The sequence below is a fragment of the Aggregatilinea sp. genome (assembly GCF_036822615.1).
Lineage (GTDB): Bacteria > Chloroflexota > Anaerolineae > Aggregatilineales > Aggregatilineaceae > Aggregatilinea.
Genome location: NZ_DAISHJ010000001.1, coordinates 115344 through 217470 on the forward strand (window position 1 = coordinate 115344; position 102127 = coordinate 217470).

Genomic DNA, 102127 nt, shown 5'->3' on the forward strand with positions numbered 1-102127 from the left:
GCCAGAAATCTTTATGGGCAGCGCCGACCTCATGCCGCGCAATCTCGATCGCCGCGTCGAGACGATCTTCCCTGTGGAAGATCCGGCGCTCAAAGCGCGTCTGGTCGATGAGATCCTGGCGATTCAGATAGCGGACAACGTCAAATCGCGGGAACTGCAGGCGGATGGCACCTACAAGCGGCTGGCGCCCGGCGAGGATACGCCCATCAACAGCCAGCAGTGGTTCATGGAGCAGGCGCGCATCACGTCCTAGCGCAAGGTGTAGATCGACAACGACGCGCCATCCGTGACGAATTCCACCGTACCGTCCTGATCTGTCCGGTAAACTGGCTGCCCGGTGAGGGCTTCGACATCTGCTAGCACGCCCGCATCCGGCAAGCCGCTGCGCTGTCCTGCGCCAACCATGACCACCGCCGCCTGAGGCGATGTTTTTGCCAGCAGTTCCGGTGTATTTGTGTTGTCGTCGCCGTGTCCCGCGAGCGTCAGGACGGTACTGCCCAGGAATTGATTGCTGGCAAGCAGTGCATCGACCCCTTCAGTATCGAGATCCGGCGCGATCAGGAATGACGCGTCCCCATATGTGAGCCGCAGCGCCAGCGCAACCCCGGAAATTCCTGCGTCCTGCGGGATGGCAGCAGGGTGCAATACCTCGATCTGCACACCATCATCCGTACGAATGATATATCCGGCGGACGCCGCAACGGACTGTGCCTGCTGCGATTCCCAACGCTGCATCAGCGCTTGATAGGTGTCCGTCGCGCCATCCTGCCCATTGGTGACCACAGTGTGGACGGTATACGAATCGAGCAGGGAGGGCAGGGCGCTGACTTCAGCGGGCGATGGCTCCGTCACGATCAGCACATCAAGGGTGTGATCCCAGAAGGGGAGCACATCCCCCACGGCGCGGCGCAGTTCGGTCGGGTTTGGACCACCGTTGACCAGGATTTTCGCGCCTTCCGGCGTCTGGATCAGCATCGCGTTGCCGTGCCCCACGTCCAGATACCAGACGTGCAATTTGCCATCCGGCATTTGCAGCGCCACGGTCCATATGAGCACCGCCAGGATCGCGCCCGCAACGGCGACAGAGTAGGTCGTGACGCGTTGGCGAAACTGCGCAAACAGCTCGGCGCGATCGTCCGGGTGCAGCAGTCCGATCAATCCCGCCGCCGCGAGCAGCCCCGTCACGATCCACGCCGCGTTCGGCGTTATTGTGACGGCAAACGACGCCCAGTCCAGATCCGCCAGCCCGCGCACGATCTCAATGGTCAGGGTGAGAGGAATCCACGCGATCCAGGCGAACGCCTGACCGAGCACCGGCAGAATCAAGCCTGCGATCGCCGCCAGACCACCGGCCAGCATGACGTAGGGCTGGAGTGGCACGATCAGCGCGTTGGCAATGAGCGATACAAGCGAAAGCTGCCCGAAATAGAGCAGAATCAACGGCAGGGTGGCAACCTGAGCCGCAAGGCTCACCGCGATGGGTTCCGAGAGCCAGCGCGTGATCTGCCGGGCGGTATCTGCTGCGAACAGCCGGGCCAGTGCAGCTTCTAGCGCGCGCTCGAACCCGTGAGAGAAAAAGACCAATCCGGCAGTTGCGGCGACGCTCAACTGGAAACCCACATCCCACAACACCTGGGGATTCCACAGCGTCATGAGCCACGCGGCAAACGCCAGCGTGGTCAAGCCGTGCGCGCGGCGACCTGTTTGGGCGGCAAAGATCGCCAGACCGCCCATTGCCGCAGCACGCACTACCGAAGCCGCCGCTCCAACGAACACGGTATAGGCCGCGACGCCAATCAACGTGATCCATGCAGCACGACGGCGTCCCAAGCTGGGCTGAAGCAGCCCCATCAGCACGCCGATCACGATCACGATGTTAGAGCCGGAAATAGCGACGATGTGCGCTGTTCCGGTGCGCTGGAACGCGGTTTGCACGTCGTCTGGAATGCTGCTTTCATCGCCGAGCAGGATGCCGCTCAACAGGGGTGCTTGTGGACTGGGAAGCTGCTGATCGATGGCGCGGCCCGCCCGGGCGCGGATGTCGTAGAGCACCGACAGCCAGGGAAGCCCGTGGCCATGATCGAGCACGCTGACCTGGGCATTTTGAATCATCGCGCGGATGCCCTGGCGGGCGAGGTAATCGCGGTAGGAAAAGCCGTCGAATTCCGGCGGCGTCAGCAGCATTCCGCCCACGCTCACGTGATCGCCATAGCGATACTCGCCGTAACGCGGCGCCTGGACCAGCACCGTGCCATCGACCGTGCGCGTTTCGCTTCCCGATGTCAGTGTATCGACGTCAACGCGCAACGCGGTGTAGGTATCGCGTGGATCGGGCGGACGGGTGACCGTGCCGGCGAGTGTCACATAACCGGAACCGGTATAGTACCCAACATGATCGGGCCCCGGTTCGCGCAGCGCGAGGTTGGATCGCGCCGCGCCCGCCGCGAAAAACATGCCGCAGACGAATGCCAACCGCCAGCGCCGGTCGCTCCGCGCAACCAGGGCAAGGCTGGAGCACAACAGCGTTAGCAAAAGCCACAGCCCGGTCGAGGCGTGAGCAGAGGATGCGGCAACAAGGCCCGCGATCCAGGCGGCAACCAGATAGAGTAGAGTCACCGAATGACTCCTTGCGGTTGGACCGAAACGGCGGCGCGACTACCTATCCAGGGCAGAACACGCGGCATCTAAACAGCGTCGTGCGCACCGTTCCAATCACATACAATCCGGTAAGCGGCATCAACCGCTTCGTCCAGACTCAAATCGCTCGTATCCAGGTAAATGGCATCCGGCGCGCGCAGCAGGGGAGCGACATCGCGCCCGCTGTCGATCGTGTCGCGGTTATTGAGTCCCGCACGGATCTCGTCCAGATTGGCGGCCTGGCCGCTGGTAAGGCGCTGTTGGTAGCGGCGGCTCGCGCGCTGATCCAGGGACGCGTCCAGATACAGTTTGAGGTCGGCGTCTGGCAGCACCACCGTGCCGATATCCCGCCCGGCCATGATCACGCGGCCTCGCGCACCGATCGACCGCTGAAGGTCGAGCAGCGCCTGTCGCACCCCGGCCACCGCTGAAATGACGGATACACAGGCTTCGACTTCGGTCGAGCTTAGCAGAGGCGTGATATCCCGCTGTCCGGCCAGGATTGTATACTGGCGACCATCGTCCAGCAAGGGACCGGACAGATCGAGATCCGCGTTTTCCGCCAGGGCAGTCAGCCGGAGCGGATCGTCCAGGCTGATGGACTGTTCGAGCGCGAGCAGGGTTATGGCGCGGTAGAATGCGCCGGTATCGACAAATAAATAGCCGAGCCGCTGTGCCAGGGCAAACGAGATGGAACTTTTACCAGAGCCAGCCGGTCCGTCTACAGCAATGGTAGTAGGCAAAACCAAGGTGAATTGTCCTTCATTGGTTCGAAATCGAGAGCGCGAATCGAGACAACTATACCCTATTTCGTGGGCGCTGGTGAAGCCCGAAAACCACGTAATAGAAGCCGGGATGATGTTGCGACACACTGCTGGCTACCGTACAATGAAGGTGGATGCGTCCTTTCCGCAGGGAGATAGGGCTGATGCGGATTCAAAAAATCCTTTACCGTGGAATCGTCGTACTGGTGCTGCTGGTCGTGACCGCAAGTCCCGTATTCGCCGCGCCGTTCCGGCAGGGGCAGGAAGGCACCCCGCTCGTCTATGGGCAAACCGTTGAGGGTGCGCTGGCTGCGACGACGCCCAGCGCGTTTTATACGTTTGACGGCGCGCTGGGCGATGTGGTGACGGTCAGCATGGAAGCAACGGGCGGCGAGATCGATCCGTTCCTGGTTCTATATGACAGCAACCAGAATCTTCTGGCGACGGACGACAACAGCGGCGGCGGCGAGACTGCCCGCCTGATCTTCGTTATTCCCAGCGTGGGAAGCTATTTGATCCAGGCAACACACAGCGGCGGGGTGGTGTCTGAGGCAGGGGGAACCTTTACCTTAAGCCTGAGTGCGTCCACTAACGGGCAAAGTAGCCCGGAGATCGCAGCAAGCCCCACGCCGGATGCAGTTCCTGATGCGGGCGCGGTGACGGAAAGCCCAGCTGCCGATCCTGTGACCGAGGAAGCCCCTGTGGATGCGTCCGCCGATCTCCCCGCCGAACAGGGCGACAGCACACGCCTGATCGAAGTAAGCTCGGGCGACTCGATTCACGATACGCTCGACCGCCAAACCGCTTTCCGGCTGTACTGGTTCGAGGGGCACGTCGATGGAACGCTGGATATCACGCCCGAAGCGACATCCTCGGACTTTCAGCCTTTGCTGGTGCTGTATAACAGCAGCTTTAGCGAACTTCAACGCGGGCCGTTAGCCAGTGGTATGGCGGCGACGCTGTCCGCGGATGATCTGTATTTCCTGGCGGTGTCGCTGCCCGATACGCGCAGCGCGGGCGGCACGTATGGCTTCACGTTCAACCTGACCGGGCTTTTTGCCCTGGGGCGCGACGCGCAAATGATCGACTACAACCAGCCGCAGGAGGGCAACATTGATGCGGCGGTCCCGGCGGCGGCGTACCGCTTCCAGGGCAGCGCGGGCGAAACCGTGACGGTTACGATGTCGCGCACGGGCGGTGACCTCAACAGCTACCTGTATCTGCTGAACGGCGAAGGCGATGTCCTCAACGAAGATAACGACAGCGGCGGCCAGAACGGCGACGCACAGGTAACTTATCCCCTGCCTGCCGACGGCGATTATGTTGTCGTGGCGACGCGTGTGGGGCAGGAGAGCGGCACAACTTCCGGCAGTTACGATCTGGTGTTGACTTCGGATCGCGTTTCTGCGCCACCGCCCACGGAGGCGTCTGCCCCGGTGCTGCCATCGGATTATGTAGACCTGCCGCAAATCGGCATGGGCGAGACCGTCGAGGGCGAGCTGGACAACACCACGTATATGGATGTGTACGTGTTCCTCGGCGATCAGGGTGATATGATCACGGTGGATATGGAAAGTGGAAATCCCGACGATCCGAATGGCCTCGATCCGATGGTGGTCCTGCTGGATGACGCGCGAATTCCACTGGCCGAACACGATGATATTGTCGAGGGCGAAAACCGGAACTCACATCTCGTGTTCACGCTGCCGCGCACAGGCTACTACGCGATCGTTGCCACGCGTTTCGATCAGGCTGACGGCACGTCCGAAGGACCGTACACGCTGACGTTGAGCAGCGGTAGTGTCGATGTCCCGGAAGAAGATGAACCGGATGCGACACAGCCTGAAATCCCAGTAGAAGTGACGACGCTCGATGCGCTGGCGACCGCTAATCTGGAGCCGAACACGCCGATCCAGTCAACGTTCAACGGGGTGACCGCGCTCTACTCGTTCGTCGGAGAAGGCGGCTCGTTAGTGGACCTCGCGGTGACGACGGATGAGGACCTGGACTCGATCATCATTCTGGCGGATGCCGATCTGGACGAGGTGTTGTCGAGCGGAACCGGCGCGCTCACCGGCGTCTCTTTGCTGGAAGATGGCGAGTATCTGGTCATTCTCGCGCCGCGTTTCGGCCCTGTGGAACAGCCCGGCGGTGGTTATATCATCGCGCTGACACAATCCACGGGCGAGGTTGTGCCAGAAGCTCCGACCGGTACGGATACGGCCACTGACACAGGCTCGAACGTGTTAAGCTACGGCCAGACGGTGTCGGGCGCGATCGATGACGAGACGGTGAGTCAGGTGTATACCTTCAGCGGCTCGGCCAATGATCCCGTGCGCATCACCATGCGGGCCGGGGAAGAGTCGGCGCTGGACTGTTACCTGGAGCTTCAGGACGCAGCCGGAAACGTGATCGACGCCAATGATGACATCGATCCCGGCGTCATCCGCGACTCGCGGATCAACACCAAACTGCCCGCGGATGGGACATACACGATCATCGCGTCGCGCTACGTGGGGCCGGATGCCGAGCCCACGTCGGGCGATTACCAGCTTACGCTTGAGATGGGCGTGGCGGAAGACATCGCCAGCGCTGGGGCCTCGCAGACCGGGGATGTCGTGCCACTGGCTTACGGCGACAACACGGTTAGCGAAATCAACGATGATCAGTATCTGCTGTTTTATGTGTTCGACGGCGCGGCGAACGACATTGTGACCGTGACGCTTGAAAACCTGAGCGGAAACCTGGATTCGGTCATGTTCCTGTACCAATCCACGGACGCGGGTTGGGTCGAGCTGACGCATAACGACGATAGTCCACTGGGGGGCACATATGAAGCCCTGTTGAGCGATGTGACGCTGCCCGCAGACGGCAAGTATCTGATCGCAGTGACGCGCTACGGGATGGAGAGCGAGCACACGACCGGAACGTTTAGCATCACGTTGACGAAGCAGTGAGGCCAGTGACAAGGCGAGGATTCCCGGTGGTTGGGATAAAGTGGATTAAGCGATTTGGGCGACAAGCGCTGGCCGTCTGGCTGGCGCTCTGTTTGTGCCTGCCAGTTTTCGGCACGATTCGCGCGAGCGGACTTCAGCAGGACGGAACGTTGCCCTTTGGCGAACCTGTGAGCGGGGTGCTGGGTGAAGACACGTTCCGGCGGGTGTATACGTTCCGCGCGAATGCTGGCGATCAGATTACGTTGGACATGACCCGCGTCTCAGGTGACCTCGATCCGTACCTGCTGCTGATGGACGCTGCCGGTGGGGTGCTGGCGTCTAGCGATGACAGCGGGAGCGGCACGGACGCCCGCATTGCCGGATGGCGCGCGCCCGCTCAGGATCTGTATTTTGTCGTCGTGACGCGGTTTGGGCAGTCGCATGGCAGCACGAGCGGCACGTATTCGCTGCTGCTGACGCACGCCGAAGTGCAAACGAGCAGCGGAACGTCGCTGACGTTGGGGCAAACGACGCTTGGCAGAATCAGTGCACAGAGTCCGGTGGCATTCTACTTTTTGCGCGTCGAACGGGGTCAGGTGCTTGACCTATCTATGCGGCGCACGTCCGGCGACCTCGATCCACACCTGGATCTCGCCACATCGAATGGGCGTATCATCGCCTCGAACGACGACGATCCACTGGCGCAGGGGACGCTCGACGCCGCGATCCGCAGTTATACCGTTCTGGAAAATGGCATATACGTGCTCGTTGCAACGCGCTTCGGGCGTGAAGCGGGCAACACGGAAGGCAGTTATATCCTGTCAGTGACGCAAGCTGCGCCTGAGTCGCTGGGAGACACTGCCGAGCGCGCGCGGCTGATCGATTATGGGCAGGTGGCCCAGGGCACGATTGACGAGACGGTCGTGGGCCGCTACTACTGGTTCGATGCCAAGCGCGGCGATGTCGTGACCATCAGCCAGGAGACGGACGAAGGAAACCTCGATCCGTTTGTGCGGCTTCTGGATGCTAACCTTGAGGAGCTGGCAACGAACGATAACAGCGGCACGCGCGGGCTGGCACAGATTCTGGCTTATACACTGCCGGATGCCGGGAGGTACTACATTTTTGCGACCCGGGCGGGCGAAGAAGCGGGTCAAACGACCGGCAGCTATACGCTGACGCTGGAAGGGCGGCTGGGTGTTATCGGCGGACGCGCACTGGAACTGCCCTATGGCGGCTCCGCGACCGGCCAGATCGATCCCGATCATCTGTCCGAAGAGTACGTGTTCTTCGGACAGGAAGGCGATATTATTACGGTCACGATGGAGCGCACATCCGGCGACCTGGACGCGTTGTTGACTATTCAGGACAGCGCGCGCAAACAGCTAGGCTTCGATGACGACAGCGCCGGGAACCAGAACGCGCAGCTAGACCGTTTTGTGCTCCCGCGTGATGACATGTACATCGTCGTCGCGTCGCGCTACGATGGGGCCGCTGGTACGACGTCAGGGACGTATCTCTTAAGCCTGGACCTCGTTCGCGCCGGGCGTTAGAGCGTGTCGTGGGTAAAAACAGAAAAAAGCCGGGATCCGTTCTGCGGATGTCCCGGCTTTTTACGTCTGGTGCGGCAGGTGTGGCGCTAGATATCGAATTCGGGCTTTGCCGGTGCGTCTTCTTCGTCTGGCACGGGAATGGTCGAATTGACCACGACATCATCCGGAATGACGACTGCTTCATTCTTGGCCTTACGCGGCTCTGCCGAACCCTCCGGCACGATCAGCATCAGGACGATGTAGATGATGAACCCGGGACCACCCAGCAGGGTCAGCGCGACAAACACCAGCCGAACGAGAGTCGGATCAACGTCCAAATATTCGGCGATGCCACCGCAGACGCCGGCAAACATGCGTTCTTCACGTGAGCGATACAGCCGCTTTTGAGTATTCACAGTGTTCTCTCCGTTAGTGCCACGATTGTCTACACACTATTACGTCAGGGGCAGCGAAGAGGTTGCGGTGCGACTCGTAACCAAGTCGTAAATATGAGGCACTCAGGACATTGAACGCTCGCTGAGCGCTTTCAGACGTGCCAACTGCTGGTGCATGCCCAACGCGTAAACGGGTTCCATCAGCAAGCTGTAGATCTGGCGCATCAGTCCAAACGCATATTCTCGCTGGCGCATGATCAACCACGTACCGCCGTGTTCACGCGGCTTGAGCACATAGAGACTGGTGGTATCCACGGTAGCGATCCAGCGGTTGACGCTGAATGCGCCAAACAGCAGCACATTACTTGGCTCCGCCTGGATTACGTGGAACCCACCATCCATTGACATTCCTGCTTCGGGGGAGGGCATGTCTCGCCGCACGAAGCCCATGCTGGGGACTCCGTGGTTAACCAGCCAATCGCAGACGTAATAACCGGAGCGCTCACGGCCCATCTGGGCCAGCCAGGGCCAGATGGCGTCCGCCGGAGCGTCGATGCCGATGGCCTGTGTGAGCTGCAAATTGGGCTGCGTGATGACTTCATCGCCGGGCAGGGGATGCTCGGCCACACTGGGATGTGTGTGCCACTTCAACAACTGCGGGCGGAGAAAAACATAATATGCCGCTGCGGCTCCGGCGGCGGCCAGGATCTGACGGCCTGACGGTTGGGATTTTTTAGCCACGGCAGTTACCCCATTCAACGTGAAAAAGGCGCGTGACTTTATATATACCCTTTCGATTTGGGCTTGGCAAGACGCGCATTCGGAATTTTTAAGATAATTGTCTATAATATTCGATCGTATATGACGTGATAAATTGCCCTGTGCATGCGAGGGAGTAAGCGATGACCAGCATTTCCGAACGGGGCTACGCACACCCCGATGTTCTCGTGCCTACGGATTGGGTTGCCAATCATTTGAACGATCCCGGCATCCGGATTATCGAATCGAACGAAGATCCGCTGTTGTATACTTCCGGCCACATTCCTGGGGCGGTTGAAGTGGACTGGACCACCGATCTGAACGATCCGCTGCGGCGGGAGTATCTGGATAAATCGGGATTCGAGAGCCTGATGTCGCGGATTGGTGCGACGCCCGATACCACGCTGGTGTTTTACGGCGATAAAAACAACTGGTGGGCGGCTTACGCATTTTGGGTGTTCCAACTTTTCGGCCACACCAATGCCAGGATTATGGACGGGGGCCGCAAAAAGTGGGAGGCCGAAAATCGCCCGATGACGCGCGAAAAGCCGCAGTACCAGACAACGCAGTATCGAGCACCCGAACGCAACGATGACGTTAATCGCGCGTTCCGCGATCAGGTGCTGGCGCACGTCAAAGCGAAACAACCGCTGGTGGATGTGCGCAGCCCGGCGGAATACAGCGGCGAGCGTCTGCATATGGCCGACTATCCGAATGAAGGCGCGCTGCGGGGCGGGCATATTCCCGGCGCAGCTAATATCCCGTGGGGCAGAGCCGTCAATCAGGAGGACGGGACGTTCAAGTCCGCGGATGATCTGCGCGAGGTTTACCAAAACGAAGCACACCTTAGCCCGGACGACGACATCATCACCTACTGCCGCATCGGTGAGCGCAGCAGCCATACATGGTTTGTGCTCAAGTATCTGCTTGGTTACGATCGCGTGCGCAACTATGATGGCAGTTGGACGGAGTGGGGTAATCTGGTTGGCGTGCCCATCGAGCGCTAAGCCGGGATGGGGAGCAGGATTACGGCATAATGAGTGAATATCCCGAAAAACTCAAGGACGTATTGGACGACTTCGGCTTTGTGACGGATCGCAGCGAGCGCGCAGAGTTGTTGATGGACTATGCCAGCCGGTTCGAGCCGGTCCCGGCGCGGATCGCTGAATCGCCATATCCAGAGGACCACCGCGTGCCCTTCTGCGAGTCTGAGGCGTACGTGTGGTCGGAGCCGGAAGCCGACGGCGCGCTGAAGTACTTTTTCGCCGTCGAAAATCCGCAGGGCCTATCAGCGATGGCGATGGCGGTGATCCTCGACGAAACGCTGAGCGGCGCACCGATTGAGAAGGTCGCCCAGGTGTCTCAGGATATCGTGCTGCAAATTTTCGGGCGAGAGATCTCGATGGGCAAGGGGCAGGGGCTGATGGGTATGGTCAGCGTGGTTCAAGCAGAAGCGAAACGTCACCTGGCCGAACAAGACTGATATCAAGCTGCAATGACGCGGCGATCCTGCTTGACTGGATCGCCGCGTTTTGCATTTAAAACCGTCCTTGCATCGGCGCGGTATAGCCAGTTAGCTCCGCATACCCGTAGCCGGTTGCATCGCCGTCGATGCGCACCGCGCCTTCCCAGTAGCTGATGCCTTCGGTTAGCTCCTGGTCCGCCACCAGCGGCGTGACGCTGATATGCAGCGGCTGATCATCCCCGGTATCAACGCGGATATCCCACTCTGCGGGATAAACCGCTCCCGTGTGAGGGCTGGTCCAGGTTGCGGTCGAGCTGATGGTGAAAGCGGCGGCATCGAGCTTACGCGTGCTGCCATCGGGCAGAACCAGCAGACCGCTGAATGCCGGATCGGTGCTGCCGTCCTGAAGGCGGATCTGGCCAAGCATCAGTTCCCGGTCGTCGTCCAACTGAAGGCCGAACCAGTCCCACCCGATCACGTTCTGACCCAATGCACTGGTGCTGAACTCGTGGTCCGTCCACGTCGCGCCGCTGACCGTATAGGTTGTTTCTCCGATGCGGATTGTGCCCTGCGTGAGCAGGCGGGACAGCGAATAGTAGTAGCTTGCTTTGCCCGGCTCGGCGCTTTTGGGGCTGAGGCCGTCGTCACCTTGTAGAGCGGGCGGCTTCACCTGTTCCAGTGATAGAGCGAGACTCGCTTCGTCGGTGGCGGCGGTGATCCGCGTTTGCCGGGAGGCAGAGTCGAGCGCGATCACCTGCCAGTCATCCAGCCAGACGCGGTATACCGGATCGGTGGACGCGCCCGCCAGCGCGCCCCCGGCGCGGCTGAATCGCTGCGCCTGAATGAAACGCTGCGCTTCGACATCCGTGACGGTCAGGTGTGCCATGTAGACCTGATTCGAGCGCCACTCTGAGTCTGAGGTAGGGGCGTCGGGCGCGATCGCGCGCCGGAAAATCGTGAACTGGAAGCCGAAGCGACGGCCCGAGTCATCCGCGAGGTTGCCGGTGTAGTACCACCATTCCGTCTGAAACTCGGGGTGCGCGCCGTAGTCTGTCGGAAAATACCATTCGTACGGTGCATCCGCGCGTTTGAAACCGTCGATGCCAGTGTTGATGGCCGGGTAAAAGACCGCGTTGGCGCTTACCGCGCCACTCTGGCGGTTATCCAACAGCCCCCAGGCGAGCAGCCCGACGCTCAAGACCAGCACGGCGATAGGAACCAGCCGTCGCATCAATCCAACTATCCCTTCAGCGCGGCGATCAGGTCGTCCGCTGCGCCGTCACGTTCCAGCAGGCCGCAGACTTGCAGCCGCCGGATTAGGTCGATCCAGTGCTCGCGGCGCGGGTCGCTGGCAAGCATGGGGCCAAGGATTGCCACCGCGCCGGGAATATCGGCGGGCTTGTCGGCCAGATCCATACCTTGCCAAAACGCAAGTTCTTCCAGCTCTGGGGCGGCTTCACGCGCTTTGGCCCACTGCGCCAGGGCCTCGTCGCGCTTTTCCTCCGCCAGCGCGCGCGATCCCAACGAATCGATGCGCAGGGCGTAGCGCAGCCGGACCAGCCGCGCAAGCTCGTCCAGGGGGCGCTCGTGCTCGTCCACGCGCAGGTCGTAATCGGCGCTCCAGGCTGGCTCGCTGCGATCGCCGGAAACGACCTTGAGCGCCGCGGACTGCATGCCGCGAATGTCGCCGCCCTCGGCCTGGGCCGCGAAGAGGGCGGCCATCATACGCTGCGCGAGATTGCCTTCGGCCTGCTCGTAGGCGCGCGCCATCGCGTCTACAACAGTGGGATTGGTCATCATGTTCGCCTGGACGCTGTAGCCGTCGCCTGTGTGGTGGCCCGCTTCAGGAATACAACCGCTGCCCGTCCAGGCGGCGGCATGGCCTTCCCGATCGACTACGGCAAGCTGTCGGCGCTTTGCATCAGGGTCGGAGGCAACCAGAGCATCAACGACTCGCTGCGCCGGAACCCCTTGATCCAACAGCGCGAGGCCAAGCGGCCCGAAGCTGACGTTGGTCAGCGACTGCGTAGCGATCGCGCCGGTACCGGGAAGCAGCCACGGGACGGCGCTCCCGGCGCACATCTGGTGCGTCTGAACGGCGACTCCAAACTGTCCGGTTTCGGGATCGCGCGCGACGATGCTGTACGTGCTGTTCATCTGCGTGTGATGCCAGTCCATGTTATTCGCTCCGTAGTGCCTGTACCGCGGCCAGACGGCTCAGCCTCCAGGCAGGGTAGATACCCCCTGCCAGTGCTGCCGCCAGCGCGACCGCGAATGCCTGGATAAATTCTTGCGGCGTCAGGTTGAGAGTAATAGTCCACCCGAACGAGCGCACATTGATAACCTTGATCAAAATCAGCGCCAGTGCAAGTCCGGTAGGGGCAGCCAGGATGCCCGCCGTGCTGCCCATCAGGCCGGTCTGAATGAACGTAAAGACGCGCAGTTGGCGGGGCGTCATACCGTTGGCCCGCATGATCCCATACTGGCGCGTGTGTTCCAATTGGAGCGCCATCAGCGCGCTCAGAATGCCGATAAAGGCGACGATGATCGCCAGCAGGCGCAGCGCGATGGTGATCGCAAACGTGCGGTCGAAGATCTTCAGCACGTTGGCGCGCAAGGCGCGGTTGCTCTGGATTTGCAGCCCCTCCATGCCGGGAATCGTATCACGCACGTGTTCAATTATGGTTTCCGGCGCAACACCCGGTTCCAGCACCAAGCCGATGGCGGTTAACGACGAATCGTCGAAATACTGGGCGTATACAGCATGCGCCATCATGATCGCGCCCTGATCGGTGGTGTAGTCGTAGTAAACACCTCCGATGGTAAATGTTTCTGGCCCGCGATCGGTGAGCAGGGTGACCGTGTTACGATCGCGGCTGATATGCCGTCGGTATGCGAACGGCTCGCTGACCATCACGACGCCGCTTTCAAGGGCTTGCCAGTAATCTCCAGTCGGTGCATCGAGCCACGCGAAGCGCCGCTGGCCATGGGAAATGTCCATGCTGGGCACGATCAAATTCGCGGGCGGCAAATCGGGATAGTCGGGCGTGATCACCGTCAGGTCGTGCATGGTGGCAACCTGGGCTACGCCCTCGACATCCGCCAGCCGCGAGGCCAGCGCGGGATCGATTATGACCTCGATGCCCGCCGCGCCCTCCGACGGTGACGAAATGTAAACATCCGCGCCAAGCGTCGTGGCGAGCCAGTTGGTGACTGTCACACGGAAGCTGCGGATCATGACGCTCACGCCAACGATCACGCTGACGGCCAGCGTCAGGGCGGCGACCGCGAACGCGGTGCGGCTGAGCGAGCGCGCAACTGCGCGCGGGGCCATACGTCCCAAAACGCCGAAAAGTCGATCCGTAACCGGCCCGACGAGCGCCATGCCCGCGATCAACGTCAGCGGGGTGAGCAGGGCGCACCCTACCAGTACGAGGAACAGGGACGTGAAGCTGACCGTCAGGCTGCGGGTCTGGATTTGCAGCACGACCACCCCCGCCAGAATGAGCACGACGGCTCCGGCGGAGACGAACGGGAGCGCCTGTCGCGTGCGCTGCTCGACATCCGAGCGGCGCAAAACGCCGACCGGCGGCGTGCGAGTTGCCTCGTAAGAAGGGATGATCGCGGCGACGAAACTGGCAATCAGTCCAATCGCCACGCCGCGCAGCATCGTGCCCGGCTCGATGGCGACGCTCTGCACATCCACACGGAAGTAGAGATCGTTAATCGTTTGCGCGACCAGCCCCACAATGCTGCGACCCAACAAGATGCCCAGCCCCAGCCCCAGAATCGTGCCGACGATGCCCAGCGTCATCGCTTCGGCCAGGATCATGGTGAAGATCTGCCGCCGGGTTGTGCCCAGCGCGCGCAAGATTCCGATCGTAGAACGGCGCTGCACGACGCTGAACGTCACGGTGTTGTAGATCAGGAAGACGCCAACCAACAGGGCGAGCAAACTCAACGCGCGCAGATTGAGCGCGAACGCATCGATCATCTGGCTCAGCGCGCCGCTGTTTGCAGATGGCGTCGTCAGGCGAAGATCGGGCGGCAGAATCGCTTCGATGCGGCGCGTGTCGTAGCCGTCCGGCAGAATCAGGTCGATGCGCGTCAGCAGGCCGGGCTGCCCGGCGATCTCCTGCGCAGTGGCGATATCGGCCAGAACCAGATCGCTCAGCGCCTGCTGCGAAAGCTCATCGTCGGGCTGGATCAGTCCCACGATCGTCACGTCCACGCGGGACTGCGTTGGCGTTTGCAGGGTGAGGGTATCGCCGGGAGCGAGGCCAAACTCGTCCGCCAATGCCTGCGCGATAAAGACGCGGTTCGGCTCGGCAATGAAGCTGTACAGCGCTGAGGCCTGCGCCGGATCGATGGTCCACGTGCCCGCCGGAAGATAATCACGGAAGGGCGCTTCGGCCAGCGGATCGACGCCCAGCAGCCGCAGCGTACGCCCGTTAACCGACAGACCGCGCACGGTGGATTCGATTACTGGAGCGCTGGTTTGCAGCCCGAGATCGATGCGGATCTGGCGGTAGATGTTGCTTGGCACACCGCTCGTCCCGACGATCTGGTGCGTGGTGCGGCCCGTGATGCTGGTCACGCTGAGCTTGAAGGCGCGCAGGGAGGAAGCGTTCGCAAGATCGATGGCGACGCCAACGGCAACGCCCAACGCAATGCCGATGATAAAGAGCAGGCTCTGGAACAGCCGCCGGTCAATGTGCCGTTGTGTCAGACGCAGCAGGATAGGTGTAATCACGGTACGGCGCTCTACTGGTTCTCAGGGTGAACAGAGCGGGGCGATTCAACCACGGGAACGAGCCTTCCGTCCTGAATGCGGTATACCCGGTCGGCCAGTGGCACGATTTCCGGGTTGTGAGTCGCCATCAACAGCGTCCGCCCAGATTGGCGGGTCAATTCCAGCAGCAGGGTCAGCACACGGCTGCCCGTGTCTTCATCTAAATTCCCGGTTGGCTCGTCGGCCAGAACCAGGGCGGGCTGGTGAATGAGCGCGCGGGCGATAGCGATGCGCTGCTGTTCACCGCCGCTCAGCTTGTCGGGAAAGTCATTCGCCCGGTCGGCCAGTCCCACACGCTCCAACAAGACGCGCGCCTGCTGTTCGGCGCGCTTACGCGAGTCCCCGCGTAATTCCAGCGGCAGCGTGACGTTTTCGAGTACGGTCAGGGTAGGGATCAGGTTGAAGAACTGGAACACGATCCCGATGCGGTCACGCCGGAACACCGTGCGCTGGTACTCATTCAGCCCTGTGATATCCGTGCCATCGATATTCACGGCGCCGCTGGTCGGTTGATCGAGCCCGCTAATGAGATTGAGCAGGGTGCTTTTTCCGCTGCCACTGACGCCGAGCAAAATCACAAAATCGCCCTCATGAATGTCCAGGCTCACGCGATCGAGGATTGCGCAGTCTTCACAGCCAGGTGTGTAGCTTTTGCTCAAGTCGCGGATTTCCACGATGACGGGGGAGGGGGCGCCGTTTGTTTTTGCCATGCCGTGTTATTCCTGAGGGTTGTGAACCGGACGCGTGATAGATTTCTCAATTGGAAATCTGATTATAACAAGCCATGCTAAGTTAAAGTGCGGCACGGCATGTGCATTTGATGAGAAATGCAAACGGAGAGAACAGCCGAAACGTAAACAAAGACCCTAACAACGATTTTGCCAGAGTCTTTGAGTGAAACGTATTGAGTTAGTATTCGACGCTGCCAGACCGATCAGCGGCGCAGGCTCAGCCCCAGGCGGCGCGCACGTCCGTCGATATTGAGCACGCGTGCGCGGACTGTTTCGCCCTCGTGAACCACGTTGCGCGGGTGGAGGAAGTGGCCTTCGGCCAGCTCTGAGACGTGGATCAGCCCCTCAAGCCCTTCTTCGATGCACACGAACGCGCCGAAATCGACTACGTTGGTTACTTTGCCCTCGATGATCTGCCCGACGGCGTAGCGCTGTTCCACGGTTTTCCACGGATCGGGGCGCAGGCGCTTGAGGCTCAGCGCGACGCGGCCCTGGTCCTGATCGACGCTCAGCACGTAGACCTGGATCGTTTGCCCGCGCGTAAGCACGTCGCGCGGATGCCCGACACGGCCCCAGCTCAACTCGCTGATGTGGATCAGACCTTCCAGCCCGCCGAGATCGACAAATACGCCGAAGTCACACAAATTTGTGACCTGTCCGGAGCAAATGTCCTGCTCGCGGATGGTGTTGAGCACGCTGGCGCGCGTCCCCGGTTGAACCTGGGCGGCGCGCTCGGAGAGGATCAGGCGGTTTTGGTCCTGCTCAAGCTCGATGACACGCAGCTTCAGCATCTGCCCGATCCGCGCCGCAAGATGATCGCGGCGCTCGCGCAGATCAGCCAGTACCGGGAAATCGACCAGTTGGCTGGCCGGAATGAATCCCCGCAGGCTGTTCCACTCGACCAGCAGTCCCCCTCGATTGTGGCCGATCACACGCAATTCTACTGTCGTATCCGAATCGAATACTTGTTGAACCTGCTCCCAGTCGGCCTGGGAGCCGTTCAGCGATCCATAGGCCGGAATCGCGTCTTCAAAATCATAACCATCCCAAAACTCATCTTTCTTGCGAGACGTCCCCCCCTCAGCTGCCACTTCCCCCTCATGTAGCAGCGCTTCCCAATAGCCTTCGTCAGGCGGAAGGGGCTGAGAAGAACCATACTGTCTAAGCTCTGTGGTCATGTCCACCTTCCTCAGCCTCAATCTATCACGTTGCACTCGTAACCCGGGATACCCAACAATACGAAGATGCAAATAGAAACTGGGTTATTATAGAAATGCTAAAATTCCTTGTCAAACCGGCTCCGCCACGCGGAACATTTCCCCGCAGTTTTGGGCCGTTCGATGCCATACGCTCGGCAAAAGGCTGCGGACTTGAGGCAGCCGGTCACCGGCTCTGCTCGGTTTCGGGCGGCTCGCCATCTCGTTCCAGGGCGCGGCGCTCCATTTCGACCACCTGATGCGCGACCTCCTCGATCGCAATGCGCTGCTTCCGGTACAGGTCGGATTCGCTCATCGCCAGCCGCAGGGCTACATCGCGCACCTTGCGGCCTTGCAAAAAACGCATCTCAAGAATGTTGTAGAGAATCCACTCAGTTGTCGTCAGGCTGCGCTGGCCTTCCGGCTTGAGATTTTCGATCGCGCGGGCCAACACGGCACGCAGCGCCCGCACGGGGTTCGAATCTTCAAGTTCTTCCATCTCGTGCCAGACGATGTTCAGACCGAGTAGCTCACTGTCTGTCAGCTTGGGACCGCCCCAGTAATCCCGCAGAGCGTCTTTGACCCAGTCGGAGAATTCTGGATCGCTGGTGAGATCTCCCACCGCTGCTGTTGGGATTTGAGCGACATGTCCATACCGCGAAATGCCGCGCCACTGGTGCATAGCATCCATTTGGGATGCCAGCCCTTCCAGGACCAGGAATATTTCCGATTGGAGTTGTACATCCTGTAATACTTGCGCGGACTGGTGGGCCAATCCTTCGAGCATTGCCCACTCATCAGAGAGAAAATCCGGGGCTGCTGCGCGTGCCCACAGCCCTAGAATGCCGATTAACTCCGGTTCCGCATCGTGGCTGGGCATTTGAGCCGCACGCAGCGGAATCAGCCAGTAGGAATGCCACACGAACACGCCATCCACACGGCGGAGATTGCCATCAATCGCATTGTCGCTCGAACCGTTCTGGGCGATCAGTATCGACAATTCAGAACCGGTCAAAGCTTCAGGGGAGGGTAACAGCGACCCCACAACCTGCACAAGCTGGGCTTGTCCGCCCTGGACGCGTGCGACAAAGGCGGTGGGGACGCGCAGACTGTCACACAGCGCCGCCAGGATCGATTCGAGAAGTTGGGTAGCATCCGCCTGGGTGAGCAGACGATCGCCAAGCTGCTGAATCCACTGCGCGCGCTGCTGATCACTGGTGTAAATCAGCCAGCGCTGCAAAACAGGCAGGACGAGCGTGATCGACCACTGCAAAAACAACAGGGTCGTCACCGCCACGAAGGGCATGGCCGAATCGCCATCGACTCCCAGAAAATTCGTCACCCGCGGCACGAACAGAATCATGACGAGCACCGCCGCGCCTGTCACCGGTCCGCGCAGTACGAATTCCAGCAATTGAACCTTGATCACGCGATCTGGTCGTTCCGATCCGAAAAACGACAGCGGGTAGGCCATGAAGACCAGCATCAGCAGGATCAGCAGGTTGGCGAGATTGAGCATGATCAGCAGCGTCGTGGTGCTGGCCCGCTCAAGCTCTCCGAACAAAACCGTAAACGGAAACAGCCCGTAGATGGGCGACAGGAATACAGAGAGCAGGTAGGTCATGCGCCGCCGGGTATAGCGTGTGAGACAGCGGCGGCGCGCGCGAATCACGTTGATCATTGAGACGGTCGCTATGGTAACGAGGTAGGCCATATAGACCGGGAAGGCGGACTCTGCGACCATACGCGGCATCACTGCCGTTTCGGGGCCGGTGATCAGAACGTCGGTGAAAATTGCCAACAGGGCGAAGGTAGCCCCGATGATGTACGAGATCCGGACGACCAGCCGCCGTCGACCGCGCGAGGGACGGCCAGTCGTCGCCAGCAGCGCATCGGACAGGTGAAAGAGGGCGGCTGGAACGATAGAGATCCCGATCCACTGGAAGCGCAGCCATACGTCGAGGTAGCGCTGGCCGGGATCGAGCGACACGAACACGTCGCCCAGATAGGTGAGCGTGACGCATAACAACACGATAGAGGACGCGCGCGTGACGTGGCTCTGGCTGTGCCGAGACAGGTTATAGAGCAGAATCGAAACCGTAAAGATCACCACCGTAGCGGTGAGTGTCTCGTTGAGGAGCTCAAGAGAAGCCAGCAGCGTATCAGAGGCGATCATGATATCCGCATAACCCGACCGACAGCAGCGGTGCTAGAGCCGCTTGCTGAAAAACAGGGCAATATCCTGATTGGCATAGTAGTGATCGTTGAAACCGCAGAAGGTGAATCCTTTGGAGAGCGCGAAGCTAATTCCTGGGAAGTTCTTGGTCTGCGTTTCAATGGTCAGTGTCTGCAGGTGGTGCAGGGCAGCCCAGCGGGTCGCCTGCTCAAGTAGGGCGCTGCCGATGCGCCGTCTGCGAAGCGGCGCGCCGACCACCAGATCAACGATCCAGCCGCGATGGGCGGCATCCACCCGCATATTGACGTAGCCTAATATAACATTGTCTACTGCCGCAACCAGAAAACAATCGCGCTGACGCCAGGCTTCCAGCAGGGTGGCCGGGTCTTTGGGGTAGTTCGCACGGACTGTGCGCGGCAAGCGCACGGTCCGGAAGCGCACGAGCGTCTCGTCCGCCTCTTGCCGGACATCCATTTGCCATACGAAGTCCGTGTCGCTGGTATGGTCGAGCTTGGAGCACAGGATCAGCTCGTCGTTTCCCCGAAGTTCGCGGACTATAAATTGGTTGACTGTGTTCGATTTCATAGCTCGAAATTGTACCTGATGGCGCAAAACGACGGCAATGCCAATAATTTACCATTGTGAAACGTTAAACCTCGAAATAATCATCCAAATCGATTTGATTTTTGGCGTTTTCTGTACTAGCATAAGCTAGTAAGGGTTCAACAAGCTAAACCACAGTATAAGCTCGTGTTCTTTAGCTGGCCGCAGTGGCGCAATTTGGTCGCGCCGTAAGTATGCGGCAGCAGCCCGATAGAGAAAACAGACTTGGCAGTTTACGATAACTCTGCTTATATTCGATTAATAGCAAATCTCCCACGTCAATCAAGGCGTTCCTCATGTGTGGGCTTCCACTTCTTCAAAGGAGGTGATGGTCGTTAGAAGCGCCCCCACAAATTCCTGGAATGTGTGGTTCTCAAAAGAATTCTACTCAGGAGGATTTTCAATGCTAAAGCGTTCTCTGGTACTGGTCTTAATGCTGGCTCTGGCGGCAGCTGTCGTCGGCCCGGTAAGCATCAGTCGCGCCCAAGACGATATTGAATGTTTTGACAGCAACGGGTCATCCGTATCGGTCATCAGCGTTTGGGCTGGTGAAGAAGAAGAGACTTTCAAGCAGGTACTGTCGCCCGTTCTTGAAGCATGCGACCTAACTCTCAACCACGAGGGTACGCGCGATCTGCCGACCGTACTCTCGACCCGCGTGGATGGCGGCGAGCCGCCGGATATCGCTTCGATGCCGAACGTGGGCGCCCTTCAGCAGTATGCGGATCAGCTCGTTCCGCTGGCCGATGTGAACGTTAACGCCGACAACTACAACCAGAGCTGGCAGGATCTTGGCTCGGTGGATGGCACGTGGTACGGCCTGCCGATCAAGACGGACATCAAGTCGCTGGTGTGGTATAGCCCGCTGTCGTTCGAACTCGAAGGCTACGAAGTTCCGACGACCTGGGAAGACTTCACGGCGCTGCTCGATACGATGGCCGGAACCGATACTCCGCCGCTTGCGATGGGTTTCGAGAGTGGTGGCGCGACCGGCTGGACTGGTACGGACTTCGTGCAGGACATCCTGCTGCGTACGCAGAGCGCTGAGTACGTCCGTGGGCTGGATACCGGCGATACGAGTTGGACCGATCAGGGCGTGGTCGATGCCTGGACCATGTACGTGGACTGGGTAAACAAGTATGCGGCAGGCGGCTCGGAAGGCACGCTGACCACCAGCTTCAACGATGCGATCCTTCAGCCGTTCCAGGATCCGTCCGAGGCGTGGATGGTGAAGCAGTCCGGCTTTGCTGGCACCGCGACCATTCAGCCCGCTTTCCCGGACTTCCAGTATGGTGAAGACTTCGCGTTCTTCGTGCTGCCGGGTATCGGCGGCGATCCGGCCCCGATGCAGGTGGGCGCGGACTTTATCGCTGTGTTCAATAACACCCCGGCGGTTCAGGCCATCATGGCTTACCTGACCAGCGCGCCAGGTGCGACGGCATGGGCGGCCAGCGGCTTCGACCTGACCCCGAACTCGGCGGTCGACATCTCGGCTTACGAGAACCCGATCTCGGCGGACAAGGCGCAGGCGCTGTTGGATGCGCCGGAAGTCGTGTTCGACGTGGGCGACCTGCTGCCGGGTGGCGCGGGCCAGGCCGAGTTCGATGCGATCACGGCTGCTGTTGGCGGCGCGGACGTTGCGGAGCAACTGGCGACCATCCAGCAGGCTTTCGACGAGGCCTCAGGCGGATAGTCGACATGCGAGATAGCAGTCACTCGCTGATGTACTAACCTGTGACCTGCCCTAGGGGAGGCGTTCCTAAGAGCGCCTCCTCTTGCGTTCTTTGGGGGACGAAGGAGAGAGCTGATGAGCAGCACTACGCCCATGATCATGCGGCAAGGACGCGCAGTGCCGTGGTTATATGTGGGCCCGGCATTGATCATTATGGCAATTTTTGTGGTTTATCCTACGCTGCGCACCACTTATTTGAGCTTCCGAAACGACTCTGACTCGGGCTGGGCGTCATCGACCTGTCCAGACTCAGAGTCATCCTGTGCGGGCATTTTTGAAAATTATCGCCGCGCGTTTTCGAGCGATTCGGGCCGGACGGCGCTGGGCAATACGGCGCTGTGGCTGGTCGTCATGGTCCCCGGCACGGTGATCTTGGGGCTGCTGCTGGCGGTGCTGACTGACAGAGTGCCGTACGAGTCTCTGGCGAAATCGATCATATTTTTACCAATGGCGATTTCGTTCGTGGGCGCAAGTATCATCTGGCGCTTCGTTTACGACCCCAATCCCAGAATAGGTTTGTTGAATGCGATTCTTAAATTGTTTGGCGCAGACTCGAAGGCATGGCTGGCAACTTCGCCCCCGGGTAATACGTTCCTGCTGATCGTCATCGGCATCTGGGTCTGGACGGGCTTCACGATGACCATTCTGGCCGCCGCGCTGAGGAGCATTCCCGAAGAGATTCTCGAAGCGGCGCGCGTCGATGGCGCGAATGAGTTCCAGGTGTTCTTCCGCATTATGCTGCCGCAGCTTCTTCCCACGATCGCCGTGGTGCTCACCACCATGACCATCAATACCCTGAAGATCTTCGATATCGTCTGGGTGCTGAAAGGGATCGATACGGACGTCATTGCGACTCGCATGGTGTCGGAACTGTACCTCTATAACAACGACGGTCTGGCGGCGGCCTACGCCGTCATCCTGATCTTGTTGATCATTCCGGTGATGATCCTGAACATTCGCCGCTTTAATGCTGAGGAGGCTGCACGATGAGCAAGCAAATGCGCGATCGCATCGTGTTGGTTCTCAACCGGATTCCGGTGAATGTCGCGGTCATCGGCCTGTGCATGATCTGGCTCATCCCAACATTGGGCCTTTTTGTGACTTCGTTCCGCCCGCAGGAAGCCGTCACCAAATCTGGGTGGTGGACCGCGCTTTCCAGTACAGAGGCTGATTCGACAGCTTACGATCAGTCTTGCGCAGGCTGTCACGGAGCCGACCTGAAGGGCGTCGACGGCGTCGATCTGAGCGATTCGGCGCTGATTACCGATCAGTTCAAGGGCAACGCGCGCCGCGTCCAGTTGATCTTCCGGGGTGAACTGGAAAACGGCGATCCGCATGTGCCTGAAGATATGGAGCCCTCCGATCCGGCTCAAGCTGCGACGGAGATTCTCGCGTATCTGGAAGCGCAAACTGGCGCCGGTACTGAGCGGTTTACGTTGAATAACTATGAAGACGTACTCGTTGGCTACGATGCGCGCGGCGGCACATATGAAGAGGCGTGCGATACTGAGGGGCCGACCGGTACACGCAGCTGCGAGTTCTGGAAAGACGCCACACGCCAGGGCGCGATCTTCCGGGGTGTGTTGAACAGCTTTGCAGTAAGTATCCCCGCCACGCTGCTGCCGATCCTGTTTGCCGGGTTCGCGGCGTATGCCTTCGCATGGCTCGATTTCAGCGGGCGCAAGGTCTTGTTCACGATCCTGGTTGGACTTCAGATCGTGCCGCTTCAGATGACCCTCGTGCCGATCTTCCGGCTCTACGCGCAGCTTGGATTGAATGGGTCGTTCCTGGGTGTATGGTTGTTCCATACCGGATTCGGCTTGCCCTATGCGATCTACCTGATGCGTAACTTCATCGCAACGCTTCCGCGTGACCTGTTCGAATCGGCGTATCTGGATGGGGCAGGGCACTTCCAGGTCTTCCGTAAGATCGTGCTGCCACTGGCGCTGCCCGCTATCGCGGCGCTGGGCATCTTCCAGTTCCTGTGGGTGTGGAACGATCTGCTCGTCGCGCTGATCTTCCTGGGCAACAAAGCGCCCGTCCTGACCTACCAGTTGAGCCAGCTCGTAGACTCGTTGGGCGGCGGGTGGCACCGTATGACGGCGGCGGCGTTCATCAGCATGGCCGTGCCGGTCATCGTGTTCCTGGCCTTCCAGCGCTTCTTCGTGCGCGGGCTGCTGGCCGGTTCCGTGAAGGGTTAATTCGCCCGGCAGATCTTTTGCAGTTCATTAAGCCTCCTGTGGGTCCGCACAGCCCGGCGCTGGGGAAGTACAGGAGGCTTTCTTGTATCTAGAACCGGCAATTGGTGTTGAGATCGTTAACGTACGATTTGTCTTGCATTTTGTGTTCATGTAAAATGCGTGGAGTGTTGTGCGGTCGGTTGTGCTACCATGCCATGTGGCAGCTTAATAAGAAAGGCTGGGCCTATGGGACGCCTCGTACCACAGTTCAAGATCATGGCTAAACCTGTACTGAGTTCGTTAGCGCCGTCGCTCTTCCGGCTGGGACTCGTGCTGCTGGGCGTGATCATCGGCTTGCTGTGGGCTTACCAGGGCGCGCCGATCAAGTTTTATGACGCGGAACCGGTTCATCTGGCCGATGGCTATAAAGACCAGTGGATTAAGATGACCGCGGTCGAACTGGCCTCTACCGGTGATACTGCCGAGGCTGCGCGTAAGATCGTGTCTGCTGGCGTTACGCCGGGCATGATCGAGACTCTAATTCAGGAGAATCAGGCTGATGCGCAGCTAGCCGGACAGCTCGGTACGCTGCTGCAAGTCGCCAACGAAAACGCGGCTGCGGCGGCTGAACAAGCGAAGGTTATCGAGCACAGCACTGCCGGAAATCTGCTCAGTCCGCTGCTGTGCCTGGGCGGAGTCGCGCTTATCGGGATCGTTTTGGCCTTCATCATGACCTTCTACTGGGCCGTGCCGGTTGGAAAATGGGCCAAGCCCAAGACGGGCCAACCCGCGCGTAGGCCCGCCGCTGGGACCGGCGGCAGCGCTGGCGCACCTGCGGCCAACATGCCAACGGGACCGGTTACTACGAACGCGGAACGTATAGCCGTGAAGCGCGCCGCATCTGAGCAGAAGACCGACTTTGCGGCGGTCGGTGAAGCTGCACCCGTCGTGCAGCACGTATCTACATACGTGTTGGGTGACGATCTCTACGATGACTCCTTCAGCGTTGAGACGCCGAGCGGTGAGTTCCTGGGCGAATGTGGCTCCGGTATCTCCGAGACGATTGGCGTTGGCGAGCCGAAGAAGGTTACCGCAACCGAAGTCTGGTTGTTCGACAAGAACGACATCCGCACCGTGACCAAAGTGCTGATGAGCCAGCACGCCTACAACGATCAGGCGCTGCGCACCAAGCTTGCGCCGAAGGGCGAAGCTGTTCTGATCGAGCCGGGCACGATTACGTCGCTGGAAACGCAGACACTGCGGGTCCAGATTCGTATCGTCGATATGCAGTACGGGCAGGGTGCGCTTCCCGCGAACAGCTTCTTCGAGCGTCTTACGGTCGAGATCGCGGCATGGCAGAAGGAAGGTGGGGCTGGCGGCTCGACGCCCAATAATCCGGCCTCGGCATTCGGTGATACCGCGGAACTGCTGAACTACTAACGCCGCGCAGCATTTCAATGCAAAAACAGGGGTACGAGCTGCTCGTACCCCTGTTTCGTTTGGTTGTATGCTGGCTGAGAACGGCGTCAGCGTGTGATCTTTTTGATCGTCACGATGCGCTCCCCGGCGGGTATGGCAACGTGGACCTTCTGCCCCTTACGGCGTCCGAGCAGGGCGCTGCCGATCGGGCTTTCGTTCGAGATTTTGCCGTTGCGCGGATCGGCTTCTGCCGCACCGACGATGCGGTACGTCTCAGGCTCATCTTCGTCTTCGCCCAGAATGGTGACTTCGCAGCCCACAGTGACTTCCTGCGGGGTGTTGTTGTTATTGCCATCGTCGATGATCGTTGCACTGCGGAGCAGTTTTTCCAGGTACAGAATACGTCCTTCTAGGAACGCCTGCTGCTCTTTCGCGTCGATATAGTCTGCATTTTCGGACAGGTCGCCCTGTGCGATGGCTTCTTTAAGCTGCTGGGCGAGGCGCGGACGCTTCACCTTGAGCAGATCTTCTAACTCGCGGCGGAGTTCCGCCGCGCCCTCAGCCGTCAGGTACTGATTTTCCTCCATACGATTACCTTTGATTTCTATAAGAGATACAAGAATAGGGTTTTACGGGCGCTGGAACGGATCGAACAACCGCCGCCATTCTTCGAGCGCGAAGCGATCCGTCATGCCCGCGATGTAATCGCAAATTCCACGCGGCAGCCCGCGATGCTCGATCGCTTGCTGCACAGTGGGCGGCAGTTGGTTGGATTCGGCGGTATAGGTTTCGAACAACTGCGTTACGACGCGTTCCGCCTTGACTGCCATCCGCACGACACGATAGTGGCGGTAGAGGCAGTCATAGAGGAATGTTTGCAGCTCGTGGTTCATGGCTTCGAGATGGTCCGAATGCACCACGACATTATAGGGCAGCCGCTGCAAATCCTCCGGGCTGGTGAGATCCAGACCCTCTAGTTTCGCGCCGGTTGCTTCGATGACATCGTTGATTTCGATGCCGATCATGCGGCGGATGATCTGGTGCCGGATCTGCTCGGTAAAGTGCCGACCGTCCCAACCGATGCTGTCCTTCAGCATCTGCCAGATAGCCAGATCGTCAAGCTGTTCCGGTTCGATCAGGCCGGAGCGCAGCCCGTCGTCCAGGTCGTGCGCGTTATAGGCCAGCTCATCGGACATGTTGGCGATTTGAGCTTCGATGCCGCCGCGTTTATCGGCGTCAAAGCCCTGCGACTGGCTGTCGCTCACATCGTACTTGGTTTCGTGTTTGACGATGCCCTCGCGCACTTCGTACGTAAGGTTGAGACCCGGCCAACCGGGATACCGCTGTTCCAGCTTGGTCACGATGCGGAAGGACTGCTTGTTGTGGTCGAAACCGCCGTTATCCGCCATGAGCTTGTTCAGGATCGCTTCGCCGGAGTGCCCAAACGGAGGATGGCCCAGGTCGTGACTCAGGCAGATCGCTTCGGCCAGATCTTCGTTGGCGCACAGGGCGCGGGCAAGACTGCGTCCGACCTGCGACACTTCGAGCGTGTGGGTCAGCCGTGTGCGGTAGTAGTCGCCTTCGTAGTTGATGAAGACCTGTGTCTTGTACTCCAGCCGCCGGAACGCAGTCGTATGCAGGATACGATCCCGATCACGCTGAAATGCCGTGCGGTATTCCTGCTCGGTTTCAGGGTACTCGCGTCCCCGGCTTGCACCACTTTTCATGGCATAGGGTGCAAGAGAACGCGCTTCGATGTCTTCGTATCGCTGGCGTGTGTTTATCATTATAGGTATCGCGCACAGGCTAATAAAAGGATAACGACTACTATAGCAGTAATCTGGGAGAAACCCAAATCGATGCTGTAACGATGCCGGAAGCGATCATGTCAGTCTGCTGTTCGTCGAAGCGGCACTGGCGGCCCGGTAGAGCAGGACGATCAAAATGGGGATGCCACGGGGCAGCCATCTCGACCGCCCCGTGATGCTGTGGTTCTACGGATGGGGGCGCGGGCTTCGCTGGCGAACCATCTCCAGGCTCGGATCGACCTCGTTGTCCTTCAAGACCATGATCTGCCGCAGTTCAATCACCTGATCGCGCAGCAGGGCTGCTTTCTCGAACTCAAGCGACTTGGCAGCGGTCTTCATTTCCTGTTCAAGCGAGTTGATCAGTTTCTGAAGCTCGGACTTGGGTAGCTCGGCAGGTACCACTTCTTGAGCCGCAGCGCTCGGTTTTTGTTCCGCTCTAGCCGCGTGCTGAATGCGCTGCGCGAGGTCGCGCACTTCTTTGACGATGCTGACCGGTTCGATGTTGTGTTCCTTGTTGTGCGCGATCTGGATCGCGCGGCGGCGCTCCGTTTCGTCGATGGCTGCCTTCATCGCGTCGGTCATCTTATCCCCGTACATGATCACGTGTCCGTTGATGTGGCGCGCGGCACGCCCGATGTTCTGAATAAGCGCCTGCTCGGAACGCAGGAATCCCTGCTTGTCCGCATCGAGGATGGCGACGAGCGAGACTTCGGGCAGGTCCAGCCCCTCGCGCAGCAGGTTGATGCCGACCACCACGTCGTACACGCCCAGACGCAGGTCGCGCAGGATCTCGATGCGCTCGATATTTTCGATCTCCGAGTGCAGGTAATGCACGCGGATGCCCATTTCCATCAGGTAATCGGACAGGTCTTCGGCCATACGCTTGGTGAGCGTTGTGACCAGGGCACGCTCGCCTCGCTTCACCCGGCGGTTGATCTCGGCCAGGAGGTCATCGACCTGGCCCTTCACCGGACGGACATCGATGGTCGGGTCCACGATGCCGGTAGGCCGGATAATCTGCTCTACGACCTGCTGGGTCTTCGTTCCTTCGTACGGACCGGGCGTCGCGCTCATGAAGACCGTCTGGCCCATGCGCGACTCAAATTCGTCGAAGCTGAGGGGCCGGTTGTCGAGCGCGCTGGGCAGGCGGAACCCGTACTCGATCAGCACTTCCTTGCGCGAGCGGTCGCCGCCCCACATGCCGCGCACCTGCGGGATCGTCATGTGGCTCTCGTCGATGACCATCAGGTAGTCGGACGGCAGATAGTCGATCAGGGTCCAGGGCGGGCTGCCCGGCGGACGCTGGTCGAGGTGGCGCGAATAGTTTTCGATGCCGCTGGTGTAGCCGATCTCGCGCATCATTTCCAGGTCGTACCGGGTGCGCTGCTCGATGCGCTGCGCTTCGAGCAGGCGGTCGGACTTCTGGAACTCCGCGACACGCTGCTCAAGCTCGTATTCAATATCCCACAGCGCGCGCTGGATGTTTTCCTCTTCGGTGATGAAATGCTTGGCCGGGAAGATCTTGACCTGCTCGTGACGCTCCAAAATTTCCCCGGTGAGCGGCTCGAACTCGGTCAGGTCCTCGATCTCATCTCCGAACATGGCGATACGGTAGGCCGTTTCGCTGTAAGCGGGCACCACTTCAAGCGTGTCGCCGCGTACGCGGAACGTGCCGGGGCGCAACTCCAGATCGTTGCGACTGTACTGGATCGCCACGAGATGTCGCAAAATAAGGTCCCGACGGTAAACTGATCCGACGTTCAATTCCAGAATCGATTTGCCCCATGCCGCCGGGCTGCCCAGGCCGTAGATGCACGACACGGACGCGACGATCAGCACATCGCGGCGGCTGAGCAGGGCTGCTGTCGCGGCGAGGCGCAGCCGGTCGATGTCCTCGTTGATCTCGGTCTCTTTTTCGATGTAGAGATCGTGGCGTGGAACGTATGCCTCTGGCTGGTAGTAGTCATAGTAGCTGACGAAGTACTCCACAGCATTGTTCGGAAAGAATTCCTTGAACTCGGCGTAAAGCTGGGCGGCCAACGTCTTGTTGTGCGCCAGAATGATGGTCGGGCGCTGGACTTGTGCAATTACGTTGGCGATCGTGTAAGTCTTGCCTGTACCCGTCGCGCCGAGCAGTGTCTGGTATTGGAGGCCGTTTTCGATCCCCTGTACGAGACCCTCGATCGCTTTAGGCTGGTCGCCGGTCGGCTTGTAGTCGGAGACAAGCTCGAAGGGAGGCATAGCCACTCCTTATGGCAATGGAGCGAACGAATGTTCGGGAATATTATAGCGCGTTCATACCGCTATGACGAGTGTTTGTTCCGCAGCGGATGGGGTGAAACGTGCAGGAGGCTACCAGCGATAGCGCGCGATGTTGGAATCGACGTAAATGGGGTTGCTGAAAATCCAGGCGCGCTCCGTGCCCTTGTAGGAGCGCCAGACTTCCACCCGGTAAACGCCTTCGTGCCGGACCACATAGGTGAGATTCTCGACGTTGCGTTCTTCCGCGACAACCTCACCGTTGCCAATGATACGGATGCGGGCGCGAGCAGGGGCCAGCGCTTGAAGCGTCACGCCGGGGCCGAGCTTGATGCGCTCGCCCATGACCGCAGACGTGCCCTGTCCCTGCGCGGAAAACCGGAATCCGCGCGTGCTGCCGGGAATGTCGTAACCAATGAACGCGCGACCCTGCCGCAGCGCCTCGTAGAGCAGCCGCTTGTCGCGCTGAGCCTCCCCGGTTAGCGGCGATTTGGTCAGGATGTGCGTGTTGACACAGTTAAAGAGGAAATCGTAGGGAAATACGACGTGTGTTACGGGCCCCATCGAAAACGTCGAGGCGTGCGCATCCGCGTTGCCGATACCGACGACGCCGCGCCCCATGCACAGCATTTCGTCCCACAGCGCCAGCGTTTGCGGATCGGGGCCGATGACGTAGTCCTCCGGCTGGAAGACGGCGCGCATGGCTTCCTTGCGCGTCTGGACGCAGCTTTTGAAACTGGACATGAAGTTCCATATTTCCAGGCCGGCTATGCCGTCCACCTGGCGGTCCACCCACGGAATACCGGGTTCGCCCATCCATTCGACTGCCGGATCGTCCGGGTGCGCGACGAAGCAGAGACCGCCTGCCGTATTGACCGATTCCACCAGCTCCGAAAAGTCCGAAGCGGCAGACGACAGATCGCGCCCGGAATCGTAAACCAGCAGATGGTTGCAATGGGGCAGCCGCCCGCTGTCGTGAACTTCCTCGCCCGACAGCAGCAATATGTAGCCTTTTTCGTCGTCGCCGTAATAGCCTTCGAGCTTGTCCAGCCAGACATTGTGATCGGTGAAGATCACAAAATCCAGCCCGGCCAGAAGCGCGGCATCCGCAACTTCGGCATGCGTACCTTCACCGTCCGAATAGACGGTATGAACGTGCATATTTCCAGTGTATTCGTAGGCAGCCATGCGCATGAGAGTACAGCACAGGATATGGGGTTGTCAAGAGAGATCGCAGGGCGAAATGCAAGCGCCCAGCAGGACGCACGTCCGTTCTGTTTCTTCGGGCGGGATACATGCCCCATGTGGTATACTTAGCGCGAGGTCATGGCGTCAAGGTGGCATCGGTAAACTCGATTTGAGCGAAGCGGCAAGGGGGAAAACAGGATGCAGGAAACGCCTCCAGACAACCAAAATTCTGTTCCGCCAGTGCCGGAAACACCCAGGCCGGATGCGGGAACTGCGGAAGATACGAGTTTCTCTGAAGAAACGCGTTATGTCCCCGCACAGCGGCCTGCCGCGCCACCGCCGGAAGACTCTCGCCCGGCGCGTCCTGCCGCTGCTCCGGCCAGCAAACCGGCCCGGATCGCTCCCGCTCGCGGCACGGACACTCAAAATTATGCTGCCCAGCCCACCGCGTACCCACCGCCTGCACCTGCGCCTCAATATGCTGGCGATCCGTATGCGCCTCGGCGCGACCGCGCGCGCCGCCCGGCAACCCCACCGAGTGAGAGCGGCCTTTACCTGCCGTGGTGGTCACTCGTGGTGCTGGTCGGCGTTGTGGCGGTTGCCGCGTTTGGGACTATGGCGCTGATCAGCTCGCTGGGGCAGGCGGCTGCACCCGGCAACCAGCCTGCGCGCGTCCAGGTGGTCACAGCACTGCCCACGCTGAGCCAGGATTTTGTCAGCAGCGGCGGCAGTGGGGCCAGCGCGCCCCAGACGAACGTCGCGCAGCCGGGAATTTCGCAATCGCAGGCAACCGCCACAGTTGCTCTGCCATCACCCATCCCCAGCCAGACGCTGCCGCCCGGCGATTTTGGTATTGGCTCCCACGTCAAAGTGGTGGGCGTTGGCCTGAGCGGGCTTAATGTACGCTCCGCGCCGGGCTACAGCGGCACTCAGCGATTCCTGGCCTACGATGACGATATTTTTGCCCTGGTCGATGGGCCACAGGAATCTGACGGCATCGAGTGGTGGCAGATCGAAGACCTCGAAGATCCAGAGCGGCAGGGGTGGGCTGCTCGCAACTATCTCGAAGCAACGAGCGACTAGCACAGCGAGGTGAGCCTTGAGCATTGAGTCCCTCTCCGAGCGAGCGGCGGAACTGCGCAGCGCGCTGCACGAGCATATTTATCGCTACAACGTCTTGAGCGATCCGATCATCACCGACGCCGAGTATGATGCGCTGCTGAACGAGCTTCGTGAAATTGAGACCGAGCACCCGGAACTGATCACGCCCGATTCCCCGACTCAGCGAGTAGGTAGCGATCTCTCCTCCGATCTACCCAAAGTGCAGCATCCCCGGTCGATCCTCAGCTTGAGCAATGCGTACAGCGAGGCCGATATTCGCGCATGGCGGCAGCGTATTGGGCGGCTGCTGCCCGAGGATGCGCAGCTTGAATATGTCGTCGAACCAAAATTCGACGGGCTGACCGTCGTGCTGGCATATGAAAATGGCATCCTGGTCAATGCCGCCACACGTGGCAATGGCGAGGTGGGCGACGACGTGACGCCAAACGCCCGCACAATACGCACCGTGCCGCTCAGAATTCCGGCGGCATCTTCCGGTCCTGATGCGCCTGCGCGACTGGTGGTGCGCGGAGAGGTGTTGTTTCTGAAGCAGGATTTCCAGGCACTGAACACACGCATGCGCGAGGAAGGGCTAACACTGTTTGCCAACGCCCGTAACACGGCCTCAGGCGCGCTGAAGCAGAAGGATGCGCGGATTACTGCCGAACGCCCGCTGACGATGTACTGCTACAACATTGTAGTTGCGGATGGCGCAGTCCCGGACACGCAGTGGAAGACGCTGCAATACCTGCGAGAACTGGGCTTTCTGACTGCGGACGAGGTTATTCGCTGCTTTGACAACCTCGATGACACGATTGAGTACGCGTTAGGATATGCGGAGCACCGCCACGATCTCACCTACGAAATCGACGGGCTGGTGATCAAGGTTAATAGCCTGGCGACGGCTGACGAATTAGGCGTCGTCGGCAAGGATCCGCGCGGGGCAGTGGCATATAAGTTCCCGGCGGAAGAGGCGACAACCAAGCTGCGCGATGTCGTTTGGAATGTGGGCCGCACGGGGGTGCTGACGCCAACCGCGGTGTTGGATCCGGTTCCCATCGGCGGCGTGATCGTCAAGCAGGCCAGCCTGCACAACTACGATCTGATTGCCAGCAAAGATATCCGGCTTGGGGACAGCGTGGTGGTGAAACGCTCCGGCGACGTAATCCCCTATGTCGTGGGGCCGGTGCTGCCTGCGCGGACGGGGGAGGAAGTGCCCGTTGCGCTGCCCGAAGTGTGCCCGGTGTGCGGATCGCCTGTGGCGCGCGACGAGGACGAAGTGGCGTTGTACTGCACGAATCCGGCTTGCCCGGAACGTATCGCGCGCAACGTCGAGTATTTCGTGTCGCGCGGGGCGCTGGACATCGACGGGCTGGGCGAGCGCGGCGTGCGGCTGCTGCTGGATCTGGGCCTGATTCACGACGAAGCGGATATCTTTTACATCAAGCCGGACGATCTGCTGCCGCTGGAAGGGTTTGGCGAGAAACGCGCCGCTAACCTGATGACAAGCATCGAGCGGGCCAAGCACCGCCCGCTGGCGCGCTTGATCGCAGCGCTGGGTATTCGCGGCGTCGGGTCCACGACGGCGGAAGATCTTGTAGAACATTTCCACTCGCTTGACGCGTTGGCCGCGGCGAGTGTCAAAGATCTGGTTGGCGTGGACGGAGTTGGGCCGCGAACGGCGCAATCCCTCGCAGAGTGGTTCGCTGAGCCGCGGAACAAGGCGCTGATCGAAAAGCTGCGCGCGGCAGGCGTAGAGTTGGTTGATACGTCTGCTAAGCCCGTTAATGACAGTGACAAACTGGCCGGGATGACCTTCGTGCTGACGGGCACGCTGCCGTCGCTCACACGCACCGAAGCGAGCGAGATAATTCAGCGCAACGGCGGCAAGGTCACCGATAGCGTGAGCAAAAAGACTTCCTATGTCGTCGCTGGCGACGCGCCGGGGAGCAAACTGGACAAAGCGCAGAAGCTCGGCATTTCCATTCTGGATGAAGCCGCGCTGTTGGAACTGGTGAACGGCGAATGAGTGAAGCGGTCGTAACAATCCCGCCCCAGCGGTTAAAATCAATCGAGCGGCGGCACCCGTGGGTGTTTTCCGGCGCAGTAAAGCACGTTGAAGGCAGCCCGCAGGGCGGCGATATCGTGGCACTGCGCTCCGAACGCGGCGATTTTCTGGCGCGGGGTTACTGGAATGCGCGCTCCGCCATCCGCGTGCGCTTGCTGACGTGGAACGACGAGTCGGTTGACACAGCGTTCTGGGAGCGCCAGATGCGGCAGGCAATCGCGGTGCGCGCCAACCAGGGTGTAACTGCCGGATCGACCGCTTATCGCCTGATCCACGCGGAAAATGACTATCTGCCGGGACTGATTGTCGACCGGTACGGGGACTGGCTGGTTATGCAGGCGCTGACGCTGGGCATTGAGACGCGCAAGCACGAACTGGCCGAAATCCTGTTGGGTGCAACCGGAGCCGCCGGAGTATACGAGCGCAGCGACGTCGATATCCGGCAGAAAGAGGGCCTACCGCCTCATACCGGCCTGTTGGTGGGCCAGGAACCGCCGGAGCAGGTCGAAATCGACGAGAACGGGCGGCGCTTCCTGGTGGACGTGCGTCACGGCCACAAGACCGGCTTTTACCTCGATCAGCGGGAAAACCGCGCCATCATCGGAGACTGGCTGCGCGGCGACGATCACGCGCAGGAGCGTGAGGTGCTGAATACCTTCGCCTATACGGGCGGGTTTGCCGTCTATGCGCTGGCAGGGTTAGCGCGGCGCGTGGTCAATGTGGACAGTTCCGCTGATGCGCTGGCGTTGGCGCGGCAAAACGTGGCGCTGAACGGGTTTGCGGTCGAAGATGAGGGATTTGTCGAGGGCGACGTGTTCCAGGTGATGCGTTACTACCGTGACATGGGGCGCACGTTCGACATGATCATCCTCGATCCGCCGAAGTTTGCCCAGACGCCGCAGCAGGTCGATAAGGCGGCGCGCGGCTACAAGGACATCAACCTGCTGGCGTTCAAACTGCTGAAGCCCGGCGGCATCCTGGCGACCTTCTCCTGTTCGGGTGCAATCGATGAAAGTCTGTTCCAGAAGATCGTGTTTGGCGCGCTGGTCGATGCAGGGCGGGACGGGCAAATTCTACGCCGTTTGGCACAGGGGCCCGATCACCCCGTCGCGCTGACTTTCCCCGAAGGCGCTTACCTCAAAGGTTTTTTGTGCCAGGTGTGGTGAGCGCCGGACGCTTCAGCCTCTATCAAGCTCTTGTAGGGCGGCAAGGCGGGCAACCTTGTCGCCCGTTTCGCGCCAGCTAATCCGGCTGAGGCCCATCTTTTCGCGCAGCGTGTCCGACTCCATGCCGCGCTGGTAGTCGCGCACCATGCACGTCCAGCGCAGGATCTCGAACGACACTTTCGCATCGACGCCCGCCGCTTCTGCAACATCGCCCAATACATATTCCAGGTTACGCGCCGTGCAGTCGAAGATCTCTTCTTTGGGCGTGTACTGTTCCAGGTATTCTTCCAAAACAGCCAGCCAATCAGGATCCAGCTCGATCTTGCGCTCGCGGTAAACGTCATTGGGCTTGCGGTGCCGGACCACCAGGAGCGGGTGATCGGGATTGGTGCGGTCGATGTGCTCGCGGGTGAGCGCCATCGTCTCGCTCTTTTTGATGCCGGTATCCAGCAGCAAACGCAGCAGCAGGTCCGGGCGGGCGTCGGGTTTTTCCGCGACGCGCAGAGATGTGGTATGCGCCAGCAGCCGCTGGATCTCGTCTTCGCTCAAGATGGGCTGAAGGGGGGCCGCGCCGGACCGCTGGAGCAGGGCGGCGGCGGGGTCCACTTGCAGAACGCTGCTGGCTTTCAGATAGGCGAAAAACACCTTGAGCGTCGTGACACGCCGTGCATACGTTTTACGGCTGCACGGGATACCGCGCCCCTGTTCCATCCAGTCGAGGAAACGGTTCAGGTTAGGCGTTGTGAAGTGACTGAGCGGCGTGGCGTCGCCAAAGAACTCCATGACGAGCCGCAGATCGGACGAAAAGGCGCTGATGGTGTGCGGGCTGCGGCCTTCCTGGCGCAGATAGTGCTGGAACGGCGCGATCGCGTCAACCAGCGGGCTGCGGCGTGTTAACAGCGCCTCGCCATCCGAGGGAAAAAGCGGTAGCTGTTTGGCGGACATCTCAGCGACTTTTACCTCCACATCGCAGTGCGATGTTTTGCTATTTGCACTATAATGTAACAATAAAATAAGCATTGCGCTAAAAAATGCGACATGCGACCGGCACCAGTAGAAAGGAGATCAGCGCCGCCAGCGCGCAACACGATGGTTACTTATGCGGATAAACCCTGGCTAGAGCATTACGATCCCGGCGTGCCGAAAAGTCTGGACCCCTATCCCAATTATGCGCTTCAAGAGTTTTTGATCCAGTCGGCGGTGCAGTTTGGCGATGCCCCTGCGACCCTGACATCGGCCCACCTGCCGCTGATTGGGCGGGTGGATACGACGATCAACTACCGCGATCTGAACGCCATGACCGATGCCCTCGCAGCGGCGCTGGTCGACATGGGGCTGCAAAAGGGTGATCGAGTCGCGTTGATCATGCCGAACTGCGTGCAGTTCGTTACCGCATTTTACGCCACACTGAAGGCGGGCGGCGTTGTCGTGGCGTTAAACCCAACCTATCCGCCGAAGCGGTTAGCCGAACAGTTGAATGACTGCGGCGCGGAGTTCGCCGTGGTGCTGAGCCTGTTTTATAACAATTTGAAGCAGATTCAGGGCGAGACGGGCGTCAAACATATCATCGTGACCAACGTCAAAGAATATTTGCCTGGACTCGCTCGCCCCCTGTTTACGCTTGCTCGTGAGAAAAAAGACGGGCACCGCATCGAGAAAGATCCCCAGGATCACTGGCTCAAGGACGTGCTGGCACGCTATGCCGGTAAAAAACCGGGCGTCGAGGTCACCGGGGAGGATATCGCCGTCTTCCAGTACACAGGCGGCACGACAGGCATTCCCAAGGCCGCTATGTCCACCCACAGCGCGCTGGTTGCCAACACGCTGCAATGCCAGGCGTGGCTGTCGCGCAACCGCGATGAATGCTTTCTGGCGGCGATTCCGCTGTTTCACGTCTTCGGCATGGTTGCTGTGATGAGCTTCGCCGTGTCGCTGCATTCGTTGATGGTACTGGTTCCCAATGCGCGGGATATCGCGGATGTGGTCCAGAATATCGATCATTACAAGCCCACTATCTTCATGGGCGTTCCCGCGATATTCAATGCGATCAATAACCATCCCGGCGTGAAATCGGGCGAATATGACCTTTCATCGATCTACGCGTGCATCAGCGGATCCGCGCCGCTGCCGCCCGCGACGAAGCGCCGGTTCGAGGAGCTTTCGGGCGGGGTGATCCTTGAGGGGTTCGGCATGAGCGAAGCGCCGACAGCCTCGCATGTGAATCCGGTGCGCGGTGAAAATCGCGCCGGATCGATCGGGCTGCCTGTGCCGGACATGGAAATGCGCATCGTGGACGTCGACGACGGCGTGACCGAGGTCCCGGTGGGGGAGGTGGGCGAGCTGGTCATGTACGGGCCGCAGCTCATGGTTGGTTATTACGGCATGCCGACCGAGACGGCCAACGCACTGCGAAAGCGGGACGATCAGAAATTGTGGTTGTTCACGGGCGATATCGCTCGTATGGATGAAGACGGTTACTTCTACATCGTGGACCGCAAAAAAGATATGGCGCTGATCGGCGGGTTCAACGTCTATCCGCGCGTAGTCGAAGACGTGCTCATGGAACACCCGGCAGTGCAAGAGGTCGGGGTGGCGGCGATTCCGCATCCCGATCCGAATAAGGTGGGCCAGGAAGCGTTGAAGGCGTGGGTGGTGCGCCGGGAGGACACTCAGCTTACGACCGAGGATCTGATCGCGTTCGCCGGGGAGCGGTTGGCCCGCTACGAAATCCCGACGCGGATCGAGTTCGTGGATGAGCTGCCGCGTACGTCAGTCGGTAAAATTCTGCGGCGCGAGTTGGCCCGGATGGATCTTGAAGCACGGGAACAGGCGGAAAAATCGTGAGTGATGTGACTGCGAGTGTTGGGCCGCTTCCTCAGGTGAAGGCGGCGCTGTTTGACATCGACGGCACGTTGACTTCCGGCGGGCAGCCGTGGATCGAGCTGGTTTCTTCGCCGCAGGTGACCAAACCGCACAAAGCATGGCTGTACCTGACAGGGATGCCGCATTATGGCTTGAGCAAAATCGGGATTGCCGATCCGGCGGCTTTTCGGGACCGGTGGGTGCGCCTCATGGCAGGATTGATGAGTGGATGGCGCGCCGAAGATGTTCAGGCGATGTGCACGCGTATCGTCGAACGATCGCTGGTGCCGGTGCTGCGCCCGGATATGGTTGAACGGGTGCGCGCGCACAAAGCGCAGGGACACACTGTGGTGCTTGTGTCCACCATGTTCGAAACGATCGGGGAAGCCCTGGCGCAGAATGTCGGCGCGGATCGTGGACTGGGATCGATTGTGGCGATGCGCGAGAACGGTACGTGTGCCGGGAAAATCAGTGGGCAGACGTGCTCGGGGCCGCGCAAGTTGGATTTCGCGCAGGCGTACCTCGCTGCGACGCTGCCAGGCGTGACTCTGGATCAGTGTGCGGCATATGCCGACAGCGCCTCGGATATTCCGTTTCTGAGCGGAGTTGGTTATCCAACGGCGGTGTACCCTGACGACCGGATGCGCGCCGCCGCCGAGGAATGCGGCTGGCCTATCATTGAGGCCTAGCTCTCTAAGATCGAGCGTTTCCAGCCCTGCCGAACGGCAGGGCTTTTTTGTGCCTTCCAAACTCAAGATTCACCCGGCAGATCGCCAACGACATTGCTGGCTACGCTGCTCACGCGCCACAGCAGCATCTTCGGCCCGCCATAGGGACGCTCTGGGGCGAGCACTAGCTCCCAATGGGTACGCGCATCGAGCGGAGGCGCGTCTTCGGGCAGTACATTCGTCAGGACATAGGTGTAAGGTGCGTTCTTCAGAGCGGTCGTGACCTGGGGCCACTGGCTGACGCTGGCGGGGATGGTCTCGGCTTCAAAATCGATCTGGCTCATGCACGACCAGCGCACACTGTTGGGAACGTAAAGTTCTGCAAGTCCGCAGTATTCGGTGACGCCATTTTCCGCAGCTAGCAGTGCGGTGACGGGGATAGAGGCGGGATCGTATGTGTCGTCTTGGCTGAGATAATCGAGCGCCTCGGAGATGCCCCATGCGCTGGCGGGGCTGGCAAAGTACAGGTAAGCATCGTGCTCGGTGATATCCGCCGCCTGAGGCTGGGTGATGATCGTCCAGGCACGGGGTAAGGCAAACACGGCTGCCCAAAGGGCTAATCCGGCTGCTGCGACGCGTGTGGGGAAATGGTATCGCACGGAGCCAAGTCCTACCTCAAATGCTGCGCATGCGCCTCCTACGACGACGGCCAGCGCAGGCATTCCGATCATCAGGTAGCGGCTTTCAAAAAAGTCACCCAAAACGATGCTGGGACCCCACAGCATCGCCAGCCACGCGAGCGCAAACAGCATGGCGCGAAGCGATTTCCAGAATCCGAATGCGAGAAGTAAGGAAAGAAGCACTAAAGCGGGGGCGGAAAGCAAAAGTGCAAGGGCCTCGCCCAACTGTTTGAGCTTGTCCGATAGGGAATCGGGCGCGATCGTGGCATCGACGGACAGCAGGTATTTGTCCAGCAGCAGCGGCGTGCCGTCTGCGAGCACATCCGCGAGCGTGGCGACACCAACGATAGCCCACAGCGCAACGAACGCTGCGCCAGCGGCAATCAGGCAGGCGTGATAACGCTTCCACAGAAGCCGGTAGTCGAGATTGCGCGCTGTTGAGTCGCTTAGAATTATCGCTATCAGCGGCAGCACAAGGGCAGGCGCCGCTGTGAGCTTTGCCAGCGTAGCGAGTGCGAGCACGGTCCCAAGCGCGATCCCTGCGCCACGCGTGGGGTGTCGTGTCGCGCGCAGTATCAACCAGACGGCCAGGGCTACCAGCACGCCCGCGAAGGAATCCGCGAGGGCCAAACGCTGGTAAAACAGGGCATAGGGCGCAAAAGTAAACACAACAAGTGCAGGAACAGCCGCCCGCGATCCGAACAGTATCCGGGCGATTCCGGCAACCGCTGCGCTGCCCGCGACTAGACTGAGCGCAACGGCAGCGCGCGATACGAACAGGGCGTTTGTGCCTTCGGGCTGAAAAAGCCCCAGCCAATAGTACAACAGCAGTTTTCCGTGGCTGAACTCAACCGGATTTTGCGCGGACGTAAAAACTGTTTGCGCGCGGGCGATGTGGCGATATTCATCGATATACGCCGGAAAACCGGTTAGCAGGTGAATGTGAAGGAAAAAGCCAACGAACAGAAGGCAGAGAATCAGGGCTAGGTGGCGCGGTGTGTGTGTGGATGGCATAACTCTTGTCCCAGGCGTGCGGATCTGAGACAAGCATAGCCAGCATTGCGAGTTTCGAGCTTACAGGTAAGTTATTTGAGGGTTACAGTCTGGAAACTCCGTAACGGACCGGCGAAACAAAAAGCCCCACCAGAAGGGCGGGGCTTCAGTATTCGGTCGAGTGATCTGACTAGGCGGGCGAGGGCATCGGGCCAAGTGAGCCGGGTGCACGGTCGTCGGCCTCGTTACCCTCGACATTAGGGCGCGAGGACGGGGTAGACCGGTGCTCGGTCGGCGGTTGGCTGGCCTGCGGAGGCTCGTCTTCGCCCATCAACCGCAGGAAATCTTCGCGGCCAATGGTCTCGACTTCCATCAGGCGCTCCGCCAGCGCATCAAGCTTGTCGCGGTTGTCGCGCAGGGTCGTCAGAGCGCGCTCGTAAGCAGTCGCTACGATATCGTGCACTTCCTCGTCGATCTGCTCCGCGATGCTTTCGCTGTAGTCACGCTGTTCGCCGATCTCACGGCCCAGAAAGACCAGTTCTTCCTTCTGGCCGAACACGCGTGGCCCCAGCTTGGTGCTCATACCCCAACGGGTAATCATAGTCCGGGCAATGCGGGTGACGTTTTCAAGGTCACTGGAAGCGCCGTTCGTGATGTCACCGAAGACGATTTCTTCCGCCGCACGACCGCCCAATGTGCCCGCGATCTGGTCGTAGTAGCGCTTGGTCGTACCCAGCGCCGTGTCGTTTTCGGGCATCGTCCAGGTGACGCCGCCCGCCATACCGCGTGCCACAATGGTGACTTTACGCACCGGGTCGCAGTTGGGCAGCATGTGGAAGACCACCGCATGACCTGCCTCATGATAGGCGATCAGCCGCTTTTCTTCCTCGGTAATGATCCGGCTGCGGCGCTCTGGGCCAAGCACAACACGCTCGACAGCTTCTTCGAAGTCGCGCATGCTGATGCTCTTCTTGTTCTTACGAGCTGCTACAATCGCAGCCTCGTTGACCAGATTTTCCAGGTCAGCGCCAACAAACCCGGGGGTCGTTTTCGCCAAGACAGTCAGATCAACATCGGAAGCCAGCGGTTTGCCGCGCGAATGGACCTTGAGGATAGCCTCACGTCCACGCATATCGGGACGATCGAGCACGACACGGCGGTCGAAGCGGCCCGGACGCAGCAGGGCAGGGTCGAGGATGTCAGGGCGGTTGGTCGCCGCCATGATGATCACGTTGGTATCGGTGTCAAAACCGTCCATCTCGACCAGGATCTGGTTCAGCGTCTGCTCGCGCTCGTCATGGCTTCCGCCAAGACCCGCGCCACGATGACGGCCCACCGCGTCGATTTCGTCCACGAAGATGATGCAGGGGCTGTGACGCTTGGCCTGCTCGAACAGGTCGCGCACGCGGCTCGCGCCGACACCTACGAACATCTCGACGAATTCGGAGCCCGAAATGCTGAAGAACGGCACGCCTGCTTCACCGCTGACGGCCTTCGCCAGCAGCGTCTTGCCCGTGCCAGGGCTGCCGACCAGCAGTACACCCTTAGGAATGCGGGCGCCAAGCTGGATAAAGCGCTCGGGGTCTTTCAGGAATTCGACAACTTCCTGAAGTTCTTCCTTGGCTTCATCTGCGCCCGCCACGTCCTCGAACGTCACCGTGGGCTGATCGCCGGTGAACATCCGTGCGCGGCTCTTCCCAAAGGACAGCGCCTGATTATTGGAGCCCTGTGCCTGACGCAGCATCAGGTAGATAAATCCACCGATGAGCAGCAGCGGCAGGAATGTGCCAATCAGACCGATCCAGTTGAATAAGTTGCTTGGTTTGGTAAATTCGACTTCAATGTCATTTTGCAGAATGTTCGGATCAGCGCCCGCCGACTCAAGCAGGTCGAAGACGTTGTCTACATTCGAGTTAATCTGTGCGGTACGAGTTTCGTTACCGTCGTACATCACGGTAAGCTCACCATCATCCGAAACGGAGATGGAGTTCACCCGCTGGTTGTTGATGTCGTGCACCAACTGGCTGACCGTCAGTTCTTTGGAACTGGCGCTGTTATTGCGTACACCAAACACAATCGCAGCGATAGCCGCAATAATGAGGATGTACACAAACATGTTACGTGACCGATTATTCACTGCTGAGCCTCCAACCCTTACATGGAATCGGCGCTGTACCAACGGCTATTACAGTAACCCTATACAGCCCAATGAGGCAGATTATTTTAGTGATTATGGCTAAGATTATACTCGAATGCCTGCTGAAAAACCACGTCTGGCAGGGTCCCAGGGATTAGTATTGTATAAGAAAACGCTTGCTTAAATCGTTTGTTGGCAGGGCATATTCTGAGGATTATACGCAGCCTGGGGTGAAAAATATCACCCGGCCCACGCCTGATACACGGCAATCCAAAGCGGGATGAGCAGTACAACGGCGATGAACGCCAGAAATGCCAGCACCAGCGTCACCAGATCGAGTTGTTCGGGTGGTTCGGCGGCGCGATAGCGCGATTGGATGAGCGCGTCTGGGGCGCGGGGCGGCTGTTGGATGCCCTGCGCTGACGGGATCGATGGATAGCGCGGCGATGTTTCCATGCCGCTGTACGGCGCTTGCGTGTAGACGTTGGTCCCGGCTTCTGAGAAGGGCCGGGGTGACTGGACGGACGGTGAACTGATCGTCTGTGCGGATGACCCGTGCAGCGGCGGCGACGGTTGGATGTAAATAGACTCGGCTGAAGGCGGCAGCGTCGCGGCGGTATCCGGTCGTGGCAGTGTCTCGATTTCAGCCACCTGGGGCAGATGGTCGGTCGAAACCTGTCCCTGCCGCCGATAACTGATCAGGATGCGCCCAAGCTGATCGGCAGTCCGGTAGCGCGCTGCCGGTTCCTTCGACAGAACCTTCTGGACGATGCGGTCCAGGTGTTCAGGGACGTTGGGATTCAGGTCCGACGGGTTCGGCGGAATCTCACGAATATGCGCGAGGGCAAGTTCCTGCTGGTCGGCCCCAACGAACGGCAGCCGCCCGGTGAGCATTTCGAACAGCACAATGCCGATCGAGTACACATCTGAAGCAGGGGTGGGGGGATCGCCCTGAGCCTGCTCAGGCGCAAAATAATGCGGGCTGCCCCATACGACCCGCTGCCGCTCGCGGGGCTGCGTCATCGATAGGGCTTGCGCGATACCGAAGTCCGTCACCTTGACGTTATCGTTTTCAGTGACCAGTACGTTTTGCGGCTTGACGTCAGCATGTACCAGCTCGGCCCGGTGCGCATATCCAACACCCGCACATATCTTGATCGCAATGCTCAAGGCGCGATCGATCGAAAAGGGCGCCTGCGTGCGAATCAGGTGCTTGAGATCCTCGCCGTCCACATACTCCATAACGATGTAGTGGGTGTTTCCATCCTGGCCGACATCGTGCACGGTCACGATGTTCGGATGTGACAGGTTTGCGACGTTGCGTGCTTCGAGGCGGAATCGCTTCAGGAACTCAGGATCGCTGGTCAGGCTGGGGCGCAGAATCTTGACGGCTACTGTGCGGCCCAATGCGAGGTCCGTCGCCTTGTAGATAACGGCCATGCCGCCCGAGCCTTGTTGGGCTACAAGACGATAGCGTCCATTGAGCAGCGTTTCTTGAGAAGACATGGGTTGAGTTCCTCATCACTCCGGCAGGGGCCCATCTCACGCTTGCCGCGCCGTCGCTAGCTCCCTATAATGCGTTGTCTGTATTCAGAATGCAAATTTTTCAAGACCTGTTCGCGTTTGCGTGATTTCGTTCGGCAGGGTCGAAAAAGGGCAGAGCATATCGATGCGACGAGACATGCGCGACCCGCTTCCTGATGGCCTGGATGAGACCGATCTGCCGCTATGGATGCGCAAACCGCGCCGCCAGCTTGACTGGCCGTTTGTTGCTGTCGCCATCCTCTGCATGCTCGTGGTTGGTCCGTTGATCGTCCGGCCCGGTTTGCCGCCGCTGTTCGGCTACGAGCAGGCCGCGTCGCGCGCCATCGAGATAAGTGCCAGCCTCGAAAGTGGCACGATTTACCCGCGCTGGGCTCCCGACTTCAACTATGGCTACGGCTCGCCGCTGTGGAATTTTGTGGCTCCGCTGCCGCATTATTTGACCGGATTGTACCGGGTTGCGCTTCAGGCCAGCGCAGAAGACAGCGTCAAAGCCGTGGCATCCCTGAGTGTTTTCATGGCCGGACTTGGCATGCTGCTGTTAGTCCGGCACAGATGGGGTTCGTATGCCGGACTGGTGGCCGCCGCCGTCTATATTTTTAGCCCGCAGTTGATGGCCAATAAGTTGTACCGCGAGGGAGACCTCGCCGCTTTGCTGGCGCTGGGCCTGCTGCCTGTCACACTGGCCGCAGTCGATCGAGCCCTGACGGTCCGGCAGGGCCGATCTTTTGCCGGTGCGGCGATCGCTGTTGCGGCGCTGTGGCTGAGCGATGGCCTACTTGGCGCGTTGATGGTCATGTTGGTGATGGGCTGGCTGGCATGGCTGTGGTTTGCCGACGATGAGCCGAGAACGCCGGGGTGGGGTCTTGCGGGAGGTGCCGTGCTGCTGGGTACGCTCGCCGCCGCGATTTTCTGGCTGCCTGCGCTGGTCGAGCGGAATACGATTGTGTGGCATTCGGCATCGAGCAGCGCTGAAGTTGCCCCAACACTTCCCTGGAACGAAATCCTTCTGCCGCCCGAGCGGATCGATCGGAGTGCTGTCAACCCTCCGGCGACCGCTTCGATAGGGTGGGCGGTCTGGGCCCTGCCGGCGGCGCTGTGGGGAAATGCTCTCGTCGAAAGCTGGCGGCGAACCCCACGCGATCGGCGGGCTGTGGCGCGCGGGGATGCATTCCAGTGGCGCGTGTCGCAGTGGTTCCGCAAGTCGCTGTCATCCGGTCAGCGCACGGCTCTATACTTTCTCATAGTGGGTTTCCTGTTATTGGTGTTCGTGCTGATCCCGTCGCCTGCGCGTGACGTCGTCAGGTCCGCGGAACAGGATATTTTACTGCTGGTGACGGCATGCGGGGCATTGGCCGCGGGACAGGGGACACTGGCGTGGCACGCATTACCGCAGCGCGCTGCACAGCTTGGCAGGGTTGCAGTTCTCGCTGTCATCGCCTTGTTTGCGCTGCCCGTGCTGGCCGTTCCCGGTTGGAGTTACGAACGCGCCGCAGACGATGCGCAGGACGTGATTCGCACTGAGATTCGCGGCAACATGATCGGCAGCTTTCGGGATGGGTGGCTGCTGCCTGCCTCGGTCGCAACCCTTCCACATGAATCTGGTGTGCTGATCAATACCTACGAAGCGGACCTGATCGATAAGGTCGCGCACGACCTGCTGCCCCCAGGTACGCAGGTGGATACAATCGAGCATACGCCGCGCCAGGAGCGGTTGGCCGTCGATGCAGGGCTGGCGCTGCGGGTAACTCTGCTTACATTTGACTATCCGGGCTGGCGCGCGCAGGTGGACGGGCGTGATGTGGCTATTCACACGACCTCGGATGGATTCATTAGCGTCGAAGTGCCGCCGGGTCGCCATGAAGTCAAAGTGTATTTTGGCAGCACTCCCGCCCGCCGGGCAGGGTGGCTTATTGCGCTGGTTTCATTAGGACTGGCCACGGTGCTTGTGTTCCGCGTGGATCGCCAGCCCGGCAGCGCAGCGCCGGAAAAAATGGCGAGCCGCCACGATTTTCGACTATCGGCTGCAAACTCGTTTGTGGCGGTGCTGCTGTTTGGTGGGGCATATGGTTTGGCGGCGGCAGTCCCTGCGCTTGGCTCGATTCACTCGCCGGAAGGTGTGGCGCTTCCGGCGGAGCACGCGCAGCCATTGGCGCTGCAGGGTGGAATTGATTTGCTCGGCTACGATCTCTCTCCGGCGGAGGACGCTGCACCGGGCGGAACAGTTCGTATTGTGCTGTACTGGCGTGCGGTTCGTCCCGATATCCCGAACTATCAGGTCGATCTGGCTATCGTAGGAGCCGACGATCCGTCGCGCCAGCTTGCTGCAGCCCAGCATCGCCATCCGGGCGGCGTCCCTGTCAGCCGGTGGGCACATTGGCCGCTGGGTGAGGCCTACGTTCGAGATGAATACGTGTTGGCGATTGGAGATGATGCACAGCCCGGAATCTACCGCGTGCTGGTGCAGGTCGGCACGTGCGGCGACACCGCGTTGATGCCGTGCGCAAGCATCGATCCGCTATTCGTGCAGGGCAGCAGTAATTCGGTTTTGGGCCAGTATATCGCGCTCTCTACCGATTTGAGGGTGGAGTGAACTGTCTGCCGGAGCATGCTGGTATAGGTAAAAATTCCACCGGTCGGTTGTATGACTGCTCTCGGCGCGCTAAAGTATAGGGACGCATTGCATGGCACTTGGCTTCCAGTTCGGATCTGGGGGAAGACAGAATGGAACAGTCGAAAAACGTAGATGTGCGGATCGGTGAGGCATGGAAGGCGCATTATCAGGGACAGGACAAGCTCGCCATCGAGCAGTTCTCGTCGCTCGTTAACGAGGTGCCGGACAGTGTAGATGCTCACTGGGGATTGGCCCTGTCTTACCGTGATGCGGGCGATCTTGGAAATGCTGCGCAGTCCTTCGAGACCGCGAAAAGCATGATCGCAGCGCGGCTGGAGAGTCAGGGTGATGAAGGCGCAGAGCGCGAGCGTTACGTGATGTTGTCGCGCATGGTGGATCAGCAGATCACCCAGCTTGCGCAGTTTTCGGCACAAAGACCCCACGCAGAAAGTGGCGACTGATAATGGCAATGAGTAAGCGCGAGCGTCTGGAAAAGACCATCGCGGGAGAAGAAACGGATCGTGTTCCAATCGCGTTATGGCGACATTGGCCCGGAGACGATCAACGTCCGATCGATCTGGCCGAGGCGACGGTTGCCTTCCAGCGGCGGTGGGACTTTGACTTCGTGAAGGTGAGCCCCTCCAGCAGTTACTGCATTACCGATTACGGCGTGCAGGATAAATGGGTGGGACATATTGAGGGCACGCGTGAATACGTTCGGCGTGCCGTAACGCGGTCACTGGACTGGACCGATTTGCGGGTGCTCGATCCTTCCAAAGGGGCGCTGGGCCGCCAACTCGAAACGCTGCGCCTGCTCAATGACGCCTTTGGAACAGAAACACCTTTTATTATGACCATCTTCAGCCCGCTGGCTCAGGCGAAAAACATCGCCGGGCGCGAACTGCTGATCGAACATATGCGGACCTCCCCTGATCGTGTGAAAACAGGGCTGAACACGATCACCGAGAGCACGCTGCGATTCATCGAGGCGATTCGTCGCAGCGGCGTCGCGGGGATTTTTTATGCGATCCAGCACGCGTCGTTTTCTGTGATGAGTCAGGCAGAGTACGAAACGTTCGGTCGGCCTTACGATCTGCGCATCCTCGAAGCGCTGCCGGATGATTGGTGGCTGAATATGGCCCACCTTCACGGCACGGCGCCGATGTTCGATCTCATTGCCGATTATCCGGTCCAGATCCTGAACTGGCACGACCGCGAAGCCGAGCCGGATCTTGCCAACGGGAAACTGAAGTTTAAGGGCGCGGTCAGTGGCGGGATTGGCCGTATGGACCCGATGCATACGGGGACACCGGTCGAGGTTCGGGCGCAGGCGCGTAAAGCGATCGAGGAAACCGGCGCACGCCGGCTTGTCCTTTCGACCGGATGTGTCATCATGACGACCACACCTCAATCGAATATTCGCGCGGCGCGCGAAACGGTTGAATCGCTGGTCTAGCGGAGGACTTTGTGCCGATTCGTGTCATCTCAGGCCGCGCCAAAGGCCGCAAGCTCAAGATGGTCCCGGGCGACAGCACCCGGCCAGTGATGGATCGCGTGAAAGAGGCGTTGTTCAGCATCCTCGGTCCCGCAATCCAGGGCAGTACCTGGTTGGATTTGTTCGCGGGGACAGGCAGCATTGGGATCGAAGCGCTCAGTCGAGGCGCAGAACGTGTGTTGTTCATCGACAACGACCGGATGGCGATTCGCACCATCCACGAAAACCTGGAAATCACCGGCTTAGCGGGCAGCGCCGACGTGCTGCGGGCGAATGCGTTCGAATATCTGGGACGTCGCGCCGCGCAGGCTTTTGAGTATATCTACATCGCGCCGCCGCAGTACAAGGATATGTGGAAGGAAGTGCTGCTGCACCTGGACGAAAACCCTGCGCCGCTCGCGGAAGACGGTGTCGTCATCGTGCAGATCGATCCTGACGAAGCAGAGGATGTGCCGCTGCATACGTTGGCGCTCTACGATGAACGTTCTTACGGCAAGACGCTGCTGAGGTTTTATGAGCGGCTCTCGGCTGAAGATGAGGACGTGGAGCCGGAGACACCGCTAGAGGAACCCTCGCCAGAATAGGCTTACTGGTTGTGGTTGTGTGAAGCTTCTTCCAGGACGTGCTGAGCAAAATCGAGCGCGTCCTGTTTTGTTTTGATACGCTGTTCGACCTGGGCTTCGCGTAAGGCTTCCAGGATTGCACCGATGGCCGGACCGGGTTCGATGCCAAATTGTTCGATTAGATCGCGCCCGCTGACCAGGGGCGGGGGATCGATGGCGCTGTCGTACCGGAAGAAATAGTGCTCCAGCAGGGTGCGCACCGTTTCGAGGTAGTGAACCCAGGCCGCCTGATCGAGCGTATTGGCGACCATGCCCAGATAATCGGCCATGGCCTGAAAGCAGATGTCAACGCCCGCCGAGCCGGTATCGCGCCAGTAGCGGTAGATCCCGCTCGGAGTCAAGGTGTCGTTATTGAGCCAGTGCGGGCGCATGTGGTTGCGCACGATCGTTTGTAAACGGTCGGCTTCGTCGTTGCTCAGATGCAGATGTTTTGCGCGAGCGTGAATCCACCCTGCGCCGATCAGATCGTGCCGGAAGAAATGGACCCGGCCATCCTCCGCTTCAGTGCGCGTCACGGATTTGGCCGCGTCATGCATCAGCGCGCCCAACAGCAGCAGCGCATGGTGGGAGCGTTCTTGCGGCCACTCGATGCTTAACTCGGCCCCGATACGCGGTCGCAGATCCACAAACGCGAAGACCGCTGCGCCAATGGGCATGTTGTCGGTCAATTCGTCACTGCGTTCGCCGCGCATGACGCGCAGAAGCACGTCGAGGTGGCTCACGGTTTCCAGCGTGTGATGCCAGACGTCAAAGATGTGAGGCGACCCTTGCTTGATGCTGTCCAGCCCGGCGACCTCCGGCAGAACGGCCTGAAGCAGTCCTAACTGGTAGAGAGCGCGCAGCGCTGCCGAGGGATCGCGGGTGTCGAGAATGTGGAACAGCTCATCTCGCACTCGTTCAGGTGATACGGCTTGAAGTCGCGGAGCGGCAGCTCTGAGGTCGGCCTTCGTATCCGGCTCGACCTGCAATCCATGTGCTACGCTGGCGCGGATGGCACGCAGCGCGCGGATCGGATCGCTGGGGATCGATTCTGGCGAACAGCGCCGAAGACGATTCAGTTCCAGGTCGCGCAGTCCTCCAAGTGGATCGATGACACCGGTTAGATCCCCCATCAGGGGCACGGCCATTGCATTGATAGTGAAGTCACGGTGGAGAAGATCCGTTTCCAGATCGGGGCCGCGAAACTGCGCGACGTCTAGGACCAACCGGTTCCCTTCCCACGGGATGATGGCGCGGCCTACGCCGCGTTCCGCATCCAGTGAGTAGTAACTGCCGGAAAACGCATTGGCGATGGAGCGCGCCAGAGGACGCCCATCGCCGGGAGTTACAAGGTCGATGTCGCGGGTTGGGCGGTGAAGATAGGCGTCGCGCACAGTTCCGCCGACGAGATAAACCTCACTATGCACGGCTAATGTGTCACGCAGCGCCTCGACAGCAGGGTGCCAGTGCAGGGGGCGGCGCGGCAGAATTGGCTCCATCAGTCCTCGACAAGCGCGTCTGGATTGCAGACACCAATAAATGGAAGGTTGCGGAAGATCTCGTCAAGGTCGAGACCATAGCCGAACACGAATTTGTCGGGGATGTCGAACCCTACGTAATCGAGCTTGATGTCTACTTTGCGTCTGCTGGGCTTGTTGAGCAGCGTGCAGATACGAATGCTGGCCGGTTTGCGGGTGCTCAGCAAGCTGAGAATGTACTGCATGGTATGCCCACTGTCGATGATATCCTCGACAATCAGCAAATCTTTTCCCGCTACATCCTGGTTTAGATCCATTTCAATGCGCACGCGCCCGGATGATTCCCGCACGCCGTCACCGTAGCTTGAGATCGCCATAAACTCGATCTCGTGGGGGACCTGCACGTGACGCATGAGGTCGGCCAAAAACAGGACGCCGCCCTTCAGAATGCAGATCAGCAAGAGGTTTTGTGAATCCGCATAATCGCGCGTGATCTGCTCACCCAGCTCGCTGATGCGGGCTTGCAGGGCATCCTCTGGGATCAGGATTTCTTGCAGATAACGCTCGTAGGGTGCTGTCATCGATTGGTCCTTACGATGTGTGTAGTCGTCATAACGAGAAAACAAGCCAACCGCCGTGAGTGAAAAAGGCGGTTGGCAAAAAGTTCTGTCTGCGTCTAGTGCAGAATCGTTCCGGTGTTAGCCGGTGTCAGGCTAATCCAGTGCTGGCGAATCGACACGGCGCTCATCCCTTCCAGCCAATCCAGGACAAGGTGATGAAGCCGCAGCGTGGTTTGGATGTCGGTTTGCAGCGATTCTTCGGCTTCCGTGGATGCAACGATCATCTGGTGGAGCAGGGGAGCATCCGGCAGCGCATCTGTTTTTTCTTCGTTGGGCGAGAGATCCTGCATGTCGAGGTCGTACCCATCGCGCAGCGCCTGCATGACCCGTTCGCGCACGTCAAAGTGGTGCGCCCGAAGTGAGAGGAGCCGCTGCTCAAGGTCATCCGCGATGCCGTGCATGACGAGCAGTCGAGGCGGATTCTCGACAATCTGAGCCTCAATAAAGCTGATGAATGAAGTGTCGTCACCCGTGGTCAGGCAGTGCTCGTAGAGGTGCATTGCCTCAACTCGCAGGCGATAAACCTCAGCGATCGAAAAAATACCCTGCCCGCTGTGCTGGTCAAGCATTCGTTTCATCCTCCGCGGGGCACAGACGGTAGAGGTAGTCCCAGGTGTAAATCCCCGTATTGTGCCCATCGCTCCAGAAGAACTGGAGCGCGTAATTCCCAACGAGTTCGACACGTTCGGTCGTGACGTGCGTGAGCGGAATCAGGTCGGACAGGCTCTTCGGATCGTGCTCGCGGCCCATACGATCGTGCCCGCCACGGCATTCGACGCAGGGGCATGCGAGACGCAGCGGGCCGAGGGGGTAACTGCATGTACGGCCATCTGACCAGTTGATGATAAGTTCTTCGGAACGCTGATTCAGGGTGATGTCGGTAGGTGTGACGGCCATAAGATTAGTGCTGCGCCTTGCGTGCGGCTTGCCCGATCCAGTCGTACTCGCGGATACGCAGCGGACCAATATTGACATGAAGTGCCAATCGCTCCGCCAGATCCTCAGGATTCTGCCGGGCGAGTTGCTCGAAGCTGCTCACGCCAATTTGCCGCAGCGCCTGGGCATAATTGGGCCCAATGCCGCGTATCTCGGTCAAATCGTCTGCTTCCTGTGTCTGCGCGTCCTCATCTTCGTCATCTTGAAGATCTTCGAGAGGCAGGGGAATTTCAGGCATACCTTCGGATTCGGGCAGGCGCGACTTGACGATGACATCAAGTTGGGGCGCACGTTTGCCCTCGCGCATCAACAGCCAGCCGATGAAGGCGCTGATTCCTAGGCCGACGCCCAGAACGGTTGCGTTCCTGGTGATTTTGTACATGGGTTGAAGGACTCTTGATAGTTGGTTAAACGAGTAATTGGTCATGATTCTAGTGCCATACCCACCCTATGTCAAAAGTTCATCGTCCTTACTTTATCGTAAGCGCTGAATACGACCAGCTTAGTACTTGCCTTATCTAATTAGTGTGATTATACTAGGGGTATCTCTTTTCAAAAGCCACTACAGAGGACTTTTCTCACCATGGAACTGAGAAATCTGGTAGGCGCATCATACCAAACCTTCAAGGAGCGCACTTCGGACGCGAGTGTCGCGCTGTTGCACCCTCGCAGCCACTATCGCTCTATGCTGGTTGCCCAGCTTATGAATGATCCCGCAATGCGCGTATTCTATTATGCTATGGGGCCGGACGATGTCAACGTGCAGTCCTTCCTATCTGGCATAACGCACGATCTGGCGAACCAACATCCCACCTTTGGACGTCACCTGAACCAGATTCACTTTGAATCGCAGCCCGACCACGCAGAACTCCTCGAAGCATTTGTGCAAGACGTTGAGGAATTGAGTGATGAGCCATTCCTGCTCATCCTCGATGAGTATGATCGCACGGACAGCGCCGACGATCTGCAGGCCTTCGTGGAGCAGGCGATTGTACGCCTGACGCCGGATTCCAAGCTGGTCATCAACAGCCGCACGCTGCCGCGTTTGCCGTGGGTGTCGCTCATCGCGCAGCGCAAAGCGGTCGTGCTCGAAGATGACAAGGTGGTTGCCACCGACTTCTATGATATGAAGACCGATGGCGCGAACCTGCTCGAAGTCAACGCCCTGGGGCCAGGTTACGTGCTGCTGAACAACCAGCCGGTTGATACCTGGGAAGGGCATCTGCCGCGCCTTCTGTTCTTCTTCGCGCTGGACCGTCCGGTTGTGACACGCTCGGAGATCTGCCAGGCGTTCTGGCCCGATCTCGACAACGATCAGGCTGTCAACGTCTTCCACGTCACTAAGCGCCGTCTGCACAAGGCACTGGACTTCGACGTGCTGGTCCACGAGGGCGGGTATTACCGCGTCAACCCTGACGTTTCCGTCAATTACGATATTATGTCGTTCGTGGGTGCGCTGGTGAAAGGGCGCTCCCCGGAGACGACCGACAAGGCCGCAGCCTGGCAGGAAGCTATCGATCTCTATCGCGGCCCGTTCCTGCAGGGTCACAGTGATGACTGGATCATGGAGCGTCGCCAGGAATATCAGGCGGGGTATCTCGAAGCGCTCAGCGAAATGGCGCGCATCCGCCTGGATGAAGGCCGCCAGGAGCATGCATTGGGCCTGCTGCTGCGCGCAGTCGGTGAAAACGATCGTTTCGAGCCGATCCACCGCCAGATTATGCAGCTCTATGCGGATCTGGGCCGTCGCAGCGAAGCCGCGGGCCACTATCAGAAGCTGGTCGAGCGGCTGCGCTCGGATGGACGCGCACCGGAAGCTGAGACCCAGGCGCTCTATCAGTCCATTATGTCGTAGCTGTCGTTGTGCCTTGTGAAAAACGAGAAGCCCGCTAACTAGCGGGCTTCATTTTTGTTACAGCGCCCCTGGAGGGATTCGAACCCGCGGCCTCCCGCTTAGAAGGCGGTTGCTCTATCCACTGAGCTACAGGGGCTTCTGAGGTTGTTTTTACGTGTGTTCGCGCGGTCTAACTCTCGTCGTCAATGACGGGTCGGATGCCTTTGTAGATCGTCGCACCGGTAAGCGTGCGGAGGATCGTCATCGGTGGACGCTCGATCTGCTGGCTCAGCTCAACCGGGGTGAGGGGGGTGTTGTTGTTCGCCAGGAAGACTCGGAAGACTGCATCTACCAGTGACGTGTGCGCCGTAATAAAGTCTGGCTGTCGAGCCGCTTCTTGCAGCGCACGCTGGAGCGCATCGACTTGATGAACTTCGGCGGTGACCGGATCGATCCAGTCTACTTCCTCAGTATCACGATGCTCAGAGAAAAATCCGCGCTGCTCGGATGACAGATGGCTCAACAGATAAACGCGCAGTTCTTGCCCATCACGGTTCCACCATTCGTAGTCAATGTGGAATTTAGTGTCCAGCGTGGGCTTGACCCGGCGGCTCGCGGCGCTGGCTGATGTGCTCACGGAGACTCCTTACGTCGATTCATGGTAGGTCACTATGACAACCGCCAATATGGACCACCCACATGCTCAAACTCCGGTCGCGTCACGAGTGTCGAAAAGATCGGGCCGGGCGGGCAGCGCAAAATTACGTTGACTGCGCTGTATACCGTCTTGGCGTGAACGGCTTGCTGCGGGCTAAGGCGAGCAAGCTGTGACACGCACTGCCGCATGATGTCCGGCAGACGCTGGGCGGCGCGCTCCGGCGGAAGCCAAAGCGCATCAATGCCCTGGAGATCGTCTGCACCCAACACCATCAACTCGTCATATTCCGCGCCAATGGCGCGTTTTTGGTTGTCGAACAGAATCTGGTGATCGCCAGCGGCGGCCAGCCGGATCCACTCGGTATGTGGACGATGCGCGGCAAAGTTCACAATAACGCGAGACGGATCGTCGGTACGCTTCACGGTCAGGTACGTGCCGACGGGCAGGCGGTACTTGCGGTAAAAGTCAGCCAGCCCATACACGTAGTGATGCTCGCGCACGACCCAGCCCTGCATTTCTTCGCCGGACTGTCCATCGACCAGCGTCATCAGGATGTGAGGCGCTTCGTAGGCGGTCGGGAATAAATGACGCAGACGGGAGCTGAGCGGCAGTGTGCCCGTACGCCGGTGTGGAAAGTTCAGGCTGAACGTCACTTCATCCGCCGGACGCGCAGGGGAGCGCATACTCGACAGCTCATCGTCGATCTCGTTTTCGATCGTCAGCAGATCCTCGGTGAGCACGTGGCGGTTGTATTCAATCGCGTTGTAACGAAGCCGCAGCGGGACGGTCGTAACTTCCTGCGGTTCCATTTCATGCAGGAACCACAGCACTTGCCCGGCGGGTCCTACTTCGTCGAACCGGTGGTCATGGAAGAGCGCGTTGTCTAGCGAGAAATTACGCAGCCGGGCATCTACCTCCTGGGGCAGATCGATCTCCGCTGCGATGTCGCTCGTGTGGAGCGGTCCACCTTCGTTCATAACCAGCACGGCTTCGGCCAGATGGAGTTGCGCGATGCCGATATCCACAAGCAGCGAGCGCAGGAACCAGCGACCGGCGAAGTTCACAACGTCCGGTTCTTCCCGCAGGCGCTCCTCGATCAGATAAATCACATCGTCTCCGAACTGATCGAAGATCGCGTCTGGGTCGATGCTGGTAGTTACCTGGGCGGGGTCAGCATCTTCAGGAAAGTTTAACGTGTGAGGGGTTGCCAACGCGCTGGCAAATTCGCGCGTGCGTCCGCCCTCAAATGTGACACGCAGGACAGTGAAATCGCCGTGTTCGGGGTTGTTGCCGGGACGGGCGTCCACGACTTCTCCCGCTGCATATCCCATCGCCGGGAAAATCAGCTTCTGTCCAACCGTGTATGAATCGCGGGGTTGGAAGATCTCACCGCGTTCAAGCTGGCGGCGAAGCGTCTGAACTTCCTGGCTGATACGATATTGAATGAGACGATGTGCGATTTCTGCACTGGTGAGAGGCGTTTCTTCTTCTAGGAAGACCGAGAAGATGTACTCGACATCCTCGTTGGACAGTTGGAAATGCTCTGTCCAATATTGTTCGGTTTCAATTTGATACTGGAGCAATGTGTTTCCCTGCTGCTGTGTGCTAGTGAACTGGGCGGTGGTTGGCGTGCGACATAGATTATAGCAAAGAGCGACCGTGCTGCAAGGCTGGCTCTATACTTGATGCATTATTGCGATAGAGCGCGCCTAAGAAATGACTCAGTTTCGGGAAAAACAGGCGATTTGGGTATAATATGAAAGATAAATCTGCATAAATTACGCAGAAACTTGACTCCCTTGCTTCATGCGTGGCGCATGCAGCACTGCCTGACTGCACACGGCTAGTCCCCAGGAAGGAACACAATGGCAAACAGAGATTTCCGGGACACATTTGGAACGCTTTCGAGCTTCGAGCTTGACGGCGAGACGATCCATTATTACCGGCTTGACCGGCTGGAAGAACAAGGGCTGGGTGCCGTTTCCCGGCTGCCATTTTCGATCAAGGTCTTGCTCGAGTCTGTGGTCCGCAACAATAACGGCTTTGAGGTGACGGATGAGGATGTGACCAATCTGGCACAGTGGTCCCCCAATCCGAGTGAAATCAAAGAAATGCCATTCAAGCCCGGGCGCGTGATTTTGCAGGACTTTACCGGTGTGCCGTCATTGGTTGACCTCGCTGCGCTGCGCTCGGCGATGCAGCGCATGAGCGGCGATCCGGCCCGGATTCAGCCCTCGATCCCCGTCGATCTGGTGATTGACCACTCCGTTCAGGTGGACAGCTTTGGCTCGATGGCGGCGCTCCAGATCAATGCCGATATCGAGTTCGAGCGCAACCGCGAGCGGTACGAATTCCTGCGGTGGGGGCAGGGGGCGTTTAAGAATTTCCGTGTTGTACCTCCGGCCACAGGTATCATTCACCAGGTCAATCTCGAATATCTGGCGAGCGGTGTCATAACGCAGGAAATCAATGGTCGCCGTGTGGCGCTGCCGGACAGCCTGGTGGGCACAGACTCGCACACGACCATGATCAACGGCCTTGGCGTCGTGGGGTGGGGCGTTGGCGGCATTGAGGCAGAAGCCGTTATGCTCGACCAGCCGATCTACATGCTGATCCCCGAGGTGATCGGATTCAAGCTGATCGGCAGGCTGCCTGAAGGCGCGACGGCCACCGATCTCGTGCTGGCTGTGACTCAGATTCTCCGCGCGCGCGGCGTCGTTGGGAAGTTCGTGGAATTCTTTGGGATGGGCCTAAGCCACTTGAGCCTTCCCGACCGCGCGACTCTGGCGAATATGGCGCCCGAATACGGCGCGACGATGGGATTCTTCCCCGTGGATGCGGAAACGCTGCGCTATCTGCTGCAAACGGGCCGCGCGCCGGAGCAGGTGCAGTTGGTGGAAGAATACACGCGGCGTCAGGGCCTGTTCCGCACGGATGAAACACCCGATCCGATCTTCACCGATGTTCTCGAACTCGACATGAGCACCATAGAGCCTGCCGTCGCTGGACCGAAGCGCCCGCAAGACCGGATTCCGCTGAGCCAAGTCAAAGACGCATTTGAGAAAGCATTGGTTGCGCCGACATCCGAGCGTGGATTTGCGCTTTCCGGTGACGCGCTGAAGGCGAAGGGAACTGTCCCCGTAGGGGATAACGGCAGCAAGGCCGAAGTCGGTCACGGGATGGTTGTGATCGCGGCCATCACGAGCTGCACGAATACGTCGAATCCGTCCGTGATGGTGGCTGCGGGCCTGTTGGCGAAGAAGGCCGCCGAACGCGGGCTGCACAGCGCCCCATATGTCAAAACGAGCCTTGCGCCCGGCTCAAAGGTCGTCACGGCGTATCTGAAGGAAGCCGGGCTGCTCCCATACCTGGAAGAACTCGGGTTCTATGTGGTTGGTTATGGCTGTACCACCTGTATTGGAAACAGCGGTCCGCTGCCTGCGTCCGTATCCGGCGTGATCGATGACAAGCGCCTGGTTGCGGCGGCAGTCCTGAGCGGCAACCGGAACTTCGAAGGCCGGATTAACCCCTTCGTGCGGGCGAACTACCTTGCATCTCCGCCGCTAGTGGTTGCTTATGCCATTGCGGGCCGGATCGATGTCGATTTGGTGAATGAGCCGATTGCGACCGACGCAGACGGCAAGGCGGTCTATCTGCGGGATATCTGGCCGACGCAGCACGAAATTGCAGATGCGATCTCGGCGGCAATCAAGCCGGAGATGTATGCCAAGCAGTACGCAAATGTGTACGACGGCAACGAAACCTGGAACGCGATCCCAGTCACGGGAAGTGAAGTGTACGCCTGGAGCGACGACTCCACCTACGTCCAGGAGCCGCCGTTCTTCATCGATTTACCTGCCCAGCCGGAACCGCTCAGCAACATCCAGGGCGCGCGCGTGCTGGTCCTGGTCGGCGACTCGGTTACGACCGACCACATCTCACCTGCCGGATCGATTTCCTTGAACAGCCCGGCGGCGAAATATCTGATGGAACACGGCGTCGAGCCGAAGGATTTCAACTCCTACGGAACCCGCCGTGGGAATGACCGCGTCATGGTACGCGGCACGTTCGCCAATATCCGGCTGCGTAACCAGATCGCCCCCGGCACGGAGGGCGGAGTCACGACATATCTGCCGACCGGCGAGCAGATGTCCATTTTCGACGCATCCGAACTGTATCAAGCTTCAGGTACGCCGCTGCTGGTCATCGCGGGCAAGGAATATGGCACGGGAAGCTCACGCGACTGGGCCGCAAAGGGGACCTTCCTGCTTGGCGTGCGTGCCGTCATTGCGGAAAGCTACGAGCGCATTCACCGCAGCAATCTGATCGGGATGGGCGTGCTGCCGCTCCAGTTCAAGCCGGGCGAAAGCTGGCAAAGCCTGGGGCTGACGGGCCGCGAAACCTTTGACATTCTGGGCCTGGATGACGATCTGCGTGCCGGTCAGGATGTCAAGGTGCGTGCGGTGGCGGAAGACGGCACGGAGAAGAACTTCGTGGTGACGTGCCGCCTGGATACGCCGGTAGAGGTGAATTACTACCGTAATGGGGGCATCCTTCAGACGGTGCTGCGCAACTTCCTCCACCAGGAAGTGAACGCGTAGGCTCTCTTCCATCCAACAACTGATAGCCGAGCGGTCCGGGCGGCAGCCTGCGACCGCTCGCTGTGTGTTTCCTAAACACGTAAAGCAGGGTGCCTGACTTGCGCGTGGGCAAAAACGGTGTATAGAGTAATGGGGTGTGGAAAATTAGCGTGGCGTGTTATGTGACAGTCCTGTACGCGACCGCATGCTGCCGCAGTTTGAGGGCAAGGCGTATAGAGCAGGGCGGGGGAGAGCAAAACGGATGGGCTTAAAAGTATTGATCGTGGATGATGAGGTTGCCATTCGTGATGCCCTGGGGCGCAAGCTTCGGCGGGAAGGCTTCACGGTTGTTACGGCAGGTAACGGCCTCGAAGGACTGCGCGCGTTTCACAGCGAACGACCTGGGCTGGTGATTCTGGATATTGTTATGCCCGAGATGGATGGGCTGACCGTCTGCCAGCGGATCCGTGAAGTGGCGGAGACGCCGATCGTGATGCTGTCGGCTCAGGCGGTCACTGAAGAAGATATCATTGAGGGCCTGAATGCGGGCGCAGACGAGTACCTTGTCAAGCCGATCCGGCTGAACGAGTTCATTGCGCGCGTGCAGGCGATTTTGCGGCGCTCGCAGCTCATGTCTGCCGAGACGGAACCCGGCTACAACGACGGGTATCTCAACATCGATTTGCAGCGGCGGCACGTCCACGTCAACGGGCAGAAAATCCACCTGACGCCCACTGAATTTAAGCTGCTGGTTGTGCTGCTGGAGAATTCGGGCCGGGTCGTTTCCCAACGGGAACTGCTCGAACAAGTATGGGGTCCGGAATATGTGGACGATGTTTATTATCCGCGTGTTTATATCAGCCAGCTCCGGCGTAAGATCGAGCCAGATGCGACGAATCCGCTCTACATTTTGACGGAGCACAGGGTTGGCTACCGCTTCGAAAAACAAAACAACCGCTGAGCGGCTGCATGATAGCGCGTCCCCATGCCCGCTAATTCGGTTATTCTGCTGTTCAACGGCCTGACACTCGCGCTTGCGCTTACGATGCTCCTGCTGACGCTGTGGCAGGATGCCAGCACGCCTTCCAATCAAATCTTCGCGTTGTTTCTTTTCTCTGTTCTTATTTGGGCCTCCGGCTCCTTGCTGGCGCGGGCAGCCGCTTATGTGAATGCTGGCGACAGCTCGGTGCAGCTTGGGCTGGTGCTGCTCGATATCGGCTTCATGAGCGCCAGCATCACGATCTACGTCTACAGCGCGGTGATCACAAGTATCCGTGGGCACTGGTTCCAGATCACCGCTGTAGCCGGATTTGTGTTGATCGCGGCTTACCAATCGCTGCTGCTTATCACCGAAACGCCGCGCGCCTTTGAGATCACCTCCACCGGACTGCTGAATTACCAGCTTGACGCACCCGCCAGCATTATTTACCTGATTTTCCTGCTCTCGACAGTGCTCCTCGTCTGGCAAAATCGCCGCAAGATTCGCGCCCAAACACTTCGGTTAGGGATCCTGTTGTTTGCAACGGCCCAACTCTTGAGCCTGATCAGTCCCCATTTTCGAGCCAGGGGAACACCCGAGGAAATTGGCTCCATTGCGACGCTGCTGATCAGTTACGCCGTGGTGCGCCAGCAGATCATGGTTCCGCTGCTGGGCCGCGCCCGCCAGGTGGAGGCCGTACGGGATGTGGGCCTTGCCATCACGAGCCGCCTCAACCTCGAAGATACGCTGTCAGCCATTGCGGCTCAGGCGGCGAGCTTGCTGGATGCGGATGGCGTGGCGATCTTCCTCAAACGTGAACAGGCCCTGGAAGTCGCGGCGGTATACGAACTGCCTGCCGCTTATTTGGGCATTACGGTGCCGATCGGGACGGGCCTTGCTGGAACGGTCGCTGCGGAACAGCGGGGACGGCGGCTGGATGACTTCCGTCGTGACTGGCATGGTGAGGCCGATTTGCCTTTAGCCCGTGAGGCGTTTGGCGCGGTGCTGTGCGTGCCGCTGATGTTTGCTGACGATGTTGTCGGCGTGCTGCTGGTGATCGCCGGGCGGCAGGGTCGCCTGTTCGATCGCGAGGACATGCGACTGCTGCAGTTGTTAGGTCCGCAGGCGGCGGTCGCAATCACGAACAGCCGCCTGTTTGAAGCCGAACGCAAACTTTCGCGCGATCTGGTTGCCGCAAAAGATCAGGTTGAAACGATCCTGACCAGCACCGAAAACCCCGTTGTGGCATTCGATCGCAAATTCCGGGTGTTGGTTGCCAATCCGGCGGCTATGAAGCTTTTCAAGCGCCCAGAGGCTAGCGATGCGGCGGGTGAGTACCTTGTGACTTTGGTTCCCAACGATCTTCTGCCACACGACCCACGTAAGGCGCTGCACGCGCTGTGGCGGCACCGCGCCTACACATACGACATCAGCACCCAGGGCCGCAGCTACCTCTGTCACATTGCGGAGCTAGGTAGGCGGCGTGGGGAAGGGTGGGTGGCTGTCGTCAACGACGTATCCGAGCTTAAGGAACTGGACCGGCTGAAAAGCCAGATGATCCAGATGACCAGTCACGATCTGAAGAATCCGCTCCAGGCCGCGATGAGCTATATGGAACTGCTTGCTGAAGATGGCGAAGCGGTGATGACGGACGACATGCGCGACGATATGGCCGTCGTGTGGACGCAGTTGAACCGGATGTACCGGATCATCAGCGGTATTCTCGATCTGGAGCGTGTGCGGTCGGGGACGCCCGCATTTGAGGCCTGCGATCTGGAACAGGTGCTGAAGCGAACAGTAGATGAACTGGCGGATCAGGTACGTGCAAAAGGCCTGGAATTGGACTTGACGCTGCCAGAGTCGCTGCCACTCGTCCTGGGCGATACACAGCAGTTGGGTCAGGCCGTGATCAATTTGATCGAGAATGCGATCAAATTTACGCCCTCAGGGGGACATATTGACTTGCGGGCGGAGGCCTCGGCATCCTGGGTCGAGATCAGCGTCAGGGATACGGGCATTGGCATCGTAGATGAGGAATTGAATCGCGTCTTCGAGCGGTTCTTCCGAGGGCAGCAGCGCGGCCTGACCAATGCGGGCGGTTCTGGGCTGGGATTAAGTCTGGTCAAGGCTGTCGTTGAACGGCATAATGGAAAAATCGAGCTAAACAGCGCGGTTGGGGTAGGCACTACCGTCACGATTCATCTGCCGGTTGCGGATAGTGTCGAGATGAATAAGGAGCAGCCGTGAAAATCTATACGCGTACTGGCGATAAGGGTGAGACTGCTCTGTTTGCAGGCGGCAGGGTGAGCAAAGGACACGTACGTTTGCACGCCTACGGGACGGTTGACGAGCTTAACAGCATACTGGGGATTGCCGCAACCTCAACCGACCAGGGTGACGTATTTGACGCCATTCGCCGCGTGCAGGCGGAACTCTTTAGCGTTGGGGCCGACCTTGCCACGCCGCTCGAATCCCGGCCCAAGTGGCTGGTGCGTGTGAGCGCCGACATGGTAGAGGGGTTGGAGCGCGACATCGACGGCTGGGAGGCCAAACTACCGCCGCTGACCAGTTTTATCCTGCCGGGCGGCGGCATGACTGGGGCGTACCTGCATCTGGCACGCACAGTTTGCCGTCGAGCTGAGCGCTGGCTGGCGGAACTGAGCACGGAAGAAGCTGTCAATCCGGTGGTGCAGCAGTACGTGAACCGCCTTTCTGACTGGCTGTTTGTGTTGGCGCGTTACGCAAATAACAACGAGGGACGCTCGGAAACAGAATGGCGAGCGCCCCAACGTGATTGATCGCATTTTCGTATAGTCATTAACCAAGCAAAACCAACACCAAATCACACAAACCAAAAGACAGTTAGCTACACACGATCGCTATACCCCTGACCCAGCGGTGTTGCCAGCATAATCCCAACAAATGACACCAAAACCGCCACATGAAACAACGCAAACGGAATACACAACCAATACAATCCAGCGCCAAAACCACCTGCCAAAACCATAATCACCAACACCACACCATGCATCACCAAACTCAACAACAACAACCCCACACCAATCATCAACAACAAGCCGCGCTGTGTCGCCATAGATGACGACGCGCGACCTATCAAACGTCCAAGAGCGGGGGAGCGATCCAACCGACGACTCACAGGCCCGACAAAAGGACGCAAGAGCACCCCGATCAAGCGGCCAACCAAACGGAAAGGCAAACTAAGCAAGCGCCCAATTCCGCCCATACCCCCACATCCTTCCAAAGCAAAACCCTAATCCGCACGAGCCAATCGACTAGCCAACCAACCCGGAACGCGCGCTTTTATACGCACGCCGCCAGCTGCATGCTCCTCGCTCAACACAACGCCATGATCGTACAAAGAGGAAATCAACTCTCCCTCACTGTACGGAACAAACTGCTCGATCTCCACCATAGACGCAGACAGCACCCGACCCACAGCCGCCAGTAGATCCTGCAGTCCAGCTTTCTTCAACGCAGAGACATGCACAATCTCCTGGTATCCCAAAGCCCCTATATCCAGATCAAGCGCGCGATCCGGCACGAGATCGCTTTTATTAAGCACCAGGATTTTAGGAACACGCGTCGCATCGATCTCAGCCAGCGTGTCCTCAACGACATCAATATGATCAACCGCACGCGGATGGCTCGCATCCACCACGTGCAAAATCACATCCGCCTCTCCGACTTCTTCCAGTGTGGCACGAAACGCCGCGGCCAATGTAACCGGCAACTTTTGAATGAAGCCCACTGTATCGGTCAGCAGCACAATACGACCGCTCGGCAGCTTCACCCGGCGCGTAGTCGGATCGAGCGTCGCAAAAAGCTGGTCGGCAACGTAAACATCCGCGCCCGAAAGCGCATTGAGCAGCGTAGATTTTCCCGCATTCGTATAGCCCACCAACGCGACCGTTGGCATTCCGGCACGGCTCCGCTGACTGCGATGCCGCTGACGGTGCGCTCGAACCTGCTCAAGCTCCTCTTTGAGCTTCGAGATTTTGCGTCGAATCTCGCGGCGGTCCACTTCAAGCTGCGTTTCACCAGGGCCACGCAGCCCAACACCGCCCGATCCGCCGCGTGCTGCGCCACCTCCCACTTGCCGCGCAAGGTGGGTCCACTGACGAGTCAAGCGCGGAAGGCGGTATTCATACTGCGCCAGCTCAACCTGGAGCGATCCCTCACGAGTCTGTGCATGCTGCGCAAAAATATCGAGAATCAGCGCAGAACGATCCAGTACTTGAACAGCTTCACCAAATGCCTTTTCAAGCTCGCGCTGGTGCCGTGGCGACAGCTCATCGTCAAAAATCACCATGCCCGCGCCCAGCTCAGCCAACTGCTGCGCTATTTCTTCTACTTTACCCGAACCAATAAACGTCGCGGGATCGGGACGAGTAAGGCGCTGGATCACGCGCCCAACGACCTCCACACCGGCTGTGTGCACCAGCAGCAGCAGCTCATCCAGAGAATCCTCAACGGAAAACAGCGATCGCTCTTCCCGGATTTCCACGCCAACTAGTATCGCGCGCCCGGCATCGCTGATATTGCGCTCGACATCACCATCCTGATAACTTGACAACAGCCACGCCTTTCACTCAGTCCGAAACCGGCAGGTTCGCCCCAATGTCGCTCAGAAAAGATTCCAAACCATCCGAAGCACGGGCCGCATACAGCTTTTGCCGGTCACGTTTCCCCTTAGGAGCCGCCTCAAGTGGCGGCAAAATGCCAAAATTGGCCTTCATCGGTTGAAAGTCCGCCGGATCGGCATGCGTTACGTAATAGCACAGCGCACCGAGCATCGTGGTCGGGGGCATTTCCCATAAGGGTTGACCGTGAATAAGCTGTGCCATGTTGATGCCTGCCAGCAACCCCGTGCCAATATTGCCTACGTAGCCCTCAACTCCCGTGATCTGACCGGCGAAAATCAAATCTTCCCGGCTCTTAGCCTGCAATGTGGGATGCAAGTGCACCGGAGAGTTCAGGAACGTATTACGGTGCATCTGCCCGTAACGTGAGAATTCGGCGTTTTCCAGCCCAGGAATGAGCCGGAAGACACGCTTTTGCTCCCCCCAGCGCAGATTCGTCTGGAAACCAACCAGGTTATACAGCGTCCCGGCTAAATTATCTTGCCGGAGCTGGACGACCGCGAAGGGGCGGCGTCCGGTGCGCGAATCGGTCAACCCAACCGGGCGCATTGGCCCAAACGCCAATGATCGCTCACCGCGCGCGGCAATCTGTTCTACGGGTAAGCAGCCCTCGAAGAAATGCGGATCTTCGCGCTCGAAAGCCCGCAGATCGATCAGCTCCGCGCCTATCAGCGCTTCTACGAACCGGTCATATTCTTCTTTAGTCATCGGGCAGTTGATATAATCGCCCGCCTCGTCTTCACCGCGACCGTACCGGCTTGCACGGAAGGCAATCGACATATCGATTGTATCCGCCGTCACCATAGGCGCAATCGCATCGTAAAAGTACAGGTACTCCTCGCCAACCATCGCGGCGATTTCGCCCGCAAGCGCTTCGGCAGTTAGCGGTCCGGTAGCAACAATCGCTGGCCCCGATGGAATGTGCTTCACTTCCTCACGAACCAGCGTGATTCGTGGGTGATTCTCGATCGCTTCGGTAATAAGCTGCGCGAAACGCTCCCGGTCCACCGCCAGAGCGCCACCCGCAGGCACAGAAGATTGATCCGCACAGCGAAGCAATAGCGATCCCAACCGCCGTAGTTCCGCCTTCAGAACACCGGGCGCGCGATCCGGCAGATCGGAGCCGAGTGAATTACTGCAAATCAACTCGCCCAACTGATCCGTCAGATGAGCAGGAGTCATTTTGACGGGCCGCATTTCATACAAACGCACGTCAATTCCACGCTGGGCAAGCTGCCAGGCGGCTTCAGTTCCAGCCAAACCACCACCAATCACATCAACAACCGTCATTCGCACCCCGTTACGTTCAGATTGATCACGGACTTGCACCACAATCCTTACTCGATTGTAGCGAACGCCTCACAGACTGTCTACCTTCGCTCAAGAACCCTTTCTAGCCGCTAAAAGTCACCATTATTGTACGAATCTTGCATGAATTTACCCCTACTGTTATTGATTTTTCCGCAATGATAGGGTATCCTTAAAATACTCGATTTGGAACATACGTTCTAATCCTGAGTAATCACTTTGAGGACACATGGCAACACAAACCTACGAACGTTCTACAACATCCTTCACTGCTGCAATCCAAGAACGAATCGAAGCGCTTATCGCGGCTTTCGTTTTGCTGCTTTGCGGCGCTATCGGGTTTGCCGGAACGCTTGGCACGGCCAAACTTGTCACATCCGTTAACGCAGGAACGATTACCTTCGAGGTTATCGAACCCCAGATTCCAGCATATTCCATGGTCGCAATGGGGGAGGAAGCCGCACTCTCGCCGCTGTCCCCCGCGTTTACACCGCAAGTCCAGTACTGGGCGCCACTCATCAATGCGTGGGCGATTCTGTACCAGATGGACCCCAACCTGATTGCTACTGTGATCCAGATCGAAAGCTGCGGAGATCCAAGTGTAGGCTCAAATGCAGGCGCACAGGGTCTCTTCCAGGTCATGCCTTTTCACTTCGCTCCCGGCGAAGATATGCTTGACGTCCAGACGAACGCAGCGCGCGGCCTGAGCTATCTGGCTGAAGGGCTTGCCAAAGCAAATGGACATGTAGGGCTGGCGCTGGCCGGATATAACGGCGGCCACGGTGTTATCGACCGCGGCTGGGCCACGTGGCCCGCTGAAACGCAGCGCTACTATTACTGGGGATCGCGGATCTACTCAGAAGCTACATCAGGCTTAGACACCAGCGCAACGCTGCAGGAGTGGCTCAATGCTGGCGGCAGCGTCCTCTGCACTCGTGCACAGGCCACCGAAGATCAGCTTACACAGCATCAGGCCGGATTCTAATCAAACCCGGCCTGATGGGAACTTCAAACGACAGACGCTTAGACGGAGCCGAGAACGATACACGCATTCTGGCCGCCCAGGCCGAAGCTGTTCGAGATTGCGTAGCGAACATCACGCTCGCGCGCAACGTTCGGCACGTAATCAAGATCGCATTCAGGATCGGGCGTCTCATAGTTAATCGTCGGGTGCATGATCTTCTCGTAGATCGTCATGATGGTCGCAATCGCCTCGATCGCGCCCGCACCACCCAGAAGGTGACCGACCATACTCTTGGTCGAGCTTACCGACAGATCGTACGCGTGCTCCCCGAAGACATCCTTGATAGCTTTCGTCTCCACGGCATCATTCGCCTTGGTCGACGTACCATGCGCGTTGATGTAGTCGATATCCCGAGCATTGACATGAGCGTCGTTAAGCGCCCCGGTCATTGCCCGCGCCGCGCCGCTGCCATCGGGGTCCAGCGCCGCAACGTGATACGCGTCCGACGATGACGCCATGCCGAGTACTTCGGCATAAATGCGCGCGCCACGCTTCACGGCACGCTCCATCGTCTCCAGAACCAGCACACCGCCGCCTTCACCAAACACAAAACCGGTGCGGTTGAGGTCGAACGGACGGCTGGACGCTGCCGGATTGTCGTTAAAACCGGTCGCCAGCGCCGTCATGGAGATGAACCCCGCGATCGCATAGTCCAGGATCATGGCTTCCACGCCACCAGTGAAAACGACGTCGGCACGCCCATAGCGCACAAGGTTGAATCCATCACCGATGCTGTGCGTGCCGGTCGCGCAGGCCGTCGAGATGCACACCAGCGGGCCGAGCGCCCCGGTGACACGGCTCACATAATGCGCCGGAATGTTCGGCAGCGACTGGATCAGCGAAAATGGCCCCGGACGGCGCCCGCGCGTACGGTAGCCAAACGAAGCCTGCTGCGCCAGATCGTGACCGCCCATCGACGATCCAAAATCGACGCCAACGCGATCCCGAATAGGCTCGAGATCCGCCGGTGATATTCCTGCGTCGGCCATTGCGTCCTGAACCGCCGCTACCGCAAAATGCGCCGGACGTCCCATACGGCGCGCCTCTTTTGCATCGAGGAACTCCGTGGGATCAAAGTCCAGCACTTCCGCTGCAATCTGCACCTCAAGCGGAGAGGGATCGAAGCTCTGAATGCGACGAATACCCGATTCGCCCCGCTTAAGCTTTTCCCAAAACTCGGGGAACCGCCCGAGCGGCGTTACAGCACCGATACCTGTCACCACCACACGGGGGAAACCATTTCGTGTGAATTCCATGGGTCGTCCTTTACTCTGACGTGTCCTGATCACGTGAACTCGCGGCTGGCGAGGATTGCTCGATTCCTTCGCGGATCGCCTCAACGATCTGGCCGTTGACGGCGCTTCGCGCCTGACGAATTGCGTTTTTGATGGCCATGGCATTCGAACGGCCATGCCCGATGATGACGACACCGTTTACACCCAGCATCGGCGCGCCACCGATCTCGAAGGGGTCCACCTGGCTGTACACCCGTCTGAATGCGGGCCTTGACAGCAGGCCACCTACCTTCGATCTTAAGTCGGATGTTAGCTCCTGGCGAATAAGCCCGAACAACGTGCGCGACATCGCCTCAAGCGTCTTGATCATCACATTGCCCACAAACCCATCCATCACGATCACGTCGGCTTTGTTCGACAAGACGTCTTTCGGCTCAACATTTCCAATAAAGTTAACCCCAGATCGACTCAGGAGTTCCGCACTTTCTTGAACAAGAGTGCTACCTTTACCTTCTTCTTCCCCATTTGACAGCAGCGCAACCCGTGCCGATGTTTTTCCTAACGCGCGCTCGGCATAAACGCCGCCCATCACAGCAAACTGCGCCAGCCACTCGGGACGACAATCCGTACTAGCACCGATGTCGAGTAGAATCATCGACTGCCCGTGAAGCGACAAAATGGTCGAGAGGGCAGGGCGGTGCACACCAGGAATACGCCGGAGCGTCTGTAAAGTTGCAATCGCCAGGGCCGCACCGGTATTGCCCGCCGTGACAAAAGCATCTCCGCGGCCTTCTTGCACCAGTCGCATGCCGACATGCATCGACGAGCCAGGCTTACTCCGGCCTACCACCCCCGGCTTGTCCTCCATAGTGACCTGCTCCGGGGCATGAACCACTTCAATCGGCAGTCCAGACGTGGCGTGCCGCGATAATTCCTGCTCAACCCGAGCCTGATCGCCCACCAACACGATGGTTTCGCCATACTCACGGGCGGCCAATACCGATCCCTCTACATCGGGACCGGGGTTTTGATCGGACCCCATTGCATCGACGACGATTCGCATTCTTCAAACCTTCCGCTTCGAGCAATCTACCAAGCTTGAATAAGTGTCAATTTTACGCGTGTAGAAGTGCAACTGCCAGCCATTGACAATCCTTTTTCGCCGTGTATAATGACTTCTGCAATGCCCTGGTGGCGGAATTGGCATACGCGGCAGGTTGAGGGCCTGTGCCCGTTCGGGCGTGGAGGTTCGAGTCCTCTCCAGGGCACCAAGTTACACCAGATTTCCCCTCAAAAAGCTTCTTCGGGAGCTTTTTTGTTTTTCCTCCCAAACCAGTATTGCCGTACAGTTGCGTCGCTCCGTAAATCAACGTACACTCCATCATGAGCGGCAAGTAAGCCTGATCTTTACCACGCCTGCATACGCCTTACCATGCCCGGCCTCCTCGGGAACGCGCCCAACCGGGCTTACCGGAGAACAGCGACATGAGCAGCGCACGAGATGATTTAGAATTCGCCTACAAGCTTATCAAACGCGACAAGACACAAGACGCGCTCGATCTGCTGCGGCCCATCGTGGCGATGGAACCCGAAAATGTCCATGCGTGGTGGCTGCTGGCTTATGCAGCTTCCGAACCGCGTGAGGCACGCGAAGCTTTGATCCAGGTGCTGCGCCTGGACCCCACCTACGTCAATGCGCCCAAAGCGCGTGAAATGCTGGGGCAGCTTAATCAGCAGTATCCGCCTGAGTTTGACGAAATTCAGCGCTTCCCGGAGCTGCAGAACGAGTACAGCGTGGTGCAGCCCTCTAGTATGCCCGATCCATTTACCACGGGGCCAGCCGACGAGAGCGACGAAGAAATGCCCGCTTTTCTGGCTGCTTCGCCAAGCGATCTAGATTCCGGGACAGAAGAACCACCGGATGACCTGTTCGATTCCGTCCTGTTCGCGGACAACACCGACGAACTGTTCCCCGAAGAGGATCCGTTTGCCGGGTTGGAGCAGGACTTGATGGCCGTCGAGGCAACCGATGCAGCAGACGCAGCGCTTGCTTCCCTAACTTTTGATGACGATATTTTCCAGGGCTTCGAAGATACCAATCCGCCAGAGCCCGATTTTCCAGGTGACCTGTTTGGTGAAGAATCGCAGCCTGCGCATCAGCGTCAGGCTAAACGTGGACGCGGCGTCACAATGCTGCTCATGGCGCTGGTTGTCGTTGTGATCGCGCTGGTAGGCGTTCTGGCCGTTTACTTCCTCATGGGCAGCGATGACGATCAGGGAACTCCCGATCCGGGCGCGCTGCAAGTCCTGACTCTCGATAACCCGCAAATCGCAAGCGCACAGTCGGCGGTGGAAGCGCAGCTGCCTAATGTCGCTCCCGGTGGAGAGGGTAGGGCGGTCGTGGCTCCCAGCAGTTTGGGCAACACATTCTACCTGGAGCTTTGCGCTGCGCCATCTCCGGCGCTGCCGCAGATCGTTACCGCCGGGATGGGGCTTGCAGCAGGACAGGCACCCACACTGCAAGAGCAGGTTTCCGCGGTAGGTATTACAGTCGATGCGTGTGATGCAGCAGGGCACGACAAGCTTTACCGGGCTGTCGCGCCCATCGATCAGGCGCTGCAATACGCCAACGGCGAAATCACGTGGGATCAGTTCCGCGCCGCGTGGATTCTCGCCTAGTCGTCGTTTAGGGCTGCATATAGGGAATCCAGATCGAGAAGCGGGTTCCCTCACCCGGCTCACTGTCAACCGTAATTCGTCCGCCGTGGCCCTCGATGATCCCGTAAGTTACAGCCAGGCCGAGCCCCGTGCCATCCAGCTTGGTTGAGTAAAAGGGATCGAAAATCTGGGCCACGGTTTCGGCATCCATACCGATACCCGTATCGGTTACTTCGATAACCGCACCGCCATCCGTAGAAAAGACATCGATCGCAATTTCGCCACCCTCCGGCATAGCCTCCATGGCGTTTAATACCAGATTGAGCAGCACCTGCTTCAACTGCGCCGGGTTGCCAATCAACGGCTGTTCGACGACCACGTTTGAACGGACCCGCACGTGGCGCTGTTCCAAATTCTTAGCGGTGAGCAGCAGGATCTCCTGAACCAACGAACGTAAATCGACCTCTTCCGTATCGGATGCAGTTCCTGGGCGCGCAAAATCCAGCAGGCGCGACACAATCGTCTTGATGCGCTGTACTTCACGCTCGGCGACGCGAAGCACTTCGGTATCTACAGTGTCACCGGAATCAACATCCTCGATCGCCACTTCAAGGCAGTTCAAGATCGGCTGGAGAGGGTTATTCACTTCGTGCGCGATGCCGGCAGCCAGACGCCCCAATGCCGCCAGCTTCTCGCTGCGGATCAACTGCGCCTGTGCGGCGCGTAGTTCCTTCGTCCGCACCTCGACCATTTCTTCCAGGTTTTGCGCATAGTTGCGCAGTTCGGCGTAAAGCTGCGCATTGCGTACGGCCAGGGCTGCCTGCTCGCCAATGAGACGCAGCAGGCGCAGGTCGCTCTCGGAAAAGCTATTTACCGCCGCTTGAGCGAGGACCAGGATCCCCAGAAGTTTTCCGTGGTGCTTGAGCGGTGCAGCAACAGCACAGCCATAATTCATTTCAGCCAGATCGGTGGCCGCATCTAAATGCGTAGATGTATCCGGCACAAGCACGGGATCGCCGGAACGCAGTACCCATCCTGCGGTGCTGCCCGGTTGGTACAGCCGCTGTTCCGCTTCTGCCAGCGGCGGTTCGGGCATCCCCCACGCAGCAAAACTAACGATCCGTCCCTTGTCATCAAACAGGTACAATTCCGCGTAATCCGCACCTAATTCCTGGCTGGTTGTACCTAACACCAGCTCAACCAGTTCGTCCAGGCCCAAGCGTTGGTTAAACTCCGCGCCAATACGGAGCAGCGCTTCCAATTCCTCGCTGCGGCGCTGCAATCGTTCTTCCAGGCGGCGCGCCTGCATTTTGCTGTGGGCACGTGCCAGCAGTTCATGATAATTATAGGGTTTGCGGATGTAGTCATCCGCGCCCAGCTTGAAGCCATGTGCAACATCGGATGGCTCTCGCGCGGCTGCCGTCACAAAGATGATCGGAATCCGTGCCGTTTCCGATCCTTCACGAAGCTGCCGGACCACTTCAAAGCCATTGAGCTTCGGCATCTGGACGTCCATCAGGATCAGGTCGGGACGCAAGCTGCGTGCTTTGTCGAGCGCTTCTTCGCCGTCCCGCGCACTGGCAACGGCAAATCCATCGCGTTCCAGCACACGTGTCAGGAGCATCACGGCATTGCTCTCGTCATCCGCTATTAACACCAGGGGCTTTTCAACGTCTCCGGTCACGGCTGCCTTCCTGTGGTGAAACTGCATCGATTTCTGGGCAGTAATATAATCCTAGTTTGGCTATCGGGACAATCAAACGTAGTTTTTCCCGGTAGCTATGCTACAATCGCGGGTATCGTAAAGGGGCCATCAGGCGGGTCAGAATGAGACAGCAATTTCGGTCGAAGCGGCGTATTGTTGAAGCGGTTGGACAGGGTTTGCTCACAGGCTTGATTCTGGCCGCGTTTTTCCTGGCGGGATTTGTGGTGCGCGGGCAGGTCCCGGTGACGGCACAATCCAAGCAGGATACTGAGTTCCCACTCCTGGCAGAAGTCGAGCAGCTCGTCCAGGATCACTACCTGCGTGAAATCCCCAACGGGCCAGAGATGGAATATGCGGCCATCCGGGGCTATCTGGGGCGCTTAAACGATCCCTATACCTTCTTCAACGATCCGCCCGTCGCGCAGAGCGAATCGGACGTCCTGGCCGGGCAGTATGGCGGCATCGGAGCCCACGTTCGCCGGGATGAAGTTGGTAACTTCGTTCTGTTCCCTGCACCGGACAGCCCGGCAGAGCAGGCGGGAATCGAGCAGGGCGATCTGCTGGTCGCGGTCAATGGTCAGTCATTGGCCACCGATGAGCGCACGGACGTCGTTGATCAGATGCTGCGTGGTGAGGTGGGTGAAGGGCGCGGCGTTACCATCACGGTCAGACGCCCCAGCCAGGAAGAAACGAACGACTACTTCATCGAGTTCGCTGTCGTCGCCGATCCATCGGTCGTTTGGCGCATGGCACAGGATGATCCGGCAGTGGGTTACATCCAGATCATCCGCTTCACGAGTCGCACGCCCGACGAGCTTCACAGTGCGATTGCGGATCTGCGCGAACAGGGCACGCAGGCGCTCGTGCTGGATCTTCGCGGCAATGCTGGTGGACTGCTGGCCGAATCGGTCGAGGTCACGTCTGAATTTTTGGATGGCGGCGTAGTCTTCTACGAGAAAACGCGCGACGGCGAAGAGCCTACCGAAACCACACAGACCGGCACGGCGACCGATCTCCCGCTGGTGGTCCTTGTAGACGGCGGCACGGCCAGTGCGGCGGAACTTGTCGCCGGAGCGATCAAAGATCGCGAACGCGGAATCCTGATCGGCCAGAAAACCTATGGCAAAGGCTCCGTCCAATTGATCTTCCGCCTCTCGGATAACTCGTCGATTCACATCACCTCGGCGGAATGGTTCACCCCGGCGCATGCCGCACTGAGCGGGAACGGCCTGGAACCGGATATCGTCACCACGCCGACGGACGACGGGCGCGACGTAGAGCTTGGAGAGGCACTTAACCAGCTTACCAGTCAGATCGCGGCCCCGGCTGGCTCATAGAATCAAGCACGTAAAGGACTTAACATGGAACAGGGCCGTAAGGTCATATCAACCAATCGAAAAGCGTGGCACGACTACGAGTTTATGGAAACACTCGAAGCGGGGTTGGTTCTCACCGGATCGGAGATTAAATCGATCCGGGCCGGGCACGCTAATTTGCGCGAGGGCTACATACAGCCGCGTGACGGCGAGCTGTGGCTACTCAACGTGCATATCGCTTCATATGACGAAGCAGGGAAGTTTGGGCACGATCCGCTGCGGCCTCGCAAGCTGCTGGTGCACCGCCGTGAGATCATTCACCTGTTGAGCCGCGTACAGGAAAAGGGTCTGACGCTGATTCCGATCCAGCTCTATCTCGTGCGCGGCAAGGCAAAGGTAGAGATTGCGCTGGCTCGCGGTAAAAAGCAGTATGACAAGCGCAGCGCGCTGCGTGAAAAAGACACCCAGCGCCAGATCGAGCGTGCGCTGCGTGAAAGAAACCAGTAGAGTAGGCTCACCCCATGACGGACGTTCCGCGTGCCTTATTTCCACACTCGATCCGCGAGCTTAACGATCTTCCCACGTCTGAAAAGCTCGCGATCTACTACACGTTGATTCCTGAATGGGTCTTCCCGATGTTTGCAATCGATCGCGATACCTACACGGTGCGCGGCCAGCAGGTGGTACAGGTTCGCTGCCCATCCGGCAGTCACTCGGTTGAGATCTCGGTTTATCATGAACCCGGCGCAATCGATCCGGCGCTGTATCTGCAAATGGGCGATACCGTAAACTCGCAGCTTGCCGTGCTGCTGGTCGTCGTGAACGACCCTTATTCGACGCGCTTCAACATCGATATCGACGAGCAGGGAAACCCGACGCAGCTCGGCACGCACAGCCGTAATGTTCCCGAAGAAATCCGCGCGATGCAAGCCCGGCTAGCCCCTGGGCAGATCCGGCGCGGGCTGCGTCTGTTCCGCACCGCAATTCCGCTCTTTGAAGAGTTCATCCGCAAGATGCAGCACGATATGTTTTTCATCGAGCCCCTCTTTTACCATAACGCTATTGCATTCGAGCGCTACGGATTTGCGTACGAACGCGGCGCAAACATCATGCGGTCCATCCACGAGCGATTTCTACCCGGTGGCGATCTTCACGCACGCATGAACGGCGACACACCCTTTCGTACGCCGGGGGCCGCACAAACCGTACTGGGGCGTTCTTGGGCCATCCACGATGGCATCATGGGGCATCCGCTCACGGGAATCCATATGTACAAACGCGTGGGGCACGCGTCCAACGTTCGGACATTCCCGGATAGCAGCTGGTAAATTCGCTTTCCAGGGTTAAGTTGCAGGACAACCTCATTCGGCCATCCGCACGGGGGAGCATGAGCGGTCACAGGCCAACTCTAGACGAACACCTCGTCGAGCGTGCGTTGGCGGCTATGTCCGGCGCGCTGCCGCTTGGCGATCACCCGCTGAAATTTTTCGTCAGTGTCACTCAACGGTTGCGACCTCCTTTCGCGATGATTGGCGACGCGGTGGTAGATGGCGCGGTCTTCGATCACCTTGCTTCGGTCATCACCAATCACTACATGTCGCTCCGCGGTCAGTACAATCTGCCCGCAGCAGGTTGCGCCGATTACCAGACTGCACTCACCGAAGATTTCACGCGCAACAACCGCGAGCTCGAAGGGTGGAGTGTCATCTATCACCGCTACGTATGCATCGACCAGGACCTGTCGATGAATATGATTGAGACGGCGGCCAAACAGGAAGAACGGAGCATTCGCCGCCGGCAGAAGGTAGCAGTTTCCCGGCTCACGCAGGAGCTAATCCGGATCGAGCAAACCGCGCGGCAGACCGAACACCACCAACGCCTGACGCTTGCATTACCCAACCGCCGCACACCTACGTTGTTTGGGCGCGCGTCTCTGTACGCCTGGGCAGTGCACCTGCTGCGTGAAGCCGATCCGCCCAATCATGTCCTGCTTTATGGCCCTCCGGGCATCGGTAAAACCGCGCTGGCGCTGGCGATTACTCTGGATATGGTCGATGAGCTGGATGACATTCTGTGGATCGATATCGAAAAAGATCCACTCGACTTCCAGGCGCTAGATGTTCAACTCGCCGCGCAGCTCGATCTTCCGCTATCCCTGGATGCGACGCCAGCGCAGGCCCTGCGCGCCTACCTGGACACCTACCGGGTGCTCGTTGTGCTGGACCATGCCGAACCGGTTCTCGCCAACTACTCACATACCGCACAACTCCTGGCAATATTGGAAGCGGCACTGGTGCTGATCACCAGCCAGTCCCGCCATCACCTTCCGCCGCTGTTGTACGATCTTCCGCTGACATCGCTCGACCGCGAAGATGCCCATCGCCTTGTCGAGCAGCTTGCCGGACACGCTCCCACGCGGCACAGCCCGCTCGACCGCTTTGATTCGATCTGGAGGACAGCAGGTGGAAATCCGCGAGCGATCGAAAGCATGGTTCAGCAGTCGTGGACCATACCGGTTTCAGGTCAGGCGCTCGTTGCGAAACTGGGCAGTTCCTACGAAGCCCATTGGCAGCGTATGTCCCCGGCAGCCCGGCGCTTTTGGCTGCTCCCGCTTCTGTATCCCGCCGCGTCTGGTTTTCCATACGAGGATGCTGCGCCGCTGGTTGGTATCGACCCTGGTGAGGCAGATGAATACCTTCAATATCTGGTAAACGCGGCATTGTTATTTGCTGATCCTCATGAGCACACCATGCACTACAGGCTAATCGATGTCTCCGCGACGTATATTCAGGAGCAGGTAAATCGTGATGTTCCGGTTACGAAAACAGAGTCCGCACGAGCATTCATCCGGGAAGCTCTGGAGCGTCACGTCGCGCGCTTACAGGCACGGCCAGCGCCTAATATGGCGCTCTTTGCCCTCAACCTGGGGAAACATCTTCAGTTGCCTACAGAAGGTCAGATCCGGTACGCTCGCGCGCTTGCCGATCAGATCACCGAAGATGGGCACTGGTATGCGTGGTTGAACCATATCCAGGCGCTGCTTCCGACCGCGCCTGCGGATCAGATTCCGTGGCTCGATATGCAGTTCGGCATTGCTCAGCGGTGGCTTGGCGATCTGCACAGCGCGTGGGAAAGCTTGCAGCAAGCTTTTGCCGCACTGCCCGCCGGAACACCGGAACAGGCTGACGTGCTCGTGGAACTGGCTGTGGTAAATCGTTATCGGGGCCGGTGGCAGCAGGCACACGACGACCTAAGGCAGGCGCTGAACCTATACGAGAGATTTGAGGAGCAGTCTCGCGCCGAACGCTGCATCCAGGAACTATGCCAAGTTGCTCTGGACGCCAACCAGACGGATGAGGCGCTGCGCTGGCTCAGCAGACTGTCGCCTTCGGCGCGTATGTGGGGTCTCACCAGCCAGATTCACATCCAGATGCAAAATTACCGGGACGCACTCCACGCCGCCGAACAGGCCTTGCGCCTGCTGCCCGTAACGCACGCCAACCGGGGCCGTGCATTGGCGACATTGGGGCAGGTATACGTCCACCTGGGAGCTTTCCCGAAAGCGATCGATTATCTCACGCTTGCCGTACAGTTACTCGAACAATCGCGCGACCTCGTGGGGTTGGCCCGAGCGCACAACAATCTGGTTGTCGCATATCTTCACCAATCCCCGCAAGAGCGCGAGATCGCGCCAAACAAGCTTTACGAGCTGCTGGAACGCGCCTGGACGATCCAGGATCATATGGGCGATACGGTAGGCTTGGCCTATACCGAGCAGAATTTCGCCCAACTCAAAGCGGACTACGGCTTTAATCCACCCTATTGATTGCCCTCAAGCAGCGTGGTAGTATAGAACGAACTTGCCGCCGTAGCTCAGGGGATAGAGCGCCAGTCTTCGGAACTGGGCGTCGTGGGTTCGAATCCTACCGGCGGTACTACTTTTGGCTGACCCCACGGTTGCCCGCCCCACATGGGGATGCTACAATTCTCTCCAACGTAAGTCATCCCGTCTCTACCTAGAAAGCAGATCGAATGAGCGAAAACCAATCAGGGAAGCGCAAGCGCGTTCTGTCTGGCGTGCAGCCTTCCGGCAATCTCACCATTGGCAACTATGTAGGTGCGCTGCGCCAGTGGGCGCGCGAGCAGTATAACTTCGAAAGTTTCTTCTGCGTCGTTGATCTCCACGCGATCACGGTCCCTTACACCCCGGCGGAACTGCGCCAGAAAACGCGCGAGGTCGCTGCGCTTTACCTCGCGTGCGGCATCGATCCTGAGGCGTCGACCGTATTCGTACAGTCGCATGTCCGGGCTCATGCCGAATTGACCTGGCTGCTGAACTGCATCACACCGCTGGGCTGGCTTAACCGTATGACGCAGTTTAAGGACAAATCCGCGAAGCAGCAGGCGGATTCGGTTAGCACTGGGTTGCTGGACTATCCTGTTCTGATGGCTGCCGACATCCTGCTTTATCAGGCGGACGCGGTGCCTGTGGGCGAAGACCAGAAACAGCACCTTGAACTGACGCGTGATATCGCCCAGCGATTTAACCACCTGTTTAGCGATACGTTTAACATCCCGGAACCCATGATTCCGCCGACCGGCGCTCGCATCATGGGGCTGGATAACCCCAACGCAAAAATGAGCAAGAGCGAAACCGGCTCAGAGTATCATGCAGTGTATTTGCTCGATCCGCCCAACCGCGCCCGCAAGAAGGTTATGCGCGCAGTTACTGACTCTGGCCGCGAAATTCGCTTTAGCAGCGATCCCGAGCGGGCAGGCGTCAACAACCTTCTGGAGCTTTACGAAGCGCTGACAGCCCAATCGCGCGAAGCGATCGAGCAGCGGTTCGAGGGCCAGGGTTACGGCGAGCTTAAGAAAGCCGTCGCGGAAGCCGTGGTTGAGACGCTCGGACCCATTCAGCAGCGGTACGAGGAACTCACGCGCGATTCGAGCTACATCGATAATCTGTTGGCGCGTGGTGCCGAACGAGCCGCTGAAGTCGCCAATGACACTCTAAAAACCGTCCGCGATAGGATGGGCTTCCTGGAGCCTCTCCGCTAAGCAGAGAACCGGGGGCGATCATGGCGGTGGATGGGGATATTTTACGGTTGCCACCACTGCAGGGATGCCTATACTGCCACACCGAAGGGACAACAGCCTTGTTTCCCGGGCGTCGTATACTGGGGATCGGGAGCGATTTCCCGATCCTCAAATGCAGCCGGTGCGGCACCACAGCCGATTTTGATGCGGACCCAGCACTGCCCGACGCCTGGCATATCCGTTTTCGCCACTGTAACCACGATCCTCGCTATTTTTATGTTGCACAGCACTTCGCCGGGGCAGGGTGGCTGACTGCTCAACAAGCGCTCACAATCAGCACCGATGGATTCATCCAGCGCCAGCGCGTCCAGCAGGCACAGTCCGGCGATCTCTCCTGGCTCCAACCGGAGCAAATGCCTGTAGCTGAACGAGAAGGGCAACCATATCTGAGTCTGAAAGGTGTTACGCTGCAGGAAACGAACAGCTCAAGTTTCTTCGGGTTTGGAGGCAGCAGCGCGGTACTGGATTCGGGAAAGTTGTTCGTCACGGCGGAATACCTCTATCTCGATGGGCAGCGACAGGTCTGGAAGTATCCTTTCGATATGCTTGGAGGCATTCGTTACACCGATCAGGCCTGGATCGTGGCGATAGAGCATGGGGATCAGCCCTTGACCATGCAGGGCGTGAACCTGTCCGATCAATTCGATGTGCAGCTTATTGCGGCGGTGATCGAGGCCCTGTGGCGCAAATCGCTGGCAAATACGCGTTTTGAATGAATGCTTGACAAGTTTTGATGACTTGTTTATACTTACATTAACAGTCCATACAGGACATCCCACCACCCCACCCGCTAGAGCGTCGCGTCTCCCCACACGCGACGCTCGCCTTTATAGCACCTGAATATTAATAGTAATAATACTATTATAAATAGAAATAAATTAATTAATATATTGTGGGGACAAAAAAACCCTTTATTCTTCGAAAAATCAGCAAGTTATCTTCTAAATTATCCCCCAGACACCGCGATCACAAGTCCATCAGGCCAATTTTTAGACTGCATTCAGCAATCAAGACGGTTCATGTCCGCGGCCAGGACCTGCAAGAGAAGACGACATGAACAGCAGGGTACCTGTGACGTGATTTCTGGCAACAAAACAACGATGCGCCAGAGGGGAAATCCGAACGCATCACTTGCTAACTCCGTTGAAGCGCGAGAAACGCAGGGACAACTGTGCTATGTAGTTTCGCGTTGTTCTTCGATCAACTTACGGCAATGTCCCACTAAGTTTTGGGTCTCTTCGGGCTCGTTTACGCTCAAATTTGAAATTAGGTCGTGATAAGTGTCATTATCACGACTAGTTTTAAGTCAAAACAGGCGGCACGAGAAACTTCCGTGCCGCCTGTTTTTATTAAACCTCACGCTGCTTGGAGCGCCGCCTGCTGGGCGTGCTGCGCCCGGAGATAAATCTTCGTCAGCTCTGCAGCCACCGACGGCGCGAGAATCGCCGGAATGATGTACAGCCACTGCACGACACTCAGTGCGACCGTGTCGAAGATGTCGCGAAGGAACGGCACGTACAGAACCGCAATCAACAGCACCATCGATACAGACACGGCATACTGCATGTACTTGTTCGTGAATATGCCGATCTTAAACAGCGAATTCAGTTCAGAGCGCGTCGTATAGGCTCGCAGCAGCTCCGACGATGACAGCGTGACAAATGCCATCGTGCGCGCCAGATTCCAGTTGTCCGGCTGGAGATGCCGTCCCAGCATGAACGTTGCCAGGGTTGCTGCTGTGATGATGATCGTCTGGATCAACATCCCAAGACGCATGTCGCCGTTGATGATCGGTTCCTTGGTTGGGCGCGGAGGCCGGTCCATAATGTCCGGATCGCCCTTTTCGACCCCCAATGCCAGTGCCGGAGCCCCATCCGTCAGCAGATTGAGCCACAGGAGCTGGATCGGCGTCAGCGGCGAAGGCGCTCCTGCCAGCGTTGCGAGGAAGATAACCGCGATTTCAGCTAGATTACAGCTTAGCAGGAAGTACACGAACTTGCGGATGTTGGCATAAATCACGCGCCCTTGCTCGACCGCCGACACGATACTCACATAATTATCGTCCGTGAGCACCATATCTGCGGTTTCCTTCGATACGTCGGTGCCGGTAATTCCCATCGCCACACCGATGCTGGCGCGCTTCAGCGCTGGAGCGTCGTTCACGCCGTCACCCGTCATCGCCACGACGTAATCTCGTGCGCGGAACGCCTCGACAATACGCACTTTGTGTTCTGGCGAAACGCGCGCAAACACATCCACATCTTCGATTGCCAGCGCAAGATCGCCATCGGACATCGCCTCAAGCTCAACGCCCTGAATAACCCGGCCATTCTCGCGCAGTAAGCCAATCTCACGTGCGATCGCGCGTGCGGTGTCAGGATAGTCCCCCGTCACCATCACGGTGCGGATGCCCGCGTGGCGCGCTTTGGCAATCGCCGGTTTTACTTCGGGGCGCGCCGGGTCGATCATGGCGATTAACCCGAGGAACGTGAGTTTTTCCTCGATGTTTTCGGGAGTAATCTCAGCCGGGAGCGCATCTATTTCTCGCTGAGCAACCGCCAGCACACGCAGCGCCTGATGCGCCATCTGCGTATTGGCTTCCAACACTGCTTCGCGCCGTTCTGGCGTCATTGGAACAAGTGTTCCATTCTCCAGCATTGCGTCGCAGTGCTCCAGTACGATTTCGGGTGCACCCTTCGTGAATACAACGAATGGTCCACCGTCCGGTGCCTGGTGGATCGTGCTCATGCGCTTACGTCCCGAATCGAACGGAATTTCGTTCACGCGCGGATAGCGCTGTTCGGAAGTCTCACGCCAGAGCCCTGCCTTTGCTGCCGCAACGACCATCGCTCCTTCGGTCGGATCGCCGATCATACGGTAGCCATTCTGGCCGTACTTGCCGTCCGTATTTGTCTCAAGCTGGGCATCGCTCGCCAGCATTGCGGCGAGCAGCAGCCGCGTGGCCTCCGGATCGGTTTCGATATTGACCGCCTGACCATCCCGGCTGAACGTTCCTACCGGGCTAAACCCCTCACCGCTCACATCAAGCCGCTCGTTCGAGACAAACAGCTTGACCGCCGTCATCTCGTTCTGCGTCAGCGTTCCGGTCTTATCAGAACAAATGGTCGATGCGCTACCGAGCGTCTCCACAGCAGGCAGCCGCCGGATCAGCGCGTTGCGCCGGATCATCTCGCGCATCCCAATCGCCAGATTGATCGTCACAACGGCTGGCAGCCCTTCCGGTACGGCAGCGATCGCCAGCGCAACCGCCGTCATAATGGAGTCCGTGAGCGCATCGAAGAACTTGAAATCGCCGCCGGTCACCTCGCGGATAAAAATCACCACGCCAACCAGCAGGCAAATCGCCAGCGACCCGATGCTGAGTGTGCGTCCCAGCTCATCCAACCGGCGCTGAAGCGGCGTCGTTTCCGCCTCGGTAGACTGGATCATATCCGCGATCTTGCCGATCTCGGTTTGCATTCCCGTGCTGACAACGATCGCTTTTCCGCGTCCGTAGGTCGCAGTGGTACTCATATACGCCATATTCCGCCGGTCGCCAAGCACCGCATCCACCGCGACTCTTGAATCAGCGCGCTTATCGACCGGAACAGACTCCCCGGTCATCGAGGCTTCGTCCACCTTGAGATTCATCGTCTCGATGAGGCGCACATCTGCCGGAACGTGATTCCCTGCCTCAAGAATCACGACATCGCCGGGAACCAGATCGCTGGCAGGCATTACGCGCTGGTGCCCGCCCCGGATAACGAGTGCCTCGGGCGACGTCAGCTTCCGCAGCACGGCGAGTGCTTCTTCGGCGCGTCCCTCCTGGATCACACCCAACGTCGCGTTGAGAGCCACAATGGCTGCAATTGCCGCCGCTTCAACCCAGTCGCCCAGTAAGCCCGAAAGCACCGCCGCGAATATCAGGATGTAGATGACAAAACTCTGGAACTGGGCCAACAACCGCTGCCAGAATGTAGGACGTGGCTGCTCCTGCAGCGCGTTTGGCCCGTACTGTTGTAGGCGTTCAGCCGCAGTGGCGTCCGTCAGCCCATGTTTGACGTCGGATCCCAACTGCTGAACTACCTCTTCGAGAGGCTGCGTATGCCAGGGAGTAGATATAGTTGCCATAGTCGTATAAGCTTCCTCGGGGTGCCTGTCCAGTCTTTTGGTGCAAACCTTTGCCCAAGTGTACCCATTCCGGTGGTTCATCTCCACCGCGAACGCGCCTGAATACACTCCAAATCTTAGCACGCCTCGTTTTTATTTTCTCCAGTATTTATGTTATACTCTCCCAATCACAAACAGAACATCCGTTTTGATTGTCTAGAAGGCAAAATATCTGTCTTTTTCTCATTCTCGTCTAATAAAGATAGCTGTCACCCCTAAAAATAGGGGTGTTACAACACAGATGACGAGGCGCGAAAATGGCTCGCACACGCTTTTTTGAGGGTCCAGCACAGTCCGGCAAGACGCACGCAGCCATTGCACATATCAGCGATCTGCTGCTCCTGGGCACGCGCGCCGACAGCATTCTCGTGCTTATCCCCCACCCGGCGCTGGGCGAACCCTACCGGCTGGCCGCCGCCTCACCCGAGTGGCCGGGATCGTCCGGCCTGGATGTCGTTACACTTGGGCAGCTAGCGCAGCGCTGCCTCTCAACCTACTGGCCGCTGGTTGCCCCCACAGCAGGGTTTGCCCACCCGGAAGTCGAACCGCAGTTTCTGTCGGTAGAAACAGCGCAACACCAGATGGCGCAGTTCGTCATGGCCGCCGTTGAGCGTGGCGCGTTTGACGGGGTGAGCATGACGCCCTTCCGCATCATGACCGAAACGCTCAACAACCTGTCCCGCGCTGCGATCAACCATTTCACACTCGACGAGATAGAGGAACGACTCGTGGCCGCATGGGGAAATCGGCATTCGAGTCGCCCGCCAATGTATCACGCCAGCCTGGAAATTGCGCGGCAGTTCCGTACGCACTGTCTTGAACAAGGACTACTCGATTTCTCGCTGCAAATCGACGTATTCATGCGCCATTTGCTGCAAGAGCCTGTCTTTCGGGATAACTTCACCGGCCAATACCAGCATTTGGTGGCCGACAATCTGGAAGAAAATTACGCGGCAGCTGGCGACTTCATCCGGTGGATGTGGGATGACTTAAGTTCCGCCCTTCTCGTCTACGATCTCGATGGCGGCTATCGCACATTTCTGGGCGCAGATCCCGCAGAACTCCATACGCTGGCGGGCCTGTGTGACGAAGTTGTGGCGTTCGATTCTCCGTCCGATCGCCCTGCTCCGCTCAGGACAATGGAGGCCGCCTTTTCTGCGTTGCTGGACAGCAGCGAGCCGCCCGAGCCTGAAGCGGACGCGAATCCCCTCGACGCGTATACATTCGAGTTTCATCGTTTTTACCCGGAGATGCTGTCCTGGGTCGCAGACACAGTCGCGCAGCGCGTGCACGACGGGACGCCTCCCAACGAAATCGCAGTGCTCGTCCCGCTTTTGAACGACTCGCTTCGTTTCACCCTGATGTCACACCTGGCCGATCGCGGAATCCCGGCGATCTCGCACCGCCCTTCCCGCGCTGTACGCGATGAGCCGTCGGCCCGCACCCTGCTGACGCTCACCTTACTTGCGCATCCGGGGTGGAACGTTCCACCCCCTGCGCTGGATGTTGCGGATGCACTGCAGCACGTCATAGGCGAACTCGACCCGGTACGCGCATGGCTGCTCACGCAGATCGTCTATCGCCCAGGGAAACCGTTGGGCGCTTTCGAGGAAATCACGTCGGCTGCGCGACAGCGGATCACCTATCGCGCCGGACAGCGTTACGATACTCTGCGCGATTGGTTGAACGCCTACGAGTCCGTGGCCGCCGAAACAACGCCCGATCATTTTTTCAGCCGTCTATTTGGCGAAGTGCTGTCGCAGCCGGACTACGGCTTCCATACCGACATGCAGGCCGGGCGCGTCATTGCAGAAATGGTCGCTTCCGCGCGCAAATTCCGCCAGACCCTTTACCCCAACGGCTCAGACGATTGGTCGGAAGTAACGCGCGAATACGTCATGCTTATCCAGCAGGGATTACTCGGCAGCCTCTATTTGCCAAGCTGGCGGCACGAAGATCCGAATGCCGTGTTTGTCGCCCCGGCGCACACCTTCTTGATGCGCAACCGTCCTGTTGCCATCCAGTTCTGGTTGGATGCTGGCAGCAGCCTGTGGTGGGAACGCTTGGAACAGCCGCTGACTCATCCGTATGTGCTGATGCGCGCCTATCCCGAGGGCGCTTTCTGGACCGACGAAGACGAATATTACGCGCGCCAACAGGCCATGCGCCGCGTCATTACGGGCCTCATCCGCCGCGCGACCGGACGCATCTACATCTCCGTCTCGAACCTGGGCGAGCAAGGCTACGAGCAGCGCGGCCCCTTACTGCGGGTGCTCCAGCGCGTCGCGCAGTTTTACGGGCAGATTGAGGAAGGCGCGCCATGACCGCAGCCGCAGCACCCGGCTTCCGCCCGGAACAGGAAAAGATCATTTCCGGCTATACGCATGGGCAGATCGGTGTCGCAGCCGTTCCCGGCAGCGGCAAGACGTTCACACTGGCGCACCTGGCTGCCCGTCTGATCGCCACGGGACGCATTGAGACCGATCAGGAAATTCTGATCGTCACCTTCACGAATTCAGCGGTAAACGGCTTCCAGGCGCGAATTGCGCAAATCTTGCGCCAGCAGTATCACCTGCTGCCCACCGTCGGCTATCGCGTGCGAACTCTGCACGGGCTTGCGCACGATATCGTACGCGAACGCCCTGCTCTTGTCGGACTGTCCGACGATTTTGTGATCCTCGATGAGCGTGCCGTGCTCGAAATTCAGCGCGATCTGACGCTTCAGAAGCTGGCGCCGTGGCGGGACGCGCTCAGCAGCTATGTCAACGCCGAAGAGGACTCGAAGTTCAATTTTGCCCGCCGCCAGTTTGAGCAGGATCTGCCCGGGCTTGTGGCCCGGTTCATTCAACAGGCAAAAGACCTACAGCTCGATCCCGAGCGCTTAGCGGACACGCTGAGGCGTGCCGGGCAAGAGGTGCCGCTGGCCCGCTTTGCGACGGAAATTTACGCCGACTACCAACGCAGCCTGACGACGCGCGGCGCGGTAGACTTCGACGATCTCGTGCGTCTGGCGCTGCGCGCGCTCGATACCGATGGTGATTTTCGCCGCCGCTTGCAGGATCGCTGGCCGTACATCCTCGAAGACGAGGCGCAAGACAGCAGCCAGCTTCAACAGGAAATGCTCCAGCAGCTCAGCGCCGGGAAAAACTGGGTGCGAGTGGGCGATCCCAATCAGGCGATCAACACCACCTTCACCACAGCGAGTTCTCAGTTCTTGCTCGACTTTCTCGATCCGCGCCAGACTCCCGGCGTAGAAGAACGCCCGCTCTCGGTTTCGGGCCGCTCTGCCCTGCCGATCATCGATCTGGCAAATGAATTAGTGCGCTGGTCGGTGGAAGAACATCCGTCGCCCGCGCTGCGTCGTGCCTTTAGCTACGCGGTGGACGAAGCACGCGGCATCCGGCGCGGCAGCATCCAACCTGCCGGGAATTCCGGCGATCCCCAGCCGAATCCCCCCATCGATGCGTGCCACATCCACATCGAATACCAGCCCGGCCAGAAAATCACGCCAGATAAAGAGCTGGAAATGGTCGTTGCGGGCGAAGAATGGTCCCTCGTGAGCTGGTTCAAGGAGATCGAAGCCCTGCCACCCGACGAACGCCCGACCGTCGCCGTGCTCGTGCCGGAAAACAGCCGTGGCTTCAAACTTGCAGAACTTCTGAATAAATATCAGGTTCCTTACAAGGAACTCTTGCGCAGCACAACGGACACGCGTCGAGCGGTTAACTTGCTGCGCACCGTGCTTGAATACCTCGCGGAGCCGGTCGATCTCAAGGCGCTTAAACAGGTTTTCTGGCTCACTCTGCCACCCGTTTACCAGGAACTGGTCCATGGTGACATCGACCTGCGCCAGACCATGACCAAGCTTTTTAACGGCTATCGCAACATCGAGGCCTTTTTGTGGCCGGTCAACGACGAATCAGACGCGCCGCCAGCTGTCGATCCGGGCAGCTACCCGTGGCTGCCCGCCGAGCTGGACATCTTCCGCGAGCGAATGCGCCGCTGGTTAGAGGCCACCACCCTGCCCGTCGATCAACTGGTGCTGACTATCGGACAGGATCTGTTCGAGAAGCCGGTGGACATTGCGCTGACATACAAGGTTGCGGTGCTGCTCAAAGGTATCGCGCACGCCTACCCCGACTGGCGCTTACCCCAGTTCGTAGACGAGCTGCGCGCGATCGGCAGCAACGAGCGGCGATTTATCGGCTTTGACGACGCCGAAGAAGGATATGTGCCGGAACCGGGCGTCGTTACCGTAGCAACCATGCATGCCGCCAAGGGGCTGGAATGGGATCGCGTCTACCTGATGTCGGTCAGTAATTATGGCTTCCCCTCCGCGCAGCCGTACGACACGTATCTCGGTGAGCGGTGGTATGTACGGGACAACCTCAATCTTGAAGCGGAGCTTCTCACACAGATCAAAGCCCTGGCCGAGCATGAACTGGACCAGTATGTCGAAGGTCAGGCGACAGTCCAGGCCCGGGTCGACTATGCTGCCGAGCGGCTGCGGCTGCTGTATGTAGGCATTACTCGTGCCCGCCGCGAATTGATCATCACCTGGAACATGGGGCGATTCTGGCAAAAAGGCAATGAAAATCAGGCCGCCCTCCCGCTAATTGCTCTGAACGAATACTTAAAAGCCGTCCGGCTGAAGGATTGAATGTGATGCTTCCACAGCCGTTTCAATTCACGCAAAGCAGTCTACAAGACTACGTGGACTGCGGACGCCGATTCCAACTGCGTTACATCAATGCGCTGGCATGGCCTGCCGTCCGCGCCGAGCCGCTTCTGGAACACGAGCGCCACATCGAGCGCGGCATTCGTTTTCACCGGCTGATCGAACGGCACCAACTAGGTATGGACCCCACCGTGCTGGAAGCGTCGATCCGGGCAGATGATACCCTGCGCGGCTGGTGGCAAAGCTACCTCCACTACGACGCACTCCACAAGCTCGATGCACAGCGTCGTCCGGAATTATCGCTTTCAACAACCCTCAACGGCGTGCGCCTCGCGGCGAAATTCGATCTACTTGCAATCGTGCCGCAGCAGCAAGCGATCATCTTCGATTGGAAAACCTATGCGCGCGCCCCGCGCCGTGAATGGTTCGTCCAGCGGCTTCAAACACGCATCTATCCGATCGTTCTGCTTCGCGCTGGTGGCGCGCTGTTTGGCGGCGAAATTCGCCCCGAACAGATCCAGATGACCTACTGGATTACAGGCGCGCCCAATCAGTCGGTCACGTTCGATTACAGCGCCGATCAGGCCGCCCGTGACGAAGAATATCTTTCTGGCCTGATCGCAGATATCCTGCGCGCGCCAGAGGATGCGGTGTGGCCATTGACGGCTGACGAAGCGCACTGTCGCTTCTGTGAATACCGGTCGCTCTGTGAGCGCGGCGTGGGAGCCGGGCACATCGGCGACGACATGCTGCTGCCCGACGAGGAGATGCCAAGTTTGGTGCGCTTAGCGGACGTGGAAGAAGTGGGCTTCTAGCTATCATGGCAGCGGAGACGTTCCCCAGGCAGCAGTGGATTCTGCCACGCATGGTAGACGTATCGGCGCGTCTGGTTGAGGCTGCAGGCGGCGATGCGCTGATCGCTCAAATCCTGGCCGGACGTGGATTTACGTCTCCTGACGCAGCGCGTGCATTTCTTGACCCCGCCTCTTATCGCCCGGCGCCGCCTGCCGACCTGCCGGGTCTCGTTCAGGCGTGCGCCTTGCTTGAGGAAGTAATACGTGTATCTCAAACGATCCTGATTTGGGGCGACTTCGACGTAGACGGTCAGACGGCCACGGCTCTTCTGGTCACCGCGCTGCAAAATCTAGGGGCACACGTCACCTACTTCATCCCAGACCGCAATCGTGACGGGCACGGCATCGCCCTTGATCGTCTGCGCGAACGGATTGAAATGCACGATCCCGCTGTTCTGCTGACCTGCGACACAGGCATCTCCGAGCGTGGCGCCGTCGCTGCCGCTCGTCGTGCGGGCATCACGACCGTCATCACGGATCACCATGCGCTGCCGGATCATCTGCCAGAAGCGGATGTCATCGTCAACCCCGCGCTGCTCCCCGCCGGTCATCCGCTGGCGACGCTGCCCGGTGTCGGTGTTGCGTACAAGCTGATCGAACACTTATACGCCCAATTCAATCGTAGTACGGCCCTGGCCCAATTTCTCGATCTCGTTGCGCTGGGTATTGTCGCGGATGTTGCCGTGCAGACTGGCGACACCCGCTATCTGCTTCAGATGGGTCTTCGACACCTGCAAAATGCGCCTCGACCCGGCCTGCGTGCGCTTGCGGATGTGGCCGGACTGGAAATCGAGAGCCTGTCCGCAATGGACATCGCTTTCGATCTCGCGCCCCGCCTGAATGCCGCCGGACGCCTCGCGGATGCGTCTATAGGTGTCGATTTGCTGCTCACTGCGGATCTGGCACGCGCACGCATTTTGGCGGCCCAGGTCGATGGACTCAACCGCCAGCGGCGTGCGCTTCAAGCGGACGTTTATGCCAATGCGCGACAGCAGCTCACGATCAACCCAGCGCTGGCACAGGGTCCGGCGCTACTGTTGGGAGCCGCAAGCTGGCACCCAGGGGTGATTGGGTCGGCAGCGGGCCAGCTCGCAGAAGCCGCGCAGCGTCCCGCATTCTTCTACACTGTTGGCGATGACGGCCTCCTGCGGGGGTCGGCGCGATCCGTTCCCGGGATCGATGTACATGCAGCACTGATCGCCGCGCAAGATCTCCTCGTGCGATTCGGCGGCCATTCCGGCGCAGCGGGCTTTACGCTGCGCGCCGAAGATTTACCCGCATTTCAGGCGCGGCTGTTTGAGGCGCTGGCGATCCAAACCCCTTCTGCCGAACGTCCCACTCTGACCATTGACGCTGTTGTCTCCCTTGCCGAACTCACCCCTCAGTTTGCCGATCGCGTGCAGCGACTCGGTCCATTTGGCGAGGGCAATCCCCCGGTGACATTTCTGAGCACGGATCTAAGCCTGAAAAGCGCCGCCTTTCTCGATCGCGCCCAGCAGCATCGCCGTTTGACCATCGAGGATCCTTCCGGCGCGCGCCAGTCATTGATCTGGTGGCGCGGCGGCGAGCAAACCCTGCCGGACAGCGCCTTTGACGCAGCGCTCCAGATCGATCTGCGAACGCGTGCCGGAACAAACGCCCCGCAGTTAGTGCTGATCGATTACCGGCGTGCGGCAACTGCGGCTGCACCGTCTGTTGCCCAGCAGCGTGACATCATTGACTGTCGAAATACGCCCGACCCGGCGCGCACGCTGGAAGAAATGCGCCAACGCTATCCTGAGTCTGCCGTCTGGGCTGAAGGGTATCGCACAGCAGACTCGCCGGGTCGTGCATGTCACCAGCTCGATCGCGCGCCCACCCTGATCGTCTACACCGTTCCACCAGGATCCTTGCGCATGCAGGATGCACTGGCGCGCGTTCAGCCGGAACGCGTCATTCTGATCGGCGCGCCGCCCCTTATTTCTACCTTCACCGACGCGCAGCGCCGCCTGCTTGAGCTGTGTAAGTATGTGATATCCCGGCAGGCGGGTCGCACGACGCTTGACGATCTGGCCGGAGCGCTGGCGCAAACGCCTGCTGCGGTCCGGTCGCTGCTTTTGGTAGTCGAGGCGCAAGGCGACATTGAGGTGTCAACTCCGGAAGATGCGGTTATGATTGCTCCTGGTGCCGGAGCCACAGCAAAGGATCTCAATGGGCGCACGGCTCAGGCGCAGGCGATTTTTAGCGAAACGGCAGCCTATCGCACCTTTTTCCGACAGGCGTCACCGTCCGCGATTCTTGAATGGGAACAGGTATGACCGTATATGCGGTTCCGGCGCAGACCACTCGCATCGAAACAGTTGTTGTCAATTCGCGTTTCATCGCCACGGTGGGGCGAGCCAACACCGTCGCCGACGCCAAAGCCTTCATCCAATCCGTGCGCGATGAAATGCCGGACGCGACACATCATGTGTACGCGTTCAAAGTGGGCTATGGTGGCAGTGTGATCGAAGGCATGTCCGACGATGGCGAGCCGTCCGGTACCTCCGGTCCCCCGATGCTGGCTGTCCTGCGCGGCGCGGATATCGGGGACACCGTTATCGTCGTGACGCGCTACTTCGGCGGCACGAAGCTCGGCACGGGCGGACTTGTCCGCGCTTACAGTGGCGCGACCAAAGAAGTGCTCGCCGCGCTGCCTGTCGAGCTGAAGATTCCCCGGTCCACCGTGGGCATTTCCATCGCCTACACCTACTATGAGCGACTGAAGTTGCTGCTGGCCGAGCATCAGGCGGAGATCGAGCACGAGGACTTCGCCGCGGATGTCACGGTGTACGCGATTCTGCCCACCACGGAAGTTGAGTCGCTCACGCAAGCCCTGATCAACCTCACTGCCGGGCAGGTCACGCCCATTCTGCTCGACGAGACACCCGGTTGACAGCCATTCCACGAATGCTTACACTCACGCTGGTGGTTGGTGGCAAACATGGAGCATCGGGGATCGCGTATGACCGGCGAGCTTGTCGGACGCACGCTTGGTGACAGATATCGCTTTGAGGCGCTGCTGGGCGAAGGTACGTTCGCCCAGGTCTATCGCGTATACGACGAGCGCCGCCGCAGCCCTCTGGCGGCGAAGGTTCTGCGGCGCGGCGTAACCAGCGAGCACGCCTTCTTCAAACGTTTCCAGCGTGAAGCAGCTATCCTGACCCGTTTGCAGCACCCTCACATCGTGCGCTGCTACGGCATTGTCGAAGCGGAAGAACAGATCTTCATCCTGATGGATCTGATTCCGGGTCAGACCCTTCAGACGGCACTGGCGAACAACAAACCGCTAATTCCGCGGGCCGCCCTGGCCTATCTCGCGCCACTGGTGGCCGCGCTTCACTATGCCCACTCGGACGGCATCATCCACCGCGACCTGAAGCCCGCCAACGTGCTGATCCACAACAACGGCACGCTCTATATCACCGACTTCGGCATCGCCCGCATTTTGAGCGACACCAGCACGTTGACCATGGGCATGGCGCTCGGCACGCCGCTTTATATGGCTCCCGAGCAAATCATGGGCCAGCCGGTGACGGCGGCAGCGGATATCTATGCGCTGGGCGTGATGATCTACGAAATACTTGCCGGGCAAACGCCGTTTCGCGGGGCGAGCACCGGCACGCGCGGCAGTTCCACCTCGGAACGCATCGCGTTTGAGCACGTGCATATCATGCCCGAACCACCAACGCACCTTAACCCGCATCTGACCTCGGAACTCCAAAATGTGATGCTGCGCGCGCTTGATAAGCGCCCGGACCGTCGTTTCCATTCCGCGCCCGAGCTGTACGATGCGCTGGCTCAGGCGATCGGCAGCAGCGCGCAGTCCGCCGATCGAACCGATCCCGCGGTCGCCATGGACCTGCGCCTGCCGGAGTGGTCGCAGTTCATGACGCCAGTACCGGAGCCAGCCCCAAAGAACGACCAACCTGCGCCTGCCAGCCCGGCGACATATGTCACCCAGGCGCATCTCGATCAGGTCACCGCGCTGCCTGCCGCCGAGCGAGTTCCCGCACCTTCTGCCAGGCCCGTCTATCGGGACTATGCACCACCACCGCAGAGCTACGCCCCCGCACCGTCTCGCGTCGCTCCACGACGCGTAAAGACACGTTTCAGTCCGCTGGTGCTGCTGTTTGTCGCGGGTGCGCTGCTGATCGCGGGAGCCGCCTGCGCGATCAGTTGGTATTTATTGACCGGATCGGATGGTGCGGAACCTACCCGCCGCCCTTATACCAGCGTCCCCGCAGCGTCCGGCGATGACGCCACTGGTGGAACGCCACCAGTAACGACTGTTGCAGGCGCATTGGCTGATGTGATGGAGGAATGGGGATCGAGCCGCGTTGCTTTCGATTCGCGGCGCGACGGTACGCTCGACATTTACACGATGCGCCTCGACGGCAGCAATCTCCAGGCGATCACCTCCGGCACGGGCGACGAGCGAGGCCCAAGCTGGTCGCCGGATGGCACCCAGATCGCCTTCTATGGCGCGGATGCCGATCAGAGCAATTTTGACATTTTCGTCGTCAGCGCCAACGGCACGAATCTGCGCAACCTGACCGCCTCACCCGATATCGACGAGCGCTACCCCACCTGGTCGCCAGACGGGACGCAGATCGCGTTCCACAGCAATGCCGACGGCGACTTCGACATTTATACGATCGATGTCGCATCAGGCCAGCAGCGCGCCCTCACCTCCAACACCGCTCAGGATCTCGGTCCCGATTGGTCCCCCAGCGGACGGTATATCGCCTACCACACCGATCAGTGGAGTTCGACCTACCAGATCGCCGTGGTGGATGTCAACTCGTTGGAAGTGCACCAGCTGACCCACGCAGCAGATGATATCAACTCGTTTCCCACATGGTCACCGAATGGCAATGAGATCGCCTATAATACTATTCGTGATAATGCAGTGAACATTGTCATCATGCAAGCGGACGGAACCGGCGTGCGTGCCCTCACTTCGTCAGCCGAGCGTGAGTCGTTCCCTGACTGGTCTCCTGACGGCAGGTATATCCTCTACCAACACGGTCCCGAAAGTGCATCGAGTCTGCGCGTCATGCCTGCTGAGGGTGGCGATTGGGTCTCGATCACCGGCAGCAATGCTAATTTTCTGCCTGACTGGTCTCCTGCGAGCGGATAAGCACAAAAAAGCTGGGAGTTACCCCGGCTTCTATAATCTCTTGAGCTACTGCGCGTCTTCGACAGGTGGCCCAGCGGCCAGATCGTCCTCTGCATTTCCGTAAACGCACGAGTTATACGACGTGCCGATCTCGACGCGGTAATCCACCGTGCGGTTCGGATCCGGCTCGATGATCACCTGATCGTCAGATACGCGCAGGATACGCTTCAGATCGTCCAGCACGCTGCCTTTGCTCTGTCCCGTATAATCGTAGATGATCGTTTCGCCCCGGCGGATCGTGCCCGACGGCGAGCCAACGGGATTTGCAGCGAAGCCTTCCCACGCCAGCCGGTCCGCGGCGACCAGATCGAACCCGATATTCCACAGCGTTCCGTCTACGATCTCGACCGTCACGGCCTGCCGCCCGGTGCGATTTGTCGTCGGCGGAGTCATGAAGTCCCGCAGCATCGGCGTCAGTTTTTCGTAGTCGGGCAGAAATACCGAACGGCCATCGTCCGGCGTCAGGAACGGGATATACTGGCCGCCCTCGCCATAGGAGCCGCTGTACCGTGCGATGTGGCTTATATCCAGGCTGACCGCCATCGGCACAAACGACAGCACGTCGGTCAGCGACATATCCGTCTCGACCGTTTCAGCCGCTTCCGGCCACAACTGCGTCACCTGCGTGAACAGTCCCTGGGCCAGCGCCTGCTGCCACATGGCCCGCAGCGCGTCCATCTGGCGGCGTCCCCGGTCCAGATCGCTGGTCGTGTAGCGGCTGCGGACGTACCACAGCGCCATATACGGCGTGAGCGTCTGCCGCCCGATCGGCAGCGTGAAGCGCTCGTAGCTTTCTTCGAGCGTTGGATCCATGTTGGGATCGATCAGTCGCCAGTCTTCGATGCTGCAATCGACGCTGATCTCCAGCCCGCCCAGCTCTTCCACAATGCGCATATAGTCGCTGAAATCGACGCGTGCATAGTGATCGATGGGGATCCCGAAGTTATACAGGAACGTCTCCTGCATCAAGCCGAAGCCACCGCCCGGGTAATCGTTCATCTCACCGACCGCATACGCGCGGTTGATGCGGTCCATCGTATTGCCCGGAATGTACACGAACAGGTCGCGCGGCACGTGCCACATCGCCACCGATCCGGCCTGTTTGTTGACCGAGACTACGATAATTACGTCCGTCTGGCCCAGCGCGCTCTGCGATGTATCGCTGCCCAACAGCAAAAAGTTGATGATGTCGTCGCTGTCTTCCAACTGTTCCGCGCGCGCGGGAATCGGCACAACCGGCGTGCTGACCGGCGGCGTATAAGTCCCTTCGATCACGTAAGTAGGCGTAGGCGACAGGGTCGCCGAGGGCGTGATGCTGGGCGTATTGGTGATCGAAACGGTCGGGGTCGCGGTTGGACGCGGCGTGTTGGTCGGTGGGATGGTCGCGCGCGCTGTATTCGTCGGGATCAGCGTCGACTGCATCGCCACGAGCGCGATGGTCTCGCTCTCGCGGCGGCTGGTCGCCCCATCCGGTGTTTCCGTCGCAGCCGGAGCAGGCTCCTGCGTTGCTACGGCACCGTCCGGCCCCATGTCGCTGATCGCAATCGAGGTCAGGCGCTGCGCCATGTCCGTCGCCGTAGCAATACTAAGCTGGTCGTATTCATCGCGCTGCTCGCGCGCGTCTTTCTCATCCAAGATGCCGTTCGCGGCGTATACGACGTATCCGACCGTAGTGAGCGCCACGGCTGCAATGACAATCGCGCCCAGTACGCGGCGGGTTAGCCGCAGCCCAAGCCGCAGTCCATTTCGCATAGCATCCTCACCTCATCCACGCGGGTTATTAGAGACGCTTAGTATACCAGATATAACCCCGCCGGGGCGTGAGACTGTTCGCTCATCAGCCTACGTCCGCTATACGTCCGGCTAACACGGTCCTGTTCAGTTGGGCGCAACGTGTTAAAATGCTAGGCGATTTCGTGATGCCTGCGCAGAATACGGATTGATTCTGGCCGTGAACGAACCAATTGACGTGTCCCTCCACCCTGTCATTGCCGTAACTGCCGCATACAACGAAGACCGCTTTATCGGCAGTGTTGTGATCAAGGCGCTCCAGTATGTGGATCGCGTGATTGTGGTCGATGACGGCTCGCAGGATGCAACGGCAGCCGTAGCCGAAGCTGCTGGAGCCGAAGTGATTCTGCACGATCACAATCGCGGCAAGGCCGAAGCGGTCAACACCGGCCTGACGCGCGCGCGTGAGTTAAACGCGGCCATCGTCGTGCTGTTGGACGCGGACGGCCAGCACGATCCGGCCCAGATCCCTTCTCTTATCACACCCATCCAGACGGGAAACGCCGATATCGTCGTCGGATCGCGGTTCCTGGGGTTGCGCAGCCGGATCCCGCGCTGGCGGATCTTCGGGCAACACGCGCTGACGTTGGCGACCAACGTCGCCTCGGGCGTTCCACTCACCGACTCGCAGAGCGGCTACCGCGCGCTCTCGCGCGAAGCCCTCAACCGCCTGCGTTTCCGGCGTAACGGCGGTTTTTCTATCGAGTCCGAGATGCAGTTCCTGGTGCACCAGCACGGCCTCACCATTTCCGAAGTCCCGGTGACCATGACGTACGCCGAACCATCCAAGCGCAACCCCTTCGGGCACGGGTTGCAGGTTCTCAACGCGATCATCACCCTCGTCAGCCAGCACCGGCCCCTGTTCTTTTTTGGCGTCTCTGGCATGATCATGCTGCTGATCGGCATCATACTGGGCCTGATTGTGATCGACCGCTACAATACGTATGAAACCTTGGCCGTCGGCTACGCGCTGATCAGCATCTTGCTCGATCTGATCGGCATTCAGACCTTATTTACCGGCGTCATCCTTCACTCAATCCGCGCATTCCTGGCGGATGGCGACCCTAGAGCCTGAGCTGCACACTCTCCATGCCAATCATTACGCTTCGCCATGTGACTAAAGCCTACCCGGTCGACAAAAACCGGGAGCGTATCAACCTGGACAGCCTCCTGCCCGATCCGCACCGGCTCTGGCAGCGTTCCGGCTCGGACGAAGAACCGCCCGAATCGACCGGGAATCTCTACGCGCTCGACGACCTCTCGCTGCAAATCCGCGACGGCGAGACGATGGCGATCCTGGGACCCTCCGGCTGTGGCAAAAGCACCCTTCTCCGCATCATCGCGGGCCTGATCACGCCCGATAGCGGCGAAGTGGTCTACGACGGCGTGCGTATCCAGGACATTCCCAGCGAAGATCGTGGCATCGGCATGGTGTTCCAGAATTACGCGCTCTACCCGCACATGAAAACGCACGACAATATCGGGTTCTTCGATATCGTGCGCCGCCATCCCGAGCGGATTCCTGAACGCATCCGTTACATCGTTGACGTGATGGGGATCGAAGTCGAGCACCTGTTGGCGCGCAAGCCGCCGACCCTCTCCGGCGGCGAGCAGCAGCGCGTCGCCATCGCCCACTGCCTCGCGCGCGATCCGAAGTTGTTTCTGTTCGATGAGCCGCTCTCCAACCTGGACGCCAAGCTGCGCGTGGATACGCGCGTCCAGCTTAAGCGCCTGCTGGTGCATTACAACCTCACCTCCGTCTACGTCACGCACGATCAGCAGGAAGCCGTCGCGCTCGCGGATCGCATCGCTATCATGCGCGCCGGGAAGATCGAGCAGGTCGGCAGTTATGCCACGCTCTACGAACGGCCCATCAACGCCTTCGTGGCACAGTTTCTCGGCAACCCGCCCATGAACCTGATTCTGGGCCGCATTAACGGCACGGCGTGGCAGGGCAAAGGCATCACGATCGAGCCGGTCCGACCCGCCCTGGTAGATGGGCAGCGCGTGTGGCTCGGCATCCGCCCCGAAGACATCGTGCTGGCGGATGAAGGCATCTCCGCGCGCGTGGATTACGTCGAGCCGCTCTTTTCGGAACGGCGGCAGCTCGCGCATCTGCTGATCGGCACTCAGCCCTGCGTTGCCAGTTTCCCGCTGCACGACACACTTTCCGCAGACAGCACCATCGCCGTCCAGTTTCCTCTGGAGCGCGTCTATCTATTCGATCATAAGACGGGCAAGCGCGTCGGATAGTTGCTCCCGCACCGGCAAAACCACCGCTTGCGTGACGTTTGCCTGTTAGCAGCATGACGGGTGTTGACCCTCGATCTGTTCGTTGTTATCCTTTTACCCAAGTCGCCTATATGCAGATGAGGTGTTATCTCTATGAGTCGTATGCGCAAGCCGATACTGCCGTTTATCGTCGTCGTCCTCCTGATCGCTGCCCAGCTTGCCACCGTACTCCCCACCTATGCTTTTCCCGGTGATGAGCGTGACGAGCGCTGTGCGGAACTTCTCGCGCAGGCCGAAGCTGTCACCCATGCGGAACTGTCCACGCTCAACGTGGGCGTTTCCGGTACAACCACCAGCGAGGCCAACAGCACCGTCTCGAATCCCTACGCCGATCTGCCCGAGGACTGCGCGCCGCATACAGGCATGACCGCAATCCAGCTTCGCGCAGCGGAAGCCGAAATGGCGAAGCATCCCACGCCGGATGTGGTCCAGGTTCCGTACGATGAGGACGTGGTTTGGACGCGTGCCTACCGCCGTCTGAATGGCGACATTACCATTTACGATGCCCCCAACGGCAACCCGATTGGCTCGCTGTCGGCGGGCTACAACTTCGTGACCGCCGTGAGCTACGAAGGCGGCTGGGTCCAGATCAATTACGGCCAGTGGGTTCCCGAAGAGCAGGTGACCTTCGCGGACGTCTCGGAATTCTCCGGTGTGGAAATTCAGGAACAACCCGAGCGCCCGTTCGCCTGGATGCTGGCCGAAGCGTACCCCAGCCGGTATCCCGGCGGGCCGGAAGATAAAGAGGCCGAGAAGATCGAGCGCTACTCCCTGATGAACATCTACGGTGTGGAATATGTGGATGGCTGGGAATGGTATCTCGTCGGCCCGGACGAATGGGTCCAGCAGATTCGCGTGGCGAAGGTTCAGCCGATCAAGCGGCCCGAAGGCATTGGGCTGGATGAAAAATGGGTGGCAATTGATCTTTTCGAGCAGACGATGGTCGCCTACCAAGGCGACAAGATGGTGTTTGCGACCATCATTTCGTCGGGCCTCGCGCTGTGGTCCACGCCTCAGGGCCTGTTCCACATCTACGATCGCTTCGAAAACACGCGTATGAGCGGCGCAGCGGGCCAGCCGGACTTCTACTTTATCGAAGAAGTGCCCTATGTGATGTACTTCGACGGTGACGTTGCGCTGCACGGCACGTACTGGCACGATCGCTTCGGCTACCGCCAGAGCCACGGCTGCGTGAACCTCTCGATCATGGACGCGGGCTGGCTCTACAAGTGGACCGAAGATGCCCCCACGGCGGCGGTCTACGTTTACATCAGCGGCATCTACCGCTCCGACCTTCCCGCCTGGGCGCGCCGCTAAGTGCCACCTTACCCGATAAAAAAAGCGGGGCGTTGTAGAAACGCCCCGCTTTTTTTGCGCCAATCAGCTTAAACGCCGCCCGTATCGCGGCTGCCGCCAGGGTGATCGTCGAACCACAGCTCGGTCTGGTCGATATCCGTGGTGATATCGGTCATGGTTGCGTCGCCGGTGCCGCCCGTGCGATGCGGATGCTGCGCCTCCGCGGTGGACAGCGCCGCGGTCAGGAACGCCAGCCGCCGCGCGTCGATCGGCTCCGACTGCCAGTCCATCAGGCGCAGCGCGGTCAGGGCCAGCGCGACGTGATACTCATCCCACCGCCCTTCTACGCCCAGGCATGGTTTAACCACGTCCCGCAGCGTCTTGATCGACGTCAGCGCTCGCGCCAGCGGTGACGGATCGCGCAAGACGAGATCCTCGCCCCGGTTGATCGAAGCCAGCCATGCAGCCACCTCCCACGCGCCCGGCCATCCAGGCTGCGCATATTTGGCGACCATTTCGACCAGCAGGCTCATTTCCAGCATCGCCCAATCGAACAGCGTATGGCCTTCACGCGCCCAGGCGAAATCGATCAGCCACGCGTCGCCATGCGGCCCCACTAGGATATTCCCCAGGTGCAAATCGCCGTGAATGGTCGAAAGGTAGCCGCTGACCTGCCGGTCCAAAAGCTGTGTGACTCGCCCCAGCGGATTCGGGATCGTGCCGATGAATGGATGCCCCGAAAACACGCGGTCCGCCATGACGTCGAATTCCGGCTCAAGCCCTTGCACAGAGCGCAGCAGTAGATCGTCCCGGGTGCGCACCACGCGTCCCACGATCTGATCGACCATCTCGCCCCGGAAATAGCTGTTCTTTGAGAGATCCAGCCCGCGCACTTCGACTTTGCTGGCGCGGTTGATCGATTCCGGCTGTGCGCCCGCCGCGAGGTGCAGCACATCGTTGTGCCCGCTGACCTTCTGCACCACGAAGCCGCTTAACATCACCACTTCGCCCGGCAAAATCTGGCGGTTGCGGCTCCAAGCGCCCAGGGGCGTCAGTAACTGCGCGCTGGCGGACGCCTGATCTTCCGGCAGGACTTCGATCACCAGCGCGGGCGGCAGCACGTGCTCATATTCGCGCCATGCGCCAAACCGGTACGGCTTGCGCTGAAGCCACCACGCCGGACCAAACACGTCGAACAACGCACGGATCAGCGCGCTTACCTCTTCCGGCTCATGCTGTGCCGCAAACTCGCGCAGGCTGACCGGCTCCGTATCATCCAGGCGGCCCACGAACGTATACTTCAACCCGCCGATGCTCGAATCATCCGGCACTACCGGTGAATCCACCAGCCGCGCCGTACTTGTGGGCAACGTGCTTTTGACGTACAGGTCATAGCGCCGCCGCTCGTACAGAATCGCGTGCCGGTCGTCGAGCTTGACCACGACCGGCGCATCTTTGTAGCCGTCCACGCGGACCGGGCGTATCAACAGCACACGCGCGCCGCTGTAGCCGCCGGTCAGTTCCCGCACGATCTGGACCTGCCCATACTCACGGAACATCAACTGCAGCACCCGAAGCTGTTCCGGGTTGAGATCGATCTGCCCGTGAATCGGCACTTCAGGAGCTTGTGGGCTGAGTTCCGCGCTCCAGTTCGCTGCTGTGCGCCGGAAACTAGCGATGTTCACCCCGATTTCTTCCAGCACGCGGCTCACGACGCTGTCGTTCTCGTCCAGAATTGCCAGCAGCAAATCGCGCTCGGAAGGCTCCTGCGCGCCGGAATAGCGACGCGCCAGTTCCAGCACGTACTGGGCGCGCGGCGTTTCGGGGAAACCGGGCCAGTAGCGCCGGTCTTCGTAGCGCCCGATCGATTCGCGCAGGCTGTACCGCACGAAACGTGGCGAGATGTTGTGATGCTGGAGCGCAGCCACGGTCAAGCCGCCGCTCAGCTGCGTCAGCGCAATGAACAGGTGCTCCACGCCGATGAAATAATGATAGAGATTCGCGGATTCCTGCCGGGCTAACGTTAGAATGTCTTCAAGCTGGATCGTATCCACTACAGTTCGCTCTCATGCTGGATGCGAAGCCATGTCCGTCCAATCCGGAACAACATGCCAGGCTCGATCAAGGTCGGTTCTTCAATACGCGTCTTGCCCACATAGGTCCCATTGCGACTGCCTGCGTCCGCCAGCCAGATTTCCCGGTGTGCAGTCACGCGGAGCAACCCGTGCTGCCGGGACACCTGGGTATCAAACGGGATGCTGACGTCACACTCTTCACGCCGCCCTAACACGATCGTCCACGTGCCGTCTGCGGCCACAAATCCGTCCCCGCGATCGGGATTCAGCGAGATCGTCCGGCCATCATCCGGGCCACTCATCACCATGATGAGTAAGTCCATACACCCCAGTCCTTCTGGCAACAACCTATTCCACATGCCTTGATAGTAATCGCGTTTTTAATTTCAGGCTACACTCTTACCCCACACATTCATGACTTCTGTTATACTTGGGCTTTGCGCCTCAACACCAAGCAGGGGGAAGCGGTGAGCACGCTCCACAAGCATCAGGCTCCGACACCGGCCAAAGATCGCGTTACCGTCTATGCGCCCGCCACCGTTGCGAATCTCGGCGTAGGATTCGACATTGTGGGGATGGCCCTCGATTCACCCGGTGACAGGGTGACGGTTGAAGCCTGGGATCAGCCCGGCGTAGAACTGGCGGGTATTCAGGGCGACGGCGGAAAACTACCCACCGATCCCGACAAAAATACGGCCTGCATTGCGGCGCGAGAAGTTTTGAACGCGCTGGGCGCTGAAACGGGCGTGCGCCTCTGGCTCGACAAGGGGCTGCCCCTGGCAAGCGGCCTGGGCAGCAGCGCGGCCAGCGCTGCCGCCGCCGCGGTAGCTGTCAACGAGTTGTTCGGCAGCCCGCTCAGCCGGGTCGAGCTACTCCCCGCCTGTGTCGAGGCGGAAGCCGCGGTCAGCGGACGTCACGCGGATAACGTCGCTCCGGCTCTGCTGGGCGGCATCGTGCTGGTGATCAGCGCCGATCCGCCTCACGTCATTTCACTGCCCGTGCCGGAAAATCTTTACGTGGCGCTCGTCACCGCGAATGTGGCCCTGCCGACTGCACAGGCACGTGCCGTTCTGCCCTCTCACGTCTCGCTGCGCACGATGGTTACCCAGACGGCGCTCGTAGCCGCGTTCATTCACGCCCTGCACTCGAACGATCTCGCGCTGCTGGCGGATGTCGTCG

General features: G+C 59.3%; 77 protein-coding genes and 3 tRNA genes (1 of these 80 running past the window's edge). 43 read left to right on the plus strand and 37 right to left on the minus strand.

Annotated features, from left to right (window positions below):
• Positions 1-253: the final stretch of a polyphosphate kinase 1 gene (ppk1, locus tag V7116_RS00495; RefSeq protein WP_324389285.1), read on the plus strand. It extends 1877 nt beyond the left edge of the window; the window shows 253 of its 2130 coding nt (coding positions 1878-2130); its start codon lies beyond the left edge, outside the window; it ends in the stop codon at positions 251-253.
• Here the strand turns inward: ppk1 and V7116_RS00500 are convergent.
• Both V7116_RS00500 and cmk read right to left on the minus strand, forming a co-directional pair.
• Positions 250-2616, minus strand: a complete 2367-nt coding sequence (locus V7116_RS00500) for a ComEC/Rec2 family competence protein (protein WP_324389287.1) — start codon at positions 2614-2616, stop codon at positions 250-252. The two genes, ppk1 and V7116_RS00500, sit on opposite strands and share 4 nt — an antisense overlap.
• Before the next feature lie 68 nt (positions 2617-2684).
• On the minus strand, positions 2685-3386 hold the full coding sequence (gene cmk, locus V7116_RS00505; protein WP_324389290.1) for a (d)CMP kinase: 702 nt from the start codon (positions 3384-3386) through the stop codon (positions 2685-2687).
• Positions 3387-3565: 179 nt separating this feature from the next.
• On the opposite strand from cmk, the gene V7116_RS00510 reads away from it, so the two are divergent.
• A complete protein-coding gene (locus V7116_RS00510; protein WP_324389292.1) occupies positions 3566-6358 on the plus strand; it encodes a PPC domain-containing protein in 2793 nt (930 codons plus the stop codon).
• A gap of 149 nt (positions 6359-6507) precedes the next feature.
• Complete coding sequence (locus V7116_RS00515; protein ID WP_324389294.1) at positions 6508-7890, plus strand: PPC domain-containing protein; 1383 nt, start codon at positions 6508-6510, stop codon at positions 7888-7890.
• A gap of 86 nt (positions 7891-7976) precedes the next feature.
• Here the strand turns inward: V7116_RS00515 and V7116_RS00520 are convergent, their stop codons facing one another.
• The gene (locus V7116_RS00520) at positions 7977-8285 is read right to left on the minus strand and encodes a PspC domain-containing protein (RefSeq protein WP_324389296.1); all 309 of its coding nucleotides are present in this window, start codon (positions 8283-8285) and stop codon (positions 7977-7979) included.
• 102 nt (positions 8286-8387) lie between these two features.
• Complete coding sequence (locus V7116_RS00525; protein ID WP_324389298.1) at positions 8388-9005, minus strand: SRPBCC family protein; 618 nt, start codon at positions 9003-9005, stop codon at positions 8388-8390.
• Between the two features lie 161 nt (positions 9006-9166).
• Here V7116_RS00525 and V7116_RS00530 point away from each other — a divergent pair, with 161 nt between their 5' ends.
• Positions 9167-10030, plus strand: coding sequence for a sulfurtransferase (locus tag V7116_RS00530; protein WP_324389300.1), 864 nt, complete (start codon positions 9167-9169; stop codon positions 10028-10030).
• Between the two features lie 29 nt (positions 10031-10059).
• Positions 10060-10506, plus strand: a complete 447-nt coding sequence (locus V7116_RS00535; RefSeq protein ID WP_324389302.1) for a SufE family protein — start codon at positions 10060-10062, stop codon at positions 10504-10506.
• Between the two features lie 55 nt (positions 10507-10561).
• On the opposite strand, the gene V7116_RS00540 is transcribed toward V7116_RS00535, so the two are convergent.
• From V7116_RS00540 to V7116_RS00570, 7 genes are all read right to left on the minus strand, one after another.
• Positions 10562-11719, minus strand: coding sequence for a lipocalin-like domain-containing protein (locus V7116_RS00540; protein ID WP_324389304.1), 1158 nt, complete (start codon positions 11717-11719; stop codon positions 10562-10564).
• Positions 11720-11727: 8 nt separating this feature from the next.
• A complete protein-coding gene (locus tag V7116_RS00545) occupies positions 11728-12666 on the minus strand; it encodes a DUF1028 domain-containing protein (RefSeq protein WP_324389306.1) in 939 nt (312 codons plus the stop codon).
• 1 nt (position 12667) lies between these two features.
• On the minus strand, positions 12668-15241 hold the full coding sequence (locus V7116_RS00550) for an FtsX-like permease family protein (protein ID WP_324389308.1): 2574 nt from the start codon (positions 15239-15241) through the stop codon (positions 12668-12670).
• 11 nt (positions 15242-15252) lie between these two features.
• The gene (locus V7116_RS00555) at positions 15253-15990 is read right to left on the minus strand and encodes an ABC transporter ATP-binding protein (RefSeq protein WP_324389310.1); all 738 of its coding nucleotides are present in this window, start codon (positions 15988-15990) and stop codon (positions 15253-15255) included.
• A gap of 224 nt (positions 15991-16214) precedes the next feature.
• Positions 16215-17102 carry a 30S ribosomal protein S1 gene (locus V7116_RS00560; protein ID WP_324389312.1) on the minus strand — a complete coding sequence of 296 codons (888 nt, stop codon included), beginning with the start codon at positions 17100-17102 and terminating at the stop codon, positions 16215-16217.
• Between the two features lie 292 nt (positions 17103-17394).
• Positions 17395-19383 carry a hypothetical protein gene (locus V7116_RS00565; RefSeq protein WP_324389314.1) on the minus strand — a complete coding sequence of 663 codons (1989 nt, stop codon included), beginning with the start codon at positions 19381-19383 and terminating at the stop codon, positions 17395-17397.
• A gap of 33 nt (positions 19384-19416) precedes the next feature.
• Complete coding sequence (locus tag V7116_RS00570) at positions 19417-19968, minus strand: GNAT family N-acetyltransferase (protein WP_324389316.1); 552 nt, start codon at positions 19966-19968, stop codon at positions 19417-19419.
• Positions 19969-20389: 421 nt separating this feature from the next.
• Between V7116_RS00570 and V7116_RS00575 the strand changes: the two genes are divergently transcribed.
• The 4 genes from V7116_RS00575 (at position 20390) to V7116_RS00590 (ending at position 25338) form a co-directional block, all read left to right on the plus strand.
• A complete protein-coding gene (locus V7116_RS00575) occupies positions 20390-21679 on the plus strand; it encodes an ABC transporter substrate-binding protein (protein WP_324389318.1) in 1290 nt (429 codons plus the stop codon).
• A gap of 114 nt (positions 21680-21793) precedes the next feature.
• Positions 21794-22708 carry a carbohydrate ABC transporter permease gene (locus V7116_RS00580; protein WP_324389320.1) on the plus strand — a complete coding sequence of 305 codons (915 nt, stop codon included), beginning with the start codon at positions 21794-21796 and terminating at the stop codon, positions 22706-22708.
• Positions 22705-23919 carry an ABC transporter permease subunit gene (locus V7116_RS00585; RefSeq protein WP_324389322.1) on the plus strand — a complete coding sequence of 405 codons (1215 nt, stop codon included), beginning with the start codon at positions 22705-22707 and terminating at the stop codon, positions 23917-23919. Before V7116_RS00580 ends, V7116_RS00585 begins: the two co-directional genes overlap by 4 nt.
• A 225-nt stretch (positions 23920-24144) precedes the next feature.
• A complete protein-coding gene (locus V7116_RS00590) occupies positions 24145-25338 on the plus strand; it encodes a hypothetical protein (protein WP_324389324.1) in 1194 nt (397 codons plus the stop codon).
• An 86-nt stretch (positions 25339-25424) separates the two neighbouring features.
• Here V7116_RS00590 and greA read toward each other — a convergent pair whose 3' ends face one another.
• The 4 genes from greA to V7116_RS00610 all read right to left on the minus strand — a co-directional run bounded on the left by greA (position 25425) and on the right by V7116_RS00610 (position 30545).
• A complete protein-coding gene (gene greA / locus V7116_RS00595) occupies positions 25425-25904 on the minus strand; it encodes a transcription elongation factor GreA (protein WP_324389326.1) in 480 nt (159 codons plus the stop codon).
• A 42-nt stretch (positions 25905-25946) separates the two neighbouring features.
• Entirely contained in the window at positions 25947-27104 is a 1158-nt protein-coding gene (locus tag V7116_RS00600; protein WP_324389328.1) for a deoxyguanosinetriphosphate triphosphohydrolase, read from the minus strand.
• 207 nt (positions 27105-27311) lie between these two features.
• Positions 27312-29366, minus strand: a complete 2055-nt coding sequence (uvrB, locus tag V7116_RS00605; RefSeq protein ID WP_324389330.1) for an excinuclease ABC subunit UvrB — start codon at positions 29364-29366, stop codon at positions 27312-27314.
• A 111-nt stretch (positions 29367-29477) separates the two neighbouring features.
• Positions 29478-30545, minus strand: coding sequence for a CehA/McbA family metallohydrolase (locus V7116_RS00610; RefSeq protein WP_324389332.1), 1068 nt, complete (start codon positions 30543-30545; stop codon positions 29478-29480).
• 225 nt (positions 30546-30770) lie between these two features.
• On the opposite strand from V7116_RS00610, the gene V7116_RS00615 reads away from it, so the two are divergent.
• Genes V7116_RS00615 through V7116_RS00625 form a run of 3 tightly spaced genes read left to right on the plus strand, consistent with a single transcriptional unit; the run spans position 30771 to position 34907 of the window.
• Complete coding sequence (locus V7116_RS00615) at positions 30771-31655, plus strand: SH3 domain-containing protein (protein WP_324389334.1); 885 nt, start codon at positions 30771-30773, stop codon at positions 31653-31655.
• 16 nt (positions 31656-31671) lie between these two features.
• A complete protein-coding gene (gene ligA / locus V7116_RS00620) occupies positions 31672-33702 on the plus strand; it encodes an NAD-dependent DNA ligase LigA (RefSeq protein ID WP_324389336.1) in 2031 nt (676 codons plus the stop codon).
• Entirely contained in the window at positions 33699-34907 is a 1209-nt protein-coding gene (locus V7116_RS00625) for a class I SAM-dependent rRNA methyltransferase (protein ID WP_324389338.1), read from the plus strand. The genes ligA and V7116_RS00625 overlap by 4 nt, the downstream gene beginning before the upstream one ends.
• 12 nt (positions 34908-34919) lie before the next feature.
• On the opposite strand, the gene V7116_RS00630 is transcribed toward V7116_RS00625, so the two are convergent.
• Positions 34920-35852 carry a tyrosine-type recombinase/integrase gene (locus V7116_RS00630; RefSeq protein ID WP_324389340.1) on the minus strand — a complete coding sequence of 311 codons (933 nt, stop codon included), beginning with the start codon at positions 35850-35852 and terminating at the stop codon, positions 34920-34922.
• 144 nt (positions 35853-35996) lie between these two features.
• On the opposite strand from V7116_RS00630, the gene V7116_RS00635 reads away from it, so the two are divergent.
• Both V7116_RS00635 and V7116_RS00640 read left to right on the plus strand, forming a co-directional pair.
• Positions 35997-37751: a long-chain-fatty-acid--CoA ligase gene (locus V7116_RS00635; RefSeq protein ID WP_324389342.1), complete on the plus strand. Its 1755-nt coding sequence runs from the start codon at positions 35997-35999 to the stop codon at positions 37749-37751.
• Positions 37748-38458, plus strand: coding sequence for an HAD family hydrolase (locus V7116_RS00640; RefSeq protein ID WP_324389344.1), 711 nt, complete (start codon positions 37748-37750; stop codon positions 38456-38458). The genes V7116_RS00635 and V7116_RS00640 overlap by 4 nt, the downstream gene beginning before the upstream one ends.
• 62 nt (positions 38459-38520) lie before the next feature.
• Here the strand turns inward: V7116_RS00640 and V7116_RS00645 are convergent, their stop codons facing one another.
• The 3 genes from V7116_RS00645 to V7116_RS00655 all read right to left on the minus strand — a co-directional run bounded on the left by V7116_RS00645 (position 38521) and on the right by V7116_RS00655 (position 43753).
• On the minus strand, positions 38521-40131 hold the full coding sequence (locus V7116_RS00645; protein WP_324389346.1) for an ArnT family glycosyltransferase: 1611 nt from the start codon (positions 40129-40131) through the stop codon (positions 38521-38523).
• Positions 40132-40300: 169 nt separating this feature from the next.
• Positions 40301-42226 carry an ATP-dependent zinc metalloprotease FtsH gene (ftsH, locus tag V7116_RS00650; RefSeq protein ID WP_349258376.1) on the minus strand — a complete coding sequence of 642 codons (1926 nt, stop codon included), beginning with the start codon at positions 42224-42226 and terminating at the stop codon, positions 40301-40303.
• Positions 42227-42487: 261 nt separating this feature from the next.
• Entirely contained in the window at positions 42488-43753 is a 1266-nt protein-coding gene (locus V7116_RS00655) for a protein kinase domain-containing protein (RefSeq protein WP_324389350.1), read from the minus strand.
• Positions 43754-43916: 163 nt separating this feature from the next.
• Here V7116_RS00655 and V7116_RS00660 point away from each other — a divergent pair, with 163 nt between their 5' ends.
• From V7116_RS00660 to rsmD, 4 genes are all read left to right on the plus strand, one after another.
• On the plus strand, positions 43917-46382 hold the full coding sequence (locus V7116_RS00660; RefSeq protein ID WP_324389352.1) for a 6-pyruvoyl-tetrahydropterin synthase-related protein: 2466 nt from the start codon (positions 43917-43919) through the stop codon (positions 46380-46382).
• 131 nt (positions 46383-46513) lie between these two features.
• On the plus strand, positions 46514-46864 hold the full coding sequence (locus V7116_RS00665; RefSeq protein WP_324389354.1) for a tetratricopeptide repeat protein: 351 nt from the start codon (positions 46514-46516) through the stop codon (positions 46862-46864).
• An 8-nt stretch (positions 46865-46872) separates the two neighbouring features.
• A complete protein-coding gene (locus V7116_RS00670) occupies positions 46873-47859 on the plus strand; it encodes a uroporphyrinogen decarboxylase family protein (protein ID WP_324389356.1) in 987 nt (328 codons plus the stop codon).
• 11 nt (positions 47860-47870) lie between these two features.
• A complete protein-coding gene (gene rsmD, locus V7116_RS00675) occupies positions 47871-48482 on the plus strand; it encodes a 16S rRNA (guanine(966)-N(2))-methyltransferase RsmD (protein ID WP_324389358.1) in 612 nt (203 codons plus the stop codon).
• A 2-nt stretch (positions 48483-48484) separates the two neighbouring features.
• On the opposite strand, the gene V7116_RS00680 is transcribed toward rsmD, so the two are convergent.
• From V7116_RS00680 to V7116_RS00700, 5 genes are all read right to left on the minus strand, one after another.
• The gene (locus V7116_RS00680) at positions 48485-49999 is read right to left on the minus strand and encodes a CCA tRNA nucleotidyltransferase (RefSeq protein WP_324389360.1); all 1515 of its coding nucleotides are present in this window, start codon (positions 49997-49999) and stop codon (positions 48485-48487) included.
• Positions 49999-50559, minus strand: coding sequence for a hypoxanthine phosphoribosyltransferase (gene hpt / locus V7116_RS00685; RefSeq protein ID WP_324389362.1), 561 nt, complete (start codon positions 50557-50559; stop codon positions 49999-50001). Before hpt ends, V7116_RS00680 begins: the two co-directional genes overlap by 1 nt.
• A 95-nt stretch (positions 50560-50654) precedes the next feature.
• Positions 50655-51167, minus strand: coding sequence for a hypothetical protein (locus tag V7116_RS00690; protein WP_324389364.1), 513 nt, complete (start codon positions 51165-51167; stop codon positions 50655-50657).
• Positions 51160-51495: a DUF971 domain-containing protein gene (locus tag V7116_RS00695; protein ID WP_324389366.1), complete on the minus strand. Its 336-nt coding sequence runs from the start codon at positions 51493-51495 to the stop codon at positions 51160-51162. Before V7116_RS00695 ends, V7116_RS00690 begins: the two co-directional genes overlap by 8 nt.
• A gap of 4 nt (positions 51496-51499) precedes the next feature.
• On the minus strand, positions 51500-51916 hold the full coding sequence (locus V7116_RS00700; protein WP_324389368.1) for a DUF4332 domain-containing protein: 417 nt from the start codon (positions 51914-51916) through the stop codon (positions 51500-51502).
• A gap of 336 nt (positions 51917-52252) precedes the next feature.
• On the opposite strand from V7116_RS00700, the gene V7116_RS00705 reads away from it, so the two are divergent.
• Positions 52253-53389 (plus strand): AfsR/SARP family transcriptional regulator, encoded by a 1137-nt coding sequence (locus tag V7116_RS00705; protein ID WP_324389370.1) that lies wholly within the window; start codon positions 52253-52255, stop codon positions 53387-53389.
• 63 nt (positions 53390-53452) lie between these two features.
• On the opposite strand, the gene V7116_RS00710 is transcribed toward V7116_RS00705, so the two are convergent.
• The 3 genes from V7116_RS00710 to V7116_RS00720 form a co-directional block, all read right to left on the minus strand.
• A tRNA-Arg gene (locus V7116_RS00710) sits at positions 53453-53525 on the minus strand.
• A gap of 33 nt (positions 53526-53558) precedes the next feature.
• The gene (locus tag V7116_RS00715; protein ID WP_324389372.1) at positions 53559-54005 is read right to left on the minus strand and encodes a hypothetical protein; all 447 of its coding nucleotides are present in this window, start codon (positions 54003-54005) and stop codon (positions 53559-53561) included.
• 32 nt (positions 54006-54037) lie between these two features.
• Positions 54038-55609, minus strand: coding sequence for a hypothetical protein (locus V7116_RS00720; protein WP_324389375.1), 1572 nt, complete (start codon positions 55607-55609; stop codon positions 54038-54040).
• Positions 55610-55891: 282 nt separating this feature from the next.
• Here V7116_RS00720 and acnA point away from each other — a divergent pair, with 282 nt between their 5' ends.
• The 4 genes from acnA (at position 55892) to V7116_RS00740 (ending at position 62383) form a co-directional block, all read left to right on the plus strand.
• On the plus strand, positions 55892-58627 hold the full coding sequence (acnA, locus tag V7116_RS00725; protein WP_324389377.1) for an aconitate hydratase AcnA: 2736 nt from the start codon (positions 55892-55894) through the stop codon (positions 58625-58627).
• 241 nt (positions 58628-58868) lie between these two features.
• Positions 58869-59567 (plus strand): response regulator transcription factor, encoded by a 699-nt coding sequence (locus V7116_RS00730; RefSeq protein ID WP_324389379.1) that lies wholly within the window; start codon positions 58869-58871, stop codon positions 59565-59567.
• Between the two features lie 24 nt (positions 59568-59591).
• Positions 59592-61832, plus strand: a complete 2241-nt coding sequence (locus V7116_RS00735; RefSeq protein ID WP_324389381.1) for an ATP-binding protein — start codon at positions 59592-59594, stop codon at positions 61830-61832.
• Complete coding sequence (locus V7116_RS00740; protein ID WP_324389383.1) at positions 61829-62383, plus strand: cob(I)yrinic acid a,c-diamide adenosyltransferase; 555 nt, start codon at positions 61829-61831, stop codon at positions 62381-62383. Before V7116_RS00735 ends, V7116_RS00740 begins: the two co-directional genes overlap by 4 nt.
• Positions 62384-62451: 68 nt before the next feature.
• Here the strand turns inward: V7116_RS00740 and V7116_RS00745 are convergent, their stop codons facing one another.
• The 3 genes from V7116_RS00745 to trmFO are packed head-to-tail and all read right to left on the minus strand — an operon-like array spanning position 62452 to position 65536.
• Positions 62452-62829 (minus strand): hypothetical protein, encoded by a 378-nt coding sequence (locus tag V7116_RS00745; RefSeq protein WP_324389385.1) that lies wholly within the window; start codon positions 62827-62829, stop codon positions 62452-62454.
• A gap of 27 nt (positions 62830-62856) precedes the next feature.
• Positions 62857-64179 (minus strand): GTPase HflX, encoded by a 1323-nt coding sequence (hflX, locus tag V7116_RS00750; RefSeq protein ID WP_324389387.1) that lies wholly within the window; start codon positions 64177-64179, stop codon positions 62857-62859.
• A 16-nt stretch (positions 64180-64195) separates the two neighbouring features.
• Positions 64196-65536, minus strand: coding sequence for a methylenetetrahydrofolate--tRNA-(uracil(54)-C(5))-methyltransferase (FADH(2)-oxidizing) TrmFO (trmFO, locus tag V7116_RS00755; RefSeq protein ID WP_324389389.1), 1341 nt, complete (start codon positions 65534-65536; stop codon positions 64196-64198).
• 247 nt (positions 65537-65783) lie between these two features.
• Between trmFO and V7116_RS00760 the strand changes: the two genes are divergently transcribed.
• Positions 65784-66539, plus strand: a complete 756-nt coding sequence (locus V7116_RS00760; RefSeq protein WP_324389391.1) for a lytic transglycosylase domain-containing protein — start codon at positions 65784-65786, stop codon at positions 66537-66539.
• 38 nt (positions 66540-66577) lie between these two features.
• On the opposite strand, the gene fabF is transcribed toward V7116_RS00760, so the two are convergent.
• Both fabF and plsX read right to left on the minus strand, forming a co-directional pair.
• Positions 66578-67834, minus strand: a complete 1257-nt coding sequence (gene fabF / locus V7116_RS00765; protein WP_324389393.1) for a beta-ketoacyl-ACP synthase II — start codon at positions 67832-67834, stop codon at positions 66578-66580.
• 10 nt (positions 67835-67844) lie between these two features.
• Positions 67845-68876, minus strand: a complete 1032-nt coding sequence (gene plsX / locus V7116_RS00770; RefSeq protein WP_324389395.1) for a phosphate acyltransferase PlsX — start codon at positions 68874-68876, stop codon at positions 67845-67847.
• 122 nt (positions 68877-68998) lie between these two features.
• Between plsX and V7116_RS00775 the strand changes: the two genes are divergently transcribed.
• Positions 68999-69084: transfer RNA gene (locus V7116_RS00775), tRNA-Leu, on the plus strand.
• Positions 69085-69298: 214 nt separating this feature from the next.
• On the plus strand, positions 69299-70492 hold the full coding sequence (locus V7116_RS00780) for a tetratricopeptide repeat protein (RefSeq protein WP_324389398.1): 1194 nt from the start codon (positions 69299-69301) through the stop codon (positions 70490-70492).
• 7 nt (positions 70493-70499) lie between these two features.
• Here the strand turns inward: V7116_RS00780 and V7116_RS00785 are convergent, their stop codons facing one another.
• On the minus strand, positions 70500-72155 hold the full coding sequence (locus V7116_RS00785) for a response regulator (protein ID WP_324389400.1): 1656 nt from the start codon (positions 72153-72155) through the stop codon (positions 70500-70502).
• A gap of 143 nt (positions 72156-72298) precedes the next feature.
• Here V7116_RS00785 and V7116_RS00790 point away from each other — a divergent pair, with 143 nt between their 5' ends.
• The 7 genes from V7116_RS00790 (at position 72299) to V7116_RS00820 (ending at position 79308) form a co-directional block, all read left to right on the plus strand.
• Positions 72299-73513 carry a S41 family peptidase gene (locus tag V7116_RS00790; protein WP_324389402.1) on the plus strand — a complete coding sequence of 405 codons (1215 nt, stop codon included), beginning with the start codon at positions 72299-72301 and terminating at the stop codon, positions 73511-73513.
• Between the two features lie 24 nt (positions 73514-73537).
• Entirely contained in the window at positions 73538-73999 is a 462-nt protein-coding gene (smpB, locus tag V7116_RS00795; RefSeq protein WP_324389404.1) for an SsrA-binding protein SmpB, read from the plus strand.
• Between the two features lie 14 nt (positions 74000-74013).
• Entirely contained in the window at positions 74014-74820 is an 807-nt protein-coding gene (locus V7116_RS00800) for a hypothetical protein (RefSeq protein ID WP_324389406.1), read from the plus strand.
• A gap of 59 nt (positions 74821-74879) precedes the next feature.
• Positions 74880-77318 (plus strand): hypothetical protein, encoded by a 2439-nt coding sequence (locus tag V7116_RS00805; protein WP_324389408.1) that lies wholly within the window; start codon positions 74880-74882, stop codon positions 77316-77318.
• 36 nt (positions 77319-77354) lie between these two features.
• Positions 77355-77427: transfer RNA gene (locus V7116_RS00810), tRNA-Arg, on the plus strand.
• A gap of 97 nt (positions 77428-77524) precedes the next feature.
• Positions 77525-78553, plus strand: a complete 1029-nt coding sequence (gene trpS, locus V7116_RS00815) for a tryptophan--tRNA ligase (RefSeq protein ID WP_324389410.1) — start codon at positions 77525-77527, stop codon at positions 78551-78553.
• A 20-nt stretch (positions 78554-78573) separates the two neighbouring features.
• Positions 78574-79308, plus strand: a complete 735-nt coding sequence (locus tag V7116_RS00820) for a hypothetical protein (protein ID WP_324389412.1) — start codon at positions 78574-78576, stop codon at positions 79306-79308.
• Between the two features lie 640 nt (positions 79309-79948).
• Here V7116_RS00820 and V7116_RS00825 read toward each other — a convergent pair.
• Positions 79949-82723 (minus strand): cation-translocating P-type ATPase, encoded by a 2775-nt coding sequence (locus V7116_RS00825; RefSeq protein ID WP_324389414.1) that lies wholly within the window; start codon positions 82721-82723, stop codon positions 79949-79951.
• A 296-nt stretch (positions 82724-83019) separates the two neighbouring features.
• Between V7116_RS00825 and V7116_RS00830 the strand changes: the two genes are divergently transcribed.
• The 6 genes from V7116_RS00830 (at position 83020) to V7116_RS00855 (ending at position 93455) form a co-directional block, all read left to right on the plus strand.
• Positions 83020-85086: a hypothetical protein gene (locus V7116_RS00830; RefSeq protein WP_324389416.1), complete on the plus strand. Its 2067-nt coding sequence runs from the start codon at positions 83020-83022 to the stop codon at positions 85084-85086.
• Complete coding sequence (locus V7116_RS00835; protein WP_324389418.1) at positions 85083-87422, plus strand: ATP-dependent helicase; 2340 nt, start codon at positions 85083-85085, stop codon at positions 87420-87422. Before V7116_RS00830 ends, V7116_RS00835 begins: the two co-directional genes overlap by 4 nt.
• A gap of 5 nt (positions 87423-87427) precedes the next feature.
• On the plus strand, positions 87428-88255 hold the full coding sequence (locus V7116_RS00840; protein ID WP_324389420.1) for a PD-(D/E)XK nuclease family protein: 828 nt from the start codon (positions 87428-87430) through the stop codon (positions 88253-88255).
• A gap of 50 nt (positions 88256-88305) precedes the next feature.
• A complete protein-coding gene (gene recJ, locus V7116_RS00845; RefSeq protein WP_324389422.1) occupies positions 88306-90591 on the plus strand; it encodes a single-stranded-DNA-specific exonuclease RecJ in 2286 nt (761 codons plus the stop codon).
• Positions 90588-91208: a YigZ family protein gene (locus tag V7116_RS00850; protein ID WP_324389424.1), complete on the plus strand. Its 621-nt coding sequence runs from the start codon at positions 90588-90590 to the stop codon at positions 91206-91208. The genes recJ and V7116_RS00850 overlap by 4 nt, the downstream gene beginning before the upstream one ends.
• 69 nt (positions 91209-91277) lie before the next feature.
• Positions 91278-93455 carry a protein kinase domain-containing protein gene (locus V7116_RS00855; RefSeq protein WP_324389426.1) on the plus strand — a complete coding sequence of 726 codons (2178 nt, stop codon included), beginning with the start codon at positions 91278-91280 and terminating at the stop codon, positions 93453-93455.
• 45 nt (positions 93456-93500) lie between these two features.
• Here the strand turns inward: V7116_RS00855 and V7116_RS00860 are convergent, their stop codons facing one another.
• Entirely contained in the window at positions 93501-95246 is a 1746-nt protein-coding gene (locus tag V7116_RS00860; RefSeq protein WP_324389428.1) for an LCP family glycopolymer transferase, read from the minus strand.
• Positions 95247-95445: 199 nt separating this feature from the next.
• Here V7116_RS00860 and V7116_RS00865 point away from each other — a divergent pair, with 199 nt between their 5' ends.
• The 3 genes from V7116_RS00865 to V7116_RS00875 all read left to right on the plus strand — a co-directional run bounded on the left by V7116_RS00865 (position 95446) and on the right by V7116_RS00875 (position 98894).
• Complete coding sequence (locus tag V7116_RS00865; protein ID WP_324389430.1) at positions 95446-96360, plus strand: glycosyltransferase family 2 protein; 915 nt, start codon at positions 95446-95448, stop codon at positions 96358-96360.
• Between the two features lie 14 nt (positions 96361-96374).
• Positions 96375-97538, plus strand: coding sequence for an ABC transporter ATP-binding protein (locus V7116_RS00870; protein ID WP_324389432.1), 1164 nt, complete (start codon positions 96375-96377; stop codon positions 97536-97538).
• A 132-nt stretch (positions 97539-97670) separates the two neighbouring features.
• A complete protein-coding gene (locus V7116_RS00875; RefSeq protein ID WP_324389434.1) occupies positions 97671-98894 on the plus strand; it encodes a L,D-transpeptidase in 1224 nt (407 codons plus the stop codon).
• A 68-nt stretch (positions 98895-98962) separates the two neighbouring features.
• On the opposite strand, the gene V7116_RS00880 is transcribed toward V7116_RS00875, so the two are convergent.
• Positions 98963-100927, minus strand: coding sequence for a Clp protease N-terminal domain-containing protein (locus V7116_RS00880; RefSeq protein ID WP_324389436.1), 1965 nt, complete (start codon positions 100925-100927; stop codon positions 98963-98965).
• Complete coding sequence (locus tag V7116_RS00885; protein ID WP_324389438.1) at positions 100927-101271, minus strand: FHA domain-containing protein; 345 nt, start codon at positions 101269-101271, stop codon at positions 100927-100929. Before V7116_RS00885 ends, V7116_RS00880 begins: the two co-directional genes overlap by 1 nt.
• 144 nt (positions 101272-101415) lie before the next feature.
• Here V7116_RS00885 and V7116_RS00890 point away from each other — a divergent pair.
• A partial coding sequence (locus V7116_RS00890; protein WP_324389440.1) for a homoserine kinase occupies positions 101416-102127 on the plus strand: 712 nt, incomplete at its 3' end.

Excerpts from the sequence above, each read along its gene's own strand:
- V7116_RS00835 (WP_324389418.1), top strand. The coding sequence starts at position 85,083 with ATGACCGCAGCCGCAGCACCCGGCTTCCGCCCGGAACAGGAAAAGATC.
- trmFO (WP_324389389.1), bottom strand. The coding sequence starts at position 65,536 with ATGACGGTTGTTGATGTGATTGGTGGTGGTTTGGCTGGAACTGAAGCC.
- V7116_RS00565 (WP_324389314.1), bottom strand. The coding sequence starts at position 19,383 with ATGATCGCCTCTGATACGCTGCTGGCTTCTCTTGAGCTCCTCAACGAG.
- V7116_RS00570 (WP_324389316.1), bottom strand. The coding sequence starts at position 19,968 with ATGAAATCGAACACAGTCAACCAATTTATAGTCCGCGAACTTCGGGGA.
- V7116_RS00780 (WP_324389398.1), top strand. The coding sequence starts at position 69,299 with ATGAGCAGCGCACGAGATGATTTAGAATTCGCCTACAAGCTTATCAAA.
- V7116_RS00615 (WP_324389334.1), top strand. The coding sequence starts at position 30,771 with ATGCAGGAAACGCCTCCAGACAACCAAAATTCTGTTCCGCCAGTGCCG.
- V7116_RS00805 (WP_324389408.1), top strand. The coding sequence starts at position 74,880 with ATGAGCGGTCACAGGCCAACTCTAGACGAACACCTCGTCGAGCGTGCG.
- V7116_RS00535 (WP_324389302.1), top strand. The coding sequence starts at position 10,060 with ATGAGTGAATATCCCGAAAAACTCAAGGACGTATTGGACGACTTCGGC.
- V7116_RS00820 (WP_324389412.1), top strand. The coding sequence starts at position 78,574 with ATGGCGGTGGATGGGGATATTTTACGGTTGCCACCACTGCAGGGATGC.
- V7116_RS00635 (WP_324389342.1), top strand. The coding sequence starts at position 35,997 with ATGGTTACTTATGCGGATAAACCCTGGCTAGAGCATTACGATCCCGGC.
- V7116_RS00705 (WP_324389370.1), top strand. The coding sequence starts at position 52,253 with ATGCGCGTATTCTATTATGCTATGGGGCCGGACGATGTCAACGTGCAG.
- smpB (WP_324389404.1), top strand. The coding sequence starts at position 73,538 with ATGGAACAGGGCCGTAAGGTCATATCAACCAATCGAAAAGCGTGGCAC.
- V7116_RS00625 (WP_324389338.1), top strand. The coding sequence starts at position 33,699 with ATGAGTGAAGCGGTCGTAACAATCCCGCCCCAGCGGTTAAAATCAATC.
- V7116_RS00700 (WP_324389368.1), bottom strand. The coding sequence starts at position 51,916 with ATGTACAAAATCACCAGGAACGCAACCGTTCTGGGCGTCGGCCTAGGA.
- V7116_RS00885 (WP_324389438.1), bottom strand. The coding sequence starts at position 101,271 with ATGGACTTACTCATCATGGTGATGAGTGGCCCGGATGATGGCCGGACG.
- V7116_RS00555 (WP_324389310.1), bottom strand. The coding sequence starts at position 15,990 with ATGGCAAAAACAAACGGCGCCCCCTCCCCCGTCATCGTGGAAATCCGC.
- V7116_RS00745 (WP_324389385.1), bottom strand. The coding sequence starts at position 62,829 with ATGGGCGGAATTGGGCGCTTGCTTAGTTTGCCTTTCCGTTTGGTTGGC.
- V7116_RS00825 (WP_324389414.1), bottom strand. The coding sequence starts at position 82,723 with ATGGCAACTATATCTACTCCCTGGCATACGCAGCCTCTCGAAGAGGTA.
- V7116_RS00735 (WP_324389381.1), top strand. The coding sequence starts at position 59,592 with ATGCCCGCTAATTCGGTTATTCTGCTGTTCAACGGCCTGACACTCGCG.
- V7116_RS00545 (WP_324389306.1), bottom strand. The coding sequence starts at position 12,666 with ATGGACTGGCATCACACGCAGATGAACAGCACGTACAGCATCGTCGCG.
- V7116_RS00645 (WP_324389346.1), bottom strand. The coding sequence starts at position 40,131 with ATGCCATCCACACACACACCGCGCCACCTAGCCCTGATTCTCTGCCTT.
- V7116_RS00875 (WP_324389434.1), top strand. The coding sequence starts at position 97,671 with ATGAGTCGTATGCGCAAGCCGATACTGCCGTTTATCGTCGTCGTCCTC.
- V7116_RS00610 (WP_324389332.1), bottom strand. The coding sequence starts at position 30,545 with ATGCACGTTCATACCGTCTATTCGGACGGTGAAGGTACGCATGCCGAA.
- V7116_RS00760 (WP_324389391.1), top strand. The coding sequence starts at position 65,784 with ATGGCAACACAAACCTACGAACGTTCTACAACATCCTTCACTGCTGCA.
- hpt (WP_324389362.1), bottom strand. The coding sequence starts at position 50,559 with ATGACAGCACCCTACGAGCGTTATCTGCAAGAAATCCTGATCCCAGAG.
- V7116_RS00510 (WP_324389292.1), top strand. The coding sequence starts at position 3,566 with ATGCGGATTCAAAAAATCCTTTACCGTGGAATCGTCGTACTGGTGCTG.
- V7116_RS00860 (WP_324389428.1), bottom strand. The coding sequence starts at position 95,246 with ATGCGAAATGGACTGCGGCTTGGGCTGCGGCTAACCCGCCGCGTACTG.
- V7116_RS00695 (WP_324389366.1), bottom strand. The coding sequence starts at position 51,495 with ATGGCCGTCACACCTACCGACATCACCCTGAATCAGCGTTCCGAAGAA.
- plsX (WP_324389395.1), bottom strand. The coding sequence starts at position 68,876 with ATGCGAATCGTCGTCGATGCAATGGGGTCCGATCAAAACCCCGGTCCC.
- V7116_RS00840 (WP_324389420.1), top strand. The coding sequence starts at position 87,428 with ATGCTTCCACAGCCGTTTCAATTCACGCAAAGCAGTCTACAAGACTAC.
- V7116_RS00600 (WP_324389328.1), bottom strand. The coding sequence starts at position 27,104 with ATGATAAACACACGCCAGCGATACGAAGACATCGAAGCGCGTTCTCTT.
- V7116_RS00575 (WP_324389318.1), top strand. The coding sequence starts at position 20,390 with ATGCTAAAGCGTTCTCTGGTACTGGTCTTAATGCTGGCTCTGGCGGCA.
- greA (WP_324389326.1), bottom strand. The coding sequence starts at position 25,904 with ATGGAGGAAAATCAGTACCTGACGGCTGAGGGCGCGGCGGAACTCCGC.
- fabF (WP_324389393.1), bottom strand. The coding sequence starts at position 67,834 with ATGGAATTCACACGAAATGGTTTCCCCCGTGTGGTGGTGACAGGTATC.
- V7116_RS00790 (WP_324389402.1), top strand. The coding sequence starts at position 72,299 with ATGAGACAGCAATTTCGGTCGAAGCGGCGTATTGTTGAAGCGGTTGGA.
- V7116_RS00585 (WP_324389322.1), top strand. The coding sequence starts at position 22,705 with ATGAGCAAGCAAATGCGCGATCGCATCGTGTTGGTTCTCAACCGGATT.
- V7116_RS00540 (WP_324389304.1), bottom strand. The coding sequence starts at position 11,719 with ATGCGACGGCTGGTTCCTATCGCCGTGCTGGTCTTGAGCGTCGGGCTG.
- V7116_RS00850 (WP_324389424.1), top strand. The coding sequence starts at position 90,588 with ATGACCGTATATGCGGTTCCGGCGCAGACCACTCGCATCGAAACAGTT.
- V7116_RS00800 (WP_324389406.1), top strand. The coding sequence starts at position 74,014 with ATGACGGACGTTCCGCGTGCCTTATTTCCACACTCGATCCGCGAGCTT.
- trpS (WP_324389410.1), top strand. The coding sequence starts at position 77,525 with ATGAGCGAAAACCAATCAGGGAAGCGCAAGCGCGTTCTGTCTGGCGTG.
- ftsH (WP_349258376.1), bottom strand. The coding sequence starts at position 42,226 with ATGTTTGTGTACATCCTCATTATTGCGGCTATCGCTGCGATTGTGTTT.
- V7116_RS00690 (WP_324389364.1), bottom strand. The coding sequence starts at position 51,167 with ATGCTTGACCAGCACAGCGGGCAGGGTATTTTTTCGATCGCTGAGGTT.
- V7116_RS00680 (WP_324389360.1), bottom strand. The coding sequence starts at position 49,999 with ATGGAGCCAATTCTGCCGCGCCGCCCCCTGCACTGGCACCCTGCTGTC.
- V7116_RS00870 (WP_324389432.1), top strand. The coding sequence starts at position 96,375 with ATGCCAATCATTACGCTTCGCCATGTGACTAAAGCCTACCCGGTCGAC.
- V7116_RS00665 (WP_324389354.1), top strand. The coding sequence starts at position 46,514 with ATGGAACAGTCGAAAAACGTAGATGTGCGGATCGGTGAGGCATGGAAG.
- V7116_RS00660 (WP_324389352.1), top strand. The coding sequence starts at position 43,917 with ATGCGACGAGACATGCGCGACCCGCTTCCTGATGGCCTGGATGAGACC.
- V7116_RS00590 (WP_324389324.1), top strand. The coding sequence starts at position 24,145 with ATGGGACGCCTCGTACCACAGTTCAAGATCATGGCTAAACCTGTACTG.
- V7116_RS00630 (WP_324389340.1), bottom strand. The coding sequence starts at position 35,852 with ATGTCCGCCAAACAGCTACCGCTTTTTCCCTCGGATGGCGAGGCGCTG.
- uvrB (WP_324389330.1), bottom strand. The coding sequence starts at position 29,366 with ATGCCTCCCTTCGAGCTTGTCTCCGACTACAAGCCGACCGGCGACCAG.
- V7116_RS00530 (WP_324389300.1), top strand. The coding sequence starts at position 9,167 with ATGACCAGCATTTCCGAACGGGGCTACGCACACCCCGATGTTCTCGTG.
- recJ (WP_324389422.1), top strand. The coding sequence starts at position 88,306 with ATGGTAGACGTATCGGCGCGTCTGGTTGAGGCTGCAGGCGGCGATGCG.
- V7116_RS00830 (WP_324389416.1), top strand. The coding sequence starts at position 83,020 with ATGGCTCGCACACGCTTTTTTGAGGGTCCAGCACAGTCCGGCAAGACG.
- V7116_RS00580 (WP_324389320.1), top strand. The coding sequence starts at position 21,794 with ATGAGCAGCACTACGCCCATGATCATGCGGCAAGGACGCGCAGTGCCG.
- V7116_RS00670 (WP_324389356.1), top strand. The coding sequence starts at position 46,873 with ATGAGTAAGCGCGAGCGTCTGGAAAAGACCATCGCGGGAGAAGAAACG.
- acnA (WP_324389377.1), top strand. The coding sequence starts at position 55,892 with ATGGCAAACAGAGATTTCCGGGACACATTTGGAACGCTTTCGAGCTTC.
- V7116_RS00730 (WP_324389379.1), top strand. The coding sequence starts at position 58,869 with ATGGGCTTAAAAGTATTGATCGTGGATGATGAGGTTGCCATTCGTGAT.
- V7116_RS00655 (WP_324389350.1), bottom strand. The coding sequence starts at position 43,753 with ATGTCTTCTCAAGAAACGCTGCTCAATGGACGCTATCGTCTTGTAGCC.
- V7116_RS00855 (WP_324389426.1), top strand. The coding sequence starts at position 91,278 with ATGACCGGCGAGCTTGTCGGACGCACGCTTGGTGACAGATATCGCTTT.